The sequence below is a fragment of the Achromobacter sp. AONIH1 genome, from assembly GCF_002902905.1.
GTDB lineage: Bacteria > Pseudomonadota > Gammaproteobacteria > Burkholderiales > Burkholderiaceae_B > Achromobacter.
In genome coordinates this window covers 3,055,306-3,164,018 of the sequence record NZ_CP026124.1, presented here as the reverse complement: position 1 = coordinate 3,164,018, position 108,713 = coordinate 3,055,306, and the positions used below count along the sequence as shown (strand labels likewise).

The window sequence follows — 108,713 nt, the reverse complement described above, 5'->3', positions numbered from 1 at the left end:
GCCGAGGCCAGCGCACTTTCGAGTGCTCCGAATACCACGTCGCGCGTGACGTTCTTTTCGCGCGCCAAGGCATCGACCAACAGAAGAATTTCGCGACTCATCGCTTTTTGCCCTTGAAATCCAGAACGGGGTCCAGTTTTGCGCGCTCGACATCGTCGAGCGAGAAGTTCAACACCTGCACTTCGTTCTTCTTTGCCTCAAATTCGAGACCGAACACGGTCTTTTGCGCCTGGCCGGCTTGCGGCTCGGCGTCATCCTCGGGCACGACCAGCGTGCCGGAGAAGACCTTGCGTCCATCCATGGCCTCGCGCAGCTTGATCTCGATGCGCTCGCCCGCGAAACGGCGGAACTCGGCCTCGGTGCGCAGCGGACGGTCCACGCCCGGCGAACCGACTTCGAGCCGCTTGTAGTCGACGTTCTCGACTTCGTACACTCGCGACAGCTGGCGAGACACCTGCTCACAGTCTTCGATGCGCACGCCGCCGATCCGATCGATCGTCACGCGCAAAAGGCCCAGGGCGGCACGCTCGACGTCGACGAGTTCGACGTCCATGCCGGCCAGAGCCTCTTCGGTCAATGCGAATAAATCAGCCATATACTCAAAAAAAATGGGCTGCACGCCCAGCCCATCGTATTGCGCAATGCCCGGCCGCTGCCCTACTTCACGTAAGGAGCAATGCCAGGCAGCGCCCAAATTGCGACCTAAAAATGCGGCAATCGGCCCCGGCCGATTTGCCCTGCCTCGCCCGCGCACGCCCCAAAAAGGCACCGCTGGCAAAAGCGCCGCTTTGCGCCTCGCCCTTCAAGCCTGCCTGATGCTTGCATTTCTGCTGGCATCACTTGCGGGTATCCCCTGTATAGGGGCAACCCGCAGGGCTGGCGAAGGCACGCAAAGACGCGAAAGCCATGAAAACCATTGATTTTACCAGATAAACCGGAAAAATACCTGATACCTCACGGGCTTACGATTAAGCGGGACGAATCAGCCGGCAAGCCCCGCCAGCAGCCGCTCCGCCAAGAGGGTGGAACGACCTCAAGCAAGCGCCGGCCAGGACTCAGCGCCCCTGACGACCCCGGCCGCCACCCAGCACGCCCAGGCGCGACTCGTGCGCGCTGGCGCCGCGCGGCTGCCAATCATCGCCTCGCGGCGCGGAACCGCGCGACGAACGCGACTTGTTGCCGCCCTGCCCCGCGCTCTTGCCAGCCTGACCGCCCGCGCCCTTGCCCGCGGCGCGCGACCCTTCGGCCTTGTTGCCGCCGCGACCGGCCCCGGCCGCCTTGGCGCCGCCACGACTGCCGCGCGCACCCGCCGGCTTGCCGGTCGCCTTGGCGCCGCCGGCTCGCCGCCCGGCGCCCGGAGCGCCGGCGGCCGCACCGCCCTCCGCCGGCGAGTAGGCCGCTTGCGCGCCCTGCTCGGCGGATGCAGCCGCGCGATTGCCACGCGGCTTGCCGCCGGATTTGCCGCCCGCCCTGGCCCCGCCCTTGTTGCCCGACGCGGCGCCGCGACCGCCGGGCTTGCCGCCCTTGCGGTTGCCGTCAACGCTCCCACCGCCCGCCAACGGATGACCGTTGGCGTACCCGCCCGCGATCATCAGGCCGGTGCCGAACGGATCGGAGGGACAAGCGGCGGCCTGGCCGGCGCTGCCCTGGCGGCCGCCTTGCAGCTTGCCGCGACGGCCGATGCGCGCGCCGTTCATGCCGTTGCGGTCCATGGTTCCAAAACCCGGAGGCAAGGCACTGTCATGCGATTGCGGCTGCTTGGAGCGGCGGCGGTTGCCGCCGCTGGAATCGTCGTCTTCGCGCAACAAACCCAGCTGGACCATCAGCGCCGTGACCAGCGAGGCATCCAGTTCGTCCCAGCGGCCGCGGCGCAGCGTGCGCGGCAGCACGATGTCGCCGAAGCGGGTGCGAATCAGCCGGCTGACGGTGACGCCCACGGCCTCGAACATGCGGCGAACCTCGCGGTTGCGCCCTTCCTGCAGCGTGACACGATACCAGCGGTTGCTGCCGTCGCCGCCCAGGTAGTCCAGCGCGCCGAACGCGGCCAGGCCATCTTCCAGCTCGATGCCCTCGACCAGGGAGCGGCGCTGCGCTTCGTCCATCTCGCCCAGCACGCGCACGGCGTACTCGCGCTCGGTGCCGTAGCGCGGGTGCATGATGCGGTTGGCCATGTCGCCCGAGGTCGTGAAGATCAGCAGGCCCTCGGTGTTCAGGTCCAGGCGCCCCACCGACAGCCACTTGCCGGTGCGCAGCTTGGGCAGGCGCGCGAACACGCTGGCGCGACCGCCCGGATCATCGTGACTGACGATCTCGCCGGCCGGCTTGTGATACAGGATCACGCGCGGCGGCTTCTTGGTATTGGTGCGCATGATCGGCTTGCCGTTCACGCGCACCTGGTCATTCGGGGCAACACGCTGGCCGATGTGGGCGGGCTCGCCATTGACCGACACGCGGCCGGCCACGATCAGCTCTTCCATCTCGCGGCGCGAGCCGATGCCGGCGTCCGCCAGCACCTTGTGCAGCTTCGGCATGACCGCTTCGCTGTTCAGGTACTTGCCCAGTCGCTGCTCCATGCGGTCGGCGGTGTCCAGATAGGACAGCGCCTGTTCGGCTTCCTGCTCGCCGCCACGGGAATCCTGCGACTCGACCGGGGCGGACGGAGCAGCGGCCTGACCTTCCGCGGCCGACGCCTGTTCGGCGGCGGCATCGCCGCGACGGCGGCGGAACGGCGTGCGCAACTTGCGGCCGCGGCCACGGGCGGCATCGCCTTCGGCAGCCGGCTCGCGAGCGGCGGAGGCTTCCGGCTGCGCGCCGGAAATGGCGTCATCCGGACGGGGATTGTCGTCCTGCATTGCTGTATTCGTTGTCACTGGGACAGCTCCGAATTTCAAACTTGGGAGGGCCTGCCGGCGGCAGGCTCATCATCATCAGGAGGCACGGGCTCTCGGCCCGCATCGGTTTGTTCCGCGGCGTCGCCATCGGGCGAGCCGTCGGATGCGGCATCCAGCAAGGGCCGAGCGGCGGGCCCATGGCCAACCTCCGACTCAGGCCCGGCAGCGCCTTGCGGCGCAACACCGTCCGCGTCATTCAGGTCATTCGATTTCGCCGATTCCGCATGTCCGGCGCCATGATCCGCCGCGATCTCGTCGGCGGACTCCACGTCGGTATTGGAAATATCATTGCCGACCGCAGCGCCGAGGGTATCGGCATGCGCATCGGGCTCAGGACCGGCGCCGGATGTCTCGTCAGCGGAGGCGGCGGCATGGCCAGCGCCCGGAAGTTCGGGCTCGCCGGACAGACCGTCCGCCGGCGATCCTGCAGCCAGCTGGTCCGCAAGACCAGCGTCGCCATCATCGCGCGAAAGCGAGGATTCTACGCTATCGCCCGCCGCCACGGAAACCGGCAACGACGGAACAGACAATTCCGCTTGCGGAATACTGTCGCCGGCGTCACCGCCCGCGACGTCGAGTTCCGCCTGGACGCCCGCCCCATCCTGCGGCGCATCGCCCTCTGCTGCAGCGGCAGCCTCGCCTTCGGCCGGCGCCTCGCCCAGCGGCTGCGCATCGCCCAGGTCCAGCCCGGCCAGGGCCGCGGCAGCCTGCGCCGATTCCAGCGGAGGCAGCTCATCCAGCGCGCGCAGTCCCAGGTCATCCAGAAACTGGCGGGTCGTGCCGAACAGCGCGGGCCGCCCTGGCGCGTCGCGATGGCCGATCACTTCGATCCAGCCACGATCCTCGAGCGCCTTGACGATCTGGGACGACACGGTGACGCCGCGTATGTCCTCGATATCACCGCGCGTCACCGGCTGGCGCCAGGCGACGATCGCCAGCGTTTCCATAACGGCGCGCGAGTACTTCGGCGGCTTCTCGGGACTCAGCCGCTCCAGGTAGCGCTGCATTTCAGGACGGCTCTGAAAGCGCCAGCCCGTGGCCAGCTGCACCAGTTCCAGGCCACCGTCGGCCCAATTGGCCTGCAAGGTTTCCAACAGCCCGCGCAAGGCGGTGTTGTCGAATTCCTCATCGTTGCCGAACAGCTTGCGCATGTCGGCCAGTTGCATCGGCTGCACGGCGCACAGAAGTGCGGTTTCCAGGACGCGTATTGCCTCGCTATCGTTCATCGACATTCATATTCAAAGTGGACCAACTTGCGTTGGATGGAAAATAAGGCTAATATTCTTTTCTCAGACGCGGGGTGGAGCAGTCTGGCAGCTCGTCGGGCTCATAACCCGAAGGTCGTAGGTTCAAATCCTGCCCCCGCAACCAAATTGATCAAGGCCTGGCATCTGCCGGGCCTTTTTCATTTGCGCTCGCGATACCGAGATCAGACGGACGTAGGCGCGGATGCAGACACGGATGCAGACACACACCCCCGCGACAGCCACGGCGGAACGCTCCGCCAGATCGGCGATTCCGCGAATGACTGCGTAGGTTTGCGACATACTCAAGAGACGTTCCTGTTTGGCACCCGGCCACCTCGCTGACGACGGATATGCCGGATATCCGCACACTCGGGCTGGAGCAATGCGTGTGCGCAGCCCTGCTGCGGCAAACGCTTAATCAAATTCCGGAAAAGCGGGCATATAAAGCCCACGCAGCCTGCGGACACTCCGGCAATCCGGAGCCATACGCCGCGGCGATCGATAATCAAGGACCCGATACGTCAGGCATCGGACGGCTGGCGAAATCCTGCGCCGAAAACCGGACTCCCGATGCGCTCCCTCCGCACGGACGGCATTCCGTTCCGCGCCGCTACGGCCACCCATATGGCCGCACCCGTGATTTTTGGACGTTTTCTAAGACTATATCCTAGCGAACATTGGCCCTGCCGCAAATCGTGATCCGGAATCGTGTTCCACCACGCCGCACAAGGCGCTCAGGCGGGCAAATTATACCGCCATATACCTGGCCCTCAAGCGCCGGCCGGCTTGTCCCAAGGCGCCGGCCCCAGTCGTTCCACCAGGAAATCCAGCATGGACCGCAGCACCAGCGGCATCTGCCGGCGCGACACATAGACGCCGTAGATGCCCAATTCCTGCGGCCTGGCCTGGGGCAGAATGACCCGCAACTGGCCGGACGCAATGTATTCGGCTGCGTAGTAGGTCGGCAGCATCGCGATCCCCGCCCCCTCCAGCGCGGCGCGCAACAGAACCGATACCTCGTTGGCGCTGATATTCCCATCGACCGGCACATCGACGGGCTCGCCGTCGCGCTCGAAGCGCCAGAGGCTCTTGCCGAAGTAGGAATGCGTCAGGCAGTTGCGCAAGGACAGGTCTTCGATCCGGGCCGGCTCCCCTTCCCGCTCAAGATAATCCGGAGAGGCGCACACCACCGAGCGACAGACGGCCAGCTTGCGGGCGATGAGATTGGGATCCAGGTCATTGGTGATGCGCACTGCCAGATCCACCCGCTCCTCGACCAGATTGACGGCGCGCTCGACCAGCATCAGATCCACCGACGTGCCCGGATGCAGCTTGACGTAATCCGCCACGATGCCCGCCAGATGACGCGAGCCGAACGACATGCTGGTCGTGATCCGCAACAACCCCTTGGGCGTATCGTCGGGCGTGGACACGGCGCTGCGCAGATCCCCCACCATGTCCAGCATCTGCCGGCAACGCGGCAGCGTTTCGGCGCCGGCGGGCGTCAGGCTGAGCCGGCGGGTCGTGCGGTGCAACAGCCGCACGCCAACCCACTGCTCCATTTCGGCGAGATACCGCGACACCATGGCCCTGGACATGTCCAAATGCACGGCCGCCGCCGACAAGCTCCCTCTGTCGGCGACCTCGACAAACACCTGCATGGCTTTCAAGCGATCCATGATTGTCTCGAATCGTGCATAAGACGGTTCCGTTTATACCGTATTTCCATGCATTTTCCGTACATGCGATACGGCAAAGGGTGCGATTCGCGCACCGACCGTCTCATGCGGGCAACTGGCCGAGGGCGCGCCGCAGGTAGGCCTGCACCTCGGCCGCGTCCGGTCCGCGCAGGATGCACACCAGGCGGGACGCCCGTTCGTCCGACGGCCACTGCGGCAGCGTCCGCAAGGGATACAGCTCGCCATGCACGCCGTGCACCTCGCAAGGCAGCGTCTCGCCTTCGAAACAGACCAGGCCCTTCAGGCGCAACAGGCCTTGCCCATACCGCTCCTGGACCAGCGAGATGCCCGCCAGGAAGGCCGCGCGACCAATGGGTGCATCCAGTGTCAGGCTGAAGCTGGACACCATGCCATGCCTGCCCGCCACCGGCTGCGCAAACGCCCGCAACCAGTTCGACAGCTCCGCCCGCCGCGTCGCGGCATCCGGCCAGCCCGCCAGCGCCTCGACCAGTGGCGAGTCCTGGCGCTGCACGCAGCGCCTTGCACCCGGATTGATGGTCTCGACCTGCCGTTGCAGGGCCTGCAACGAGGCATCCTCTGCCAGGTCGGCCTTGCTGAACACGACGGTGTCCGCCAGGGCCAGCTGACGGGCTGCCTCGGGCTGGTCGGCCAACTGCCCCGCGCCATGCTGCGCATCCACGACCACGATGGCGCCGCGATAGGCATAGCGCTCGGCCAGGAAGCGATCGTGCTTCAGCGTGAACAACACGGGCGCCGGGTCGGCCAGGCCGCTGGTCTCGATGAGCACGCGGCGAAATGGCTTGATCTGCCGGCGCAATGCCAGCATGAACAAGTCCCGCAACGCATCGACCACCGCGCCGCTGACCGCGCAGCACAGGCAGCCGCCTTCGACCAGCATGATGTTGTCCTGGGCCAGGCGCACCAGGTGGTGGTCCACGCCCACGTCGCCATACTCGTTGATGATCACCACCGCGTCCGAATAGGCCGGTTCCTGCAGCAGGCGGTTGAGCAGCGTCGTCTTGCCGCTGCCCAGAAACCCGGACAGCACGGTCACGCCGATGCGTTTTTCTTCGTCCATGAACCTCGATTCCACCCGCGGCATCCACCGCTCTCACACCCGGACTCAATCACCGGAAGTCTCCGCCCGCCTCCAGATGGGAAACAGGCAAGACCGGGCCGGCCCGCGACCATGATGCGGCAAACGCGGGACGCGTCGCAAGCCAGAAACAGCCTTTTGGAACGCACAACGACGGGCCACTGCCGGCGCCCCCCCCCCGCCCCCACTGGCGTCGTGGATGCAAGGACCGCTCGCACACAGCACCACACTCGCTACAGCGGCAGGCAGCCCAGGACATGAAAACCGGGCATCGAAAACGGGCACCAGAAAACTGGTGCCGGAAAGCCAAAAGGGCCACTCACTTGCGTGAGTGGCCCCAAAATTCTTTGGCTCCCCGAGCTGGGCTCGAACCAGCGACCTGCGGATTAACAGTCCGTCGCTCTACCGACTGAGCTATCGGGGAACTGCTAAGAAACGAGATTATGAACGAAAATTTTGAAGTATGCAAACGCCGATTTTTTTGCCAGAAAACGCGTCTCTTGTTTCCCATTGCAAAAAAACTCTGATATGATTTCGGTCTTTCCAGATCAGGCCCTAAAAATCCCGATCCTGGGAAGAACAAAAGAGCAAGTAGATTTTTTTGCCCGCCACGGGAGTCATTCCAAGGCATCAGGGCAAATGGTCTTGCCGGCATAGCTCAGTTGGTAGAGCAGCGCATTCGTAATGCGAAGGTCGTAGGTTCGACTCCTATTGCCGGCACCAGAATTCCAGGAAAAAGCAGCCGCCAGGCTGCTTTTTTCGTTTGCGGGTCCGGCACCGCCGCCAGCGCGCGCTCACCCGCGCCGCCACCCGCCCAAGGGTTGCCACCACAGCGCCGCCCTCCCTTTCCCAAACGCCGCAACAATGCAGCCAGCGCGCTGCGGGGAACTCGGACACGATCCCCCACATCCAATCTGCTGGACTCCTTTCCGCCACACACCGCCCATGCGCATCCTGCTCGTCGAAGACGACACCATGATCGGCGAAAGCGTGCTCGACTGCCTGCGCGCCGAACACTACGCGGCCGACTGGGTCAAGGACGGCAACGCCGCCGACCTGGCCCTGCGCACCGGCCCCTATGACCTTATCCTGCTGGACCTCGGCCTGCCCCGACGCGACGGCCTGACGCTGCTGCGCGAACTGCGCGCCCGCAAGGACCGCACGCCGGTCCTGATCGCCACCGCCCGCGACGCCGTCAGCGACCGCATCGCGGGACTGGACGCGGGCGCGGACGACTACATCGTCAAACCCTATGACGTGGACGAGCTGCTGGCCCGCATGCGCGCGCTGATCCGGCGCAGCGCCGGACGCGCCGAGCCCGTCTATGAGCACGAAGGCGTGAGCATCGACCCGCAATCGCGCGAAGTCACGGTCAACGGCGCGCCCGTCACGCTGACCGCGCGCGAATGGGCCGTGCTGGAACCGCTGATCGCCCGCCCGGGCATGATCTATTCGCGCGCCCAGCTCGAGGAAAAGCTCTACAGCTGGAAGGACAGCGTCAGCAGCAACGCCGTCGAGGTATATATTCATGGCCTGCGCAAGAAACTGGGTCAGGACCTGATCCAGAACGTCAGGGGCGTCGGCTATGTCATACCCAAAACATGAGCATTCCGCTTAGCTATTCCTTGCGGGCCAGGCTGCTGTTCTTCCTGCTTGCCGCCATCGTGGTCGGCGCGCTGGTGCAGGGCACGATCGCCTACCGCAGCACCTTGCAACAGGCCGACGACATCTTCGATTCGCTGCTGCAGCGGACCGCGCTGTCGCTGGGCACCGGCGACGGCCTGCTCAGCACCGGACCGACGCATGCGCGCGGCGCCGGCACGCCCTTCGCCGACGATCTCATCATCCAGATCTGGACGCCGGACGGACTGCGCGTCTTCAACTCCCGTTCGCGGCAGCCGCTGCCGGACCAGATCGTGCTGGGCTTCTCCGACGCCAAGGTCGAAGGCAGCACCTACCGCGTCTATTCGCTGGCCACGCCATTCCAGGTGATCCAGGTGGCGCAGGACATGGGCGTGCGCACCCACATGGCGCGCTCCCTGGCGCTGCGCACCATCGCGCCGATCGCCGCGGCCGCGCCACTGCTGATGCTGGTCATCTGGTGCGTGGTCAGCTGGTCGCTGCGGCCCGTAAAACGGGCGCGGGCGCAGGTGGCCGCGCGCCAACCCGAAGACCTGTCGCCCGTCAGCACCGAGGGCGTGCCGGACGAGATCCGCCCGCTGCTGCAGGAACTGAACCTACTGCTGGAGCGCATGCGCGGCGCCTTCGCGCTGCAAAAGCAATTCGTCGGCGATGCCGCGCACGAGCTGCGCTCGCCGCTGGCGGCGCTGCGCCTGCAATCGCAAGCCTTGCAACGCGCGGGCGATCCCGAGTCCCGCCGCGTGGCCGAGCAACGCCTGACGGCCGGCATCGACCGCGCCACCCGCCTGATCGAGCAGTTGCTGTCACTGGCCCGCCATGAAGGCGCGGCCGAGCGCCCGGCGCCGGACCGCGTCGACCTGGACGACGTCGTCCGGCAGGCCGTGTCCGAAACGCTACCGGACGCCAACGCGAAATCCATCTCGCTCGCCATGCATGCACCCGCGCCGATTCAGGTGCGTGGCCATCGCGACGATCTCGTGCTGCTGGTCCGCAACCTGCTAGACAACGCGATCAAGTATTCGCCGCCCGGTTCGCGCATCGACCTCGGCCTGACCGCGCCGGACGGCCGCGCCTCGCTCACGGTCGACGACCAGGGCCCCGGCATCGCGCCCGCAGAGCGCGCGCGCGTCTTCGACCGCTTCTACCGCGCCGAGGGCAACAGCCAGCACGGCAGCGGCCTGGGCCTGGCGATCGCCCGCTCGATCGCCGAAGGCCACCATGCCTCGATCGTCCTGGAAGACACGCCCGGCGGCCAGGGCTTGCGCGCGCGGGTGGATTTTCCCGCCGCCTGACCCCTCTCGCGCCACGGCGTCCGGCCCTGCCCCGCCAGTCTTAAGATTCCCCTAAGCATCAAGCCCGAACATGGCTCCATGTCCTTCAACATGAACGCAGGAGCCGACATGAAGACCACGCTACTGAAACCCTCTCGCCTGGCGCTGGCGCTGCTGGCCGCGGGCACGATCGGCGGCGCGGGCGCCGCCGCTACGCTGGGCGCGGGCGCCGCCGCTACGCTGGGCGCGATGACGCCGGCTGTCGCCGCGCCGGCGCCCGCCGCGTCCGCCCCCATAGCGCCATCCAGCCCGCCGAATTTCGCGCAGATCACCCGCGACTATGGCCCCGCCGTGGTCAACATCAGCGTCAGCGGCACGCGCAAAGTCTCGGCCATGGACGACGACGACCCCTTCGCCCAGTTCTTCGGCCAGATCCCCGGCGCGCGCGGCCGCATGCCGGCGCGCGAGGTGCCGATGCGCGGCGAGGGCTCGGGCTTCATCATCAGCAGCGACGGCCTGATCCTGACCAATGCCCACGTCGTGCAGGACGCCAAGGAAGTCACGGTCAAGCTGACAGACCGCCGCGAATACCAGGCCAAGGTGCTGGGCGCCGACCCGCAGACCGATGTGGCCGTGCTCAAGATCGAGGCGAAGAACCTGCCGGTGGTGAAGACCGGCGATGTCAACCAGTTGCAGGTCGGCGAATGGGTGCTGGCCATCGGCTCGCCCTACGGGCTGGAAAACACGGCGACCGCCGGCATCGTCAGCGCCAAGGGCCGCTCGCTGCCGGACGACACCTCGGTGCCGTTCATCCAGACCGACGTGGCCGTCAACCCCGGCAACTCGGGCGGACCGCTGTTCAATGATCGCGGCGAAGTGGTGGGCATCAATTCGCAGATCTACAGCCGCACGGGCGGCTTCCAGGGCCTGTCCTTCTCCATCCCGATCGACGTGGCCTACAAGATCAAGGACCAGATCCTCGAACACGGCAAGGTCCAGCACGCGCGGCTGGGCGTGACGGTGCAGGAAGTGAATCAGGACCTGGCCAATTCATTCAAGCTGGAAACGCCGACGGGCGCGCTGGTCGCCAGCGTCGAAAAGGGCAGCGCCGCCGAACGCGCCGGCCTGCAGCCGGGCGATGTCGTGCGGCAGATCAACGGCAAGACCATCGTGTCGTCCGGCGACCTGGCGTCGATGATCACGCTGGCCTCGCCCGGCGACAAGCTCAAGCTGGATGTCTGGCGCAATGGCTCGCCCAAGGAACTGAGCGCCACGCTGGGCGGCGTGCCGAAGGACAAGGCGACCGCGTCGTCCGACACCCGGGAAGTCCAGCGCGGACAGCTGGGCCTGGCGTTGCGCCCGCTCAGTCCGCAGGAGCAGCGCCAGTCCGGCGCCGAGGGCCTGCTCATCGAGCAGTCCGCCGGCCCTGCCGCCAAGGCCGGCATACAGCCGGGCGACGTGCTGTTGTCGCTGAACGGCGTGCCTGTGCGCGACATCGAGCAGGTCAAGGCGGAACTCGCCAAGGCCGGCAAGACGGTCGCGCTGCTGGTGCAGCGCGGCGACGACAAGATCTTCGTGCCGGTGCGGATCGGCTGATCCGCGCGCGCTTACTCCGCGTCGGGCTGCTTGCCCGGCGCGGCGGCATCGAAGGCCGGCAGCTCGCGGCAGGCCTCGTCGATGCGCACGACCGTGGGCATGGCGGACAGATCGCACTCCAGGCGACGCGCGTTGGCCACCTGCGGCACCAGGCAGATATCGGCGATGGTGGGCGCGTCGCCGTGGCAATAGCGGCCGGTGGCGGACGAGGCCGTCAATTGCGCCTCGAAGGCCTGCAGCCCCTGGTGCACCCAATGGCGGTACCAGGCGTTCTTGGCGTCTTCGTCCACGCCCAGGGTGTGCTTCAGGTACTTCAGCACGCGCAGATTGTTCAGCGGATGCGTGTCGCAGGCGATGCCCAGCGCCAGGTCCCGCACCCGCGCGCGGCCGATGGCGTCGGCCGGCAGCAGCGGCGTCTGCGGATGGGTTTCTTCCAGGTATTCGATGATGGCCAGCGACTGGCCGATGACCGCATCGCCGTCGATCAGCGTGGGCACCAGCGCCGTGGGATTGAGCTTGCGGTAGTCGGCCGACAACTGCTGGCCGCCATCCTTGAGCAGGTGCACCGGCACGTACTCATAGGACAGCCCCTTCAGGTTGAGCGCGATGCGCACGCGATAGGCCGCCGAACTGCGGAAGTAGCTGTACAACTGCATGTCTTCTCCTTGATTTCGCGCCGCGCGGGGCCTACCCGGGCCCCGCCGCCGGCTTCTTATTCGAGCGGTTCCACCCGCGCCTTGCGCGACAGCCCCTTGGGCAGCGGGAAGGCCACGTTTTCCTCCAGGCCCGGCATGGTGCGGACCGATACCGCGCCCAACTCCTTGACGCGTTCGATCACCTGCTGCACCAGGATTTCCGGCGCGGACGCGCCGGCCGTGACGCCGATGCGCTGGCGGCCGGCCAACCATTCCGGCTGGATCGAGTGCGCGCCGTCGATCAGATACGAGGCCACGCCCTTGCGCTCGGCCACTTCGCGCAGACGGTTGGAGTTCGAGCTGTTCGGGCTGCCGACCACCAGCACCAGATCGCAATCCGGCGCCAGGATCTTGACCGCGTCCTGGCGGTTCTGCGTGGCGTAGCAGATGTCGCTCTTCTTTGGTTCGACGATATTGGGAAAGCGCGCCTTGAGCGCCTGCGACACGGCGGCCGCGTCATCCACCGACAGCGTGGTCTGCGTGACATAGGCCAGGTTGTCGGGATCGGCCACCTGCAGGCCGGCCACGTCCTCGACGGTCTCGACCAGGTACATGCCGCCCTGCGCCTGTCCCAGCGTGCCCTCGACTTCCGGATGGCCCTTGTGGCCGATCATGATGATCTCGCGGCCGGCGGCGCGCATGCGGGAGACCTCGATATGCACCTTGGTCACCAGCGGGCAGGTGGCGTCGAACACCTGCAGGCCACGGGCGTCGGCTTCGGCGCGCACGGCCTGTGACACGCCGTGGGCCGAGAACACCACGATGGCGCCCGCGGGGGCGTCCTCGAGCTCGTCGATGAACACCGCGCCCTTGGCGCGCAGGTCTTCCACCACATAGCGGTTGTGGACGATCTCATGGCGCACGTAGATCGGCGCGCCATGCAGTTCCAGCGCGCGCTCGACGATGTCGATGGCGCGATCCACCCCGGCACAGAAGCCGCGCGGCTGCGCCAGCACGACCTCGGCGCTGGCGGCGGTAACGGGCTCGCTCATCACAGCACTCCCAACAGCGCCACGTCCACGCGCAGGCGCACGCCCGCGAGAGGATGGTTGAAATCGAACAGGGCGGACTCGTCGTTGATTTCCTTGAGCACGCCCGAATAGCGCCCGCCGTTCGGCGCGGCGAACTCGACCAGATCACCCGGCTCGAACGTCGCGTCGGCGCCGGCGTGCTCGGCCAGCATCTTGCGGGTGACGCGCTGGATCAGCTCGGGATTGCGGTCGCCATAGGCGTCGACCGGCTCCAGCTCGAAGCCGAAGCGCTCGCCTTCGGCGCGACCGACCAGCGCCGCCTCCATGCCCGGGGCCCACTGGCCGCTCCCCATCTGCAGCGTCGCCGGACGACCGTCGAAGGTGTCGGTGAAGACCGAATCCTTGCCCGGCCCGGAAGCCAGCGTGATCCGATAGTGCAGCGTCAGGTAGGAATCCGGACGGACAAAAACGTTCACTTCATTAGAGGCGATGCTCAAGATCTGCCACCGTATAGAAACATTGACCAAACCCTGATTTTAGAGCCTCTTATGAATTTGTCTGTCCGCCTGCCCGAACACGGGCGTCCCCGGGAACGGCTGCTGCGTCACGGGGCTGCCGCCCTGAGCGATGCCGAACTGCTGGCCATCGCCCTGCGCACGGGCCTGCCGGGCCTGGATGTGCTGAACCTGGGCAACCAGCTGCTCGACCGTTTTTCCGGCCTGCGCGGGCTATTGGGGGCCACACCGGAGGAACTGCTGGCCGTGCCCGGCCTGGGCGCGGCTAAAGCCCGCATGCTGGCCGCCGTCCTGGAGCTGGCGCGGCGGGCCATCGAGGAAGATCTCACCCGCGACACCGCCCTGGACCACCCCCGGCGCGTCAAGCAGTACTGCAAGACCACGCTGGGCCACCGGCGGATCGAGCATTGCGTCGGCCTCTACCTGGACAGCCAGCTGCGCCTGATCGCCAGCGGTGAACTCGCGCGCGGCACCCTGTCGCAGGCCTCGGTCTATCCGCGCGAAGTCGTGCGCGAAGCGCTGCGCCACCATGCCGCCGCCGTGATCATCGCGCACAACCACCCCTCGGGCCTGGCCGAGCCCAGCGCCGCCGACCAGGCCTTCACCCGGCACCTGAAGCAGGCGCTGGCGCTGGTCGACGTGCGGCTGCTCGACCACCTGATCGTGGCGGGCAACAGCGTGGTGTCCATGGCCGAATGCGGCGCGCTCTGACGCCTGCTCGCGGCCAGGGCTGCGCGGCGCGCCGGAATCCGTTAGACTCGCGTCCGCAAATGCTTTAGGCTTGAGCTAAATCCCGGCACACCCTCGTTGCGCGCCCTCATGAAACGCCTGTGGGATATCTCCCCGCCCGTCTCCGCGACCTCGCCCGTCTTTCCGGGCGACACGGCCTATACCCAGAAATGGAAATGGTCGCTTGAGCCCGGCTGTCCGGTCAATGTCAGCGAGATCACCATGTCGCCGCATATCGGCGCGCATGCGGACGCTCCACTGCACTATGCCAACGGCGCGCAGGCCATCGGCGCCGTCGCGCTGGAGCCGTTCCTGGGCCCCTGCCGGGTGATCCACGCCATCGATTGCGGCCCGCTGATCCAGATCGAGCACATCGCCCACGCCGTCGGCGGCCTGCCGCCACGCGTGCTGGTTCGCACCGCCAAGCATGCGGCGCAGGACTGGTGGACCGACGACTTCTCCGCCTACGCTCCCCAAACCATTGAATGGCTGGCCGAACGCGGCGTCATGCTGATCGGGCTGGATACGCCCAGCATCGACCCCGCGTCCAGCAAGACCCTGGACAGCCATCACACCATCCTGCGGCACGACATCCGGGTACTGGAGAACCTGGTGCTCGACGACGTGCCGGAGGGCGATTACGAGTTGATCGCATTGCCGTTGGCTCTGGTCCAGGCCGATGCCAGCCCGGTGCGCGCCGTCTTGCGCGAACTGGGCTGATCCGCCAGCTTTTTCTATGAAGCAAGACCATGGGAAACCTACTCCATCCGCGCGCGGCGTCCGGCCGCGCCCGCCGGCGCGCCCCTGACTGGCGCAGCCTGCCCGCATCCGCCCGGCGCGCCGCGCCGCCCTGCCAGGGAGGCCACGCATGAGCGCCCCCCAACGCCCCGAAGACATCGTCCACCAGGAAAAGGCGCAGCTCGATTTCGCGCGCGACATGACCTACGGCGATTACCTGCACCTGGACGAACTGCTGGGTGCGCAGCACCCGCTGTCGCCCGAACACAATGAAATGCTGTTCATCGTGCAGCACCAGACCAGCGAGCTCTGGATGAAGCTGATGCTGCACGAGCTGCGCGCCGCCGTGGGCTGTGTCGCGTCCGACCAGCTGCAGCCGGCCTTCAAGATGCTGGCCCGCGTCAGCAAGATCATGGAGCAGCTGGTCCACGCCTGGGACGTGCTGGCCACCATGACGCCGCCCGAGTATTCCGCGCTGCGCCCGTACCTGGCGCGTTCCAGCGGCTTCCAGAGCTACCAGTACCGCCAGATCGAGTTCCTGCTGGGCAACAAGAACGCGGCCATGCTCAAGCCCCACGCGCACCGCGAGGACCTGCTGGCCCAGGTGCGCCAGGCTTACGAGACGCCCTCGCTGTACGACGAGTCGCTGCGCCTGCTGGCCCGTCGCGGGCTGGACGTGCCGGCCGAATTGTTGCAGCGCGACTGGACCCTGCCCTACCAGGCCTCGGCCGGCGTCGAACAGGCCTGGCTGACGGTCTATCGGGATACGGACCGCTACTGGGACCTGTACCAGCTGGGCGAAAAGCTGACAGACCTGGAAGACGCGTTCCGCCTGTGGCGTTTCCGCCACGTCACGACGGTCGAACGGGTCATCGGTTTCAAGCGCGGCACCGGCGGCACGTCGGGCGTGGACTACCTGCGCAAGATGCTGGAAGTGGTGCTGTTCCCCGAGATCTGGAAGCTGCGCACGGACCTCTGAGCGGAGATCTGCCCGCCTTGAATCCGTCCCCTTAATAGGGCGCCAGACCGCGCCCGCGCCGCTTTCGAGCTGGCGCGGGCCGGAAATCACATGCTAGAATGCGGGGTTACTTTTCGGATACGTGGCTGAAAGTGCGCCTGGCAGTCATTGCGGCGCTTCGGCTGGCGACCCTAACTCTTGAAAGCGGCTCACGCGAGCCCTAGGAAAGCACCATGAAAGAAGGCATTCACCCCGACTACCGCGAAGTCGTTTTCGCCGACCTGCAAACGGGCAGCAAGTTCATCACCCGTTCGACGGTGCAAACCCGCGAAACGATCGAGCTGGACGGCAAGACCTACCCGCTCTTCAAGTGCGACGTGACGTCCGAATCGCACCCGTTCTACACGGGCGCCCAGACCCGCATCGTCGAAACCGGCCGCGTGGAAAAGTTCCGCGCCCGCTTCGCGCGCACCGCAGGCACGGTCAAGTCCGCTTCCTGATTCTGTCGCTCCCGTCCCGGGAGCCACAGCGAAAAAGGCAGCCTTCGGGCTGCTTTTTTTTCTCCCGCCCGGCTCGGCCGCCATTGAAAGGCTGGCGCTTGCCCGCCACTCGGTTACAGTAACGCCCGTGTCCCCACTTTCGATTTCCACCCCGGCCCGGCTGACGTCCGTGGCCACCGCAAAACTGCCAAGGCTGGTATTGCTCGGCCTGGCGCTGGCCTATATCGTGGCCGGCCTGTTCATGCGCGACCCCTGGAAAACGGACGACGCGGTTGGCCTGGCCACCATGATCACCGCCATACGCGAAGGCGGCATCACCTGGCTGCTGCCGCAGGTCGGGCATCTGGCCCACGCCGAGGAAGGCCCGCTGATCACCTGGGTCGGCGCGATCTCGATTTGGATCTTCGGTCCGTTCATCGGTGACATCACCGCAGGCCGCCTGCCCAACCTGCTCTGGTTCGGCATCACCGCGTCCAGCGTCTGGTACGGCACCTATCTGCTGGGCCGCCGTTCGGAGGCGCAGCCGCTGGCCCTGCCCTTTGGCGGCGAACCGCCGCCGCGCGACTACGGCCGCATGCTCGCCGACGCCGCCCTGCTGCTGCTGCTGGCCACCGTCGGCATCCTGCAGCGCACGCACGAAACCACCGTCATCCCCGCCATCATGGCCTGCCAGGCGCTGGCGTTCTATTCACTGGCGCGCAGCATCGACCGCCCGCTGACCGGCGCGACCACTCTGGCCATCGCGCTGGCGGCCAGCTTCCTCACGCGCGGCTGGATCGGCGCCATTCCGATCATGGCTGGCGCGCTGCTGACCTTCTATCCGCGCAGCCAATTGTGGCGCCGCAAGCGCTGGCTGCCCTGGATCGTCCTGTTGACCGCGGCGCTGATCCTGGCGTGGTGGATCCCCGCCACGCAGGGCAGCGAATACTGGATCCGCAACTGGAAGATCTGGAACCTGTCCTCCTTCGCCGGCCCCGACCTGCCCGACATGGGCCGCACGCTGCGCGACCTGCCCTGGTATCTGTGGCCCGCCTGGCCGCTCGCCCTGCTGGCTGTCTGGCGCTGGCGCGCGTGGATCTACGCGCCGCATATCTGGGTGCCGCTGATGCTGTTGATCAGCTCGGCCCTGCTGCTGTTCGGACTGGCCGAGCCGTCCGATTCGGAATACGCGCTGCTGGCCGTGCCTTGCGCCGTGCTGGCCGCGTTCTCGCTGCCGACCCTGCGACGCGGCGTGGTGAACACGCTGGACTGGTTCGCCGTCATGTGCTTTTCACTGACGGTGGCCACGGCCTGGCTGGGCTGGGTCGCGGTGAACTTCCAATGGCCCGCCCAGATGTCGCGCAACATCGGCCGCCACACCACCGGCTATGAGCCGTCGATTTCGTGGGTCGCCTTCGGGTTGGCGCTGCTGGTCACGATCGGCTGGGTGGCGCTGGTGGTCTGGCGCCTGCGCGTCAAGCCACAGGCGCTGTGGCGCGGCACGGTGCTGTCCGCCGGCGGCCTGACCGCCACCTGGATCCTGCTGGTGCTCCTGTGGCAGCCCGCCGTCGACTACGCGCGCAGCTACCGCATCATGTCCGGCCAGCTGGCCCAGGCGCTGGAGCAGAACCTGCGTCCCGGCGAATGCGTGCGCGGACTGAGCCTGGGCAGCGGCCAGCGCGCCTCGTTCCTGATCTTCAACAATCTGACGTTCACGTTCGATTCCAAGTGCACGGTGGTGCTGCAGCAAACCACCAACCAGAGCCTGCGCGACAACACCGCGGCCTACAGCGACGGCGCCGAGGTGCTGTGGCAAGGCGGCCGCCGCGCCGACCGCCACGAAGTGTTCCGCCTGCTGCGCGTCACGCCCAACCGATGACGCCCGCTCATCAGGGGCCCCCGGGCTTTGGCGCCACGCTGCGTGGCATCGCCCGGCAGGCCTGGCCCGTGCTGGTCAGCCAATGGGCCGGCATCTCGTTCGGCGTGCTGGACACCGCCATGACCGGCCACGCCAGCCCCACCGACCTGGCGGCGATGGCGCTGTCGGCCTCGATCTACATCACCATCTTCGTCGGCCTGATGGGTGTGGTGCACGCGCTGATTCCCATCCTGGCCCAGCACTTCGGCGCCGGCAACAACGCCGAGGTCGGCCGCAGCTGGGGCCAGGGCGTCTGGCTGGCGCTGGGCCTGTCCGTCGTGGGCGCGATCCTGATGCTGTTCCCCGACGTCTGGCTGTCCATGTCGGGCGACGTCGCGCCCGACGTGCGCGAGCGCATCGCCTCCTATCTGCGCGCCCTGGTGCTGGCGATGCCCGCGGCGCTGGTGTTCCGCACCATCTACGCGCTGGGCACCGCGGTGTCGCGCCCCAAGCTGGTGATGGCGATCAACCTGGCCGCCATCGGCGTCAAGGCCCTGCTCAATTGGGTATTCATCTACGGCAAGCTGGGCCTGCCTGCCCTGGGCGCGACCGGCGCCGGCATGGCCACCGCCGTGGTTTCCTGGATCAGCCTCGGCCTGGGCCTGTGGGTCATCACGCACGACCGCTACTACCGCCGCTTCCAGCTGCGCGTGGGCAAGCCGGACTGGAAGTCGCTGAAGGAACTGCTGCGGCTGGGCATCCCGATGGGCGGCTCCTATCTGGTGGAGGTCTCGGCCTTCACCTTCATGGCGCTACTGGTGGCCCGCGAAGGCACGCTGGTGACCGGCGGACACCAGATCATGTCCAACCTGGCCGCGCTGTGCTACATGATGCCGATGGCGCTGGGCGTGGCCACGGCGGCGCTGACGGCACAGGCCATCGGCGCCGGCAAGCTGGACCAGGCGCATCGCATCGGCATGGCCGGTCTCACGCTCGGCCTGATGGGCGCGCTGCTCACCGCCGCGGTGCTGCTCATCGGCCGCCCGCTGATCCTGGCCGCCTACACCGACAAGGCCGAAGTGGCCGCGGTGGCCGCCACGCTGCTGGCCGTGCTGCCGCTGTTCCACCTGTTCGATTCCATGCAGTGCATCAACTCCTACCTGCTGCGCGCCTACAAGATCGCCGTGGTGCCGCTGCTGCTGCAGACCGTGGCGCTGGCCGGCGTCGGCCTGGTGGGCGGCTGGTGGTTCGGCTTCGGCCCCGGCAAGGGCGGACTGGACTGGCTGCGCCTGACCCTCGCGCCCGGATCGCCCCAGGGCGCCGGCACGATGTGGCTGATGGCGATGGCCGGACTGGCGCTGTCGGCCGCGCTGCTGCATTACTGGTATCGCCGCATCGTGCGCCAGGCCGCCCTTGAGGCCGGCCGCGCCTGATACGCGCATCCTCCCGTCCGAAAAAAAGAGCAGCCCAGGGGCTGCTCTTTTCCTTGCCCAACCAGAAGGCGCCGGCCGGACCGACCCGGATACACGCCAGGCCTGATGCGCCCTACTTCGGACGCTTGTCGATCACGCGGCGCGCCTTGCCGGTCAACGTGCGCTCGACATGGCCCGCGTCCGACACCTGGATGCGCGCGCTGACGCCGATGTGCGTCTTGACCGCGTGCTGCAGCTGCTTGCCCAGCGCCGCGCGGTCCGCGTCGGACAGCGTCGAGAACTCGGCGCGCACCTCGGTCAGGATTTCCAGCTCGTCCATATTGCCGGTACGCGACAGCACCAGCTGGTAGTGCGGCGCCAGCTGGGCGATCTTCAGCACCAGTTCCTCGACCTGCGTCGGGAACATGTTCACGCCGCGCACGATCAGCATGTCGTCGCTGCGGCCGGTGATCTTGCCGATGCGACGCATGCTGCGCGCGGTGGGCGGCAACAGGCGGGTCAGGTCGCGCGTGCGGTAGCGCACGATGGGCATGGCTTCCTTGGTCAGCGAGGTGAACACCAGTTCGCCCGGTTCGCCGTCGGCCACGGGCTCGCCGGTGTCGGGGTTGATGATCTCGGCGTAGAAGTGGTCTTCCCAGACGACCGGACCGTCCTTGGTCTCGACGCATTCGCTGGCCACGCCCGGCCCCATCACTTCCGACAGGCCGTAGATGTCCACCGCGTCGATGCCGGCCTCGGCCTCGATGTCGGCGCGCATCTGGCCGGTCCAGGGCTCGGCGCCGAAGATGCCGATGCGCAGCGAACTTTGACGCGGATCAATCCCCTGGCGACGCTGCTCCTCCAGAATATTGCAGAAGTAGGACGGCGTGACCATGATGATGTCCGGACGGAAATCATTGATCAGCTGGACCTGCTTTTCGGTCTGTCCGCCGGACATGGGAATGACGGTGCAGCCCAGGCGCTCGGCGCCGTAGTGCGCGCCCAGCCCGCCCGTGAACAGGCCGTAGCCATAGGCCACGTGCACGGTGTCGCCCGGCTTGCCGCCGGCGGCGCGGATCGAGCGCGCCACCAGATTGGCCCAGTTATCCAGGTCGCCCTTGGTGTAGCCCACCACGGTCGGCTTGCCAGTGGTGCCGCTGGATGCGTGGATGCGCGAGATACGCTCGCGCGGCACGGCGAACATGCCGAACGGATAGTTCTCGCGCAGTTCCTTCTTCGTGGTGAAGGGAAACTTGGAAATATCGGACAGCTGCTTCAGGTCGTCCGGATGCACGCCGGCCTCGTCGAAGGCCTTCTTGTAGTGCGGCACGTTGTCGTAGGCGTGCTTGAGCGTCCACTTCAGGCGCTCGAGCTGCAAGGCGCGCAGTTCGTCGATGCTGGCATGCTCGATGGGGTCCAGCCCCGGCTTGCTCATGGTGTTGGACATGGTATCTCTCTCCTGGAATGCTCTCTTGGCGGCTGCGGACGGCACCGCGGGCGCCATGCGCGCCCGCTTCCGGCCCCGCCGGCGTCTCGTGATCGATGATCTGATCGGTGATCGGTTAAAGGAAATCTCGCTCAGGCGTCGGCAGGCACTCCGACGATCTGGCCTTTGATCCGATAGGACCGGCCACGGAAAATGGCCACGTTGCGGCCGTCCTGGTTGGTGACGGTCACGTCGTAGACGCCGGTGCGACCGGCCAGCGAGCGTTCCTGGGCCACCGCCGTCAGCAGGTCGCCCTCGAAACCGGGCGCCAGGAAATCGATGGTGCAGCCCGACGCCACCGTGCTGACGTTGCGCGAATTGCAGGAAAACGCGAATGCGCTGTCGGCCAGGGCGAAGATGAAGCCGCCATGGCAGGTCTTGTGGCCGTTGAGCATGTCGGACCGCACGCGCATGGTCAGGCGCGCGTAGCCGGGCGCCATTTCCTCGACCTTCATCTCCAGGCCCTGCGAGGCCGCGTCGCCGGCGTACATCACGGCGCCGACGGCCTGCGCCAGTTCCTGGGGATCGGACGGCACATCAAGCTGGGGAACGTGCGTGCTCATCATTGCCCCTTGAACTGCGGTTCGCGCTTGTCCAGGAACGCGGCCACGCCCTCGGCGTAATCGGCGCTGCGGCCCAGCTCACGCATCATGTCGCGCTCCAGGTCCAGCTGCGTCGCCAGGTCGTTGGCCAGGCTGGCCTGTAGGGCGCGCTTGGTGAACGCCAGGCCCTTGGTCGGCGCCTTGGCAAAATGCTGCGCCAGCCGCTCCAGCGTGGCGTCGAACTCGGCATCGGCCACGCATTGCCAGATCAGGCCCCAGTCCTGCGCCTGCTTCGCGCTGAGCTTGTCGCCCAGCAACGCCAGGCCGGCCGCGCGCGCGCGGCCGACCAGGCGCGGCAACACGAAGGTGCCGCCGGTGTCGGGAATCAGGCCAAGCTTGCAGAAGGACTGGATGAAGCTGGCCGATTCCTTGGCGATGACGATATCGCCAGCAAACGCCAAATTGGCGCCCGCCCCCGCCGCCACGCCATTCACCCCCACCACCACGGGCATGGGCAGCGCGTTGATGCGGCGAACCAGCGGACCGTAGTACTTGTCGACGGTCTCGCCCAGATCCGGCGGCGTGCCATCGGCCGCGGGCCGGCGCTCGCTCAGGTCCTGCCCGGCACAGAAGCCGCGGCCGGCGCCGGTCAGCACCAGCACGCGCGCGCCTTCGTTCTCCACCCGCGTCATCGCATCGGCCACTTCGCCGTGCATGTTGGCGGTGAAGCTGTTCAGCTTGTCCGGGCGATTCAGCGTCAGGCGCGCAATGCCGCCAGACAGATCGAATTGAATATCTTGATAGCTCATGTCAGTCATCCATAGCGCCGGGCGCCATCGCAGCGAGGTCTCACACAATCGGGGCCGCACGGATCCGGCTCTGCCGGTCCGTAGCGGCGCCCCCTGGGGGGAAGCGCGCAGCGCTTCGGGGGGGTCACACGTGTTTTCTAGTCTGGACCACGCGGAAGCGATTGGCGACGAAGGCCGAGTCCGACAGCGCGGCGTTGGCGGCGGGGTTGGCGCCGGTGCCGTGGAAATCGCTGAAGGCCGCGGTCTGGTTGACGAACACCGCGCCCGTCAGATTCAGCGACAGCGACACGCCCGACACTTCGGCCGCGTCCTGGATGCGCTCGGCGACGGCGTCGTCGGTGGTGTAGGCCGACAGCGACAAGGCGCCGTGACGGATCACGCTGTCGCGCGCCAGCTGGATGCTGTGTTCGGTGGAATCGGTGGCCACCACGAAAGCGATGGGACCGAACCACTCCTGACCGATGGCCGGATTGCCGGCCTGGGCGGACAGCAGCAGCGGCGTGCGCACGCGGGCATTCTCGAATTGCGGGTGGACCAGCGGCTTGCTGTCGGCCAGCACCGGCAGGCCCAGCGCACGGGCCTTCTCGATGCGCTCGACCACGCCTTCGTTCTGGATCGCGCCGGTCAGCTCGACCGCGCGGGCGGCGTCGGCGGTGGTCTTTTCCAGCGCGGCGGCCAGGGCGCCCGCGACCTCGTCGAAGCTGACACGGCCTTCCGGCGTCTGGATGCCGTCGCGCGGCACGTAGATGTTCTGCGGCGCCGTGCACATCTGGCCCGAGTACAGGGCCAGCGAGAACGCCAGGTTGCGCGCCACGCCCTTCAGGTCGCTGGCCGAATCGATGATGACCTGGTTGACGCCGGCCTTCTCGGTGTAGACCAGGGCCTGGCGGGCGTTGTCTTCCAGCCAGTTGCCATTGGCGCTGCTGCCGGTGAAGTCGACGATCTTGACGGCGGGATCCAGCGCCAGCTGCTGCGCGGTGTCATCGCCGGAGGCATGCGCGGCCAGCAGCACCACGTTGGGGTCGAAGCCCGCTTCGGCCAGCACTTCGCGCGCCACCTTCACGGTGATGGCCAGCGGCAGGATCGCGCCCGGATGCGGCTTGACGATGACGGTGTTGCCCGTGGCCAGGCTGGCGAACAGGCCGGGATAGCCGTTCCAGGTCGGGAAGGTGGAGCAGCCGATCACCAGCGCCACGCCGCGCGGCACCACGGTGAAGTGCTTTTCCATGCGGATGGGATCGTTCTTGCCCTGCGGCTTTTCCCAGACCGAGATGCCGGGAATGCGCGACATTTCCTGCCACGCGTAGGTCACGGCCTCGAAGCCGCGGTCCTGTGCGTGCGGACCGCCGGCCTGGAAGGCCATCATGAAGCCCTGGCCGGTGGTGTGCTGCACCGCGTAGGCAATCTCGAAGCTCAGCTTGTTCAGGCGCGACAGGATTTCCATCGACACACCGACCCAGGCGCGCGGGCCGGCGCGGCGCCATTTCTCCAGCGCCTTGGACGACGCGGCCACCAGCTTGGCGGCGGGCACGCGCGGATAGGTGATGCCCAGTTCGAAGCCGTAGGGAGATGCCTCGCCGCCCACGCTGCCTTCGGCGCCCGGCAGGTCCAGCGGGAAGGGCTTGCCGCGCAGCGCCTCGAAGGCGGCGCGGCCGTCGTCATTGGCGGTCTCGCCGTAGTGGCGCGGGCTGGGCGACTCGGCAAACGGGCTCCAGTAGCCGCGCAGCGCGGCGGCGGCCATGGCCTGTTCCAGCAGGGCCTGGTGACGCTCGAAGAATTGCTCTGACACTGTGTCTCTCCAAAATGAATGATGTCGGCCTGGCGGACGCCGGCTCAGGTTTCCTGGTCGAAGTCGATGACCAGGCGGTCGCTGACCGGAAAGCTCTGGCAGCTGAGGATGAAGCCGCGCGCGACCTCGTAGTCTTCCAGCGCGAAGTTGGCGTCCATGTCCACTTCGCCCTCGACGACCTTGCAGCGGCAGGTGGAACACACCCCGCCCTTGCACGAGTACGGCAGTTCTATCCCTTGCGCCAGCGCCGAATCCAGCACGCTGTCCTTGTTCTTGTCGATGACGAACATCCTGCTGTGGCCGTCCTGCACCACGGTGACTTCGCACTGCCCCTTGCCGGGAGCCTGTCGGGCTTCCTGGCCGGTGCGCAGGGCGCGCGGGCCCTTGGGCGCGCCGAACAGCTCGAACTTGATGTTCGACTTCGGAATGCCACGGGCCTGCAGGCGCTCGACCACGCTTTCGGTCATGGTCTGCGGACCACAGACAAAAGCGTAATCGATATCGGCCGGGCTCATCCAGGCCGACATCAGCTGGTCAACCTTGTCGCCGTCCAGACGGCCGTTGAACAGTTCGATGTCCTGGGTTTCGCGGCTCATGACATAGACCAGCGAGAAGCGGTCCATGTACAGGTTCTTCAGGTCTTCGATTTCCTCGCGGAACAGCACGGCCGACGAGGCGCGGTTGCCGAAGAACAGCGTGAACTTGCTCTTGGGCTCGGTCGACAGCGCGGTCTTGACCAGCGAGAACACCGGGGTGATGCCGCTGCCGACGGCGAAAGCCACGTAGTGGCGTTCCTGCTCGGGCGAGAAATCGACGGTGAAATTGCCCGCCGGCGCCATCACTTCCAGGGTCTGGCCGGGTTGCAGCTCATGGTTGGCCCAGCTGGAGAACGCGCCCTCGTCCACCCGCTTGATCGCCACGCGCAGGCGCTTGTCGCTGGGGGCCGAACAGATCGAATACGAGCGGCGCAGCTCTTCGCCGTTGAGCTGGGTGCGCAGGGTCAGATACTGGCCCGGCAGGAAGGCGAACTCGTCGGCCAGCGTCTCGGGCAGGTCGAACGTCACCACCACGGCGTCGCGCGTGTTGCGCGCGACCGAGGCGACCTTCAGGGAATGGAATTGGTTCTGGCTCATTGTCTCAACCACTCAGTGGGTCTTGAAATAATCGAAAGGCTCGCGGCAGGCGACGCAGCGGTACAGCGCCTTGCACGACGTGGAGCCGAAATCGCTGACCAGGCGCGTGTCGCGCGAGCCGCAGCGCGGGCACTCGATGGCGGGCGCGGCGCGGCGGCGGCTGATGCCGGAGATGTCGACGGCGCGCTCGGCGGGCGCGGCGATGCCGTAGCCCTTGAGCGCGGCGCGGCCCTTCTCGCTCATCCAGTCGGTGGTCCAGGCCGGCGCCAGGCGGGTCTCGACGCGCGCGTCGTCGACGCCGTGCCGCGCCAGCGTGGCCGCGATGTCCTGCGTGATCTCGCGCATGGCCGGACAGCCCGAATAGGTGGGCGTGATCACGACCACGCAGGTCTCGCCGTCCCAGCGCACGTCGCGCACCACGCCCAGGTCCACCACGGAAAGCACGGGGATCTCCGGATCCGGCACTTCCTGCAGCCAGTCGAAGACCTGGCCGGCGGACACGGGCGCCATGGCGTTCACCACTTAGCTCCCGGATAGGCGCGCGGCAGGAATTGCATCTCGGCCAGCACGTAGCCCAGTTCCTCGCTATGCCGGCCCTGGCGGCCGCCGCGATGGGCGGGATGGCTCGCGGCTGCGGCGTCCGGCACGGACAGCGTGGCCTCGCCCAGCACCTCGGCCACGTGGCGGGCCCAGGGCTCGCGCAACTCGGACAACAGACAGCCGATGCCGCGCGCGGCCAGGTCCTGGTCCACGGCGTCGTCAAAGAACAGCTCGCCCGTGAAGCGCCAGGCATCGTCGATGGCGGCCTGCATCTTGGCGTGGCTTTCGGCCGTGCCGTCGCCCAGGCGCACCACCATGTCCGACGAACGGCGCACGTGATAGGTGACTTCCTTGAGCGCCTTGGCAGCGATCGCCGCGACGCGTTCGTCGGCGGACCGCTCAAGCTTCTGCAGCAGGAAGTAGTGCCAGACGTCAAACAGGAACTGGCGCGCCATGGTGTCGGCGTAGTTGCCGTTGGCGCGCTCGACCAGCAGCGCGTTGTGGAACTGGTGCGCGTCGCGCAGATAGGCCAGCGCGTCTTCGTCACGGCCCGCGCCCTCGACCTCGCCGGCCAGGGTCAGCCACATGCGGGCCTGACCCAGCAGGTCCAGCGCGGTGTTGGTCAGCGCCAGGTCCTCTTCGAGGATGGGGCCGTGGCCGGTCCATTCGCCCAGGCGCTGCGACAGGATGAGCGTGGTGTCGCCCATGCGCAGCAGGAATTCAAAGAAATGCTTGTCCATGTCTCCCCCTCCCGCCTTACATGTGCTTGATTTCTTCGGGCATCGGGAAGAACGTGGGATGCCGGTAGACCTTGCTGTTGGCCGGCTCGAACAGCGGATCCTTGTCGCCGGGGCTGCTGGCCGAGATGTCCGACGCGCGCACGACCCAGATGCTCAGGCCTTCGTTGCGGCGCGTGTAGACGTCGCGCGCATGGTTGATGGCCATTTCGGCGTCGGGCGCGTGCAGGCTGCCGACATGCTTGTGCGCCAGGCCGTGCTGGCTGCGGATGAACACTTCCCACAGGGGCCAGTCTTTGCTCATGATGGATGTCCTCGGTGCCGGGCGCGCGATGCGCGTCCTGGTCTGCAATGGATAAAAAATAGGCCTGAAAATCAGTTGTTCCTGCTGCTGGCTTCTCACCCGCAACCGGGGTATCGCCCCATCCGGGTCGCGCGGAGCCGGCTTTGCCGGTCCGCAGCGACGCCCCCTTGAGGGGGAAGCGCGCAGCGCTTCGGGGGTGGGCCCACTCCCTACGCGGCTTTGCGCGTTGCCTGTTTATCGGCGTGGGCGACCAGCGCGTCGCGCACCCAGGCGCCGTCTTCATGCGCCTTGACGCGGGCGGCCAGGCGTTCGCGGTTGCAGGGGCCATTGCCCTTGATGACCGCGTAGAACTCGTCCCAGTCGATCTCGCCGAAGTCGTAGTGGCCGCGCTCGGCATTCCACTTGAGATCGGGATCGGGCACGGTCAAGCCCAGGTATTCGGCCTGCGGCACGGTCTGGTCCACCATCTTCTGGCGCAGCTCGTCGTTGGAGAAGAGCTTGATCTTCCAGGCCATGGACTGGGCGCTGTTGGGCGAATCGGCGTCGCTGGGACCGAACATCATCAGCGCGGGCCACCACCAGCGGTTCAGCGAGTCCTGCACCATGGCCTTCTGCTCGGGCGTGCCATGCAGGCACATCTGCATCAGCAGGTCGTAGCCCTGGCGCTGGTGGAAGGACTCTTCCTTACAGACGCGCACCATGGCGCGCGCATAGGGGCCGTAGGAACAGCGGCACAGCGGGATCTGGTTGATGATGGCCGAGCCGTCGACCAGCCAGCCGATCATGCCAATGTCGGCCCAGCTGAGCGTGGGGTAATTGAAGATGCTGGAGTACTTGGCGCGGCCGCTGTGCAGATCGTCGATCAGGTCGTCGCGCGACACGCCCAGCGTCTCGGCGGCGCTGTACAGGTACAGGCCGTGGCCGGCCTCGTCCTGGACCTTGGCCAGCAGGATGGCCTTGCGCTTGAGCGAGGGCGCGCGGGTGATCCAGTTGCCTTCGGGCAGCATGCCCACGATTTCGGAATGCGCATGCTGCGAGATCTGGCGCACCAGGGTCTTGCGGTAGGCGTCGGGCATCCAGTCCTTGGCCTCGATGCGCACGCCATCGTCAATGCGACGCTGGAAGGCCTGTTCCGCGCCTTCGAGCTGGTCGGCGGACTTGACCTGCTTGACGCCGGTCTCGACGAGTTGAGCGTACATGTGTGTCTCCTTGAGACGGTTTGCGAAAACGCAAAGCAGGCGCCGCGCAGTGCCGTCATGTCATACCGGCGATTATTTAATACAAAAAAACCATTGTCAAACTCAAATCTGTATCACATTGGATTTATGTATCATATTGCCGAACTCGATACCGGCCGCCCGCGGCCCTACTTATGGCAAACCCTCAGTCGCCCCTGGACCGCTTTCTGTCGCGCTTGATCAAAAGCGATCCGCCCCGGGCAAAATCGCTCTGCGTCAGCCTGCTGGGCGATGCGCTGGCGCCGCACGGCGGCGCCATCTGGCTGGGCGACCTGATCGAGCTGCTGGCGCCGCTGGGCATCAATGAACGGCTGCTACGCACCAGCGTCTTCCGCCTGGTCGCGCAGAACTGGCTGCAATCGGAACGGCATGGCCGCCGCAGCCTGTACCTGATCTCGGAGCTGGGGCAGCGCCACACGGCGCACGCCTCGCAGCGCATCTACGAAGGCGCGCCGCAGGACTGGAACGGGGAATGGACGCTGGTGGCCCTGCCCCGGATCGGCAACGGACTGGCCGAGCGCGCCGAGCTGCGCCGGGAACTGATATGGGAAGGCTTCGGCATGATCGCGCCGGGGCTGTTCGCCCATCCTCATACCCAGGCCAGCGCGGCGCATGACATCCTGGAAAAGCTGGGCATTCCCGACCGCGCCCTGGTGCTGTCGGCGCGCGACCTGGCCGACGCCGGCGGCCTGCCGATAGCCAGCCTGGCCTCGCAGTGCTGGAACCTGGACGATGTGGCCGAGCAGTACCGGGCGTTCAGCAAGAATTTCGGACCGCTGGAAAAACTGCTGGACGCGCCGCCCTCGCCCGCCGAGGCCTTCGTCATCCGCGTCCTGCTACTGCACAATTGGCGCCGGATCGTCCTGCACGATCCCCACCTGCCAGGCCCGATGCTGCCCGACAACTGGCCAGGACGCGCGGCGCGCGAACTGTGCGGGCGTCTCTACTGGCGCGTGTTCGACGCCTCCGAGGCGCACCTGGACGCGCTGGCCGCCCGCGACAACGAACGCTACACGCCGCTCACGGCGGACGTGGCGGCGCGCTTCGGCGGCCGGCCCGCCTGATTCGACGAAAAGCGATTGGATCCAAGGTCGGATGCGCCGGCCGATGTCGCGTCACGCCCGGCGCGACGGACCGTCGGATTGCCTGCGCGTCATGATCCGGCGGATTGGGCTCAGACGTCGTCCGCCTCGGACGGCATGACCACATCCAGCGTATCCAGATGCCGCTCGCCGATGGCGCCGGCGCCGGACCCCGGCAGCTCCAGCCCCCGCGCCCGGGCAATGAAGGACAGGGTCCAGCGCGCCTGGATCGGGCGTCCCAGCGCTACGCCGGTGTCCGCGTCCACGCCGCTGGGCACATCCAGCGCCAGCACGGGCGCGCCCCAGCGATTGACCGTGTCCACCAGCGCCTGCCAATCGGCGCCCAGGGGACGGTTCAGGCCGATGCCGAACAGGCCGTCGATGACCAGCCCGGGCACGAAACCCGGTTCCAGCGCGGACAGCGTCCCGCCGCCCGCGGCCACCCACCCGTCGTAAGCGCGGGCGGCATCGGGAGGCAGCTTCTGCGGGCCGGCGGGCAGCAGCACGCGCACGTCGTGCCCCATCGCCCGCAGCACGGTCGCCGCGACCAGGGCGTCGCCGCCATTGTTGCCGGGGCCGGCCAAGGCCAGCACCGGCGTACCGGGCGCGATCCGGGCCGCCACAAAGCGGGCCGCAGCCGCGCCCGCCAGCGGCATCAGCTGCCGGCCGGCAGCCAGCGCCTGGCGCTCGGTCTCGCGGATCCGGGAAACGGGATAGCAAGACGGCATGGCGGGCTCCGGAATGCCGGCGGGACGGACGCCCCGGGGCCGTCAGACCTTGAGGAAATGCTCGCGGTAGTACTTCAGCTCGTCGATCGACTCGTAGATGTCCGCCAGCGCTTCGTGGCGGCTCTTCTTCTCGAAGCCCTTGTAGACGGCCGGCGCCCAGCGGCGAGCCAGTTCCTTCAGCGTGCTGACGTCGAGGTTGCGGTAATGGAAGAACTTCTCGAACCGCGGCATGTAGGCGAACATGAAGCGGCGGTCCTGGCTGATGGTGTTGCCGCACAGCGGCGACTTGCCCGCCGGCACGTGCTGCGACAGGAACTCCAGCAGGATATCCTCGGCCTGGGCCTCGTTGATGGTCGAGGCGCGGACCTTGTCGATCAGGCCGCTCTTGCCGTGGGTCGACTTGTTCCAGTCGTCCATGGCGTCGAGCAGGCTGTCGGGCTGGTGCAGCACCAGCACGGGGCCTTCCGCGACCACGGTCAGGTCGGGTTCGGTCACCACGACGGCGACTTCGATGATGCGTTCTTTCTCAGGTTCGAGGCCCGTCATTTCCATGTCGAGCCAGACCAGGCGGTTTTCGTTCACAGCCATATAATTTGCCTATAAAACACGCGATTTTCGCATATCCCTTACCGAGCACCCGACCCGCACATGTTCACCCTGCTGTTCGTCGCCTTCCTGCTGATCGACGTTGCCGTGCGCCTGTGGCTGGCCACGCGCCAGATCCGTCATGTCGCCCGCAACCGTGAACAGGTGCCAGCCGAATTCTCGCACCGCATCGGCCTGACCAGCCACCAGCGCGCGGCGGACTACACCGTGGCGCGCGTGCGGCTGGGCATGCTGGAACGGACCTACGACGCCATCGTGCTGGTGGGCCTGACCCTGCTGGGCGGCCTGCAGGCCATCGATCTGGCGGTAGGCCAGCTTACCAGCAACGACTTCCTGCGCCAGATGCTGCTGCTGGTGACCGTGGCGCTGCTGCTGGGCCTGCTGGGACTGCCATTCACGCTGTGGCGGCAGTTCAGATTGGAAGCCCGTTTCGGTTTCAACCGCATGACACCCGGGCTGTTCGTGGCGGACGCGCTCAAGGGCCTGCTGGTGGCGGCCGTGCTGGGGTTGCCGCTGGCCGCCGCCGTGCTGTGGCTGATGGGCAGCGCCGGCGCGTACTGGTGGGCCTGGGCCTGGGGCCTCTGGATGGTGTTCAACCTGGCGCTGCTCATCATCTATCCGATGTTCATCGCCCCGCTGTTCAACAAGTTCACGCCCTTGACCGATCCCGATCTGGCCGGACGCATCCAGCGCCTGGCGCAGCGCTGCGGCTTCGCGCTCAACGGTCTGTTCGTGATGGACGGCTCGCGCCGTTCCGCGCACGGCAACGCCTACTTCACCGGCTTCGGCCGCTCGCGCCGCATTGTCTTCTTCGACACGCTGCTGGCGCGCCTGAACGGCGACGAGATCGAGGCCGTGCTGGCCCACGAGCTCGGCCATTTCGCCAAGCGCCACATCATCAAGCGCATCTGCTTCAGCTTCGGCGCGGCCCTGGTATTCTTCGCGCTGCTGGGCTGGATATCCCAGCAGCCGTGGTTCTATGTGGGACTGGGCGTGCTGCCGCAGCTGGGCGGCCGCAACGACGCCATGGCGCTGCTGCTGTTCTTCCTGGTGATTCCGGTCTTCACCTTCGTGTTCACGCCGCTGGCCAGCTGGTACTCGCGCCGCGACGAATTCGAGGCCGACCGCTATGCCGCCGAGCAAAGCTCGCCGGATCGACTGGTATCCGCCCTGGTCAAACTCTACGACGACAACGCCGCCACCCTGACGCCCGATCCCGTGCACTCCGCCTTCTACGACAGCCATCCTCCCGCCGCCGTGCGCATCCGTCACCTGATGGCGCCGGCCGCATGAGCGCGCGCGATCGCTCCCCGCAACGCCCGCAGCAGGGCGCCGCGGCCGCCGTCACCGGCGCGCCGAACGAAGGCCGCATCATCGCGGCCCATGGCCGCCACTACACCGTGGAGCTGGACGATGGCACGCTGCGCAAGTGCTTCCCGCGCGGCAAGAAGGCCGGCGCGACGGTCGGCGACCGGGTCCGCATCACGCCGCAGGGCAGCGACGAAGGCGCGATCGATGCGATCCTGCCGCGCCGCAACCTGCTTTACCGCTCGGACGAGATGCGCTCCAAGCAATTCGCGTCCAACGTCGATCAGCTGCTGATCGTGGTCGCGGTCCAACCCACCTTTTCCGACGACCTGACCGGGCGCGCCCTGGCCGGCGCCTGGAGCGCCGGGATCTCGCCACTCATCATCCTGAACAAGACCGACCTGGCCGACGCCCTGCCCGCCGCCCGCGAACGACTGGCGCCGATCGCCGCGCTGGGCGTGGACATCGTCGAGTTGAGCGCGCTGGAACCGGCGCGGGTCCACACGCTGCTGGCGCCGCGCCTGGCGGGCAAGACCAATCTGCTGTTGGGACAAAGCGGCATGGGCAAGTCCACGCTGCTCAACGCGCTGGTGCCGGAGGCCGCCGCGCCCACGCGCGAACACTCGACCGCGCTGGACATGGGCAAACACACCACCACCAGCACGCGGCTGTACCACCTGCCCGATCCGGGCGGCGACCTGATCGATTCGCCGGGATTCCAGGCATTCGGCCTGCAGCACCTGACCCGCGAGGACATCATCCGCGGCTTCCCCGAGTTCGCCGGCCCCATCGAGTCCTGCCGCTTCTACAACTGCAGCCACCGGCACGAGCCGGGCTGCGGCGTGGTCGCGGCGCTGGAGGCGGGCGCCATCCATCCCGCGCGCTATGCGCTGTATCAACGGGTATTGGAAGAGAACGAAGCGGGCCAGCAGCGGTATTGAAACCTGGCGCGGGAGCGCGCCGGGCGCCAATGCGTCGGGCACCACGACACCTAGCGCCATGGCGCCTGGCGCCGACGCACCCGGCTCTCAGCGCGGCTGCAGCCCGTGATTCAGCAGATGGTACAGATTGCGCAGCATGCCTGCCGTCGCGCCCCAGATGAAGTACTTGCCGTAAGGCATGCCGTAGTAATGGCGCACGCGGCCATCGTCCAGCCGCGCCTCGTACAGGCGGTGATTGGCCGGGTCCATCAGGAAGGACAACGGCACCTCGAACACCTCGGCCACCTCGAACGCGTCCGGCGCCAGCTGGAAGCCGGGCCGCACCAAGGACACGACGGGGATGATGGAGAATCCGGTCGCCGTCAGATACGGCGGCATGCTGCCCAGCACTTCCACATGCTCGGCCGGCAATCCGGTTTCCTCGTGCGCCTCGCGCAGCGCGGCGTCCTCCGGCGTGGGGTCGCTGGTTTCGATGCGTCCGCCGGGAAAGCTGATCTGGCCGGCATGGTCATACAGGTGCGCGGCGCGCTGGGTCAGCAGGATGCTGACGCCCTGCTCCCGGGTCACCAGGGGAATCAGCACGGCGGCGGGCACCGGCGTGCCTTCGCGTCCTGGATAGCGCAGGTCATTGTCGCGCGAGAGTTCGAGCTTCCAGGTGGAAGGCTGGCTCAGCGTTCCGCGCAGCGCGTCGGGCGTGAGCAGGCCGGCAGGCACGGCCGGCAGCGAATCATTGGCCACGACCCAGGGCTGGGAAGCCGGATCGAAACCGGGACGGGCCAGCGGCCGCCTGGGCCGCGGGGATGACGAGGAATCAGACATACGGCTCTGTGTAAAGAAAAAGGCACCCTCGCAGGTGCCTTTTTAACCCGGAAATCCGTATCGGACGAAAACGCGGGAAAGCGTGAGCGTCCGACACAGATAGGGCCGTGTGCCGATAAGCGATCAAGCCGCCGAGGCTTGCTTGCTGACCAGCTTTTCCTTGATGCGAGCCGACTTGCCCGAGCGGTTGCGCAGGTAGTACAGCTTGGCGCGGCGCACGTCGCCGCGGCGCTTGACTTCGATGCCAGCGATCTGCGGCGAGTACAGCTGGAACGTACGTTCCACGGCTTCGCCCGACGAGATCTTGCGCACGGTGAACGCGGAGTTCAGGCCGCGGTTGCGCTTGGCGATCACGACGCCTTCGAAGGCCTGCACGCGCTTGCGGGTGCCTTCAACGACGTTCACGCTCACGACGACGGTGTCGCCAGGAGCAAAAGCAGGCATGGCCTTGCCGCCAGTCAGGCGGGCAATTTCTTCCTGTTCCAGGATAGCGATGAGGTTCATTGAAACTCCTAGTTCATCTTGCCTTTGCGGGCTAACAACTTTTTGCCGTCCGATTTTGTTCGTTGTCCTATGTCCCAGACTGGAAGGGAAAGGCTCCCGACTTCCCGGGCGCCAGACAACGGATATGCCGCAAGCAGAGGATGAGATTTGGCAAACCAATGATTCTACACCAGAATTTCCGAAAATAGCCAAGTCGGGGGACGCGACTGGACGGGACCATGCCCATGGGTGTATCTTGCGAGTCCTATTGAGTAGACATCTATACAAATTTTCCGTGCCAGGTCGTCGGAAGTGACGACAAGACCGCCGATCAGAAGCTCACGGCGTCCTTGCCAGCCCATTTGCGGTACCCTTGCGGTCTTGTAACAAACACGTCACCAAGCAGCTCCCTCACATGTCGTATTCGTCCCTGGTACTGGTCGTCCTGGCCGCGATGGCCCACGCAACGTGGAACCTTCTGGCCAAGCGAGCCGCCATGGTGGGCGCGCCCTTCGTCTTCGCCTACGGCCTGTGCGCCTCGGTGCTCTACGCACCCTGGGTGGTCTGGGTGCTGTTGCACGACGGCATGCAATGGTCCTGGATGGTGGTCGGCGCGATCCTGATGTCCAGCCTGTTGCACCTGGGCTACAGCTTGTGCCTGCAACGCGGCTATCAGGTGGCCGACCTGTCCGTGGTCTATCCGATTGCCCGGGGCACCGGCCCGCTGCTCTCGACCACCGGCGCGTTCATCCTGTTGAATGAACCCGCCAAGGCCAGCGGCATCGCCGGCATGCTGTGCGTGGTGATCGGCGTGTTGCTCATCGCCACGCAAGGCCGGCTGGCCATCTTCCGCCAGGCCCAGGCCTGGGTTGGCGTGCGCTGGGGCGTGGTGATCGGCCTGTTCATCGCCGCCTATACCGTGGTCGACGCCTACGGCGTGAAAGTGCTGCTGATCAGCCCGGTGCTGTTCGACTGGTTCACCTGTGTCACGCGCACCACCATGATGACGCCACACATGCTGCGTCGCCGGGCCCAGAACTGGGAATCGATGCGCGGCTATTGGCACCTGGCGCTGGCCGTGGGCTTCCTGTCGCCGCTAGGCTACATCCTGGTGTTGTTCGCGCTGCAGGACGGCGCGCCGCTGAGCCTGGTGGCGCCGGCCCGGGAAATGTCGATGATGCTGGGCACCCTGGCCGGCATGTTCCTGCTGCGCGAGAAGGTCGGCATCGGCCGGCTGCTGGGCTGCTTCTCCATTCTGGCGGGCGTTGTCCTGCTGGGTTCAGCCTGACGGACGCCGTTCAGCGCGGTTCCGTCTGACCGGCACCCGCTGTCGGGTCCGGTCCAACTGAAGAAGCCCGGGTGGCAAGCGCCGCTCCCCTGCCCCTGCGCGCCGGACCCGCCCGGCATCGCGCCGAGGTCAGAATCCGCCGGCAGCGCCCAGCCACATCAACGCAGGAATCATGGCGCCCCAGGCCAGCACCAGCAGCACATCCGCCACCTTGCTCTTCATGCTGAGCTGATCCGCCACCGGCTCGACGGTGGCATTGCCCAGCGTGCGCTCGCGCGGCAGGCGCGCGGCGCTTTCTCCGGCCTTGCCCTTGCTCGCCGCGTCGTCCTGGGCGGGCGCGGGAAACGGCCACTTGGCCGGCAGCGACGCCAGCCGGCTGCTCGCGCGGGCCGGCTGCGTCTTGCCTGGCATGGACACCGCAAGGCGGGCGCCCAGCGCGCGCAGACGCGCCAGCGGTCCACGGGCGGGATTCAGATCCAGGGCCAGCGCATCGGGCATGGCGGAGAGGTTTCCGGTGTTCATGGGAACTCCTTGTATTCATGGCCGCGCATGCGCTTGGCCCATCGGCTAGACGACACAGGCTCCGGCCCGACAGGCCCGGCGCGATCGGACTACGACTCGAACAGCGACAACTGCCCGGCGGCCGCGGCGCGCAGCGGACTGCGGCCACGGACATAGCCGCTGGCGACGCCAGCGGTCGAGGCATGGGGGACCCCTGAAGACGCTTTCGCGCCAGCCGGGGATGGGAAAACGGGGGATGAGGCATCGTGCGCGCCGTCCAGGCCGGCCACGGCGGGCGGCATGAATTGGTCGCAGCTGAGCTGCAGGCGGCTGCGGTTCAGGCCCAGCTTGCGCGCGGCCATGGAAAAACGCTGGCGCAGCAAGTCGGCCCAGATGCCGGTGCCACGCATGCGCGAACCAAAGTTGGGATCGTTGCGGCGACCGCTGCGCAGGTCTTCGATGCGATGCAGGACGCGCTGGGCGCGATCCGGGAAATGGGCGTGCAGCCAGTCCTCGAACAAGGTCTTGACCTCCCAGGGCAGGCGCAGGACCGTGTAGCTGGCGTAATGCGCGCCAGCCGCCTTGGCGGCCTCCAGGATGTGCTCCATGGACTCGTCGTTGATGAACGGAATGATGGGCGCCACCAGCACGCCCACCGGCACGCCGGCGTCGGTAAGGCTGCGCACCGCCTCCAGCCGGCGCCAGGGCGCGGCGGCGCGCGGCTCCAGGCTGCGGGCCATGGCCGCGTCCAGCGTGGTGACGCTCATGTAGACGACAACCAGGTTGCGGCGGGCCAGTTCAGCCAGCAGGTCCAGGTCGCGCGCGACCAGGGCGTTCTTCGTGACGATGGTGAGCGGATGCCGGGTTTCCAGCATCAGTTCCAGCAGGCCGCGCGTCAGGCGCCATTCGCGCTCGATGGGCTGGTAGGCGTCGGTGGCCGAGCCGATATTGATGGGCGACGGCTTGTAGCCCGGCCGGCTCAGTTCCGCGCGCAGGGCCTCGACGGCGTTGGCCTTGGCCACCAGCCGGGTTTCGAAATCCAGGCCGGGCGAATAGCCCAGGTAGGCATGGGTGGGACGGGCGTAGCAGTAAACGCAGCCGTGCTCGCAGCCACGGTAGGGATTGACCGCCACGTCGAAGGGGATGTCGGGCGAATCATTGCGCGACAGCATCTTGCGCGCGGCCTCGGCCGTGACCTGGGTCTTGGGCGCGGCGGGTTCGCGGCGCTGGTCGGGCACGATGGGGATGATGGGAGCGATTCGGGAGGACCGGCCGGAAGCGGCCGGCGTAGCGGCGTCGTCCTTGCCGGGAAAGCCGGCGGCGCGCTCGGTCAGGCTCGACGAAGCATCTGAAGAAAAATCGGGGACGGGATCTACGAAATCGGCCGGCAGTCCGGAGGCGGACCAGCCGTCGTCGACCTGCACGCGTTCGTCGGATTGGAAGCGATGTCGAACATTAGTAACCGCACCCCGACCGCGCAAGGCGGCGGGGGCGGCAGCCGGGGACCCAGAACCGGCGGGAAAAGAATGATCGATGCTTGCCATAGGAACCACTGTACAAAAACACAGTAGTTTTAGCAAGCCCCGAAAGACTTTTCTTAAGACAGCCCCACTTTACCGCAAGACGCCGGCTCCGTTGCGACAATTCGATTTCATCTTGCGAGATGGGCCGGAAACCCGCGCCAGCATTGGCTTTGGAAGAAAAACAACAACCATCCGGGGGAACGAAAAACGCTCCGCCCCCCCCGAATCCGCAGGCCCGTTAGCGCAGCATGCCGGCAGCCGCCGTCTGATGCGTCGCCTCGTCGATCAGGATGAACGCGCCGGTCGCCGGCACGTCCGCGTAGCGATCGACGGCGAGCGCATCGCGCGTCGTGAACGACACCCGGCCGATGTCGTTCATGCGCAGCACGCCTTCCGTGTTCTCGACTTCCTGCAGCTCATGGATATCACGATGCGACAGCACGGCGCGCACCTTCGCCGAGGTCAGCCGCGTGCCCGACTTGAGCAGATACTTGCGCGCCGGATTGAGCGGCTGCGAATCGAGCCAGCACAATTCGGCCTCGAACTCGCGCGACACCTGCGCGGGCGCGGCCGAGTGCGCGATCACGTCGCCACGCGAGACATCCACGTCGCGGTCCAGCACCACAGTGACGGAATCGCCAGCCACCGCTACGTCCAGTTCACGGTCGAATGCCAGCACGCGGCTCACCACGGCGTCCACGCCGGACGGCTGCACCGTGACGGCATCGCCGGGCCGCAGCACGCCGCTGGCGACGCGGCCAGCATAGCCACGGAAGTCGTCCTTGCGGTCGCCGTCATGGCGCGCCACGCGCTGCACCGGGAAACGCAGCGGCAAGGCGCCGCCGTCGTTCTGCACATCCAGCGCCTCCAACAGCGCCAGCAGCGGTTGGCCCTGGTACCAGGGCGTCTTCGGCGACGACGTGACCACGTTGTCGCCGTTCAGCGCCGACAGCGGCAGCGCGTCAAAATGCGCGATACCCAGCTTGGCCGCCAGCTCGGCGTAGGCGGCGCGGATGCGTTCGAATACGGCCGGGTCCCAATCCACCAGATCCATCTTGTTCACCGCCACCACGATGTGGCGGATGCCCAGCAGCCTGGCGATGGTGCTGTGGCGCTTGGTCTGCGGCAGCAGCTTGCCATCGGCGGCGCGGGTGGCGTCGATCAGGATGACGGCCACGTCGGCGGTGGACGCGCCCGTCACCATGTTGCGCGTGTACTGCTCATGCCCCGGCGCGTCGGCGATGATGAACTTGCGCACCGGGGTCGAGAAGTATCGGTAGGCCACGTCGATGGTGATGCCCTGCTCGCGCTCGGCCTCCAGGCCGTCCGTCAGCAGCGAGAAGTCGATGCCGTCGCCGGCCACGCGCTTGTACTTGGCGCGCGCGATGGCGTCGAGCTGGTCGGCGAACACGCCCTTGCTGTCGTACAGCAGGCGTCCGATCAGCGTGGACTTGCCGTCATCCACCGAACCGGCGGTGATCAGGCGCAGCACGCCGCGGTCGGCGCTGGAAAGAAAAGAATCGTTGATGGCGTTCATGTGCGTTCCTTGCGGCCGGCCTTCAAGCCGGCAAACCCCGGCGCACGGCCGGAGCGGTCGGGTGCTTGCGCGGGATCAGAAGTAGCCTTCCTTCTTGCGGCGCTCCATCGAGGCCTCGGAAGTCTGGTCGTCCATGCGGGTGGCGCCGCGCTCAGTGATGTCGGTCACCGCGGTCTCGGCGATGATGGCGGCCGTGTCGGCGGCGTCGGACGCCACCGGGCAGGTGCAGGAGATGTCGCCCACGGTGCGAAAGCGCACCTGCAGCCGCTCGACCCGTTCGCCTTCCTGCGGCGGCGTCAGCCGCGTCACCGGCACCAGCAGCCCCTTGCGCCGCACCACCTCGCGCTCGTGTGCGTAGTAGATCGAAGGCAGCGCCAGGCCTTCGCGCTGGATGTATTGCCACACGTCCAGCTCGGTCCAGTTCGAGATCGGGAACACGCGCATGTTCTCGCCGCGATGCACGCGGGTGTTGAACAGGTTCCAGACTTCCGGCCGCTGGGCCTTCGGATCCCATTGGCCGAACTCGTCGCGGAACGAGAAGATGCGTTCCTTGGCGCGCGCCTTTTCCTCGTCGCGCCGGGCGCCGCCGATGCAGGCGTCGAAGCCGAATTCCTCGATCGCTTCCAGCAGCGTCACCGCCTGCGCGGCATTGCGCGAATCGGTCTCGCGCCGCAGCACCACGCTGCCGCGCTTGATCGAATCCTCGACGCTGCGCACGATCAGGGTCTCGCCCAGCTCGGCGGCGCGCGCGTCGCGGAAATCGATCACCTCGGCGAAATTGTGGCCGGTGTCGATATGCATCAGCGGAAACGGAAAACCGCCCGGGCGAAAGGCCTTTTCGGCCAGGCGCAGCAGCACGACCGAATCCTTGCCGCCCGAGAACAGCAGCACCGGCCGTTCGCACTCGGCGGCGACCTCGCGCAGGATGAAGATGGCTTCCGATTCCAGCCAGTCCAGGTGGCTGCGTTGAATCACGGCAGACATTGGGTGTTCCCCTTGAATCATGGTTTTCGAATTCATGGCCGGCCAGCGTCGCCGACGGGCGCGATGGCGATGACCCGGTTGCCCGCATGCAGGCCGCATTCCTTGGAGTCCGAGGACTCCCACCACCAGCGCCCTGCCCGCAGGTCTTCGCCCGGCCGCAAGGCGCGCGTACAGGGTTCGCAGCCGATGGACGGATAGCCCTGGTCGTGCAGCGGGTTGTACGGAATGCCCAGCGCGCGGATCACGGTCCAGACCTCGGCCTCGCTCCAGTCCGCCAGCGGGTTGAACTTGTACAGGCCGAACGTGGCGTCCTGTTCTTCGCGCGCCAGCTCTCCGCGCGTGGCGGACTGGGCGCGCCGCTGCCCGGTGATCCAGGCGCCGCGTCCGGCCAGAGCGCGCTTGAGCGGCTCGACCTTGCGGATCTGGCAGCAAGCCTTGCGCAGCTCGACGCTTTCGTAGAAGGCATAGGCGCCATGCGCGGCCACGTGCGCGTCGACGGCAGCCGCGTCTGGCCGGTAGATCGTGACCTCGCGGCGGTAGCGCTGGCGGATCGCGTCCAGCACGCCCAGCGTTTCGGCGTGCAGCCTGCCGGTGTCCAGCGTGAACACCTCCAGGTCCAGCCCGGCGTCGAAAATGGCGTGCGTCAGCACCATGTCCTCGGCCGCCAGCGACGAGGCCAGCGCGGCGTCGGGATAGCGACGCCGCGCGTCGGCCAGCGTCTCGATCAACTCGCGCCAGCGCGCCGCCGCGCCGGCTTCCAGTTCGGGAGGCAGTTCGATCGTCGTCATGCTTGCACCGCGAAGATCCGGGCCCGGCGCGGACGCGCCAGCAGGGTTTCGCCGTCGCGCAGGTTCAGCTCCCGGTACAGCTGTTCCGGCACTTCGGCCTCGATGATGGCGTCCGAGTCCTGGCGCGCCAGTTCCAGATAGGCGCTGGGGCCCGCCAGGTAGGCGTGCGACAGCCGCACCGCGAGACCCTCGCCTTCCGGCCGGTAGCGCTCGATGTCGAATTCGTGCGGCCGCACATAGGCGGTGGCGCGCTCGCCGTCGGCCTGCGCCAGCTCCGGCGCCGGCAGCGACAGCCCCGCGCCCTGCCAGACGCCGCGCGTGGCCACGCCGGCCAGCGAGTTGACGTCGCCCAGGAAGCCGTAGACGAAGGGCGTGGCGGGCGACTCCCAGACTTCGCGAGGCGTGCCCACCTGCTCGATGCGGCCCGAGTTCATCAGCACCACCCGGTCGGCCACTTCCAGCGCCTCTTCCTGGTCGTGCGTCACGAACACGCTGGCCACGTGCAGCTCGTCGTGCAGCCGGCGCAGCCAGCGGCGCAGTTCCTTGCGCACCTTGGCGTCCAGCGCGCCAAAGGGTTCGTCCAGCAGCAGCACGCGCGGCTCCACCGCCAGCGCGCGCGCCAGGGCGATGCGCTGGCGCTGGCCGCCCGACAGCTGGGCCGGATAGCGATCGGCCAGCCAGTCCAGTTGCACCAGCCCGAGCAGGTCGTGCACCTTGCGCTGGATCTGGTCCTCGGAAGGACGCTGCGAACGATGCTTGACGCGCAGGCCGAAGGCCACGTTCTCGAACACGGTCATGTGCTTGAACAGCGCGTAGTGCTGGAACACGAACCCGACCTGGCGCTGGCGCACGTCCACGGCGGTGGCGTCCTCGCCGGCGAACAGCACGCTGCCCGAGTCGGCCGATTCCAGGCCCGCGATGATGCGCAGCAGCGTGGTCTTGCCGCAGCCGGACGGTCCCAGCAGCGCGACCAGCTCGCCGGTCTCGATATGCAGCGATACGTCGTTGAGCGCGCGGAACTGGCCGAAGCGCTTGGACAGATTGCGGACTTCTATGCTCATGTTTGTCTCCGTCGGGCGCCGTGTCAGGCGGCGGCCTGGGTGATGGCCACGGCGGGGCCGGGATACTCGGCGGGCTGGCTGGCGGCCTGCAACTGCTTCGCGTTGCGCCACTCGACCAGGTTCTTGGCCACCAGCGTCACCAGCGCCAGCAGGGCCAGCAAAGAGGCGACGGCGAAGGCCGCCGAATACTGATATTCGTTGTAGAGAATCTCGACGTGCAGGGTCATGGTGTTGGTCAGGCCACGCACCTGGCCGGACACCACCGACACGGCGCCGAACTCGCCCATGGCGCGCGCGTTGCACAGGATGGCGCCGTACAGCAGGCCCCACTTGATGTTTGGCAGCGTGACGCGCCAGAAGATCTGCCAGCCATTGGCGCCCAGCGTCAGCGCGGCCTGCTCTTCCTCGCTGCCCTGCGCCTGCATCAGCGGAATCAGCTCGCGCGCGACGAACGGAAAGGTCACGAACAGGCTGGCCAGGATGATGCCCGGCACCGCGTACACGATCTTGATGTCGTGCGCCTGCAACCAGCCGCCGAACCAGCCCTGCGTGCCGAACAGCAGCACGAAGACCAGCCCCGCCACCACCGGCGACACCGAGAACGGCAGGTCGATCAGCGTGATCAGGAACTGCTTGCCGCGAAACTGGAACTTGGTGATGGCCCAGGCGGCGGCCACGCCGAACACCAGGTTCACAGGCAGCGCGATGGCCGCGACCAGCAAGGTCAGACGGATCGCCGCCCAGGCGTCCGGCTCGACGATGGCCTCCAGGTACAAGGCCCAACCCTTGCGGAAGGCCTCGGCGAATACCGCGGCCAGCGGCACCAGCAGGAACAGCGTCAGGAACAGCAGCGCGATGCCCAACAGGATGCCGCGCACCCAGCGCGGCTCGGTCAGGTGGGCGGGACGATGGTCGACGCTCATCAGGCTCTCCCGAGGCCGCGGCGGGCCTGCCAGCCCTGCAGCAGATTGATGATGAACAGCAGCGCGAAGGACAGCACCAGCATCACCGTGGCGATGGCGGCCGCGCCGGCATAGTCGAACTGTTCGAGCTTGGCGATGATCAACAACGGCGTGATCTCGGACACCATGGGCATGTTGCCGGCGATGAACACCACCGAGCCGTACTCGCCCACCGCGCGCGCGAAGGCCAGCGCGAAGCCGGTCATCAGCGCCGGCAGCAGCGCGGGCAGCAGCACACGGCGTATGGTCTGCCAGCGATTGGCGCCCAGGCTGGCGGCGGCTTCCTCGATCTCGCGCTCGACGTCCTCGAGCACAGGCTGCACCGTGCGCACCACGAAGGGCACGCCGATGAAGATCAGCGCGATCACGATGCCCAACGGCGTGAACGCGACCTTCCAGCCGAACCACTCGGCCAGCGGCGCGCCCAGCCAGCCTTTTTCCGAATACAGCGCGGTCAGCGCGATGCCGGCGACGGCGGTGGGCAGCGCGAAAGGCAGGTCCACCAGCGCATCCAGGATCTTCTTGCCCGGGAAGCGATAACGCACCAGTACCCAGGCCACGATGGTGCCGAACACCAGGTTCACCAGCGCGGCGATCAGGGACGCGCCGAAGGTGAGCTTGTAGGACGCCACCACGCGCGGCGAAGCGACGGCGTCCCAGAAGCCCTGCCAGCCGAGCGAGGCGCTCTTGATGGGCAGCGCGGCCAGCGGAATGAGCACCAGCAGGCTCAGGTAGAGCACCGCATAGCCCATGGAAATGCCGAAGCCGGGCAATACGCCCGGGCTGCTGCGGCGAACGGCAAAAGGCGCTTGCGCGCCCGTTGCCGCCGGTGTCGAGGCTGAGGTCATGGCCGTCGTCCGATGGTCAGGAGATCATTTCTTCTGAGGCTGGTAGATCTGGTCGAAGGTGCCGCCATCGCTGAAGTGATCCTTCTGCGCCTTGCGCCAGCCGCCGAAGATCTTGTCGTCGATCTTCACGAGTTTGACCTTGGGGAACTTGCTTTCGTACTTGGCCGCCACGTCCTTGTCGATGGGGCGGTAGTAGTTCTTGGCGATGATTTCCTGCGCCGCCGGCGTGTACAGGAATTCCAGGTAGGCCTGGGCCGCGGCGCGGGTGCCCTTCTTGTCGACGATCTTGTCGACCACGGCCACCGGCGGCTCGGCCAGGATGGACAGCGAGGGCACCACGATGTCGAACTTGTCCGGACCCAGCTCCTCGAGCGCCAGGAAAGCCTCGTTCTCCCAGGCCAGCAGCACGTCGCCCACGCCGCGCTCGACGAAGGTGGTGGTGGCGCCGCGCGCGCCGGTATCCAGCACCGGCACGTGCTTGAGCAGCTCGCCGACATAGGCCTTGGCCTTGTCCTCGCTGCCGCCGTTCTTCTCGAGCGCGTAGGCCCAGGCCGCCAGGTAATTCCAGCGCGCGCCGCCGGAAGTCTTGGGGTTGGGGGTGATGACCTGCACGCCGTCCTTGACCAGGTCGTCCCAGTCCTTGATCTGCTTGGGATTGCCCTTGCGCACCAGGAACACGATGGTGGAGGTGTAGGGCGAGCTGTTCTGCGGCAGGCGGGCCTGCCAGTTTTCCGGGAGCAGGCCGCGATCGGCGATGGCGTCGATGTCGTAGGCCAGGGCCAGCGTCACCACGTCGGCTTCCAGTCCGTCGATGACCGAACGCGCCTGGCGGCCCGAGCCGCCGTGCGATTGGCGGATGGTCAGCTCGACGCCGGCCTTGTCCTTGTATTGCTTGGCGAAGGCGTCGTCGATCGCGCGGTACAGCTCGCGCGTCGGATCATAGGAGACGTTGAGCAGCGTCTGCTTCTGCTGCGCCTGGGCCGGCGCGATCGCCGCGAGCGAAACCGTCACTGCAGCCAAGGCGGCCAGCCAACCCGCTTTCCTGAAAGACATCCCTTGCTCCCTGCGTCAGTTTGACAATGTGGAAGCAAGTTTGCAGGCGAGTCGATCTGAACGGAACGAATCATTTTTTAATTGTTAATCGCCGCCAAGCATATAGACGCGGGGCATGGCGAAACCACGCCGCCTCGCCTGCTTGGGGCCAGGCGCAGCGCGCGCCCCTTGCGGAATGCCCGTCGCGCCAGCCGTGGAGACCCATAAAAAACGCCGCGTTCCCAGCGGGGAATCGCGGCGTACTGGCGGCAAAGCCTGCGGGATGCGTTCAGGGCGCGCGGCCCTTCATGCACTCCGGCTATTTACTTATTCGGCTGGGGCGTGATGCGCAGGTAAGGACGCACGGCCTTGTAGCCCTTGGGGAATTTCTGCTTGATCACGGCCTCGTCCTGCAACGAGGGCACGATGATCACGTCGTCGCCGTCCTGCCAGTTCACCGGCGTGGCCACGCTGTGGCTGTCGGTCAGCTGCAGCGAGTCGATGACGCGCAGGATCTCGTTGAAGTTGCGTCCGGTGCTGGCCGGATAGGTGATGGTCAGGCGCACCTTCTTGTTCGGATCGATGATGAACACCGAGCGCACCGTCAGCGTGGCGTTGGCGTTCGGGTGGATCATGTCGTACAGCTCCGAAACCTTGCGGTCCTTGTCGGCCAGGATCGGAAAATTGACCGTGGTGGACTGGGTGTCGTTGATGTCCTCGATCCACTTGTTGTGCGATTCCTTGCCGTCGACGGACAGCGCCAGCACCTTCACGTTGCGCTTGGCGAACTCGTCGGCCAGCTTGGCGGTGTAGCCCAGCTCGGTGGTGCAGACGGGGGTGAAATCGGCGGGATGCGAGAACAGCACGCCCCAGCTGTTGCCCAGGAATTCATGAAAACGGATCGGGCCAACCGAGGATTCCTGTTCGAAATCGGGGGCGATGTCGCCCAGGCGTAGATGACTCATGGTGTCTCCTGCATGCGGATGAAGGTTGATCGAGGGCGGCCCGCCCGCGAGCGCGGCGGACACGGCCGGCAACGGCTCGTCGGCGGCCTGCGACGCCCGGGCTTGCATCCCGCGGCGGCAGCCATGCGACGATTCTTCCATCAAACTCGGTACGGGGGAAATACGCAAGACATATAACCTTATGCAATATTCATGACCCGAATTGAGCGCCCGCAATCCGATGTCACGCGCAAAAGAAAAGCCCGCGAACCTGCGTTCGCGGGCTTTTCCGTAGCGGCCTTGCGTCTGGCTCTATAGCGCGCCGGTCAGTTCCGGCACGACCTGGAACAGATCGCCGACCAGGCCGTAGTCGGCCACGCCGAAGATCGGGGCTTCCGGATCCTTGTTGATGGCCACGATGACCTTGGAGTCCTTCATGCCGGCCAGGTGCTGGATGGCGCCGGAGATGCCGACGGCCACGTACAGCTGCGGGGCCACGATCTTGCCGGTCTGGCCGACCTGCCAGTCGTTCGGCGCGTAGCCGGCGTCGACCGCCGCGCGCGAAGCGCCCAGCGCCGCGCCCAGCTTGTCGGCCAGCGGGTCCAGGATCTTGAAGTTCTCGGCGCTGCCCAGGCCACGGCCGCCGGAGACGACCACGCGCGCGCCGGCCAGTTCGGGGCGGTCGCTCTTGGCGACTTCGCGACCCACGAAGCTGGACAGGCCCGAGTCGGCCACGGCAGTGGCGTCCTCGATCGCGGCCGAGCCGCCGGTGGCGGCCACCGCGTCAAAGCCGGTGGTGCGCACGGTGATGACCTTGACCGCGTCGGCCGACTGCACCGTGGCGATGGCGTTGCCGGCGTAGATCGGGCGCTGGAAGGTGTCGGCGGATTCCACGCCGATGATGTCCGAGACCTGCGCCACATCCAGCTTGGCGGCCACGCGCGGGGCCACGTTCTTGCCCGAGGCGGTGGCGGGGAACAGGATGTGGCTGTAGCCCGACGCCACGGCCAGCACCTGGGCGGCCAGGTTCTCGGCCAGGCCTTCGGCCAGCTGCGGCGCGTCGGCCAGCAGCACCTTGGACACGCCGGCGGCCTGCGCGGCCTGCTCGGCCACGGCGCGGGCATTGGCGCCGGCGACCAGCACGTGCACGTCGCCGCCGATCTTGGCGGCGGCGGCGATGGTGTTCAGGGTCGCGCCCTTGAGCTGGGCGTTGTCGTGTTCAGCAATAACCAGCGTCGTCATCTCAGACCACCTTCGCTTCGTTCTTGAGTTTGTCCACCAGCGCCGCCACATCGGGCACCTTGATGCCGGCCTTGCGCGCCGGCGGCTCGCTGACCTTCAGCGTCTTCAGGCGCGGCGCCGGGTCCACGCCCAGGTCCTGCGGCGTCACGGTGTCCAGCTGCTTCTTCTTGGCCTTCATGATGTTCGGCAGCGTCACGTAGCGCGGCTCGTTCAGGCGCAGGTCGGTGGTGATGATGGCCGGCAGCTTCAGCGACACGGTCTCCAGGCCGCCGTCGACTTCGCGCGTGACGTTGACCTTGCCGTCGCCCAGCTCGACCTTGCTGGCGAACGTGGCTTGCGGCCAGTCCAGCAGCGCGGCCAGCATCTGGCCGGTCTGGTTGGCGTCGTCGTCGATCGCCTGCTTGCCCAGGATCACCAGCTGCGGCTGTTCCTTGTCGACCAGCGCCTTGAGCAGCTTGGCCACGGCCAGCGGCTGCAGTTCGACATCGGTCTGCACCAGCACGCCGCGATCGGCGCCAATGGCCATCGCTGTGCGCAGGGTTTCCTGGCATTGGGCCACGCCGCAAGACACGGCGACGACCTCGGCCACCGAACCCTTCTCCTTCAGGCGGGTCGCTTCCTCGACGGCGATTTCGTCGAAGGGGTTCATGGACATCTTCACATTGGCGATATCGACGCCAGTCTGATCCGACTTGACGCGCACCTTGACGTTGTAGTCAACGACGCGCTTGACAGGTACCAAAACCTTCATCCCGCTGCCTCCAAATGGAAATAATTACCCGGCATGCGCCGGGATCGCATTGCACAATTTTTTCCTGATTCTACAGCTTCGCCAGCGCCCGTATATGCGCCACCACGCTGCGACCGAGGGCGGACAGGTTGTAACCGCCCTCCAGCGTACTGACGATCCGGCCCTGGGCATGGCGGTCGGCCACCCCGACGAGCTGTTCGGTGATCCAGGCGTAATCGGCCTCGACCAGCCCCATCTGACCCATGTCGTCCTCCCGGTGGGCGTCGAATCCCGCCGACACCAGGATCAGCTCCGGCCGATGCGCCTCCAGCCGCGGCAGCCAGGTGTCCGTGACGATGGACCGCACCGCCGCGCCCGCGGTATAGGCCGGCACCGGCACGTTGAGCATGTTGGCGGCCGGATGGTCCGCGCCGCTGTTGGGAAAGAACGGGTGCTGGAAGAAGCTGCACATCAGCACCCGCTCGTCGCCGGCGAAGACGTCTTCGGTGCCATTGCCGTGGTGCACGTCGAAATCCACGATGGCCACCCGCGACAGGCCGTGGAAGTCCAGCGCGTGGCGGGCCGCGATGGCCACGTTGTTCAGGAAGCAAAAGCCCATGGCCTGGGAGCGGCAGGCATGGTGCCCGGGCGGACGCACCGCACAAAAAGCGGTGCGCGCCTCGCCACCCATGACCGCGTCGACCGCGGCCACGCCCGCGCCGGCCGCGTACAGCGCGGCCTCGTAGGTGTGCGGGTTCATCAGGGTATCGGGATCGATCGGGTAGTAGCCGTGCTCGGGCACGTGCTGGCGCAGACTGTCCAGGTACTGAACGGTATGGACCCGCAGAATGTCGTGGCGCGAGGCTTGCGGCGCCTGGCGATCGTCTAGATAGGGCATCAGGCCGCTGGCCAACAACTGGTCCGAGATGGCGTCCAGCCTCTGCGGGCTTTCCGGATGCCAACTGCCCATTTCATGCAAGCGGCATGCCGGGTGGGTAAGATACATGGTCTCCATAAGGAAGATTATGTTCATCTGTCGGCGATTACTGCAACTCGGGGTCATGTCGGCCCTGCTCGCGGGGTGTTCCACCACCGCTCCCTCCGCCCCCCGCTCGTCCTCCGCGCCGGGCGTGTCCGCCGCCAGCGAGGCACCTGCCGCCCCCATCCGCATCGGCCCGACCGCCCCTGGCCCGGAGACAGCCGACGAAGGACCCGCCGCGCTCACGCCCAGCGGCGGCCTGAAGCCTGAAGTCCGCCAGTTCCTGGAAGGCCTGTCGGCCGAGCGCAAGCTGCCGCTGGCGCCCATGGTCGCCGCCCTGGAAGGCGCGCGCTACAACGCCACCGTGGCCCGCCTGATCGCGCCGGCGCCGCCCGGAAAGAAGATCTGGCGCAGCTGGCTGACCTACCGCGCGCGCTTCGTCGAGCCCAAGCGCATTGGCTGGGGCGTGGAGTTCTACAACGAGAACCGCGACCTGCTGAACCAGGCCGCGCAGCGCTTCGGCGTGCCGGCCCCCATCATCGCCTCCATCATCGGCGTCGAAACGCTGTATGGACGCAATATGGGCAATTTCCGCGTACTGGACGCGCTGACCACGCTGGCCTTCGACTATCCCGACCCGGACAAACCCGAACGCGCCGCCATGTTCCGAGGCCAGCTCGGGGATTTCCTGACGCTGGTGATGCAGGGCAAGCTCGACCTGGAAACGCGCGGCTCCTACGCCGGCGCCATCGGCATGCCGCAGTTCATGCCGGGCAGCATCATGCGCTATGCCGTCGACGGCGACGACAGCGGCCATATCGACCTGACCAACAGCACCAAGGACGCCATCCTGTCGGTGGGCAGCTTCCTGGCCCAGCACGGCTGGCAGCGCGGCGTGCCCGTGTTCGCGCCGGTGACCCTGCCGGCGGATCCGTCCGCCCTGGTCGACGGCGGCCTGGTGCCCAAGCAAAGCTGGAACACGATCAGCGCCGCCGGCGGCCGCCTGCAGCCCGGCGCCTCCGCCGTTGGCTGGAGCGCCCATCCCCTGGGCATCGTCGATCTGGTCGAAGAAGCGCGCGGCACGGCCCAATACCGCGTCGGTACGCCCAACTTCTTCGCGCTGACGCACTACAACCGCAGCTACTTCTACGCCACCGCCGTGGCCGACCTGGCCGCCGAAATCGAAGCCCGCGTCGGCCGCTGAACGCGGCCGGCAAACCGCCTCAACCAGAAGAGCCTGCCCCAGAGTCGAAGGCTGTTTCAATCCAGGCCGCACGGAGCCGGCTTTGCCGGTCCGTCGCGGCGCCCCTTGAGGGGAGAAGCGCACAGCGCTTCAGGGGCGGGCCTCACTCTCCGGTCCGTAGCGGCGCCCCCTTGAGGGGGAAGCGCGCAGCGCTTCGGGGGTGAACTAATTGAACACACCCGTGGACAGGTAGCGGTCGCCCCGGTCGCAGACGATGAAGACGATGGTCGCATCGTTCACCCTTTCGGCCACGCGCAGCGCGGCGACCAGGGCGCCGGCCGAGGAGATCCCGGCGAAGATGCCTTCTTCCGCCGCCAGCCGGCGCGCCATCGTCTCGGCATCGGCCTGCACGATGGATTCGTAGGCGTCCACGCGGCTGCGGTCGAAGATCTTGGGCAGGTAGGCTTCGGGCCATTTGCGGATGCCGGGGATCTGCGAGCCTTCGGCCGGCTGCGCGCCCACCACCTGGATCGCGGCATTGCGCGACTTCAGATAGGTGGAAACCCCCATGATGGTGCCGGTGGTGCCCATCGCGCTGACGAAGTGCGTGACACGACCTTCGGTCTGGTTCCAGATTTCCGGGCCGGTGCTTTCGATGTGCGCGCGCGGATTGTCGGGATTGGCGAACTGGTCCAGCACCACGCCGCGGCCATCGGCCTGCATCTCGGTGGCCAGATCCCGGGCGTACTCCATGCCGCCCTTGTCGGCCGGCGTGAGGATCAGCTCGGCGCCATAAGCGGCCATGGCCGCGCGGCGCTCGACGGACAGGTTGTCGGGCATGATCAGGATCATGCGGTAGCCGCGCATGGCAGCGGCCATCGCCAGGGCGATGCCGGTATTGCCGCTGGTGGCCTCGATCAGGGTATCGCCGGGCTTGATGTCGCCGCGCGCCTCGGCATGGGCGATCATGGACAGCGCCGGCCGGTCCTTGACCGACCCGGCGGGGTTATTGCCCTCAAGCTTGGCCAGGATGACATTGCCGCGCGCCGCGCCCGCAGCTCCGGGAATACGCTGCAGACGCACGAGCGGCGTATTGCCGACGGTCTGCTCGATGGTGGGGTAGTTCGTAGTCATGGAGCCGATCATAACCCCGGCGCGCGCGCGTCGGCCGCAAAAGCCGCGCCGGCGCCAGGGGCACGCCCGCCGCCCTTCACGCCCGGGAACGTGAAGGACGGCATGGCTTACTGCCTGGCCTTCGCGGCGGCCCCACCCTTGGCGGACTGGGCCGCGCCAGCCGGCGCGCCGCCCTTGCCCGCCGGCGTGGCGGCGCCTTGCGCGGCATTCTGCGCGGCGCCGTCGGCGCCGCCCACCGTCAGCCCGGCGGCCTGCAACGCCTTGGCCTTCTTCGGGCCGATGCCGCGCACGCGCTCGGCCAGATCGTCCAGCGATTCGAAGGCGCCGGCGCGTTCGCGCTCCTGCACGATGGTCCGCGCGGTGCTCGGGCCGATCCCGCTGACCGACTCCAGCTGCTGCGCGGTGGCGCTGTTGACGTCGACGGCCGAGGCCGTGGCCGCCGCTAGCGCCATACCCGCCGCCGCCAACAGACGCCATATCGATCCGCCCATGACCCGGCTCAGGCCGCGGGGACGGCGCCATGGCGTGCGCCAGGGCCAGCCCGGCAGGGACATCGCACCCGGGCGCGGCGCCTTGGCCAGTCGGGCATCAGGCAGATGCGGGGCGGCGTCGGCCTGATGCCCGGACGGCGGGCGCGGCGCCGGACGGCGGCCGGACGCCTGCCTCAGGATGGAGGGAATGGCGGCCAGCCGGGACGAGACGTTGGATAGAACAGCGTATGCACGCATGCGGATCTCCTGAAAGGAAGCGGACGCGACGGTTGTCGCGCCACCCGCAAATCATGGCGATCGCCGGCAGCTGGCGGCGCGGCGGTGAACGGAAACATCCACGTCGGCAAATACGCGTGCCGGGAATGCTCCGGCTTCCCACGAAAAAACCGCCGGCATGACCAGGCATGGCGGCGGCTTGTTCCGGCCCGGCAAGGCCGGCATCCGGCAACGGCTTACTTGCGGGCGCGCCAGTAGCGCACGTACTCGGCCACGCCCGTCTGCACGTCGCGCATGGGCGCGGTGAAACCGGCGGCACGCAGGCGCGACACATCTGCCTGGGTATAGCTCTGATAGCGTCCCTTGAGGTCGTCCGGGAACGGGATATAGCGGATCAGGTCCAGTTCCACCAGCTGCGCCAGCGACAGCTCGGCCTCGCCGCGCTCGGCGCGCAGCGTGTTGACCACCGCGGCGGCCACGTCGTTGAACGGCTGTGCGCGGCCCGTGCCGCAGTTGAAGATGCCCGACGTGCCCGGGTTGTCCAGGAAGTGCAGGTTCACGGCCACCACGTCCTCCACCGAAATGAAGTCGCGGCTCTGGCCGCCGTCCACATAGCCGTCCCAGCCCGCGAACAGCCGCACATGGCCATGTTCCAGGAACTGGTTCATGTTGTGGAAGGCGACCGAGGCCATGCGCCCCTTGTGCTGTTCATGCGGACCGTAGACATTGAAGTAGCGCAGGCCCACGACCTGGGACTTGAGCGTGTCCATGCGGGTGCGCAGCACCTGGTCGAACAGCAGCTTGGAATAGCCGTAGACGTTCAGCGGACCTTCGTTGGCGGGATCTTCGACATACACCGACGAACCGCCGTACACCGCCGCCGAGGACGCGTAGATGAACGGGATCGCGCGCGCCTGGCAGAACTCGAGCAGCTCCAGCGTGACGCGGTAGTTGTTGTCGAGCATGTAGCGACCGTTGCGCTCGGTGGTGTCCGAGCAGGCGCCCTGGTGCAGAACCGCGCGGACGTGCGACAGGCTGCCGTCCAGCACGCGGCGGCGGAAGTCGTCCTTGTCCATGTAGTCCGCGATCTTGCAGTCCACCAGGTTGACGAACTTGTCGCCTTCGGTCAGGTCGTCGACCGCCAGGATATCGGTGATGCCGCGACGGTTCAGGCCGCGCACCAGGTTGCTGCCGATGAAGCCGGCGGCTCCGGTAACGATGATCATGCTGTTTCTCCTGCCAATTCCGCGGCCGTGACGACGGAGGTGCCGAGCTTGCCCACGGCGATGCCGCCAGCCTTGTTGGCCCAGGCCATGGCCTCGGCCCAGGGCAAGCCCACGGCGCGCGTGACGGCCAGCGTCGCCAGCACGGTGTCGCCCGCGCCGGACACGTCGAACACCTCATGCGCCTGGGCGTCGATATGGTCGCGGCCGGCGTCGGTGAACAAAGTCATGCCCTGCTCCGAACGGGTCACGAGCAAGGCTTCCAGGTCCAGCTCGGCGCGCAGTTGCTGCGCCCGGCCGGTCAGTTCGGATTCGGAACTCCAGCGGCCCACGGCCTGCTGCATTTCCGAGCGGTTCGGCGTCACCAGCGTGGCGCCACGGTAACGCGAATAATCATCGCCCTTGGGGTCCACCAGCACGGGGATGCCCGCCGCGCGCGCCTGGGCCAGCAGCGGCTCGACACGCGTCAGCACGCCCTTGGCATAGTCGGAAAGCACCACCACGTCGTGGTTGGGCAGATGGCGGGCAAAAGCGGCATCGATGCTGTCAAGCGCGGCCGTTTCCGGATGCTGCTCGAAATCGACGCGGAGCAACTGCTGCTGGCGGCCGAGCACGCGCATCTTCAACGTGGTGTGCAGCGTGGGATCGACGATAAGTTCGCCTTCGATGCCGGCCTCTCGCGCCAGCTTGCGCACGCTGGCGCCAGCCTCGTCCTCGCCCAGCACGCCGATCAGGGTGACATACCCGCCCAGGGCCGCGACGTTGCGGGCCACGTTGGCCGCGCCGCCGAGACGGTCTTCACGGCGCGCCACGCGCACCACAGGCACCGGCGCCTCAGGCGAGATGCGTTCCACTTCGCCGAACCAGTAGCGGTCCAGCATCACATCGCCAACCACGAGCACACGGCTGCGCGCGATGGTTTCGGCGGGAAATGAGCTCATTCAAGTTCCTCGAGACGGCGCGGCGCGTAGGTTTCCCACGCGTTGCAGCCAGGACATTGCCAATAGAAACGACGCGCCTGGAAGCCGCAGCTGCGGCAGGCATAGCGGTCCAGCCGCTGGGTATGCTTGTGGATCAGGCTGCGCAACAGGGTCAGGTCCGCGCCCTGCACGGGGCCGTCTTCTGCCGCGCCATCGCTGTTGGCCAGCTCGGCCTCCAGCAGGCGGTCCAGGCCCAGCAGCGAGGGATGATGGCGCAACGCGCCACGGGCGAACGCCCAGGCGGGCGAGGCGCCCTGCTGCACCCGCAATTCACGGAAGATCACATTGAACAGATCCAGCGAGGCGTGCCGCGCGTACTGGCGCTGCAGCAGGTCCAGCCCCGCCGCTTCCTGGCCGGCCGCGCGGTAGTTGGCCAGCACCTGCTCGGCCACCAGCCCGGCATACTCGGGCGCGTCGGTCATCACCGATTCGAGGTACAGACGCTCGCGCTTGGGATCCTGTTCCAGCAAGGCCACGCGCGCGTGCAGCATGGCCGTGCGCACCTTCGTGCCTTTGCTCGTGACGGCCGTGTCGCCGATCGTCAACGCATGATCGGCGGCCTCGAGCGCGACATGCGCCGCGTCCAGGTCGGCCGGCTTGGCCTGCAGCGCGGTCTGCGCCTGTTCGCAGTAGTAATGGACGATCTGCGGCACGGGCTCGTCCACCAGCCCGTGCAGGGTCTTGACGGCCTCGATGGCGCGCGGCCAATCGTGCTCCGACTCGTAGATGCGGATCAGCGAGCGCAGCGCCGGCAAGGCGTAGCGAGTGTCCTTGAGCTGCTCGAAACCGCTCTCGGCGCGATCGAGCATGCCGGCCTTCAGGAAGTCCTGGGCCAGTTCGTGCTGCGCGTGCTCGCGCTCGGCGGACGGCAGATCGGATCGGTTCAGGAGGCTCTGGTGCACACGGATGGCGCGCTCCATCTCGCCGCGGCGCCGGAACAGGCTGCCCAGCGCGAAGTGCAATTCGGTCGTCTCGGGATCGAGCTTGGCGACCTCGACAAAGGCGTCGATGGCTCGGTCCGGCTGTTCATTGAGCAGGAAATTCAGCCCGCGAAAATAGGAATCCGGCAGGCTGCGGGTTTCACGCAGCATTTGCCGGATGTCGAAACGCGCGGCCAGCCAGCCGAGCGCGAACAGCACCGGCACGAAAATCAACCACCAAGGTTCAAAATCCACTATACGGGCTCTTGAAGAAATTCAGTTATCCGTGGACGCCATCCGTCCACCCATCACGTGCAACGCTTCGCGGGCGAGCCTGCTCCGCTACAGCGGCGACATGGGCGCCACGGCTTCCGGCGGCACGGACGGCGTCGTGCCGTTCACGGCGGCCTGCACGCGGTCGAGTTCGCGGCGCAGGCGCATGGCCTCGCGGCGGCGGCGCATGGCGGCCGGCACCGTCAGCAGCAGGCCGAACAGCGCGCCCAGCACGAACACCACCAGCATGACGACGATCAGCGGCACGTCCTGAACCACGTAATCGGCATAGAACCGGACTTCCACGGGATTGGTGTTCTTCAGCGCGAACATCAAAACCGCGACGAACACGAGCAATCGCAGGGCCCAGACAAGGTAGCGCATGGCGCATGCTCCAGAAAAATCGAGGCGTCAATTGTAAGCGACAAGCGCGCCTTGCCGCGGACTTGATGCGGCGCCCAAAAAAACAAAGCCCCTTGATCGCTCAAGGGGCTTTGCTCGGGGTCAGATCCGCCACGAAGGCAGCCTGGTCCTGCCGGCCATCAGTGCATGGCGTGCAGACCCGCCAGAGACGGCATCGGTTCGCTCGATCCGGAAGATTGAGCGTCCTCTTCGTTGCCGCCGACCAGGTCCACCCGCTCGCGCAATTCCTTGCCCGCCTTGAAATGCGGCACCTGCTTGCCAGGCACCAGCACCTGTTCGCCGGACTTCGGGTTGCGCCCGATGCGGGGAGACCGCTGGGACAACGAGAAGCTGCCAAAACCGCGGATCTCGATGCGCTGGCCCGAGGCCAGGGCCTGGGTCATCGCATCGAGCACGGTCTTGACCGCGTAGTCGGTGTCCCGGGCGGCCAGCTGAGGATAGCGGGCCGCCAGGGCGGCGATCAGCTCCGACTTGGTCACGTATTAACCGTCGTTGCGCTGTTGGTCCAGCTTGGCCTTGAGCAGCGCGCCGAGGTTGGTGGTGCCCGACGAGGCGCTGGCTTCCGACATGCGCTGGATCGTTTCGGCGGTCTCGGCGTTGTCACGGGCCTTGATCGACAGCTGGATCGAACGCGTCTTGCGGTCGATGTTGACGATCATGGCTTCGATGTTCTCGCCGGCCTTCAGGACGGTGGTGGCATCTTCGACGCGGCCCGAGGAGATCTCGGAAGCGCGCAGGTAGCCCTCGACGTCCACGGACAGCGTGATCACGGCGCCCTTGGCTTCGACCGACTTGATGGTGCCCGGAACCACGGCGCCCTTGTCGTAGGTGGCGACGAAGTTGTTGAAGGGGTCGCCTTCCAGCTGCTTGATGCCCAGCGAGATGCGTTCCTTGTCGGTATCGATGCCCAGAACCACGGCTTCGATCTCGTCGCCCTTCTTGAAGTTGCGCACGGCTTCTTCGCCGGTTTCCGTCCACGACAGGTCGGACAGGTGAACCAGACCGTCGATGCCGCCGGGCAGGCCGACGAACACGCCGAAGTCGGTGATCGACTTGATGGCGCCGCGGACCTTGTCACCACGCTTGAAGTTGGTGGCGAACTCTTCCCACGGGTTCTGGCGGCACTGCTTCATGCCCAGCGAGATGCGGCGACGGTCTTCGTCGATCTCCAGGACCATGACTTCGACTTCTTCGCCCAGGGTCACGACCTTGCGCGGATCGACGTTCTTGTTGGTCCAGTCCATTTCGGAGACGTGCACCAGGCCTTCGATGCCGGCTTCGACTTCAACGAACGCGCCGTAGTCGGTCAGGTTGGTGACCTTGCCGAACAGGCGGGTGCCTTGCGGGTAGCGGCGAGCCAGGCCCACCCACGGGTCTTCGCCCAGCTGCTTGACGCCCAGCGAGACGCGGCTCTTTTCCTGGTCGAACTTGAGGACCTTGGCTTCGACTTCCTGACCCACTTGCAGGACTTCGGACGGGTGACGGACACGGCGCCAGGCCATGTCGGTGATGTGCAGCAGGCCGTCGATGCCGCCCAGGTCCACGAACGCGCCGTAGTCGGTGATGTTCTTGACCACGCCCTTGACCACAGCACCTTCGTGCAGGGTTTCGAGCAGCTTCTGGCGCTCTTCGCCCATGCTGGCTTCCAGCACCTGGCGACGCGACAGCACGACGTTGTTGCGCTTGCGGTCGAGCTTGATGACCTTGAATTCGAGGGTCTTGCCTTCGTACGGGGTGGTGTCCTTGACCGGACGCAGATCCACCAGCGAACCCGGCAGGAACGCGCGGATGCCGTTGGTCATGACGGTCAGGCCGCCCTTCACCTTGCCGGTGATGGTGCCAGTGACCAGCTCGCCGTTTTCCAGCGCCTTTTCCAGTTGCAGCCAGGCCGACAGGCGCTTGGCGCGGTCACGCGACAGGATCGTGTCGCCGTAGCCGTTTTCCAGCGAATCGATCGCCACCGAGACGAAATCGCCGGGTTGCACTTCGAGCTCGCCCTGGTCGTTCAGGAACTCTTCCAGGGGGATCAGCGCTTCGGACTTCAGGCCGGCGTTGACGACGACGAAGTTGTGGTCGACGCGCACGACTTCGGCGCTGATGACCTCGCCGGACTTCATGTCCTGGCTCTTGAGGCTTTGTGCGAAAAGGTCGGCGAAGCTTTCGCCGCCGGTGGCGGTAGTGGAAACGGAAGACATGGGGTTGAAATCCATTAGGCCGAAATGGCCGTTAAGAACACACCACAGCGGATTGCCCGCCGCAGTGGAGTCAAAGTACCTGCTTGCCTGCCTGGTCTTCGGGTTCCCTGAGGGGATGTCCCGCGAAGAAGGCCGGCCCGTCAGCAGGGCCAAGAAAAACGGGCTCGAAAAGCCTGAATGAGCAAAAGCTCGCGTCAGGCGTTTCCGGATTCCCGCCAGAAATCCAGGATGGCTTGCACGGTTTCCGCGATCGTCAGATTCGACGAATCCAGCACCCGGGCATCCTTCGCGGGAGCGAGCGGCGCGGCCGCGCGCTGGGTATCGCGCGCATCCCGCTCGCGCATATCCCGCAAAAGGTCGTCAAGGTTAGCAGAAATTCCCTTTTCGATCAACTGCTTACGCCGCCTCTCCGCCCGCGCGACCACGTCGGCCACCAGGAAGACCTTGAGGGACGCATCGGGGAACACGACCGTGCCCATGTCGCGCCCGTCGGCCACCAGGCCCGGCGGCACACGGAAAGCCCGCTGGCGCTCCAGCAGCGCCTGGCGCACGCCGGGAAACGCCGCCACGCGGGAAGCGAAGTTGCCCACCTCTTCACGGCGTATCTCGTGGCCGACGTCGCCGCCTTCCAGGTAGACATGCGGCCCGTCGAAACGCACATCCAGCGTCTCGGCGACCCGGGCCACCGCCGGCTCGTCCTCGGCGGCCACGCCCTGGCGCATGGCGGCCAGGGCCGTCAGGCGGTAGAGCGCGCCGCTGTCCAGCACATCCCAGCCCAGCGCCTTGGCGACGCGGTGCGCCACGGTGCCCTTGCCGGAGGCGGTCGGCCCGTCGATGGTGATGACAGGCGCGGCAACAACAGGATTTGCGGAGGTAACGGTCATGAATCGCAGAATAAGGCTCAGGCCGAAACCAGGCCTGCGTATACGTCAAAGTAACCCGGGAACGTCTTGCTGACGCAGCCCGGATCTAGAATGCGCACGGCGGCCGGGCCGAACGCGGCCAGGGAGAAGCACATGGCCATGCGATGGTCGTCCCAGGTGCCGATGTGCGCATCGCGCCAGCCGTCCCGGACGGGCGGCGTCACGCGCAGCCAATCCGGCCCCGATTCCACGGTCGCGCCCAGCTTCTCCAGCTCGGTCTGCATGGCGTGGATACGGTCCGTTTCCTTCACGCGCCAGCTGCCGATGTTGCGCAGCCGGCACGGGCCGTCGGCATACAGGGCCAGCGCGGCCGCGGTCATGGCCGCGTCGGGGATCAGGTTGAAATCGGTATCGAAGGCCTTGAGTCGCTCGCCGTCGGCGACATTCACGCCACTGACCTCGATCCAGTCCGGACCGTAGCTGACCGAGGCGCCCATATCCGCCAGCGTCTGGGCAAAGCCCACGTCGCCCTGGATGCTGTCGGCGCCCACGCCGCTGACCCGCAGCGGACCGCCGCCGATCGCGCCCAGCGCCAGGAAATAGGACGCCGTGGACGCGTCACCCTCGACCGCGATGCGGCCCGGGCTGCGGTAGGCGGCGCCGCCTTCGATCACGAAGCGGCTCCAGCCGTCGCGGCGCACGGTGACGCCGAAGCGCGCCATCAGGTTCAGCGTGATCTCGATATAGGGCTTGGAAATCAGCTCGCCGACGACTTCGATCGTCATCGGCTTGCCGCTGCGCCCGGCTTCGATCGGGGCGGCCAGCAGCAAGGCGGTCAGGAACTGGCTCGACACCGAGCCCTGCACGCGCGTGACGGCGCCGGCGATGATCTCGCCGCGACCGATATGCAGCGGCGGATAGCCCGGCTGTCCCAGGTAGCCGACGCGGGCGCCCAGGGCATTGAGCGCATCGCCCAGGTCGCCGATCGGACGCTCGTGCATGCGCGGCACGCCGGACAGCTTGTAGTCGCCGCCCATCAGGGCCAGCGCGGCGGTGAGCGGACGAATGGCGGTGCCGGCGTTGCCCATGAACAGCTCTGCGCTTTCGACCGGAAAGCGCCGCACGCCCTCGACGGTGACCCGGCCCGCATCCAGCTCGGACACGTTCACGCCCAACTGCCGCAAGGCGGTCAGCATGACGCGGGTGTCGTCCGAGTCCAGCAGGCCGGTGATCTCGGTGCGGCCCTCGGCCAGCGCCGCCAGCAGCAGCACGCGGTTGGAAATGCTCTTCGAACCCGGCAGGGACATCTCGCCCCGGGCGCGCCGCACGCGCGGCAGATCAAGATAAGGCAAAGCGCCCATTCAGCTACTCCTTGCGCCAGTCGCGGCGCGCCTGCGCCGCCGTTTCCAGCAATGCCTGCAGGCCGGCGCCATCGCCGTCCGCGATCGCGCGCTCGGCGCGGTCCAGCACGGCGCGTACCTCGGCCAGTTCCGTCAGCATGGCATCGCGGTTGGACAGGAAGATGTCCCGCCACATTTCCGGCGAACCGGCCGCGATGCGCGTGAAATCCCGAAAACCGCTGCCCGCCAGGTCCAGCCGGCGACGGGCGTCGGCGGCCGTGGCCACCTGCTCCATGTAGACGGCGGACAGCAGGTGCGGCAGATGGCTGACCGAGGCGAACACGCGGTCATGCGCCTGCGCTTCCATGTCGACCACCGTCGCGCCGCAGGCCTGCCAGGCCGCGCGCACGCGGGCCACGTCCTCCGCCGCGTTCTCGGGCAGCGGCGTGAGCACCACGTTGCGCCCGCGATACAGGCCGGCGTCGGCCGCCTCGGGCCCGGTGCGTTCCGCGCCGGCGATGGGATGGCCGGGCACGAACTGCGCGCAACGCCCGCCCAGGGCGGCGCGCGCCACATCGACCACTTCGGCCTTGGTGCTGCCGGCGTCCGTCAGGATCGCGCGCGGCGCGAGCGTGGGCAGCATCCGGATCAGCAGGTCGCGCAGGCCGCCCACGGGCGTGGCCAGCAGGATCATGTCGGCCCGGGCCGCCGCGACCTCGGCGCTGACGGCCTCGTCAATCAAGCCCAGTTCCAGCGCGCGCGCCAGCGATTGAGCGTTGCGCCCTACCCCCAGCACCTTGCCGACCTTGCCGGCGCGGCGCAGCGCGGCGGCGAACGAACCGCCGATCAACCCCACGCCCGCCACGGCCAGGACAGGAATCAGGGGGCCAGCGGCCCCCTGATCGGCGGAAGCGGAAACACCGTTCATGCGGCCAGGATCGCGCTCAGCGCCTCGATGAAGCGGGCGTTTTCCTGCGGCAGTCCGATGGACACGCGCAGCCATTCCGGCAGGCCGTCGCCGGCCACCGGACGCACGATCACGCCACGCTTGAGCAATTCCAGATTGATGCGGGGCGCGTCGCCCACATGCACCAGCACGAAGTTGCCGTAGCTGGGCACGTAGCGCAGCTTGAGCGCGTCGAAGGCCTGGCACAGCTGGGCCTTGCCCGCCTTGTTGGTGGCGTAGGCCTCTTCCAGGTAGGCGCTGTCGGCCAGCGCGGCGATGGCGGCGGCCTGGGCCAGCGTGTTGACATTGAACGGCTGGCGCACGCGGTTGAGCAGATCGGTCAGCGCCGGCTGCGACACGGCGAAGCCCACGCGCAGGCCGGCCAGGCCGTAGGCCTTGGAGAAAGTGCGCGAGACGATCAGGTTCGGATAGCGGCGCGCCAGCGCGGTGCTGTCGAAGCGGAATTCCGGATCCAGGTATTCGTTGTAGGCCTCGTCCAGCACCACGGTCACGCGGTCGCCATGGGCGGCCTGCACGCGCTCCAGGAAAGCAGCGACCTGCTCGCCCGGCACGAAGGTGCCGGTGGGATTGTTCGGGTTGGCGATGAAGACCACGCGGGTGTCGTCGGCAATGGCGTCGAACATCGCGTCCAGGTCATGGCCGTAGTCCTTGGCCGGCACCACGATGTGGCGCGCGCCGCGCGCCTGCGTGGCCAGCCGGTAGACGGCGAAGGAATGCTGCGCGTACACGGCCGAAGTGCCCGGCTCCAGCAGCGCCAACGCCACGATTTCCAGGATGTCGTTGGAACCGTTGCCCAGCGTGATCCAGTTCATCGGCACGCCGTAGCGCGTGGCCAGCGCCGACTTCAGGTCAAAGCCGTTGGGGTCTGGATAGCGCGCCAGCGACTCGGCCGCCGCCAGCATGGCCGCGCGCGCCGACTTGGGCATGCCCAGCGGGTTTTCATTCGACGCCAGCTTGACGATGCCGGCCGGATCCAGCCCGAACTCGCGGGCCAGTTCCTCGATGGGCTTGCCCGCCTGGTAGGGCGCGATGGCGCTGACGTGGGCGGGGGCGACGAGAGGCTTGGATGCGTTGGTCATGGTGAAGGCTCACGGCGCCGGGTAGGAACCCAGCACCTTCAGATAGGCGACCTGCGCCTGCAGGGTGGCGAGGGCACTGGCGACGTTTTCGTCGTTGCGGTGCCCCAGGACATCGACGTAGAAATAGTATTCCCACTGGCCGGTGCGGGCCGGGCGCGACTCGAAGCGCGTCATGGACACGCCATTGGCCGCCAGCGGCGCCAGCATTTCATAGACGGCGCCGGCGCGGTTCGGCACGGCCAGGATCAGGCTGGTCTTGTCCTGACCGCTGACCAGCGGCTCGATATAGCCGATGGCCAGGAAGCGCGTGCGGTTGTGCGGATCGTCCTGGATGCCGGAGGCCACCACCTGCAATTCCCAGGCCGGCGCGGCCACTTCGCCGGCGATCGCCGCGACGGACGGATCGGCGGCGGCCATGCGCGCCGCTTCCGAATTGCTGGAAGCGGCCACGCGCTCGACGTCGGGATAGTTGCGGGTCAGCCAGCCCTGGCACTGGGCCAGCGCCTGCGGGTGGGCGGCGATGGCCTTGATGCCGTCCATGCCGCCGGATTTCGACATCAGGCAATGACGGATCACCAGCGAACGCTCGCCCAGGATCTTGAGCGGCGTGTTCAGCAACAGGTCCAGGCTGCGGTTGACGGCGCCTTCGGTGGAATTTTCCACCGGCACCATGCCCACGTCGGCCTGGCCGGCCTCGACGGCGCGGAACACTTCATCGAAGGACGGGCACGGCAGCTTCTGCACCGCGTGTCCGAAATGCTCCAGCGCCGCCTGCTCGGAGAACGAGCCTTGCGGGCCCAGGTAGGCAACCGTCATGCCGCGCTCCAGGCCGCGACAGGCCGAGATGATTTCCGTCCAGACCGAAGCCACGGCGGCGTTCGGAAAGGGGCCGGGATTGAGCTGCTGCAGGCGGCGGATGACTTCGGCCTCACGCTCGGGCCGCAGCACCGGGCCGTCGGCCTGGGCGGCGTGCTTGGCCTCGCCCACTTCCTGCGCGGCGCGAGCGCGCTGCGACAGCAGGTCGAGGATCTGCGCGTCGAGCGCATCGATGCGGTCGCGCAACGGGCGCAGCGCGCGCTGCAGGTCTTCATCCATGGCGGCGCTCGAATTCTTTCAGGTAGGCGACCAGGTCCTGCACCGCGGCCAGCGGCACGGCGTTGTAGATGGAGGCGCGCATGCCACCCACGCTCTTGTGCCCCTTCAGCTGCGTCAGGCCGGCGGCCTCGGCGCCCTGCAGGAAGGCATCGTTGAGCGAGTCGTCGCGCAGCACGAACGGCACGTTCATGCGCGAGCGCACGGGCGCGTGGATCGGATTGCGGTAGAAGCTGGTGCTGTCCAGGTAGCCGTACAGCAGGTCGGCCTTGGCCTTGTTGGCGGCTTCCATGCCGGCCACGCCGCCGTTGGCCTTGACCCACTTGAACACCAGCCCGGCGATGTAGATCGCGAAGGTGGGCGGCGTGTTGTAGCGCGAGTGCTCGGCGGCGACGTTGGCATAGTCGAAGGCCGACGGGCAGATCGGCAAGGCGTGGCCGATCAGGTCGCGGCGGGCGATGACCATGGTCACGCCGGCCGGGCCGGCGTTCTTCTGCGCGCCGGCGTACACCATGCCGCAGCGCGCGACGTCCAGCGGACGCGACAGGAAATGCGAGGACGCGTCCACAACCAGCGGCACATCGGGCGCGCCCAGCGCGGCCGTGTCGGGCCAGTCGAGGAATTCCACGCCGCCGATGGTCTCGTTGCTGCACAGGTGCAGATAGGCGGATTCCTTGCGCACCTGCCAGGTATCGGTGGCGGGCACCCAGGTGAACGGGGCCTGCTCGCGGCCGTCCAGCTGCGTCGCCTGGGCGCTGCTGGCGGCGATGTGGGCGCTGCCGTAGCGCCCGGCTTCGGCGTGCGAACGCTTGGACCAATGGCCCGTGACGACGAAGTCCGCGGCCGGCGTGCCGCGGCGTCCCATGAGATTCATGGGAACAATGGCGTTTTCCCCGGAACCGCCGCCCTGCATGAACATGACGGCGTAGTCGGCCGGCAGGCTCAGCAGCTCGCGCAGATCGCTTTCGGCTTCGTCGCAGATCTGCACGAAATGCTTGCCGCGATGGCTCATTTCCATCACCGACATGCCGCTGCCGTTCCAGTCCAGCATTTCCGCGGCGGCTTGCCGCAATACCACCTCGGGCAGGGCCGAGGGGCCAGCCGAGAAGTTCCAGGGGCGGGCCATTATTGCTCCGTAGGTTCCGTCGAATCCGTTGCGTCGCCGCCTTCGTCGCCGGCGTCCTGGCCATTCTCATCCAGGTCGCTGTCGTCGTCGGCATCGCTTTCCACCACGCGCCGCACGCCGGACAGCGAGCTGCCGTCATCGACGTTGATCAGCGTCACGCCTTGCGTGGCGCGGCCCATTTCGCGGATTTCCGCGACACGGGTGCGCACCAGCACGCCGCCGGTGGTGATCAGCATGATTTCATCTGACGGCATGACCAGCACGGCGCCGACCACCTTGCCGTTGCGCGAGCTGGTCTGGATGGCGATCATGCCCTTGGTGCCGCGGCCGTGGCGCGTGTACTCGGTGATCGGCGTGCGCTTGCCGTAGCCGTTCTCGGTGGCGGTCAGCACGCTTTGCGTCTCGTCGCCGGCAACCAGCAGCGCGATCACCGTCTGGGTGTCCTCGAGCTGCATGCCGCGCACGCCGCGCGCGTTGCGGCCCATCGGACGCACGTCGTTCTCGTCGAAGCGCACGGCCTTGCCGGCGTCGGAGAACAGCATGACGTCATGCTTGCCGTCGGTCAGGTCGGCGCCGATCAGGTAGTCGCCATCGTCCAGATCCACGGCGATGATGCCGGCCTTGCGCGGGTTGGAAAAATCGGACAGCGGGGTCTTCTTGACCGTGCCGCGCGTGGTCGCCATGAACACGTAGTGGTCGTCGCTGAATTCCTTGACCGGCAGCACCACGGTGATCTTCTCGCCATCAGCCAGCGGGAACATGTTCACGATGGGCTTGCCGCGCGAGTTGCGCGTGCCTTGCGGCACTTCCCAGACCTTCAGCCAGTACACGCGGCCGCGGTTCGAGAAGCACAGCAGGAAGTCGTGCGTGTTGGCGATGAACAGCTGGTCGATCCAGTCGTTTTCCTTCATCGCCGTGGCCTGCTTGCCGCGGCCGCCGCGCTTCTGCGAACGGTACTCGGACAGCGGCTGGCTCTTGATGTAGCCGCCGTGCGACAGCGTCACGACCATGTCGGTGGGCGTGATCAGGTCTTCGGTGTCGAGTTCGGTCGCGTTGAGCTCGATGTCGGAACGACGCGTGTCCTTGGCGCCGGTCGAGAACTCGGCCTTGATGGCCTGCAGTTCCTCGCCAATGATGGTGGTGATGCGCTCCGGACGGGCCAGGATGTCGAGCAGGTCGGCGATGGTGGACATGATGTCCTTGTATTCGCCAACGATCTTGTCCTGCTCCAGGCCGGTCAGGCGCTGCAGGCGCATGTTCAGGATTTCCTGCGCCTGCGTATCGCTCAGGCGATACATTCCATCGCCCTGCAGGCCAAACTCCGCGCCCAGGTCGTCGGGACGGAAAGCCTCGCGGCCGCCCGGCGTGTCGCCGTCGGCGCGCGACAGCATCTCACGCACCAGCGACGAATCCCACGAACGCGCCATCAGTTCCTGGCGCGCGACGGGAGGCGTCGGCGCCGCCTTGATGATGGCGATGAAGTCGTCGATGTTGGCCAGCGCCACGGCCAGGCCTTCCAGCACGTGACCGCGCTCGCGCGCCTTGCGCAGCTGGAACACGGTGCGGCGCGTGACCACTTCCCGGCGATGCTGCAGGAAGTAGTCCAGCATCTGCTTCAGGTTGAGCAGGCGCGGCTGGCCGTCGACCAGCGCCACCAGGTTCATCCCGAAGGTGTCCTGCAGCTGCGTGTTCTTGTAGAGGTTGTTCAGCACCACCTCGGGCACTTCGCCGCGCTTGAGCTCGATGACCAGGCGCATGCCGTCCTTGTCCGACTCGTCACGGATGTCGGAGATGCCCTCGATCTTCTTGTCGTTGACCAGCTCGGCGATGCGTTCCTGCAGCGTCTTCTTGTTGACCTGGTAGGGGATCGCGTCGACCACGATGGCCTGGCGGTTGCCCTTTTCAAGGTCTTCGAAGTGCGTCTTGGCACGCATGATCACGCGGCCGCGGCCGGTGCGGTAGCCTTCGCGCACGCCCGACATGCCGTAGATGATGCCGCCCGTGGGGAAGTCCGGCGCCGGGATGAGCTCGATCAGCTCGTCGACCGTGCAATTCGGATTGCGCAGGCAGTACAGGCAACCGTCGACGACTTCCTGCAGGTTGTGGGGCGGAATATTGGTGGCCATGCCCACCGCGATGCCCGAGCTGCCGTTGACCAGCAGGTTGGGCAGCCGCGACGGCAACAGCAGCGGCTCTTGCTCGCTGCCGTCGTAGTTGGGGCCGAAGTCCACGGTTTCCTGGTCGATGTCGGCCAGCAGTTCGTGGGCGATCTTGGCCAGGCGGATTTCGGTGTAACGCATCGCCGCCGCGTTGTCGCCGTCGATCGAGCCGAAGTTGCCCTGGCCGTCGACCAGCATGTAACGCATGGAGAAATCCTGCGCCATGCGGACGATGGTGTCATAGACGGACTGGTCGCCGTGGGGGTGGTATTTACCGATGACGTCCCCGACGATACGCGCCGACTTCTTGTAGGCGCGGTTCCAGTCGTTGTTCAGTTCGTGCATCGCGTAGAGCACGCGCCGGTGGACGGGCTTGAGGCCGTCCCGCACATCCGGAAGCGCCCGGCCTACGATCACGCTCATCGCGTAATCAAGGTAACTGCGGCGCATCTCTTCTTCCAGCGATACCGGAAGCGTCTCCTTGGCAAAGGAATCCATATATATAACGACAGAATCGTGTAAGGAGGAACCCGGGCCGGGTAAACGGGAAATTCTATCATTCGATTCAGGTAGCGGTTCCCCGGTAGCCTGGACACCATCCAGCCCGGCCCGCATCCGGCAAGGCTCGCGGCATGTCGGGAAGACCGCCGCCGGGCCTGTTGCCAAAAACCAACATGGAAAACGGGTGGAGCGCCGAAATCGCCATATCCAGCGCCAATGCGCCTCTCCAGGGAAGCCAAAGCCCCCCAAATGCCTTAAGATTGTTTCCAGCACGCAGGAAACCCAGTAGCTATTCCTTTGAACCAGCTCTTGGCGTTGCTATACTGGCCCCGTTTTCCTGATATGCGGCGGGGGTTCGCTGCGAGTCACTTATCCAGCTTCAAGCTCAACGAGGAGAAACATGAACAAACCCTCCAAATTCGCTCTGGCGCTCGCCTTCGCCGCCGTCACGGCCTCGGGTGTAGCCTCGGCCCAGTCCTACCCCAACACGGTGGACAACTGGCGCAACCCGTTCGGTAACGTTTGGAAGAACGGTACGAACGAACTGTGCTGGCGCGACGCCTTCTGGACCCCGGCCACCGGCATCCCCGGCTGCGACGGCGTTCCGGTTGCGCAACAAAAGGCCAAGCCGACCCCGCAAGCCGCCAAGGTCGTCTTCAACGCTGACACGTTCTTCGACTTCGACAAGTCGACGCTGAAGCCGGAAGGCCGCCAGCTGCTGGATCAAGTTGCCCAGCAAGCCCAGGGCATCGATCTGGAAACGATCATCGCCGTCGGCCACACCGACTCGATCGGCTCTGACGCCTACAACCAGAAGCTGTCCGAGCGCCGTGCCGCTTCGGTCAAGGCCTACCTGGTCAGCAAGGGCATTGATCCGAACCGTATCTACACCGAAGGCAAGGGCAAGAAGGCCCCGATCGCTTCGAACAAGACCGCTCAGGGCCGCGCCCAGAACCGTCGCGTTGAGATCGAAATCGTGGGTAGCCGCAAGTAATTGCCGGACTAGCTACAATAAGGGGCCTCGCATAGCGAGGCCCTTTTTTTCGTCCGGACTCAGCCAGCAACGCACCAACCCGGTGCATTCCGGACGCGCCTCGCCCCTGGCGATGGAATTCGCGCTGGCCCTCTATATATAGCGCCGCCTCTACGCCGGACCGCCCATGACCACGCATATCGAAGATTCCGCTCCCGCCACCGTCAACGCCGACCAGGCCGAACTGGACAAGTTCAGCGCGCTGGCCAGCCGCTGGTGGGACCCCGAAAGCGAGTTCAAGCCCCTGCACGCCATCAATCCGCTGCGCCTGGAATGGATCCAGGAATGCGCCGGCAGCCTGGCCGGCAAGACGGTGCTGGACGTGGGTTGCGGCGGCGGCATCCTGTCCGAGTCCATGGCCCGCGCCGGCGCGACGGTCACCGGCATCGACCTGGCCGAAAAATCGCTGAAGATCGCCAAGCTGCACGGCCTGGAATCCGGCGTGAAGGTCGAATACCGCAAGGTGCCCGTAGAGGAACTGGCGGCCGAGCAGCCCGCGCGCTACGACGTGGTCACCTGCATGGAAATGCTGGAGCACGTGCCCGATCCGGCCTCGGTGGTGCGGGCCTGCTCCACCCTGGTCAAGCCTGGCGGCTGGGTCTTCTTTTCGACCCTGAACCGCAACCCCAAGTCCTTCCTGTTCGCCATCGTCGGCGCTGAATACGTGCTGCGCCTGCTGCCGCGCGGCACCCATAGCTACGAGCAGTTCATCAAGCCCAGCGAACTGTCGGCCGCCGCGCGCGGCGCGAACCTGGAGCCCGTGTCGATGCGCGGCATGGAATACAACCCGATCACGCAGATCTATTCCTTGTCGGCCGACACCTCGGTCAACTACCTGATGGCAACCCGCAAATGAGCGCACTGATCCTGTTCGACTTCGACGGCACGCTGGCCGATACCGCCCCCGACCTGGCCGCGGCGGCCAACCGGCAGCGCACCCGCAAGGGCCTGGAACCCATGCCCTACGAAGCCCTGCGTCCGGTCGCCTCGCAAGGCGCGCGTGGCCTGCTGCGCGTGGCGCTGGGCCTGAAACCGGGCGACGCCGACTATGAGCCGACGCGCCTGCAGTTCCTGGAAGACTACGCCGCCGAATCCACCGTGCACAGCAAGCTGTTCCCCGGCATCGTCGAACTGCTGGCCGGCATCCGCGAGCGCGGCCTGTCGTGGGGCATCGTGACCAACAAGGTCACCTACCTGACCCTGCCCATCGTCGAATTCCTGGACCTGACCCGCGAGAGCGCCGTGCTGGTCTGCGGCGACACCACCGCCCACGCCAAGCCGCACCCCCTGCCCCTGCAACATGCCGCGCGCGAGGCCGGTTTCGCCGTCGAACGCTGCGTCTATGTCGGCGACGACCTGCGCGACATCCAGGCCGCCCATGCCGCCGGCATGCCGGCCGTGGCCGCGGCCTATGGCTATGTGGGCGAAGAAGACAACGTAGGCAGCTGGGAAGCCGAGCGCTGCGCGCACTCCCCCGCCGAACTCTGGGCCGCCATCGAGCCCCTGCTGCCCGCCGATCTGCGCTGAATCCGCGCCAGGTCGTGCCGCGGACGTCGTGCCGTCCGCGGCCATTCACAGCCTGCGCCACCACGCAGGAGCGCTGACGAAAGCCCTGGCCCCCTCCACCGGATTAGCTCGTTCTGTCGAACAATTTGTACGACGCCACGCGCTTTATCCTGCAATGCAAGTGGTTTAAAGTACCGACATGGAAAACATCCGGACTGATCCGGATTGTTTTTTTCGGCGACTGCCGGCGTCGGCACCACTTTTCATCTTCCCGACGCCCCGTCCGCCCGCCGACAGCCTTTCGGCTCTCGCGCGCGATGCGCCCGGCTTGCGCCCCGGCCGCTCACCCAGACCTGTATTCAACCCTTCAACAACGCCCGTCCACCCGCGCGCGGCTTCACGCGCGCGCCTGAGGAATGCCTATGCTATTGCCCATCCTGCTGCTTTCGGCCGCCGGTTTCACCATCCTGACCACCGAGTTCCTGATCGTCGGCCTGCTTCCCGGCCTGGCTCGCGATCTGGACGTCACCGTGTCCCAGGCCGGCCTGCTGGTCACGCTGTTCGCCTTCACGGTCGCCGCCACCGGACCGCTGCTGACGGCGCTGATGGCCAACATCGAGCGCAAGCGCCTGTTCATCGGCGTGCTGATCCTGTTCGGCCTGTCCAATGCGCTGGCCATGGCCGCGCCCAACATCTGGGTCATGGCCGTGGCGCGCTTCGTGCCCGCGCTGGCGCTGCCCGTGTTCTGGTCGCTGGCCAGCGCCACCGCTGTCGAGCTGGTCGGCCCGGCGCGCGCCGGCCGCGCCATCTCGCTGGTGGCCTTCGGCATCGTGGCGGCGACGGTGTTCGGCATTCCCATCGGCGTGCTGATCTCGGATGCATTCGGCTGGCGCGCCGCCTTCGGCGTGCTGTCGGCCGTCGCCTTCGCCAAGGCCCTGCTGCTGTGGATCGCATTCCCCAGCACCCGCATCCAGAGCGAGGATGTCAAGCTCGTCACGCAGCTGCGCATCCTGCGCAAGCCCATCGTGGTCGGCCATGTGCTGCTGTCGCTGCTGGTCTTCACCGGCATGTTCACCGCCTACACCTACCTGGCGGACATGCTGGAACGGCTGGCCGGCTTCAACGGCCAGATCGTGGGCTGGACCATGATGGCGTTCGGCGCGGTCGGGCTGATCGGCAATACCGTGGGCGGCCACCTGGTGGACCGCAGCCCGCTCGGCGCCACCGCGCTGTTCTCGGCGCTGATGGCCGCCGGCCTGGCCACGCTGGTGCCAGTCATCCACTCGCATGGCCTGCTGGCCGCCGCGCTGGCGGTCTGGGGCATCGCCCAAGCCGCGCTGTTCATCGTCTGCCACGTGCGCCTGATGAAGTCCGCGCCCGAGGCGCCGGCCTTCGCGGCATCGCTCAACATCTCCGGCGCCAATATCGGCATCGGGTTGGGCGCGGTGGTCGGCGGACGCGTGATCGACACCTACGGCCTGGCTGCGCTGGGCGGAGCCGCGGCGATCATCGTCGCGGTCTCGGTCGGGCTGGCCATCGCGCTGATGGCAGCCTCGCGCGGCGGCCGGCGCGACCATGCCGCCGAGGATGTCATGGTGACCACGGCCAAGCCCGCCTGCCCGGACGCGGCCAGCTGAGCCGCAGCCGTCTCCCGCGCGCCACGCCCCGGCGGTGCGACGCGCGGGAATGCAGCGGGCTATCGCGTTTACCGCTACAATGGAGTTCTTGGGGCCGATCCGGATTCGACGTGGGTCGCGAAACAACTCAGGGCATGCCGAGCACCAGTAAGCTCGTTAAACCACTGGAACACTACAAACGCCAACGACGAGCGTTTCGCTCTCGCCGCTTAAGCGGTGAGCCGCTGCACTGATCTGTCCTTGGGTCAGGCGGAGGAAGGCAACTTCCTAGGGGGGCAACCCTCGAACCGCAGCAGCGACATTCACAAGGAATCGGTCTGCACTGGGGTCACACGGTTCAGGCTTAAATTACGTGAATCGCTCTGGTCCGGCCTGTCGGTTGGCTAAGTCCAGGGTTAAAACCAAATAGATCGACTACGCATGTAGAACTGGTTGCGGAGGGCTTGCGGACGGGGGTTCAATTCCCCCCGGCTCCACCAAATTAGCAAGCATTAGACAGTAGCAGACAGGGGCGGACGGGATAACCGATCCGCCCTTTTCTGTCTCCGGCTGTCTGCCGTTTCACACAGAAATCACACAGAATTCACGCCGGCATATACTGGACGAAAATCCAGTGTTTTCATCATGCCGTTCAAGCCACCCCTGACCCTCGAAGACCTGCACGAGATCCAGCAGCGGCCGCCCAGCGCGGAGAACACGCGGCGCCTGCTCTGGGAGATCAAGCGCATGCGCTCGCTGCTCCTGAGGCTCGACCAAGTGTCCTGTGACCTCCGGCGGCCGTCAGGCTTGATGGGCGACATCTACGACGAGCTGATGCAGCACATCTCGGCAGAGCCGTGTGTCGTGGAGCGGAAGGAGTGGACCGCCGAAATACTTGAGGCGCCGTACAAGCTCAGGAAGGGGATGGGGCCGCGGTAGTGCTTGACGGCCGTCGGAATGACTATATAATTTAGTCGTTGACATGGAGAACGACATGGAACTGTTCCACACCAGCCCCAGCGAAATCAGCAGCATCGGCACCGCCGGCCGGTTCGGTTCGTTCCTGTTTTTCTCAGGCCATGTCTACAACATGACGGCTGGCGAATCGGTGGTGTACGGCCTCGAAATCGATGAGGCCGCCATCATTGAGGCCGGCCAGCTCTTCTTTCACGCTGACGCCGAAAAGTTGGCCCCGCTGGTCGCCGAACTGGCCCACCGCCTGGGCGTGGACGAAGATGACGCGGAAGCGCTGATCGAAGAATCGCAGAGCGTGTATGACGTGGACGGCATCGAAGCCGAGGACGCCGCCGACGCGTCGTGGGACGTGCAGCACTACACCGCCCGCGCCGCCGCTCTGCTGGGCTTCCGTGGAGTCGCCATCAACGACGAACAAGGCACCGCGTACATGATCGATATGCAAGGCCGCGAAGGCGATCTGGAGCGCGTATGAGTCCCACAGATATGCAGGCCTGGCGCCAGCACATGGGCTACTCTCAACGCGCTGCGGCTGATGCCCTGGGAGTCAGTCTTCCGACACTGCAAGCGATGGAGCGCGGGTCGGCGTTTGCGACCGGGAGGCCAGTGGCAATCGATCGAAGAACGGCCCTTGCATGCGCCGCAATAGCGGCCAAGCTCTCAGAGTGGGAACCGATCAATAGCGCAACGGATGCCAAGAAATGAACAAACGCCGAGGCAAGAAGGATTCAAAAAAGCAATTCCTGGCCATCATGCCGAATGACGATGTCGTGGTCATTTCGGGAAAGGGCCGTCAGTCCGCTTGCATGAAAATTACAGGCCGGCGTGTCGCTCAATCTCTTGAGCTGGGATTGCTGAAGAGTATCGAAGAGAAAAAGGCCGCACAAAATGGGACGAAAGCCCGCTGAGCGTCGCCCTTGCAGTATTTGCGGCGGGGTCATCCCTTTGACCCTGAGCGCGAGTGCTCGCGTATGTAGCCCCGAATGCGCGCGCGAGCGTACACGCAGGCGTGACGCAACACGAGGCGAATACCGCGCGGAGTATGAGGCTCAACGCAAGGCCAAGCGCCACGCCGAATACGTGGCTGGCCGTTGCGAGGTGTGCGGTAAAGAGATAGAGGGCATTCATTCGGGCCAGCGAGCGAAGACATGTAGCGAAGAATGCCGCAAGATTCGAGCTGCTCGACGGGAGTCCGAGCGCTACCACCAAAAACTCAAGTGCGATTCCCAATTTTGGAACCGCGTGCAAGAACAGCGCGAGAGCATAAGGACCAGAATCGCCAATGATCCAGAATTTGCCGCCCGCTGGCAGACGATGGCCCGCGAGCGACTTGTCCGCTGGAAACAACGAACGGCCCTAGCTGTGCTGATGCAAACCGGCGCCGAACTACAGGAACGAAAAGAAAATGAATGAAATCGTCGCGGCGCGTGCCGAACAGTCGTTAACCCCGCTGGAATTGGGATCAATGAGTACCCAGCAGCTGCGCGAGCGACTTGCTCAATCTCTCACGATGACGGCGAAGCATTTGGTGTACCTCGCCGCCATCTGGAACGAACTGGAAAAACGCGGCGAGGACTTAAACGACTTACGTGTCGGTCTTGCCTCTTATCTGCCTCACATCGCCGCTGGCCGACTTGATGCTGATGCCGTGATCCGCTTTGCCGGACAACCCGCTATTCTAAAGAGCATTGCCGCGCTGCCGGTAAATGAGCAGCGAGAAATGGCATACGGCAAACCTGTGCGTGTACTGTCCATCGACGGCACGGGCGCATACACGGAAGCCGAAATTCCCGCCTACGCTCTCACGGCCTCGCAGGCACGCATTGTTTTTTCTGGCGACAAGCTGCGTACACCAGTCGAGCAACAGGCACTCATCGAATCCGCTAAATTAGCTAAGGCGCGCCGCGTCATTCCCGGCTCAAAAAACAAGGTGCGGTACGACCCGGCAGCAGATGTTCTTCGCATCGGTCGCAGTAGCGCAACCGTCGGGGAGGTAATGAGTGCTTTAGCGAGTCATGCAAGTGACGCTGGCGACACCCCCTCCGAAGACATGAAGTTTTCCGCGCTAGTACGGCTCACCGAAGAAGAGCACCGGATGCTACATGTGCGAGCCGCCGAATCGGGGCATGCCTCCGCACAAAAGCTGATGCGGGCGATTTTGAAAAAATACCTGCTAATCTAGCCTGCGCTGACAGAGCCGTTCCCACATTTCGTTAATCTCAAGCGCCTGGCGCCGTATCAACGCAGGCGTTTGATCGACCTGCGCGGCCGAGTCGAAATAGATCGGCCGCGCATGGTCGCAATACTCAACGCCCACCCTTGCCGCTGGGGCCGCGCACCCAGCGAGATTTGAGGCGATCAGCAACAGCATCATCGTCTTTGCGTGCCACATCGTCCTGTACATTGCGCACCTCCTGCCGCGCCTGAGCGGCTTGCTTGTCGATCTGTTCCGCGCGGCCCTGCCGCTCGTCTGTGCGTCCCGCGCTGCGCCCCCGTAGGTACACCAGCAGCACAGCCACAATTGCGCCCAAGAAGGCCGCTATGTAGCCCCAGGCGCGTTGTATGAGTGCTTGCATGTCATACCCCTACAGCGGCCACGGCCTGCGCGTATAGTGCCGGCCAGCTCGCCGGATGCGGCTTGCCCGGCCTCCAAGTCCGCAAGTACAGCGTCAGCGCCGCGTCGGCGTCCCCGATGCGCGGCAAGCGCGCTGCATCCGTCCAGAGCAGCAGCCGCGCGACGCCGGCGGCAAGCACGTCGTCGTATTCGAGCGCGGCATAGATCGCGTCCGGGTCGCACGCCACACTGCGGGCCTTGCACAGCGCGGCCAGGCGGTCCTTGCTCGCGGGGTGAAGGTAGACGCCCCATACGCCGCCGCGACTCGCACGCGTGCCTTTTTCGAACTGCCAGAATCCCCGCGCCGGCCCACCGATCTGCCGACGATGGACGAAGCGGCTTTCCTGCAGGCCGATGGCCAGCAGCATGCAGCGCGCGGCCGGCGAGTCCATGGCGGCCGGCAGCAGCGCCAGTGCAGGATCGACGGCGGTCTCGACAATTTGCGACAAGTTCATTGCTTGGGTTCCCTGATGTGTTTGATGGTCACGGCCGCGACGTAGAACGCGGCAGACACTGCGAGCGCGGCATCACCGGCGCTACTCCAGCCCGCGACAACGATGCGGCACGCCGCGCCCGTGGCAGTGAGGCAAACGGCCGACAGCCCGATACGCTCCAGCGCGCTGTCCTCGATCGACTTCGAGAAAACGGCCAGCGCAGCGCCGCCGGCTACAACGAGCCAGCTCACGAACGCAAGCACGGCCCACAACGTGATGTAGATGGTGCTATCCATGTCACATCCCCTTGCTGCCGCGAACACGGTCGAGCAGCGCTTGCCACAGCGCCCCGATGGGCGCCTCCTGCACTGCCTGCCACAGCCGCGACATAACGGCCATGCCCAAAAAGCCACACAGAAAACCAGACAGACCTTCCGGTATCCCGAGGCCTACGGCAAGCCACGGCGATCCGTAGTAGGCCAACACGGCGCCAGTGGCCGCCATGCTGATCTTCGCGGTGGGTGAACCCTGTAGGAACCGCATGGAGACCATGGCCCCGACCACGCCAGCAAGCTTTGCAGCCAGGGCGTCGAATTCTTGAATGTTCAATCGTTTCCCCTATGGGCGTAAAAAAACCCGCGCTCGGCGGCCTATTCAGGTTGTGTCGGCCATTCTATTTTTTTCGGGAAACCCTTCTGCTCATCAACGCGCAACAGCAGCACTCGATAGCGTTTCCACTCAACAAGCTTGGCGCTTTCCGCTTCCGTGGCTATCCCCAATTCCACCGCGTCTTGCAACGGCGCGATAGCGGTAGCGGCCTGCGCTATCAACATGCTCCGCTGCCCCAGGGCCGCTTGTCGCAGCTGATCATCCGTTGGCGGCGGCGCGTCTTTGAGACACGGGCAGCCCTTGTGATCAAGCTCTATGACTTGCCCCGCAGCCCTACCCTCATGCAGCGCAACACGTTCAGCCGGGCCGCCGGTCAGTTCGATGGCGGACGCAGGAATCGATTCCGGCGGGTTGATGTCTGTCTGATATAGCCAGCCGGTTGCTGGGTCGTAGTACGCTTTCACTTGTTCCATCTTCTTGACCTCCTCAAGCTTTCCCAAGCGCGAACCAGCGCAGGCTGACACCATTCACAGTAGACACAAGGCTCGGAGCAGTCCCCGACGGTGCGTAGAAGCAGTTGAACGTTGCGCCGCCATTCGTATAGCTGTTGAGCGTCACATATGCTTGGATGCCCCCAGCCGTATTCAGCCCAGTGCCAAACACAGCGAGAGTGCCGCCAGGAAAAGCAATTGGAAAGAACGCGCTCGTGTTTCCCGACGCCGCCGACGCCTGGACGCCCCACTGGAGAATCAAACCGCCGGGTAGCTTCTGATACCCATTGTCAGCGAGCAATTGCTTGCTACTGCCGGTGAACTCGTCAGAGGTGACCGTCCGTTTCCAGTTCCCCCATGTCCCCAAGGCGCACGCGCGGGTATACGTCTGAGCATCAGCAAACGTTGTGTACTGCTGCGTGACAGTGTCACCATTGCCCGATGCCACAACGACTAGACTGCCAGTGCCGCTGATGCCAGCGACGGGATAGTGGCTGGCGATCGTCGCCCAAGAGCTGTTCCACTGGCTGTAGAGCCCCGAAGTTCGAACTGTGTCGAGATCGACCTGGTTGAGATGGTTTACCGCTCCGATACCGAAGGCGTTCCCGACAGTGAGCGCGCGGCCGGCGGTCGCGTCGTTTGGAGACTGCTGCTTGTTGATGAGCGCATTGATAGCCGCATGCAATTGCGTGTTGTCGCCCCGGCTTAACGAGATGCCCGCTTGTTTGATCACGGTCGACAATTCCTCCTGCATTGCGTTAAACGCATACGCAGGCCAGAGGGTAGCCGGCGTTCCAGTGGCAGGGTTGCCATCGGTAGCCCAGCCCGGTGTGCCGGTTGCTGGCGCCTTGTCCGCATGGGCGGCGTCAACCGTGCCAGGCGCAATGAGAAGATCCATATATCATCCTTGATAGGAAAAAGTGAGAGTGGTGTGTGCAGGTGCTGCGGCTTGAAGCTCGCATAGCAGTACCGTGTTTCCCCACGTTGAAAATGGCTCTCCGAAGGTGCATCGCCCAAACGACAAGGCCCTGCGGGTAAATTGCGGCGCGTTGATGCGCCACGCATGCGCCCACGCCTGATCGCCAAATTGCGAGCCAAACCGCCGACCGAAGCGAGACGGCGCGTGCTGCGTAACCGTGATGTCATAGCCCAGGCGTCGCGCCAACTCGACGAAGTAGGCCACGGACTGTCCACCACTATCGGTCAATCTGGCCACAACCTGTGCGATGCGTTGCCCAAGCGTAGGCGATGGGCCGGCGCACGGGTCAGGCAGACCAAGGGTGTTCTCCCATTCGGGAAGCAATTCCACCGTCGTCGCCGGAAAGGCGTCAATGACCAGATTGCGCGACCGTGCCGTCTGCCGCACATAAACCTGCGCCAGGGCCTGCATGAACAGCCCCTGTGCGGATTCCAAGTCCTTGGGCCATACCCGGCCAGTCGGCAGCAACGCCAAGAGCGCCCGCGCAAAATCCTGGGCGCTATAAAAGACAGCCATTGCTGCCCCCCCTATGGTCGGTAAATGATGTTCTCTAAAATGGGCAGGAATCCCTGATCGCTGGTGATATTTCCGGGATATTCAGTCTCCACGCCACCCTGGCGGCCAACGATTCCACTCAGCACAAATCCCGCCGTCTGCGGAACGGCTCGTATCGCAGTCACGATGTCTGTCCGACTTACGACTGCCCGATTTGGTGAACCTGACAGCATTAGGACTCCCGCAACGGCCTGAGCAATTGCCGCGCGTGTGGATAAGCTGGCGCCACTTAGTCCCTCTAGAGTCAGGGTCAGTGAATTGCGGCGTGGTGCACACACGTATACCAACGCCGTCACCGGCTGCAATGGATAGAACGCATTCGCCACGGTCAGCTGGTCCCCAATCGCCGGCACTCCCCTCGGCTCATCAGTGGCGACGCCATCCTGCCCTACCGGAAAGCCATCATGCCCGGCTTGCGCCGCATCCAGCATGATGTACACAACGACAGTTCCCGCGCCGTAGCCATTACGAAGGCACCATGCGCGTGTCACGCCCGGAACGCTCTTTGCCCAGGTGACATAATCCAATTCCGCACCACCCCGAGGTGGCGCTCGGTAGGCATCCATGACACGGACACGAAACGCTTCCTGATCCTCTGTGTTTGCTCCGCCAGTCAAATCGGATGAGGCGCGGCCCTGCGACGTAACCCCCGGCACCGCTACGCCCAGCGACATGACCGTACCCGCAGGACAATTTCCGGAAACACCCGGCAGCAACGCCGCCACGGATGCAGTCAAGCGGCCCGTGGCAGAAGCGGTCGCCGCCTGCACGGTTCGATAGGCGACGCCAGAAGCGGCATTGATCTCCGCCCCCTCGTCCAAAATTGCCCCAGGGGTAGCATCGAACTGGACTGCACCAGTGGCACCAGTGGCAGGCTTGAGATAGACATTCTTGAGCGCCCCCCAGGCCGCCAGGTACTCACCGCGCGCCGTCCACGGCACGGCATCCCTTGCGATTCCATCCAGGAAGCCATAGTGCAGATGAGCAAGGCCGGCCTGCACGTCGCCCAGCACCCTGACATTTGAATAGCGCAAAAGCGCTTGCCCGTTGGGCAGCCCCGACACGATATCGGCGCTCACCATGGACCGAAGATCCGTCAAGCTTGGTCTTGAATAGGGCATCAGTAGATTCCATTCCAGGCAGTTTCAAAAGCAACGCTCACCGTCGCACCTTGAGGTTTGTGGGCCGTCACGCGCGCCCCAAGGAAGCTTCGCCGGACCCAGCGCACGTCAATATCAAAGCGCGTTACAACCCCGTCGTCGATTAACCACTGCAACGCATCCCGGATATAGTCATAGGCGCGCTGCAAGATCTGTCCCATCTGCTTTTCTCTATCCAGTAGCCACAGGTGCGAGCCAATTTTTCTCGCTGCAGTTTCTGGGCTGTCTTCAGGATTTGCATCATCCCCCCACCACCCTCTCGGGTTGTCCGTTCCATCCGGAATCAGATCATCCACGGCGGCCAGACGGTCCGTGAAGATGCTGATGAGCATGGATGTCTCCAACTCCGAAATACCGTCTACCTGCGACCCGCCCAGCACCCAGTCTCCGCGAGCGTTGTCCGGATCCCATGCTGTTTTGATATCCATCGCTACCCCATATGCTCGCTGGGCGTGTCAGTGCGACTTGATCCGCGCTGTACACCTCCATGATCGTGTCGGTCGAAGATCTGGCGCATTTGCGCCATCGTTTTGTTGTTGGTCGTCGCGTTGTCGATGATGTCGCCAGATACCCGCAACCGCGTTGTCTCCATGTCCACCCCGCCAGGTGCGATCAGCTTGACGGAAGTCTCGCACTGGACGGTGATCTGCGAGGCGTTCTTGACCCTCACCGGCAGCCCTGCCGCCTCAATCTCAATGCCGGACCGCGAAAGGTAAACACGCTGACCGAGCAGGCTATAGATCTGAGTTTCCCCTTCGGTTAGGTTCCGAGGTCGGCTGGTAGGGTGATTGGTCCCCAGCACCACGCCGTTGGAGCGATCACCGTTGAGAAATACCACCACCAAATCGGTGCCCGCGGGCAAGCGAGACGCAAAACCAAATTCGGCTGCGCGCGGCATCCCATCGATCACTTCCAGATCGTTGAACTTGCCTTGCAGCGTCTGTATGGGTCCGGCGTCATTGGAGGCGGTGACCTTGGCTCGTCCTACCAAGGACAGCAGCCGGCGAGCCATCTTGGACATCAGTTCCACACTCATCGTCCCGTCCCTCCATAGCCCTGCACCGTCGCCCCGTCCAAAAATCCATAATTCAATGGCATCGGTGCAACCTCGAACGCCTCGGGCGCCATCAACAGGATTTCCGCCTGCGTTCCGCGCTGCCCGCGCAGGTACGAAACTTCTGCAATGATCCAAAACAAGGGTCCGTCACCGTCCGAGATCTTCAGAGACGGCAGATAGACGGGCGCCAGGCGATTCGGCGCCCACAACTCGCCCGCGCTGTCGAACCAGCTATCGACGACGACCCGCGCGACGCGCGACCGTCCATTGCGCCGATTCATTTCCCAAATGGCGCGCTGGCGTGCCAGATTGACAAAGTCCGGCACAGCCTCTGCGATGATGTAGCGCTTGCGGTTGCGTTTCACACCAGCGTCCTTCACAGTCTCGATCAGGTTTCCTGATGTGTCGTTGTCACCGCCCAGGACGTTGATGGAAGTCAGATAGCACTTGTAGGTCTGGAAGCACTGATCTGCCGAAAACTCGGCCGTGGCCGCCTCCACGTTCAGCCCCTCAAAGAAGCCGCTGGCGTGCATTTTCGTACCGACTCGGGATAGCACCAGCTCTCCCTTTTCATTGTCGTAGGCAAGCAGCGCACTGTATTTGCTGATGCGGTCGATGATCTCGAATGCCGTCTCGCCCAGCAAGATGTTGAACTGCGGAATAGTGCGCAGCCCCTGTACGTCGCAGCGAACGCCAATCCCATAAGCGGCTGCGAGCTTGCCAGCGATCTCGGCTGCCGACGCACCGCTGATCTGCCCATTCGGCCATTCAGCTGAACAATCGACGAGGTCCTGGCACTTGCTGCGTCCGGTTGCCACAATGCCATGCCCGGACCTGTTGAAGCTCGGGATGTACCGATCCACGTACCCTGTGATAACCGGCACGCCACCAATCTTGACGACACACGGCATGCCGGGCTCCGCCACTACGACGGGATCCTCACCGGGGTACAACTCGGTCATGGCGATCTGAAAATCGCTCGGCAACCGCTCAATGCCACGACTGATTCGAATGTCGGTCCAGCCCGAGGCGATTCGGTCCCCCAGCGTCAATGTCACTTCGTCACGCATATACGCATCCTGGATTGTGTGTGCGGTGATCAGGCATCCAGCGCCCGGAAGCGAGTCGGCATGAAGGCCGGGTGATCTGGATCGGTTTGCACAACCAACTCGTCGCTGCGCTGCCCGGTACGGTACAAACGGATGCTCAGCACTGGTGCTGGCAAATCAGTGGCAACCGAGACATCACGCATGCGAGAGAGACGCCCGCCGCGGGTATCCATATCCTGGACCACCGCTTGGCGGACCTCGCGCAAAGCCTGGTAGACCGCATCCTCGCCCGTGTCTCCCGCAAGCTGGATTTCCGTATCCAGCAGCCGGGTCACCTGATCGCGCGTCGCCACCGCGTCATCGAAGGAGGCGGGCTCGTATTCCGCTGACGCGCGCGCCAACTCAGCCAGCGCGCTGCGGCGAAGCATCGCCGCGCAAGCACCTTGTGTTCGGCTCATTGCCTGGCCCAGTACGCCGGACGGCATCGGATCGGCCGGGTGAAAACTGACCATCAATGCGAGCAGCCGCACCCGATCGGCCGGATCGGTTGCCGTAGCCGCAACAGACTTGGCCTGCGCTCGCGCGGCATCTGCGAACGCCTGTGGTTTGAAAATTGATCCTGCGGCAGCCACCAGCGTGTTGCCATCCTTAATCGCTACCGCCCGCGCTTCAGCATTGGCCGCAAGCCGCTGCGCCGCGACTATCGGCGGACTCGGCAGGCGACTGGGTTTGGCAGATCCGCCAAAAAGTCGTCCCAGGCGGCCTGGCAAGATGGATAGCGCTGCGCCAATGGACCGCACATCGTTGATGGCATTGCGTACCACGCCCACCCATCGCATCGCCGTCGAAACGGCCTGGGTGATAGCAGAGCCCACCTCCTGCACAACGCTCATGGCCCGCTGCAGCGTCTCGACAGCCGCCCCAAAGAGGCTGTCTGCGGATCTTGCCACCACGTCGCCCGTCGAAGAAACTGAGGCAGGGAAAAACCGAGGCCCGCCTTGAAGCAACGTCACTCGGAACTGCAGCACGCGGCCGGCATCAGCCCGTTCCAGAAACTCGATCGGCCCGAGACAGCTGACGTTGCGAATCGTCCCAAGCGTTGGGTGGACCAACGTCAGACCGTTTAGCGCCGCAATGCTGTCACCCGGCTTGCTTTCGACGGCCCGCAACAGGCGATCGCGCTGCGCGACTACACCACCGCCACCATAGATGACGCTGTTTTCCACAAGAAACCCGTAGATCTGAAACCGGCGGGCGAGCTTGCCCATGTCCTCTACCCAAACCGTGTCTCGAAATGGATAGGCATGCACTACACTCTGGCGTCCGCCCGCAGTCGTGGCGGACTCAACCGCGAACGGCACCCCACCAAGGCTCGCAATGCGCAGCGACTGTTCCCACGTACCACCGCCTAGTGCCGTGGCAACGCCCGCAATACCCCGCAGGCCAGCCGAAACGGAACCCGCTACCGATTCGATCTTGGAGAAAACTCCCATATGTACCTCCTACAGCGGAGCATCGGTAAGCCCCGATTGCGCGATCCGCGCCGACGTGTTGCCGCTGGTTGAAACGCTGGCTGTCATGCCTGGCGGCGCGCCGTGAATCGTCAAATTCAGATCGACCTTGTTCCCCTGGCTGGCGCCTCCCGGGGCGCTGCCATTGGACGGATCGGCCATCGCCACCTGTCTCGGCGGAGCGGCGGTCGGGCTCATCGCGTGAGCCTGCGGCAGCCGAGCCATGACCTGTGCGTGATAGCGCTGCGATTCGGCGGGCATTCGCTCCAGCCCCTTCGACTTGAGATTGCCGATTCCGCCGTTGTAGGCGGCCAGCGCCTCGCTCAGGTTGCCCCCAGTCTGCTTGAGCAACCATTGCATGTAGCGCGCAGCGGTATCCGACGAGTCCTTGAAATTGTAGGGATCTCTCAACCCCCACTCTTTCGCAGTGTCGGGCATGAACTGAAAGTGCCCTTCGGCGCCGGCCGAAGAAATCATGTTCTTGCCGCGACCGGACTCTTGCAGCCACATGCTGTCGAGCAGACCCGACGGTAGCCCGTACTTGGACTCCAGTTCGTCGAAACGAGCCTTGCTGGCGGAGTCTGGCTCACCGTCTTCGGTGTACTGGTAAACCATCTTTCCGTCCGGGCCTGGCACCATTCTCCCCGTGCCCGTGGGCTGAAAGGCATACTTGGTCTTGCCAGATTCCAGGTCCCGCAAGATCTGCTGATCATCGCCAAGCTCTGTCGGTCTGAGGGCAAGATATGCGCCAGCTGCGAATGGTAGTGCTCGACCGAACCAACCAGCATTCGCGCCGACCCTCGGCAAGATCTTCTCGCCGGCTTTCGCCAGCGCCGGCACAGCGACCGTGCTGAGCTTCATCACCCCAAGTGTTACGCTGGCAAGCGCGGCCGCTAGCGTCACCGCGGCAGAAATCGGGCCAGCGAAGGTAATGGCTGCCAGCGCGACAGCGATCCCCTCGACGCCGCCGATCCTATCCACAAATTCACCAACATCACGGGCAACCTTGGCCCAATCCGTCTTGTCTATCCAGTTGGCAATGCGCTCCACATACTCGGCGATCTTCGATGCGACCTGTTCGCCGTACTTCTGCGTGAGCCGGTCGACCAGCTCCACAACTCGCTCCAGACTCGGCGCAAGCCCGGCGGCCATCACCCCCTTGAACTTCTCCGCCGATAGAGCAAGTTGGACCAGCTGCGTGTTGTAGCGCTCGCCAGCCTGGATTTGCTCATCGCTCAGTCCACCTCGTTTCTGCGCCTCCTGCAGCTTCGCTCGCAACTGCGGCAACCCCTTGCCCAGGAGCGCGTCCATTCCCTGCAGTCCAAAGACCCCGAGGAACTTTTCACGATATTGCGCATTGTGCATACCTCCCGCCACGCGCGAAATATCCTCCAAGGCACGCCCTGCGTCGATGGAGCCATTCTTCAGGCGATGCACCTGGATGCCGTACTGCTGCATGACCTGGGCCGCCTCGTTGTTACGGCCGAGGACGGAATCCTCAAAGACCTGCCCAACGGACTTGAGCGCCTGCCCCGCCGATCCCGCGGCCAACCCTGCTAGGCGGCTGGCCCCTTCCCACTTCTGCAATTCCTTGGTCGATACGCCCAACGAGAATGACGTGCTAGATATCTCATTCGCCGCATTGCCAAAGCTTCGAGTCAAGGCGGCAACGCCGGCCACAATCCCGACACCTGTGATGGCGCCCAGGATGGGCACCATCGACATCATTCGGCGAGCGGCCTCCGTCGCTGCCGTCCCGAGTCGCCATAGCCCGCGGCCGATCTTGTCCAGGCCCGTGCTCTTAGCCAACTGACCCAGCGAGGCATTCAGGCGTACCACTGACTGTTGCACCTTGCGGATCGGCGCCGTCATCTTGTCGATGGAGGCACTTATGCCGTTGACGACCGCCGACACCTTATCGACCGCCGTAATGGTGTAGCTAAACGTGCTAGCCATTGAATAACCCCGCTTCCATCATTCGCCGCATTTCCCCACGCCACCAAACCAGTCGAGACAAGGGCAGATCCCACGCGTCGCACGGCCCCCAGCCGTAGTACTTCGTCAGCTCGGCGACTGATCCTCGCCAGTCGTCGGGCCATCCTCGGTAAAACCCGAGACGTACTCGGATGCCTCCCTGAACTTGCGCTGCGGCAACTTTTCGATCACCTGGCGAGGTACGCCCGCTACCATCGCCAGTAGGTCAATTACCGTCTTCATGGCCGGTGGATTTCCCTTTGTCGCCCTCTCCAGCTCCCCAGCGGTGGGTTCTCGTAGCGCAATCGAGAAATATTCCATGTCGCCAATCATGATCGGCGGATCCAGTGGGATGAGTTTTTGGTCTTCCATTTCCTTTCCTATTGAGTGTTCGATCCGGCCTAGGCCCTCGATTCCGTTACGGTCGGGCCTTCGAACCGCACATCGAACTTCGCATCGGCCGAGTCAACCTCCTGGTCGTCGACAGACCACATGCCGCTGCCGGTTATCAGCTTGCCATTGGCCAACTGCGCCACCACCGTCACATTGCGCATGCCGTTGACCGTTGCGACCAAAAAATCGCCCGCATCACGTAACGACATCGATATCGCCCCGGCCACCGGCGTTTCTTTGTAGCCATGCACGCCATCCATACCCGTCAGCGTTTCGCGCTTGACCGTCGAGGGTCGATACTTAAACGCCCCTTCGACCATATAGGTCGTGCCATCCACCGTGACCGAGGCGGTACCGGCCAGCAATCCTCTGCTCATTTCCCACTCCTAAAAGGAAAGGGCCTCAGGTGCTTGCCCGAGGCCCATTCTTGATTCAACGGCTACTGCAGCGAGAACTGCATCAACAGCGCGAAGATGCGCAGCTGGTTGATCAATACCGCCGGATAGAGCACGTCCACCCGATTCGGGTTGAGCGTGTTCTTTTGCACGATCAACCCTTCAGCGAACTTAGCGCTCTCCTGGACAAAGCCGTCCAACTCCATACGCGCATACTCGGCGATCAGGGCGCCTTTGATGATTGCGGGCGTCACAACGTTCGTGCCGGGCGCGACGCGCGTCCCATCGCTGGCTAGCTTCATGCGCGAGAACTGGCTCGTGACCACAGCCCGCAGCCTGCGAAGCACATAGGTCAGCGTCATCAGCGTCTCGACCTGCAGATAGCTATCGTCGGGCACGCCAAAGCCATTGACACGATACGTCGTGATCACGTTTTCGAGCGCGACCGTGCCATCCGACCCTACCGTGAAGGTCGAGATTCCGTCCCACAACAGCGTATTTCGACCGGACAGGTCAAACCGTGATTGCAGGGGTGGCGCCAGTACCGTAGACAGGGACAACGTCTGGAGCGGTCGGGCAGGATCTACGCGCAGCGACGACGCCGCCGTGCCAGCCAAATCCGCCGCCCATACATAAGCTGGGGTCGGCGAATCATTGAAACCGATCACCGATACGTGTTCGTCGTTTCGGCCATTCCCGAACGTCGTCAACGCGCCCAGCGTGCCACGATGCGCCGCAAACGCGTGACCGTACAGCTGGCTCGACCACGCCCAGCGCCCCGTCTTCGTGCTGAGAAACGTCTTTATCGCGTCAAGCGATGCCGAATCCGTGTACGGCATGGCGATATAGTCGAACTCCATGTCCTGGAGATTCGCCAGCGCCTCCGGTAAGAGGGGATTGAGCTGGCCACCGCTCATCGGCGTCAACGTGATGCCCAGCCCGGCCGGTAGCATCTCGCCTGCGGCGCTGCCTCGGTAGTTCAGGCGAAGATCAACGTCGCCAGCCGCCAGCCCCTTGTTCTTGGCTGTCAAATTGACCTTACCGGGCGTTGCCCCGTCCACTTCCGCGGTTACCGGCAGATCGATGGCCCCGTTGACCTTGCCCGCCAAGGCCGTGGCCAGCGCAGCGGGCGCCTGGGAGGGCAGGACGCTCAGCGACACCAGCGCACCAGCGATATACAGCGACAGGACGCCTGCATCCGACGAATTGGAGGTAAATGTCACCGAGCCCTTGCCGGGCTGGCCGGCCGATGCGTCCGCGAGCGGCAAGTACCACACTTCACCAAAGTTGTCGGCCCGGCGATAGGCCATCGTCATGGCAGCCAGCATGGATCCAATGCCGCCGACTCTCTTGGCGTCCGCGATTCCTTGCGAAATCACGGGCACACCGGCAGTACCTTCGCCGCTACTCGTCATCTGTCCGATGATCAGAGCGCGCTGCGTAGTCGCGCCAGAATTGGCGCGGCTGTTGTCGACTTCCGCAAAAAACAACGGCACTCGCACGTTCTGCGGAATATTGTTGAAAGAGAGATTTGCCATTACGCCTCACCTCCACGGGTCGGGCTGGATGCCTTGTTGCTCCGAACCTCGGTAGCCGACTGGACAGGCTGTTCGACCTTCACGACATCACGGTCGGCGAGGCGCTGAAGAAAGTAGCGGTCGTTGTCATCGACATCCATACCCGATTCGGGTAATAGGTCTCGTGTCACCGGGTGCCGAATCAGCATCCCCGGCGCAGGTTTGATAAACATGATTTCCTCCTACTGGGGAAGATTGATTGTTGCGCCAGGGAACTCAGTTCCGTCAGGCATGGAGACCTGGGCCTGGACCACCGCCAGTCCCGGGTAGGGCTCCTGATAGAAGTCATCAGGTCCTTGGAAAAACTCCATGCCAATATCGACAACCACTTGGCCCTGATGAAGACCAGAATCCTCACGGGCGGCTTCATCGATCGCTGACCTGAAGAATGGATACTGCTGTAGCAGCCCCATGATGGCCGGATGGTTAATAATGGCGCGCTTGACCTGATCCCTCATCGCCTCCAGATCTTCATACAGCCTCGCCGCCGCCTGATCGTCGTCTTCAGCGGCCCGCTGTACCCGCCCCAGAACACGCAACGTCGTTGTGACATTGAACTGCGGCGCACCGATGCGCCCCAGCCCTTGACCATCCTCCTGCGGCGCCGTGACCACCAGCATGGGATAGTCGCCGTCCCAAGTCGCCAGATCGCGTGGGCTGTACACATTGGCTCCTGCTGTCGTTGCGTCCTTCAACGCATCGACGGCCAGGAGCCGAAGATCCACTGATGTCGTCATGCACTCACCTTCAGTTTGAAATTGATCCAGCCCATACCATCCGGCTGCGGCTCTGCAATCCGATACCGCACGCCGGTTTTCTTTCTGACAAGAATGTCGTTCTGGCCGTATCGCTCCCGCAATTCCACCATCCGCACCCCCACAAAGGGATCGGATGTCGCCATGGCCGGCGTCCCGTCGCTATCGAAAACCTGTCGGCGAAATCCATCATGAAAGACCCCAGTGACGGGATAGCTCAAGCCCGACTTGTGCTCGTACAGAAACTCTTCGCCGAACGCCTTGGATACTGAGCAGTTCACCCGCGCATCGAAATCGATCATGACGCCACCCTCTATTGATCCCCGAGATCGGCTGATCGGCGCGATCGAGCGCCCCGGGAGGTTGCCGCCGGCTGCTGCGTCACAGATTCCTGCCGCGACACCATCTTGATGGTCTGTCGCCCCTGGATGGGCTGAATCACGGCAGCTACTGCGCCCGTCTCTTCCGAATCAAGGGCAAACCCATCTCCTATGAGGGCGTCGGCGTCCGCCCTATCCACCTCCAGGCTTTCACCTGGCCGATATACCTTCCCGTCCTCACCGACGACAGAACGACCTCGCGCGACCTCGATCAGGACGCGCACCTGCTTGTCCTGATCGCTCATCACACCACCTTTGCATAGAGCGCCGCATTGACGCGGCTGGGTATCATCAGCGGAGCCGATTGCATCAGCAGAACGCGCTGCGCCGGGTCCTTCTCCACCCAGGTCTTGGGTGCGAACGGCAGACTCTGGTAGTTGAACTCCGGATCCAGGATCATGCCGAAGGCACGCGTACCCATCAGATCAGGGCCAGACATGATCAGGCCACCGTCCGGCAATAGGGGATGCTCGACGTTGTTGTCATCCACGAACCAATCGCTGTAGATCCACAGATCGTAGGTGCCCCAACGGCCCATGTACTTCGCCCCCTTGACCGGGGACGTTGCGGGGTTCACTTGGTTGCCAAACGGCGCTTGGGCCGGGAACACAATCGCGCCATTGAGCGCGGGATCCTGCTTGAATGCCTGCCAAGCCGAAATCGAGAACACAATGTCCTGCACTTGGGCGCCGGACTTCTTCAGGATCAGGGTCGCCCAGGCCGTCACATCGTCTGACGGGCTGACGCTACCCGGATTGCTCTCCGTTCCGATGTTCGCACGCGTCCAGCGCTTGGCGGACGTTAGACCCACCGTCAGTTCCGGATCTCGACCGAAATCCACAACCACCGTATCGAAGCCCTCACCCTCGACGATGACCTGACCCTTGGTCAGGGCCTGCGCTCCCATCCATTCGAGGCGCCGATTCAGGACATCAACCTGATCGGTCAGTTCGAACTCCAGATTGGCCGCCTCGCGCTCTGCACCAGACATTTCGCCACCGATACGCTCTCCGATCATGCGGCGAACAGGCTTTCGCAGGTCCGGCGCACGCTTATCCTTGATGTATGCGGGCTTGAAGATGTTGGTTTGATAGCGACGCTGCTCAACAAGTTTCCCTTGAACGAGCGGCGATACGAACGGCGCCATGCGACGCAGACCAACGTCCACATCGATCGAGATTTCCTCCGTATCAGCCGTGACGAAGTTCGGAAAAAATCGGTCCAACAGGAAGGTTTGCGCGGTCTTCAAGTTGGGGACGGTCTGGATCAACGCATTGGTGTCATAGACAAAACTGCCCATGGTTCACTCTCCATAAAAATTGATTGCTGCCCAACAAAAACCCCGCTCGGGGCGGGGTGGGCAAGAGGTGAGGTTGATCCGGCGCCTAAGTTGGATCAGCCGCCGATACCGAAGACTTCAGATAGACGCCATTGGGCAACGAGGCTCGCAGGTTATCCAGCGCCCAAGACGGATCGAAGATGATGGCGCGCGCGTTGAATTCGCCCATGAAGTACGCACTACCCGGGCGCGGCCCGGCCGTTGCGTCCACGTCATCGACAAGCACCGCGACGGGGTTCTGACTACCGTCTGTCGCCGTCTTGACGCTCTTGACGAAACTGCCAACACCGTCTGCCACCGTCACAGTGAACGAGTCACCCGAAGCAAAGGCTGTAGTGCCAGCGGAAATCTTGAAGGCGATGCCGCCGGCGTTGTAGTCAGCGCCAACAGTGGCGTCTGCCAACGCAGCGCCTGAAGGGTCCGTCACGTTGAACTTGGTATCGCTGGCGGCAACGAGTGCGTATGCACCGATTTTTTCGCCCGACGCCTGCGTCACGGCCACAGTGCCGTTTCCCTTATTGGAGCTGCCGGCGGCAACGGTGGCGCCGAAGGCGCTGATGCGCCCCAGGATAGTGCCTCGCAGGAGCCTCCCAGCAGCCACCAAGATGTCCTGCGTGATCAGGTTGAGATGGCCGGCAATCAACTGATCCGGCACGAACGTTTCGGCGCGTGCAAACGGGGCCACCGAATTCGGCCCCGAGGGGATGATGCTCAGAGACATTTCCTGTCCCTCCTATGATGATTGAATCGTAGACCTTCTATTAAGCCGCTTCGCCCCGGCGGCGTTTTCCGGCAGCAATGATGAGCTGCGCAGCAGACATCTGCCTGCCATGATTTGCACCGGCCCCGGGATTGGGCAGTTGCGCTGCATTCATGCGGCCATATAGCCCATTGGCGCCACGCGCTGCCCGCATATTTGCCGCAGCTTGTTGATCCAGCACACGTATGGCGGAAGCAGACGACATGCCAGTGGTGAACGCAAGGACAGAAGCTGCCTCGACGCAGCCCTTGTCGATGCCATGCGCGATGATTTTGCCGGCGCGAGTTCGCTCAGCCTTTGCGGCCTTGCGTGCCTTCGGATCCTTGTCATCGTCGCCATCATCCTCAGCTCCTGCTTCATCGTCTTCGTCCTCGGCGTCGGCATCGTCCTGATCGTCCTCCGCGTCGTCGTCCGGTTCCTGAGCGCGCCGCCCTTTGCTGCCTGGCTTGTCGTTCTCGTCGTCCTCGCCGACAACGCTGGCGTTCTTGCGTTCGTCTTCGTCCTCGTCGTCGGCGTCGGGATTGGGCTTCTTGTCGTCGTCCGCCCTTTTCGACGCCCCGCCTGCCGCCTTGGCACCGTTGCGCCGAAGGCTCAGACCAAGAAACTTGGCAAACGGCGTGGTCGCTTTCACGTCACTCATGTTTCATACCTCTATATAGAGAAAGGTCAAAATAATGGCCTGCTACGAGATGGACTCGATAAGAGACCGAAAGGCGGCGTCTGGCGACATCACCGCATCGGCAAGGCCCGCCGAAACACCAGCCTCGCCCATAAACGTGCCCGCTTCCGTCTGACGGACTTGTTCTGCCGACATGCCGCGGTTGCGCGCCACCGTGGCAACGAACAGCGCCCCCATGGTGTCGATGTCAGCTTGAAACCGCGTAAGCGCTTCCTTGGACAGTGGAATCTCGGGGTGCCCATCGGCCTTGCGCTCGCCGTAAGTGATAAACGTCACTTTCACGCCCGCCTCGGTCAGCGCCTGGCTCCAATCGACGTGCATTGAAATCACGCCAATGGATCCGGTGCCGCCAGTTCGCGGCACAACGATCCGATCCGCGGCGCTTGCAATTGCATATCCCGCCGAGTAGGCCGACTCCGACAGTACGGACCAGATGGGCTTTTCACCACGTGCCGCGTAGATCGTGTCTACGAGATCGAAGCACCCAGCGACTTCGCCTCCCGGCGAATCGATGTCCAGCACGATTGCCTCAACGGCTGGGTCGGACAGCGCCTCCAAGAAGTTCTGCCGAATGCCGTCGTAGCCGGTCATGCCCGAATACGGTCTCAGCGTACCGAGCTTCTGCACCAGCGTGCCCTCTACCTGGATCACGGCCACGGGGCCTACCAGGTCATACCCTGTCTGGCGTGCGCGCCCTGGTCCCGAGAAGTCGTCGTCTCCCGAGAATGCGAGCGGCTGCGCCAGAACCTCCGTGCCGTCCAGCCTCATGATCTTGGATACGCCCAGCCGTTCCGCCAGGGCCGCCATGATCACCTCGGCTTTCTCGGGCCGGATGGCAAGCGGTGTATTGAATAGTCTTTGGCAAAGATGCCCGAATCGCATTACGCCCTCTCCTTATCTTCATCGCCAGCATTGGGCGAGCTAGCCGGCGGCTCCTTCGGCTGTTCCACGGACCATACCGGCATTGGCAAATCACGCTCTCGGTAGTACGCCTGTTCAACGGCTCGCTGGTCAGCAACTTCCCGCCAGTCCTCGCCCTGCTCCGACCCCTCGATGTCCAGCGTGGACAAGCCCGACTGCAAGCCAAGAATGGCACCCTGCTTTTCCTTGACGGGATCCACATACCCCTTGCCTGGCCCCATCCACCGCGCCCGGCAGTACTCCGACCTTGCCTCCAAGAAATGCGGCACAGGTCCCGACGGCATTGGGTAGTCGTCCACTTCCATAGACTCTTCCAAGAACGCAGCGGCCACGGGCGCCGAGAAGTTGACGGCGAAGTCATAGCGGCGCCGATGAAACGTTTTCCACGCCTCCAACATTGCAGCTCGAAAGGCGCTGTAGTTGATCTCAGACCAGTTTTGGCTGATTTGCTGCGCTACCAGTCCAGTGCCGGCCGCGACATGCCGCAGCATGGCGCTGGAGAAGCCGTCGTAATTGGCGCTTGGGCGATTTGCAGAAACGGAGCCAATCTTCTCGCCGGGAAAGAGCAGGCTCATTCCGACATCACCCAACGCGGTGCGCCTGTCCTTGTGATAGTTCGCGCGCTCAGCCTGGTACGCGCTCAACTTCGAATCGTCCGCGCTGAGCGCGCCTTCGACCAGCTCATGATCAAATGGGCTTTCGATATAGGCGGCGAAGAAGGCATTGATGATCGCCGCATCAAGCTCTGTGCCGTCGTACTTGATCAGCATCTTGAGACGATTGACAACCGGAGTCAGAAACCCAACACCGCGATGTTGTCCCGCACGCTCTCGATCAAAGCAATGAACAATCACAGGCCGGCCCCATTCCGTTTCCCTGGGGATCCGCTCCCACGTCATCGACCTGGCGGCGCTGAAATAGTCTCCCTGATGCGCTTTGCGAACGTGATAGGCCACAGCTGCGCCGTTTTCGTCGACCTCAACTCCGCCACGCATTGTCTGTTGGTCAAAGCGCAGCTGCGGGTTCGAAAGCCGGTCTGGATCGATGATCTGCACCGCCGTGGCATAACGCGCGCCTCCGGCTCGGATCCGTTCCGGCATCCACCGAATCATCGCCAGCGCATCCCCATCTGACAGAAGATGACGAAACGCCAGCCGGTACTGCTGCGGCAGGGTCTGAAACCGTTCGGAGTCGCAATATTTCGATGTGTCATCCGCCCAGGCGCGGTAGTAGCCCGCGAATGCTTGGCTCCATTCTTCCGCCCACTGATGGTCGAATCCCTTGTTGCCGCTGATCGCGGCCAATGCTCGATAGTCTGGCTTGGCAATCGGGCGGAAGTTTGCACCAACGACGTTGTCGATCGCGCGCGTGACAGCAGCGGACGCCCAGCCATCATTGCGGATCAAGTCGCGCTCGCGCGCAACCATCCGATCCCGATACGGATTGACCTCCCCATCAGGCGAACTCAGGACCGGATTCCAGTCCACCATATGGCCGCCGTGGATATCTGCAGCATCGTATGGCGTATGACTGCCCCCGGACAGAGCCCGCGCTCGGTTCGGGAAACTCGATCCCGTTGAGGGCGGTAACGGCTTCCCGTTGGCCCCTAGAATTTGCACACGTTCACTCATCGCCGGTACCTAAACCCAATCTGGCGCCGGCCGCCCCCCATACCAAGCGCGGCCTGCAAGCTCAGAATCTCTGCCCTGAGTGCAGACAGATCAGTTGCCCGATAGGTGACAGACCTTGCGCCCTCACCCTGCGAATAGCTCACCGAGGCAATCTGCTCTCCTGCCGTCAACTGCAGCAGCGCCATCTGCATCGCCTGCAGCTGCGCGAGCAGCGTTTCCCGGGGAAGCCCGTCATACACGCCCATAGTGATTTCCTTCAAGTTTTCCCGGCTATGCCAACCGGCTCGACAACGATCGGCCCTTGGCAGGGGCGCCCATCGTCTTGACCGAAGGGCCGCGGACTTCGCGCACACTGCCTGCATCGGCTGCCAGCAGTAGTTGCGGCGCCTCGTCTGGCGGCGCGCGACCGTCCAGTACTGTCGCCACGGCGTCCACCTCACGGTTTAGCTTGACCCCGATATGGAGCAGGGAGCAGAGCGCCGCATACGCGTAGACCCGGCAATCAAGTGCCTCGTTGCGCTTTCCATCGGGCAATTCCCACACCCAATACTTGCGCCCCCCGGACTGCTTGACCACAAGACGCTCAGACGTGAGCTGCGAGAAATAGCCAATGTCCCGATCATGCGGAAAGTGCATGTACCCGGGACCCGACTCCGTTCGCGCCAAGCGCCGATAGATCGAATCCTTGGCCGAGTTCACGCCTACGATCACGGGCCGGAATTGCTGCTTGGTCCGCGCGCTCGGCTTCTTTGTCGGCCAAATCGGCGAGCGCTGTCCGTTGCGAGCGGATTCGCCTTTTACGGCATAGACACGCCGCCCGAGTCGGGCCTTTGCGAACTCGTACACCTTCTGTGCATTGTGTCCGCCAGAGTCGATACATGCCGCCTCAACAATGAACGCGCGGCCGTCGTAGCGATACCACTTTCGCAACAAGTAGGCGTCCACGCGCTGCCACACCTCTGGCTCATCCGGGTTTCCCTCGAAGATTTCATAGTCGATGGACCACGATTCCTCGTCGCGGCCCCAGCCAACGATTTCGACCTCAATCCGATCTGGTTGCGTGTCAAGCCCGGCAGTGAGCAGGCCAACGCCAAACGGCACCCTTGCTGGCCAGTGCTCACCACGCGCCGCCAGTTCGTCTACCCGCAACGCCTTGCCCACATTCGCACGATACGGAAGTCCGGCCTGGGTGTTCCACCATGCCTGCAACCTATCCTCATCGCCCTGGGCCTTGAGCCACTTGTCAGCAATGTCCGATGGCTTGTCCTTCGGCCAGGGGCTATAGAGCTTGGATGCCTGAAAGCCCGCATGGGTGTTCTCCACAGGCCAGCCGCCGCACTGCCCGCATCGCGCCCGGTAGAGAGCGTGACGACCACCCGTCCACCAGTCCCAGGTCTGCGTAAGCGCCTGCTCGGCCTCTATGCCGCCGCGCCAGGCCTTGTCGTAGGCGTCCAGCGGCGACTGGCGAGTATCGCAGCACGTGAAAGTCTTGGTCTGGTGCCAGCGGACGGTTTGCAAGGCCCGCAGCCTCTCACCCTCAGACCACTGCGCTCCGCAAGATTCGCAGAAAATTCGCGCTGTCTTTGGAAAGTGTTCCGTCGTGACGCCCTTGTCATCCTGCTTTTTTTGCCATGCGACATGCCGAATGAAGTCCAGAAACTGCCGGTGTCCGCAATGAGGGCAGGACACCGAGGCGCGCCTCTGATCGCTTTCCAAATAGCTCTTCTCAATCCGGCTCTCTTCCTGAACCGTTGGCGAACATGCCCGCACGGACAGCCAATTTGCGCCAAACGTTGCCGTGCGCTCTTCAGCCAGCAGTATGGGATCACCCTCGCGCGTGACGGGATACTTATCCACCTCGTCGGCGAGAATCACCCGCACGGGCCGGCGCGCCAAGTTATCAGGACTGCCTGCGCCGGCCAGCGCCAGGAATCCGCCGGGAAACGCCTTATATAGCAACGTCTCATCCGCGTTGCGCGTCTTGCTGGTGCCTATCAACGCCCGTAGCACCGGCGTTACCCTGATCAAGGGACTGACACGCTCCTTGCTGAACTGTTCGGCCGCGTCTTCCTTGGGCTGCAACAGCAGCATCGGACACGGATCCAGATGCGCGTAGTACCCAAAGATGTTCTCCAGCAACGCCGTTTTCAGCAGCTGTGTACTGACCATCGCCGTGATGATGTGCACGCCAGGCTCGGTCACTGCCAGCATCGGGCCGCGCGCCACTTCGACCGTCGCCGTCTCCCAGCGACCCGACATGCTGCCCGACTCCTTGGCGAGGAACCGGTAGCGGTCCGCCCACTCCGGTACGCTAATGCGCGGCGGCGGGCTGACCGCCTTTTCGGCTGTGCGCACCAGGCGCTCAACCTTCGGAGAAATCAGCTTGCTCGCCTCCCAGGGCTGATAATTGTTTATGGACATGCGCGTTTAGTACCTCGGTCACGCGGCCAGCGTCTGCGCCCAGATCGGCCGCAATCAGCGGCCCCACACGGATCGGCCAATTCAGCCACGCATCCCGCATCCCTCGGAAATGCCCGAACACCACCTGCTCGGCAAGCTCCAGGTCAATGAGCTTGCCCTCCTTCTGTTCGTATTCCAACCGATTGAGCAGCGCGAGATAGACCTCCTTGATCCGCTTGGCCTCCTCAACCGGCATGCTGAGATCGACCGCCGCGTTGGCCGTCAACCGTTCAGCGGCCTCTTCCACCGACTCCCCGGGCAGAAACGTCACACCGCCGCCCAGGGCTCCAGGTGAAGCCGGAGTTTCATTGTCGGTTTCAGGTTTCAATTGAGAAGAAACCTCATTTGAAACCTTGGCGGCCCTTCCATCCTTCCCGTCACGGTACCGTGCAAGCTTGGCGTTCGAACCCTCCACATCGACCTGAGAGCCTTGCGTGACAAGCCATCCCGCCTTTTTCCACTTCGAAACAGCGGTGTGCGAAACACCATGCAGCCGCGCGAACTCGGCTCTCGATACCAGCGTCATGGAACACCTTCGTTGGTTTCAGGTTTCAAATGAGGTTTCATCTCATCTGAAACCAGTTTCATCGCATGCAAAATCGCGCAAAGCCAATACTGGCGCGGGTTTCGGCGGTTTTCGGGATGCTGGGTTGAGGGCTAGCTTTCAAATGAGAAGAAACCGCATTTGAAACCAGTTTCATCGATCACGAAATCGCGCAACGCCAAGCGTGGCAACGGTTTCCGGGGAGTTGATGGGCGGCGGATGAAACCTGGGAATGAAACCTGAAACCAAATTTCGGACCGTCTAGCTGGCCGCACATCAAGGTGCGAATTCCCCTTGCGATATCAAACCCCAGGGAGGACCCGCTCGACCGGAATCCAGTCCCACCGTCCTCTCCTGTTCCATCTATCGCGCTGTCCTCTGTGCCTCTGCCAGTCGAGCCCGCATCCGTGCAGGGAAGTTCTGCTCCACCGACTTGCGCACCACGCCCTCGAAGTCCAACCGCGGCTGATATGTCGCCTGTGGGACGAACATGATGATTGGCGTGACATCCGCCCCGTGCGTGCCTGTTTTCGCGTAGATTCCCGGCCGCAGATGACGGTTCTTGCCCTGCCCCTTCGAAATGAAGTAGGCCACGCCCGTGTAGGTCTTGTATCCCTTCGTCGATACCTTGACCTTGTGGATGCCACGCATTCGCTTGGCCGTCATGTTGGCCTTGTAGCCCTGCTCTCCGAACGCCTGGAAGTAGGACAGGAGCTTGCCCAAGAAGGCACCGGGGATATTGCCGCTGCCGTCGAGGGGCGCACCAGCGGCAGGAACGGCAACGTACCCGCCGGGCATCATCCCCTTCGCCTGCAGCGCCCGTTCAAATCGCTTCTGCCGACGTGCGCCACCCTCGATTTCTGCGGCCAGGATCTTTGACGGCGCAACACCCTTCCCGCTGGCGCTTTCAATCGACACCTGAGCACTCAGATTGTTCTTGTCCGCGGATCTGGTCCGCACGCCGCGAAGCACCCAAGGTGTTGGGTTATCAAAGACCTTCCGCATTTCCGCCTGCACATCCTGCTGTGCCTGACGCGCCACATCGGTCAACGCCCGAGCCGTTGCGAAACGGACTTGCTTTTGCGCAATGCCACGAATCTCCGATTGCATCGCAGCAACGTTGCTGGCGACCGATATCGCTATGCCCAATTTCCTCTCCCTAGCTGATATCCGCTTGACCTGGAATCAGCGCGAACGAGCCGACCAGTAGGCTATTCTTGTCGCGCCAGGTCAGGGCGAAACTCTGCCGAGAAGAACGCATCCGGTGGTCCGTTTTGCGGGTCGTGGCAAGCGAGTAAGCACCCATCCGGGGAAAAGTAGAGGTGAATGATGCGCTCTGGATTGCCAGGGCTGCCATCACCTCTCGATGCTGCCAGATAGATCACTGGAATCAACTCGGCCCTACTGGGCGGTATGTGACAAGGAACGCTCATGAAGACCTCAGAGAATATTTCCAACCTCGCCGACGACTTCCGCGAGCTGGGAATACTCCGATTTCAAATCGGGAAACCCCCCCTGCGAGTTTGCTGGGCGCCCTCTTGTCATGAGCTTGCATCGGAAGGCGAAGAAATCGCCAGCGTGTTACAAAAAGAATCTGACATTAACCAACAGGGCTCAGGCCCACCAAAACTAGGAGATGCCCAGATGGATTTCTTGCACAAGCGCGAGTATTTGCATGAAGGCGATGTCGTAGTGGTTGATTGCTCTCATCGGTGCAATATTTGGGTCACCAACGACACAAACTTCAGCAACTACAAGAACGGGCGTCAGTATCGAGGCTACGGCGGCGGCTACACGCAGCTACCAGCTCGAATACCTATTCCCTCAACGGGATACTGGAATATCACATTGGATCTTGGTGGCGGAAGCGCGAATATCCGACATAGCATCCAAATTCTGAAGGCATGACGATTCAAGACGTGCTTGTTGAAGAGCATTCGCCAGCGCGTCGATAATGCGAGCTTGTGTACCATCAGAAATATAGGATCGGCACGCAAGCCCACCGCTCTGCCCGTCCCGGCTCCAGCGCGACCAGATGTCGTTGCCCTGATCATCACGAAGTATCACTTCCATTGCTCTCTTCCTTTTCTGACACGGAATTACCGTGCGGTTTTCAGCGCCTGGGGCAGCGCGGCTTGGCGAGCCTCTTCCTTCTACAGCGCACGCAAGCACAACAGCTATCGCAACGGCTCGTCAGGCGTCCTCGCTGACATGAAAGACAACCTTGAGCGCATTCGCTCCTGGGCTGAAGTCTGGAAGGAAAAGGGAGACTGACTTCGCATCTGCGGCGCCAAGAAGCAAAACGCGCCCCCGCCGCCGATCCACCGCAAGGAGAGCGGGAGCGTCACGTGGCGCGCTGCTGATGTTATTGCGGACACTGGTCAGCTTGTCCGGGCAATGGCGCATCGTATTGGCCGGTGACCTGACGGTCGGAATGGCCGATGTGCGCCCGCTTGCGCAACCGTATATTGGCTCTGCTTGGCGTCGCCGACCGCGCTAACCAGCGCGGTAATCCTGGATGATCACCCGAGGCGCCCTCTCACCCGACAATTCCATGCACGCGGCCAAGAAAGGGTTGTCCCAAACAGCGCCCTCATCACCACAGCGTTCGTTCGCCAACGCGCGGGCCTGCGCCTCGCACTCGGCCCATATGACAAATCCATGATTCATGTCATATCGTTCAAGCCAGGGATCGTGCTGATCTTTATCGCCAATCGGGCGTAGCTCGTAATACGGCACTATGCCCTCTCCGCATGTTCTCTCTCAGCCTCGGTGTCCACCCAGGCTTTGAGCGCATGGATGCCGGCAAACTCCGTCTTCGACCTGTGGGAGAACGCCGCAATGCGCACCACCAACACGCACAGAAACAACAAGGCCGTGAAGAACGTCCACCAGGTGCTGCCCTGACTGGCCCAGATGCACAAGCCCAACAGGCCGAACGTCAGAATGTTCGATGCCAGCTTCTCCGGCCACGTCTGGCGCAGATCCATCAAGGTGATTTTCTGATCCGTCTTCACGAAGGTATCTCCAACGAGTTGCTGTGAATTTGTGCCGGGTGCCACCAACTGCACGCCGCCCGGCGCGATGCCCCTACCCGCGCGCGCCATGCCCAGCGCGCGATCCCTTGATGGCGAAGGGATGGAGAAACAAAAAGCCCCGCTGGAGTCCCAGGCGGGGCGGATCGCTATTGGAGCGGGCTGCGGGGATCGAACCCGCGTAGACGGCTTGGAAGGCCGCAGCCTGACCACTCGGCCAAGCCCGCAAAAGAAAAATGCCTGTAGCGTTTGCTACAGGCACACTTGTGGACGGGCAAATTGTCGTGTTTTTCGTCGCGTTTCGCACCTACTGCATGTCGCACTTACCCCAAAAATACGTGACGGCGTTGCGCACCCCAGGACGCGAAGGCCGGCAGCAAACCTGCCCCATTTCCTCAAGTGTCTTCACCACTCGCAGAACTCCTTGGCGGGCCGCACTACGCTCCCTCACCGTCAGCTCACGCGCTCCGGTGGCATTGCGCACCAGCTCAATCATTTTGAACTCTCGGCCGGGAAATGCGGCCATCAGGTTGATAGTTTCAGATGCGTATTTCACGTTCCACCTTTTCCATAAATAGACCCAAATACAGCTTGTAGTGGGCGTCTGATAAATCGACTCCGGTTGCCGCTTTGATCCAGCGCTGGGCCTTCTTCATACGCGACAGGGCATCTAGCCCCGCGAATCGTTCATGTCGTTGCGGGTACTCGGCGATGATCACCATCGCCTCATGCTGGGGTAGAGCTTGGTGCAGAAGCTCGACGCCCTGGGCCACATCAATCAGGATCGGGCGATACTCGTCCTCGTCCGAATCCGAGAAATGCACGGGCAGGTTGCCGACCGGAGAACCAGACCAACACCATCGCGCCCAGTTCCAAAGCAGCTCATCGCCAGACAGCACGCCCGCCATCAGATGTACCCCGGCGCGACGTTTGTAGCTGGCAGCATTTCGCGCAGCCATTGCATGGCCGCAGGCCAGTCCATCGTTACCGTGTAGCGGCCCGGCGCCGGCCAGTGCCGCGCGTTGACGTGGTAAGCGTCAACCATGACCGACTCGCCCAGCGCCCCCGTCTTCCTGTAGATCAACACCGGGATTCCCAGCTCGCCGGCCTGGTCCAGAGTCTGCCGCCACCACTTCGCCAACCGCAGCTCGTCCGCGTGCTTGCACTCCACGCTGATCCGCGCGAATGCCGGATCGTCGGCCACCACATCGCTATCGCCGGCCTGGTTGCGCACGCGGCGGCGCCAGGTCGTGCCCGTATCCGCTGTCAGAAGATTTGCGATCTTGCGTTCATAGGCCGCGCCCTTGTTGCGCTGCATTGCGCTCATGCTGCTTTCCTCCGTTTTGCGAACTGGCGTCGCACTTCAGTTTCCAGATACTGCTGGGCCTCGCTGCCGCGCTTGCGGCCCACAAGATTCAGGTAGGGGACTCGCTTGTCGAACGGCAGCGTCAGAACGTGCCTCGCTTCGCATTCCCTGCGCCATTCCTCGCTGTTGGTGTTCTTGGCTTGCGGCATCAGAATGCTTCCTCTTCATCTTCGAAGGTCCGCCGCCCCCGCTTACCCTTCGCACTGGACTTCGTGACGGCCGGGCCGGTGTAGTCTTCAAAGCGCAGGTATTCGCCCCTGTACGCCGCCGGAACCATCCCCAGCGTCCCGTTGCGCTGCTTCATGATGTATAGCTCGGCGTAGCCCTTGAGCGTCGTATCCGGGTCATCCTGCTCTTCCCGATACAGGCCAATCGCAATATCCGCGTCCTGCTCGATCGAGCCGCCGTCGCGCAGGTCCGACAGCATCGGCCGCTTGTTGACGCGCTTCTCGATTTCTCTGGAAAACTGCGACAAGGCATACACGACGATATTGAGCTGCTTCGCCAGACGCTTCAGCCCTTTCGTGATCGCTTCAATCTGGAGCGTCCGGTTCTGCTCGCTGCCTTCCATCAGCTGGAGGTAATCCACGATCAGCACGTCCAGGCCATGCTTGCGGTGTACGGTGCGTGCCTTCGCGGACAGCGCCTGAATCGTCAACGCAGGGGCGTCCTCAACAAAAAAGCGCGCTTCACCAGCGATCTGAGCGGCGCGAGTCAGCCGGGTCCATTCGTCGGGAGTGAGAACCGGCTTGGCTGCGTTCAGCTTCGCAGACGACACGCGCCCCCAATTCGCGACGGATCGGCCGGTTACCTGCTTGGTGGGCATTTCGCCGGACCAGAACGTGACCGAGTAGCCCGCCTCGGCGTTGTTGCAGCCGATGGACTGCGCAAGGGCCGATTTGCCCATACCTGGACGCCCGGCAATCACAACCAGGTCGCCTCGACACGGGCCGCCGTTGAGCTTTTCGTCGAGCGCCTCGATACCCGTGGCGATGCCGGGGTGCGCAACCGTGCCATGGACCCGGCCGTCCAGGTCATCCAAGAAATCGACCATGGCGGACGAAATCGAGACCGGCTCGTCCTGGACGGCACCCAGAGCCAGCTTGCTAAATTCGGCTTGCGCCGCGTCCAGCAGCTCAACGGCGGGCTGGTGGCGCTCGGCCACCAGCTGCTGCACACGGTCAGCGGCTACGGTCAGCTGGCGCAGCAATGCCGTCTCGCGGACGATTTCCGCATACCGGCCGATGTTCGCCAGGCTCGGGGTCGATTCAACCAGGCTGTTCAGGTAGGCCATGCCGCCGATAGCTTCGGCCTTGCCCATCGTCAGCAGGTAGTCGTGGACAGTGATCACGTCGGCCGGGCGTGAACGCAGGATCAGGCTACGCGCCCCCTCGAAGATCAGCCGATGGCCGTGGTGGTAGAACTGCGCCGGCTCCAGGTCGCCCAGGCGGTCCAGCGCCTCGTTATCCAGCAGCAGGCCGCCGAGAATCGCATGCTCTGCGGTCAGGTTGTGCGGCGGCACATTCGCGGCATTGCCGGTCATCGTCCTTGCTCCTTCGTGAACTGCCCGCCGCGAAGGCTGGACACGGTTTCCGGCTTCATCAGCCATTCGAAGCCGGCGTGAGCCGGCAGATTGCAGTTGTCGAGGATCCACGGGAAGAACCGCGTCCAGAAACTCGGTTTCGCAGATAGCGTCAGGAACTTGCGGATCGCACCGGCCCGCCGCTCGCTGTAGATCGCCGGGTCAACCAGCCCCATCGCATCGCCCAGCGTCTCGTTGAACGAGTCGATCACCTCCCGCTCCCGCTCGCTGTAGGCGGTCACGATTTCGTCAGCCCAGGCGCCATCGTTCAGCCACGACGACGGATGCGGGATCATCTGCGGATTGCTCCACTGCTCCGTGGTCTTGGCCTTCTCGATGGCCTCCAGGAACGTTTCCACCAGGGCGTCGTCAGGGTTGATCTTGCCGAATGCCTTCTCGGCCGCCTGGCGGCTGCGCTTGCGGGGATACGCCTGGTAGAAGCGCTCGAAGCGCTCCAGCTGTTCGGCAGTCAGTACGGTCATGGCCCGGCCCTTGCGGCCTGCTCGCGTACCCTGCGGCGCAGTCTCGGCCCGACCTTCCTGGTCTGCTCGTGCGCCGTCGTTGCCCAGCTCCCCGCGATCCGCTTGCGGAGCGCAATGGGGTTTATCTTTTTGTCTTTTGATATTTTCTTTTGGAGTTGTCTTTTGTGGTTGTAAGTCTGACAACACCCCTGTTGTAGCTTCTACAACACCGCTGTTGTAGGAGTTACAACCCTCTTCCTCATCTTCTGTTGTAAGTTCTACAACAGCAGCAGCCGCGCCGCCCTTCCAATGCGCGACGACCAACTCCACGCGACCCGGCTTCATTCCCCACAGCGTGTAGTCCTTGTTGATCGACAGCATCTGACCATGGCGCCCCCGCGAGCGATTAAGCATGCGGCGAGACACCAGCCCCGCAACGGCGCGGCTCAGATTGCCCCTGTCGCCGTCCGTCATAGCTGCCAGTTGCGACAGCGCGATATCGTCCTCGGTCTTGTTGAAGCCGTAGGTCTTTCGGATCACCGCCATCATGACCTCCCATTGCTGCTTGCTCAGGTCGGCGAGCACCAGCGCCCCCAACAGCTCATTGGAAATGCGCGTGTAGCCGTCCTCGACCTGGGGCGATGCAGCGGGAACGGCGATGGGCATGGTCAAGATAACGGCGCTCATTCAGCCGTCCCGTAGTTCAGTTGAAAGCCGCGCTCGGCTTCGTCCGGCCACTTGCTTAGGGTAATGAGCCGCGCCCGCGTCAAGCGCAGGCCAGGCACGAAATAGGACAACTTCAGGGCGTGCGACTCGCTCGATTGGTCGATGAACCAGTGGCACGCAACGCAACCGAAAGCGATGGCCCAATCGTGGGCCTTGATGCCCTTGCCCTTGCCGTCCTGCAAGCGGTTGGAATGGCATGCAACGGTGCTGTCAGTGCCACCCTGGCACCACCCAGGCACGCGCAGCAAGCATTCCTCGCCCTCGGCCAGCTCAAGTAGTGCCTGATTGCGGTAAACGGTCTTGGGCGGCTTCTTTCCCCCCTTCTTGCGGGCCTTCATCGACGCGCGGGGCGGCGGCTTGGGCTTCGTGGCTCGGATCGTCGGCGCCGTGGACCTCGGCGGCCTGCCTCGCGCCATGGGCTTGCGCCGCTTGAGCGGTGTCTTGCGCGTCAGCATGCTTTCACCCACTTCCCATCCACCCTCACCCACTTAGGCAGCAACCGCTTCCATCCGGTATGCCGCCCGTAGTGATCGATCACCTTGCCAACATGGCCGGCCTTGAATGCTTTGATCAGACGCGATTCGATAATTGCCCTTGCAGCGACCCACCGATCGCCGTCACACCAAGGCTCCACGTCCTTGAGCTGCGGCTTAAGCGCGAGCGCAAGCTCGGTCCTGTCGATGGCGCCGGTTGCCCGCATGATCGCGTCGTCAATTTGCGCCAAGGCGACCGCGGGCGCCTCGTAGCCCATCCAGATGTTCAAGGGGTTAGTCATGGAACCCCCGCGATTCCCGGTAGGGCCGGCGGATTGCCGCATGAAACAGCGTGGCCGCGTCGGCTTTGTGGTCCAGCTCGGCCCGGCTTTCTACGCCGCACACGTTGCGCACGAATTGCGCCGCGTGCTGTTGATCGCTCACGCCCAGGGGAGCGGCGCCGATGCGAGAGACAACCCATTCTTGGAACCCTGTCTGCCCGCACAGCTGCGCGGCCAACCGCGCCAGCGCCGCCCCCTTACCTGCCCCCGGCGCAAGTCGCACGCGGTCAGGGCTTTGTGAATTCGCTCGTTTATGCATCGCTCAGTGCCTGGTAGAAAACTCGGTGACGTGGCCGATCACGCTCATCGCGCGCTCCAGTTGAGGGTCCTGGCGCTCACGCAGCCGCATTTCTTCGTAGACCTTCGCCACGTCCTGGCCATGCAGGCGCATCGCTTCATCGCAGGCGAGCTGGGCAATCTTGAGGGCTTCGTCATAAGTCATGCGGCCCTCTGAGCAGCAATCACTTCTTGCATGATCGTGAGACGCCCAAGATGGTTGAGATACTGGCTCACCGCATAGTTGCCCACCGCAGCCTCAAACGCATTGATCTTCTCGGCCGGCAGGTTCAACCGCGGCGCGCCGCTCGGCAACAGCGGATCCTCGTGGAGGTAGCTGCTGACGTGCTGCGGGTACATGCCGCACAGCTCCGCCAAGGTCCGCATGGTCATGCCACGCGGCTGGCGCATATCCCAGGCAAGTCTCACCGCCTGGCGGTAGGTCACGCACCGCGCAATCTCCGCCTTGTCTACGAACTGCATAGGTTCAGACGGCCGGATGCGCAGGACATCGGAGCTAGCCCCTTGTTCTCGCTGCATTTTTGAGTACGCCTAATAGGGAAATTTCATGGAATAACAGCGTCGGTAACAGAGTCAGCATGTGGAAAATTCGCTCTGTTCCAACACAACGAAATGCGACATGACCGACACCGAAAAGCTGCTGCAGAACGCCAGAGACATCGCCAAGCGCACGTTCCCGGACCCGTCCGAGTCCGCGGTCATGGACTTGTTCCATGAGCTGTGTGCCGAACGCGACAGGTCCAGCCATGCCGAAGGCGCCCAAGACAACGTCACGCTGCACTGAACGATCAAACATCGGCGGGACCTAATTCGCCCAAGGGCTGGCTTTGTTCAACCTCACGCAGAAGAGCGTCAAGGCGCTGCACGATTTCGAACGACGTCCTCTTCCCTCGCTTTCCAGTATGTAGATGAGAAACGGTCGATTGAGATACTCCCGCACGGCGCTGGATTTCTGCCTGCGTAAGTCCATGGGTCAAGAGGCGGTTGATGAGGTTCTTCGAGTCCATGTCCCATTTTATTGCATATGTACTCATCTAACAAGTACCAATCTACTTGCTCAAGCAAATACGATTGCAATATGGAAAACCTATCTAGCCGCGTGCTCGCACGCCGTGCCGAACTTGGACTATCGCAAGCCGACCTGGCCAAGGCTGCGGGCATATCTCAATCGACAATCGCTCAGATCGAGCGCGGTCGAAACCGAGGGTCCAAGTACATCTTGGCGCTAGCCGACGCGCTCAACACAACGGCTCGATGGTTGTTGGAGGGGGCTGATTCAGCAGCGCAGCCAAAATCGCCGCCGACCGAACGTGCGCGGCGACGCCCAGATGTGGAAATTCCCCAGTTCGAAACGGGCGGCGCGATGGGGAAAGGGCTAGAACTTCACGACCAACCGGGCATCATTCAAGCTTGGCATGTCAGTTCAGAATGGCTCCACAAGAACATTCCGACTTATTCTCAAAAGGAAAATTTGTGCATAGTCACAGGTTTTGGTGACTCAATGCGCCCCCTGTTCAATCCTGGCGATCCACTGGTTGTCGACCGCGGAGTGCGTTCCGTGGACTATGACGGGGTCTACTTCTTTCGAGTGGGCAATCAGGGCTTTATCAAGCGCCTGCAAACAATTCCGATAGAAGATGGGTTTGTACTCAGAGCCAAATCTGAAAACGCCAAATACGACTCTTGGGACATCACTGAAAAAATGGACTTCGAAGTGTTTGGCCGCGTGCTAAAGGTCTGGTGTAGCCATGATTTCTAGCCTCATCAATTGTGTCCCCAAGCTGCCAACGCTTCTCCTTCTTGGCGCTATCTTGCCCTTAAGCTCGCTTCATGCTGCCAGCTTCGATTGCGCCAAGGTGGACTCCGTCCCCGAGTATTTGATTTGCAATACACCCGAGCTATCTCGCAAGGATGACGAATTAAAAATCCTGTTCGACAAGGCCAAAGCTGCAAGTCAGGACCAATCTGCATTTCGACAGCAAGCCCGTGAGCAATGGAATTACCGGCAAAAAAACTGCCGAGACATCACCTGCTTGAATCAGTGGTTCGAAGAACAGAAGTCTCGCTACGAAGGCATCTTGACGAGCCAGACTCGTGGGGCATCGACCTCGGGAACGCGCGGAAACTCGACCATGCCCCTAGGCCGCAGCCCAGCGCCCGGATCGATCGGACACACTATGCTGCGCAACGTCCAGGATATGCAAGCCCAATGCAGCGATAACAAGTTGTCTCATGCGGAGAAGAGTTGGTGCTATTCCGCTTTATCCGCCTACGCAGAGGCTGCGGCCTATTGGAACTTTGTCCACAATCCGCCCGACGGAACCAAGCCGTCGCCAGATGCCTATCAGCAGCGAGTTACAGCTACAAAGACTCTATGCCGGCAACAAAACAGCGGGGGAAACTGGGCCGACGTGAACATTCCTGCCTGCGAAGTTTCCGCTGCTCTTGATCTCATGGGGGCAAATGCAGAGCGGGTAGCATCGACACAGAACAGCGCTTTCAGGCCCCCCACCCCCGAACAAACCCAACCCGCGCCAAAGCAGAACGCACCCGCTTCGACGCCTTTAGGCACGCCAGTCGAGCCGGACAGCAGGGCTAGGGACTTGGTTGCGTTGAGCCTCGACGTAGTTGACAGTGCCATCCAACTGATAAAGGCTAACGGCTACAGGTGTGACACGATAAGCGCAGCACGAGCGATGTCGCTAACGCGCGGGTTGATTGTCGTGTGCAACAGGTACGCCTATAAATACGAACTCAAGGATCGCGGTGGCAATTGGGTCGTGACCGTTGACTGACCGCTCCTCCCGATCCAAAGCTCAGTAGCCCGCCTCGCGCGGGCTTTTTTTGGTGTGCCCGGCAGGGCGCACTCACTAGGAGGTGCAAGTCCGCTACTCGCCCGGCAAGGGGAAGGGTTAGCCGATGCCGGCTTCCGCGTAAAAGCGCCTCAGTTCTCAAGAAGGAACTCACTTGTCTAAAATAGGTACATATGTACTTGACCAAAGCAAGTACATATGCAATTATTCATCTCAGCCGAGCATTTACCCGCCGGCCACGCTCTTTAACAACCAATCGCCGATGTAGCTCGCCCCGCCTGTGGGGCGTTCCCCGGCTCAATCGCAACTGCGGGCATGGCCGCAGCTCTGCGCGGTGTCCCTGCCGTATCCAGCCCGCCATAGCGCGGTCCACGGTCAACAGGGTGAGGCGTAGACGGCCAAGAGCAGAAACGGTCACGCCGACTGGAATGCCGGCAAGAAATCCGATTCCGCCAAAAGCGGGTTTCGGCCAGCGCTGCGAGTCAGCGCTTACCGAAGCAAACCGCTGCCTGGGTCTTTGCTCAAACCGGCAAATCAGTACGCCGCCTCTCGCGGCGCCCCCCCCTCAAAGGAAAACCATGAACAACATGATCCCGCTGGATCCGGGCGGTTTGCGCCTGGAAATTCCCGCCTCAACCCTGCTCGGGGCTCTGAGCAGCTATCTTTCATCGCGGCCCGCTTCGCCCGTCCACCAGGTAAAGATCGGCCAGTACCTTCCGGGTCAGGGCGGGATTTATGCCGGTGACATCCTCGGCGACGATGGTGTGGTGTACGGCCTCGTCGTTGCCAACGAAGACCTGGACGGCACCTACGTCTGGGGTCCAGAGGATGGCGAGCGCACCGCCAGCGCTTGGGATGGCCTGGTCAACACCAACGATCTGCTGCGTCATGACAAGGCCCACGCAGCGGCGCGGGCCGCCAGGGAGTTCAGCGCTGACGGGCATGCCGACTTCTACCTGCCCGCCAAGCGAGAGCTGCAGATCATTGCCGCCAACCTGCCGCACCTGTTCCAGCCGAGGCCGTACTGGACCTCGACGCCCTACGGCTCCTACTACGCCTGGGCGGTGTTTTTCGAGTTCGGCCGCGTCAGCTACTGGAGCCGCGGCTACGAGTTCCGAGTTCGTCCCGTCCGCAGATTCACCTATTGATCCATTTACCCCTTAAGCGGGCGAAGCCCGCAGGAGACTTGCATGACTGCTATCGCAACGACCGCGCCCGTCATCGGGCACGAATGGCCCGAACAGGGCGGCGTCTACATCGGCTCCCGCCTCATCGACGGCGCCACGCATCACGTGA

Annotated in this window: 123 protein-coding genes, 4 tRNA genes and 1 other RNA gene (2 of these 128 only partly in view); 34 read left to right on the top strand and 94 right to left on the bottom strand. The window is 64.6% G+C overall.

The annotated features are described in order from the left end of the window. The 4 genes from nusA to scpB all read right to left on the bottom strand — a co-directional run. Positions 1 to 101, bottom strand: partial view of a transcription termination factor NusA gene (gene nusA, locus C2U31_RS14490; protein ID WP_103273397.1) — the start only. The gene continues 1,378 nt to the left of window position 1, outside the view; only the first 101 of its 1,479 coding nucleotides appear in the window; the start codon lies at positions 99 to 101; the stop codon falls past the left edge of the window. Beyond that, positions 98 to 595, bottom strand: a complete 498-nt coding sequence (rimP, locus tag C2U31_RS14485; RefSeq protein WP_103273396.1) for a ribosome maturation factor RimP — start codon at positions 593 to 595, stop codon at positions 98 to 100. Before rimP ends, nusA begins: the two co-directional genes overlap by 4 nt. Before the next feature lie 460 nt (positions 596 to 1,055). Continuing rightward, the gene (rluB, locus tag C2U31_RS14480) at positions 1,056 to 2,852 is read right to left on the bottom strand and encodes a 23S rRNA pseudouridine(2605) synthase RluB (RefSeq protein WP_199771006.1); all 1,797 of its coding nucleotides are present in this window, start codon (positions 2,850 to 2,852) and stop codon (positions 1,056 to 1,058) included. A 35-nt stretch (positions 2,853 to 2,887) separates the two neighbouring features. After that, positions 2,888 to 4,123 carry an SMC-Scp complex subunit ScpB gene (gene scpB, locus C2U31_RS14475; RefSeq protein ID WP_103273394.1) on the bottom strand — a complete coding sequence of 412 codons (1,236 nt, stop codon included), beginning with the start codon at positions 4,121 to 4,123 and terminating at the stop codon, positions 2,888 to 2,890. A gap of 62 nt (positions 4,124 to 4,185) precedes the next feature. Between scpB and C2U31_RS14470 the strand changes: the two genes are divergently transcribed. After that, positions 4,186 to 4,262 (top strand) — tRNA-Met (locus tag C2U31_RS14470). Between the two features lie 646 nt (positions 4,263 to 4,908). Here the strand turns inward: C2U31_RS14470 and C2U31_RS14465 are convergent. The 3 genes from C2U31_RS14465 to C2U31_RS14455 form a co-directional block, all read right to left on the bottom strand. Next, positions 4,909 to 5,817 (bottom strand): LysR family transcriptional regulator, encoded by a 909-nt coding sequence (locus tag C2U31_RS14465; RefSeq protein WP_103273393.1) that lies wholly within the window; start codon positions 5,815 to 5,817, stop codon positions 4,909 to 4,911. A gap of 103 nt (positions 5,818 to 5,920) precedes the next feature. Next, positions 5,921 to 6,916 (bottom strand): GTP-binding protein, encoded by a 996-nt coding sequence (locus C2U31_RS14460; RefSeq protein ID WP_103273392.1) that lies wholly within the window; start codon positions 6,914 to 6,916, stop codon positions 5,921 to 5,923. Positions 6,917 to 7,282: 366 nt separating this feature from the next. Further along, a tRNA-Asn gene (locus C2U31_RS14455) sits at positions 7,283 to 7,358 on the bottom strand. A 223-nt stretch (positions 7,359 to 7,581) separates the two neighbouring features. Between C2U31_RS14455 and C2U31_RS14450 the strand changes: the two genes are divergently transcribed. The 4 genes from C2U31_RS14450 (at position 7,582) to C2U31_RS14435 (ending at position 11,442) form a co-directional block, all read left to right on the top strand. Beyond that, a tRNA-Thr gene (locus tag C2U31_RS14450) sits at positions 7,582 to 7,657 on the top strand. 222 nt (positions 7,658 to 7,879) lie between these two features. After that, entirely contained in the window at positions 7,880 to 8,539 is a 660-nt protein-coding gene (locus C2U31_RS14445) for a response regulator (protein WP_103273391.1), read from the top strand. After that, positions 8,536 to 9,867: an ATP-binding protein gene (locus C2U31_RS14440; protein WP_103273390.1), complete on the top strand. Its 1,332-nt coding sequence runs from the start codon at positions 8,536 to 8,538 to the stop codon at positions 9,865 to 9,867. Before C2U31_RS14445 ends, C2U31_RS14440 begins: the two co-directional genes overlap by 4 nt. A 108-nt stretch (positions 9,868 to 9,975) precedes the next feature. Further along, positions 9,976 to 11,442: a DegQ family serine endoprotease gene (locus C2U31_RS14435; protein ID WP_103273389.1), complete on the top strand. Its 1,467-nt coding sequence runs from the start codon at positions 9,976 to 9,978 to the stop codon at positions 11,440 to 11,442. A gap of 11 nt (positions 11,443 to 11,453) precedes the next feature. Here C2U31_RS14435 and maiA read toward each other — a convergent pair whose 3' ends face one another. From maiA to C2U31_RS14420, 3 genes are read right to left on the bottom strand one after another with little or no spacing between them, the layout of a single operon-like run. Next, a complete protein-coding gene (gene maiA, locus C2U31_RS14430) occupies positions 11,454 to 12,098 on the bottom strand; it encodes a maleylacetoacetate isomerase (RefSeq protein ID WP_103273388.1) in 645 nt (214 codons plus the stop codon). 56 nt (positions 12,099 to 12,154) lie between these two features. Beyond that, positions 12,155 to 13,129: a 4-hydroxy-3-methylbut-2-enyl diphosphate reductase gene (gene ispH / locus C2U31_RS14425; protein ID WP_103273387.1), complete on the bottom strand. Its 975-nt coding sequence runs from the start codon at positions 13,127 to 13,129 to the stop codon at positions 12,155 to 12,157. Further along, the gene (locus tag C2U31_RS14420) at positions 13,129 to 13,605 is read right to left on the bottom strand and encodes a peptidylprolyl isomerase (RefSeq protein ID WP_103273386.1); all 477 of its coding nucleotides are present in this window, start codon (positions 13,603 to 13,605) and stop codon (positions 13,129 to 13,131) included. The genes ispH and C2U31_RS14420 overlap by 1 nt, the downstream gene beginning before the upstream one ends. Positions 13,606 to 13,656: 51 nt before the next feature. On the opposite strand from C2U31_RS14420, the gene radC reads away from it, so the two are divergent. The 6 genes from radC (at position 13,657) to C2U31_RS14390 (ending at position 19,818) form a co-directional block, all read left to right on the top strand. Continuing rightward, positions 13,657 to 14,334, top strand: a complete 678-nt coding sequence (radC, locus tag C2U31_RS14415) for a DNA repair protein RadC (protein ID WP_103273385.1) — start codon at positions 13,657 to 13,659, stop codon at positions 14,332 to 14,334. Positions 14,335 to 14,442: 108 nt separating this feature from the next. Further along, on the top strand, positions 14,443 to 15,072 hold the full coding sequence (kynB, locus tag C2U31_RS14410; protein ID WP_103273384.1) for an arylformamidase: 630 nt from the start codon (positions 14,443 to 14,445) through the stop codon (positions 15,070 to 15,072). 148 nt (positions 15,073 to 15,220) lie between these two features. Continuing rightward, positions 15,221 to 16,069 (top strand): tryptophan 2,3-dioxygenase, encoded by an 849-nt coding sequence (gene kynA, locus C2U31_RS14405; RefSeq protein ID WP_103273383.1) that lies wholly within the window; start codon positions 15,221 to 15,223, stop codon positions 16,067 to 16,069. A gap of 212 nt (positions 16,070 to 16,281) precedes the next feature. Next, on the top strand, positions 16,282 to 16,548 hold the full coding sequence (locus C2U31_RS14400; RefSeq protein ID WP_103273382.1) for a type B 50S ribosomal protein L31: 267 nt from the start codon (positions 16,282 to 16,284) through the stop codon (positions 16,546 to 16,548). 127 nt (positions 16,549 to 16,675) lie between these two features. Continuing rightward, positions 16,676 to 18,406: a glycosyltransferase family 39 protein gene (locus C2U31_RS14395; RefSeq protein WP_103273381.1), complete on the top strand. Its 1,731-nt coding sequence runs from the start codon at positions 16,676 to 16,678 to the stop codon at positions 18,404 to 18,406. Continuing rightward, a complete protein-coding gene (locus C2U31_RS14390; protein WP_103273380.1) occupies positions 18,403 to 19,818 on the top strand; it encodes an MATE family efflux transporter in 1,416 nt (471 codons plus the stop codon). Before C2U31_RS14395 ends, C2U31_RS14390 begins: the two co-directional genes overlap by 4 nt. A 112-nt stretch (positions 19,819 to 19,930) precedes the next feature. On the opposite strand, the gene paaK is transcribed toward C2U31_RS14390, so the two are convergent. The 9 genes from paaK to paaA form a co-directional block, all read right to left on the bottom strand. Then, on the bottom strand, positions 19,931 to 21,244 hold the full coding sequence (gene paaK, locus C2U31_RS14385; protein WP_103273379.1) for a phenylacetate--CoA ligase PaaK: 1,314 nt from the start codon (positions 21,242 to 21,244) through the stop codon (positions 19,931 to 19,933). A gap of 131 nt (positions 21,245 to 21,375) precedes the next feature. Then, positions 21,376 to 21,846, bottom strand: a complete 471-nt coding sequence (gene paaI / locus C2U31_RS14380; RefSeq protein WP_103276375.1) for a hydroxyphenylacetyl-CoA thioesterase PaaI — start codon at positions 21,844 to 21,846, stop codon at positions 21,376 to 21,378. Beyond that, positions 21,846 to 22,634, bottom strand: a complete 789-nt coding sequence (gene paaG, locus C2U31_RS14375) for a 2-(1,2-epoxy-1,2-dihydrophenyl)acetyl-CoA isomerase PaaG (RefSeq protein WP_103273378.1) — start codon at positions 22,632 to 22,634, stop codon at positions 21,846 to 21,848. The genes paaI and paaG overlap by 1 nt, the downstream gene beginning before the upstream one ends. A gap of 124 nt (positions 22,635 to 22,758) precedes the next feature. Further along, entirely contained in the window at positions 22,759 to 24,423 is a 1,665-nt protein-coding gene (gene paaN / locus C2U31_RS14370) for a phenylacetic acid degradation protein PaaN (protein ID WP_103273377.1), read from the bottom strand. Between the two features lie 44 nt (positions 24,424 to 24,467). After that, positions 24,468 to 25,556, bottom strand: coding sequence for a 1,2-phenylacetyl-CoA epoxidase subunit PaaE (gene paaE, locus C2U31_RS14365; RefSeq protein WP_103273376.1), 1,089 nt, complete (start codon positions 25,554 to 25,556; stop codon positions 24,468 to 24,470). Between the two features lie 12 nt (positions 25,557 to 25,568). Beyond that, positions 25,569 to 26,075 (bottom strand): 1,2-phenylacetyl-CoA epoxidase subunit PaaD, encoded by a 507-nt coding sequence (gene paaD, locus C2U31_RS14360; RefSeq protein WP_103276374.1) that lies wholly within the window; start codon positions 26,073 to 26,075, stop codon positions 25,569 to 25,571. Then, a complete protein-coding gene (gene paaC / locus C2U31_RS14355; RefSeq protein WP_103273375.1) occupies positions 26,072 to 26,836 on the bottom strand; it encodes a 1,2-phenylacetyl-CoA epoxidase subunit PaaC in 765 nt (254 codons plus the stop codon). The genes paaD and paaC overlap by 4 nt, the downstream gene beginning before the upstream one ends. A gap of 16 nt (positions 26,837 to 26,852) precedes the next feature. Beyond that, the gene (gene paaB, locus C2U31_RS14350; RefSeq protein WP_006388300.1) at positions 26,853 to 27,137 is read right to left on the bottom strand and encodes a 1,2-phenylacetyl-CoA epoxidase subunit PaaB; all 285 of its coding nucleotides are present in this window, start codon (positions 27,135 to 27,137) and stop codon (positions 26,853 to 26,855) included. 209 nt (positions 27,138 to 27,346) lie between these two features. Continuing rightward, the gene (gene paaA / locus C2U31_RS14345; RefSeq protein WP_103273374.1) at positions 27,347 to 28,336 is read right to left on the bottom strand and encodes a 1,2-phenylacetyl-CoA epoxidase subunit PaaA; all 990 of its coding nucleotides are present in this window, start codon (positions 28,334 to 28,336) and stop codon (positions 27,347 to 27,349) included. Positions 28,337 to 28,509: 173 nt separating this feature from the next. On the opposite strand from paaA, the gene paaX reads away from it, so the two are divergent. Further along, positions 28,510 to 29,439 carry a phenylacetic acid degradation operon negative regulatory protein PaaX gene (paaX, locus tag C2U31_RS14340; RefSeq protein WP_103273373.1) on the top strand — a complete coding sequence of 310 codons (930 nt, stop codon included), beginning with the start codon at positions 28,510 to 28,512 and terminating at the stop codon, positions 29,437 to 29,439. A gap of 110 nt (positions 29,440 to 29,549) precedes the next feature. Here the strand turns inward: paaX and C2U31_RS14335 are convergent, their stop codons facing one another. Both C2U31_RS14335 and orn read right to left on the bottom strand, forming a co-directional pair. Further along, the gene (locus tag C2U31_RS14335) at positions 29,550 to 30,185 is read right to left on the bottom strand and encodes an NAD(P)H-hydrate epimerase (protein WP_103273372.1); all 636 of its coding nucleotides are present in this window, start codon (positions 30,183 to 30,185) and stop codon (positions 29,550 to 29,552) included. A 42-nt stretch (positions 30,186 to 30,227) separates the two neighbouring features. Next, positions 30,228 to 30,773, bottom strand: a complete 546-nt coding sequence (orn, locus tag C2U31_RS14330; protein ID WP_103273371.1) for an oligoribonuclease — start codon at positions 30,771 to 30,773, stop codon at positions 30,228 to 30,230. A 60-nt stretch (positions 30,774 to 30,833) separates the two neighbouring features. Here orn and C2U31_RS14325 point away from each other — a divergent pair, with 60 nt between their 5' ends. Next, positions 30,834 to 32,084 (top strand): M48 family metallopeptidase, encoded by a 1,251-nt coding sequence (locus C2U31_RS14325; RefSeq protein ID WP_103273370.1) that lies wholly within the window; start codon positions 30,834 to 30,836, stop codon positions 32,082 to 32,084. Next, positions 32,081 to 33,040: a ribosome small subunit-dependent GTPase A gene (gene rsgA / locus C2U31_RS14320; RefSeq protein ID WP_233772779.1), complete on the top strand. Its 960-nt coding sequence runs from the start codon at positions 32,081 to 32,083 to the stop codon at positions 33,038 to 33,040. The genes C2U31_RS14325 and rsgA overlap by 4 nt, the downstream gene beginning before the upstream one ends. Before the next feature lie 87 nt (positions 33,041 to 33,127). Here rsgA and C2U31_RS14315 read toward each other — a convergent pair whose 3' ends face one another. Both C2U31_RS14315 and rplS read right to left on the bottom strand, forming a co-directional pair. Beyond that, positions 33,128 to 33,859, bottom strand: a complete 732-nt coding sequence (locus C2U31_RS14315; RefSeq protein ID WP_103273369.1) for a CoA pyrophosphatase — start codon at positions 33,857 to 33,859, stop codon at positions 33,128 to 33,130. 123 nt (positions 33,860 to 33,982) lie between these two features. Then, positions 33,983 to 34,363, bottom strand: coding sequence for a 50S ribosomal protein L19 (rplS, locus tag C2U31_RS14310; RefSeq protein ID WP_103273368.1), 381 nt, complete (start codon positions 34,361 to 34,363; stop codon positions 33,983 to 33,985). Positions 34,364 to 34,757: 394 nt separating this feature from the next. Here rplS and C2U31_RS14305 point away from each other — a divergent pair, with 394 nt between their 5' ends. Continuing rightward, a complete protein-coding gene (locus C2U31_RS14305; protein WP_103273367.1) occupies positions 34,758 to 35,630 on the top strand; it encodes a DMT family transporter in 873 nt (290 codons plus the stop codon). 129 nt (positions 35,631 to 35,759) lie between these two features. Here C2U31_RS14305 and C2U31_RS14300 read toward each other — a convergent pair whose 3' ends face one another. From C2U31_RS14300 to C2U31_RS14240, 13 genes are all read right to left on the bottom strand, one after another. Further along, positions 35,760 to 36,152, bottom strand: a complete 393-nt coding sequence (locus C2U31_RS14300) for a hypothetical protein (protein ID WP_103273366.1) — start codon at positions 36,150 to 36,152, stop codon at positions 35,760 to 35,762. Positions 36,153 to 36,241: 89 nt separating this feature from the next. Then, on the bottom strand, positions 36,242 to 37,675 hold the full coding sequence (locus C2U31_RS14295; RefSeq protein ID WP_103273365.1) for a PA0069 family radical SAM protein: 1,434 nt from the start codon (positions 37,673 to 37,675) through the stop codon (positions 36,242 to 36,244). Between the two features lie 217 nt (positions 37,676 to 37,892). Next, positions 37,893 to 39,191: a sulfate adenylyltransferase subunit 1 gene (locus C2U31_RS14290; RefSeq protein WP_103273364.1), complete on the bottom strand. Its 1,299-nt coding sequence runs from the start codon at positions 39,189 to 39,191 to the stop codon at positions 37,893 to 37,895. Between the two features lie 75 nt (positions 39,192 to 39,266). Then, positions 39,267 to 40,175, bottom strand: a complete 909-nt coding sequence (gene cysD / locus C2U31_RS14285; protein WP_103273363.1) for a sulfate adenylyltransferase subunit CysD — start codon at positions 40,173 to 40,175, stop codon at positions 39,267 to 39,269. Between the two features lie 32 nt (positions 40,176 to 40,207). Next, positions 40,208 to 40,963, bottom strand: coding sequence for a phosphoadenylyl-sulfate reductase (locus C2U31_RS14280; protein WP_103273362.1), 756 nt, complete (start codon positions 40,961 to 40,963; stop codon positions 40,208 to 40,210). Next, entirely contained in the window at positions 40,960 to 42,024 is a 1,065-nt protein-coding gene (locus C2U31_RS14275) for a sulfate/molybdate ABC transporter ATP-binding protein (protein WP_103273361.1), read from the bottom strand. Before C2U31_RS14275 ends, C2U31_RS14280 begins: the two co-directional genes overlap by 4 nt. 23 nt (positions 42,025 to 42,047) lie before the next feature. Then, entirely contained in the window at positions 42,048 to 42,947 is a 900-nt protein-coding gene (gene cysW, locus C2U31_RS14270; RefSeq protein ID WP_103273360.1) for a sulfate ABC transporter permease subunit CysW, read from the bottom strand. Further along, positions 42,947 to 43,834, bottom strand: a complete 888-nt coding sequence (gene cysT / locus C2U31_RS14265; RefSeq protein ID WP_103273359.1) for a sulfate ABC transporter permease subunit CysT — start codon at positions 43,832 to 43,834, stop codon at positions 42,947 to 42,949. Before cysT ends, cysW begins: the two co-directional genes overlap by 1 nt. A 24-nt stretch (positions 43,835 to 43,858) precedes the next feature. Then, complete coding sequence (locus C2U31_RS14260; protein ID WP_103273358.1) at positions 43,859 to 44,887, bottom strand: sulfate ABC transporter substrate-binding protein; 1,029 nt, start codon at positions 44,885 to 44,887, stop codon at positions 43,859 to 43,861. 302 nt (positions 44,888 to 45,189) lie between these two features. Then, positions 45,190 to 45,831: a peroxiredoxin gene (locus C2U31_RS14255; protein ID WP_103276372.1), complete on the bottom strand. Its 642-nt coding sequence runs from the start codon at positions 45,829 to 45,831 to the stop codon at positions 45,190 to 45,192. 291 nt (positions 45,832 to 46,122) lie between these two features. Then, positions 46,123 to 47,052 carry an electron transfer flavoprotein subunit alpha/FixB family protein gene (locus tag C2U31_RS14250; protein WP_103273357.1) on the bottom strand — a complete coding sequence of 310 codons (930 nt, stop codon included), beginning with the start codon at positions 47,050 to 47,052 and terminating at the stop codon, positions 46,123 to 46,125. A gap of 1 nt (position 47,053) precedes the next feature. Beyond that, positions 47,054 to 47,803 carry an electron transfer flavoprotein subunit beta/FixA family protein gene (locus C2U31_RS14245; RefSeq protein ID WP_103273356.1) on the bottom strand — a complete coding sequence of 250 codons (750 nt, stop codon included), beginning with the start codon at positions 47,801 to 47,803 and terminating at the stop codon, positions 47,054 to 47,056. Positions 47,804 to 47,873: 70 nt separating this feature from the next. Next, entirely contained in the window at positions 47,874 to 48,797 is a 924-nt protein-coding gene (locus C2U31_RS14240) for a histone deacetylase family protein (RefSeq protein ID WP_199771033.1), read from the bottom strand. Between the two features lie 10 nt (positions 48,798 to 48,807). On the opposite strand from C2U31_RS14240, the gene mltB reads away from it, so the two are divergent. Continuing rightward, positions 48,808 to 49,965, top strand: a complete 1,158-nt coding sequence (mltB, locus tag C2U31_RS14235) for a lytic murein transglycosylase B (protein ID WP_103273355.1) — start codon at positions 48,808 to 48,810, stop codon at positions 49,963 to 49,965. A 204-nt stretch (positions 49,966 to 50,169) separates the two neighbouring features. Here mltB and cysM read toward each other — a convergent pair whose 3' ends face one another. The 15 genes from cysM to gyrA form a co-directional block, all read right to left on the bottom strand. After that, positions 50,170 to 51,078: a cysteine synthase CysM gene (gene cysM, locus C2U31_RS14230; protein ID WP_103276370.1), complete on the bottom strand. Its 909-nt coding sequence runs from the start codon at positions 51,076 to 51,078 to the stop codon at positions 50,170 to 50,172. Positions 51,079 to 51,185: 107 nt separating this feature from the next. Then, on the bottom strand, positions 51,186 to 51,806 hold the full coding sequence (locus C2U31_RS14225; RefSeq protein ID WP_199771005.1) for a helix-hairpin-helix domain-containing protein: 621 nt from the start codon (positions 51,804 to 51,806) through the stop codon (positions 51,186 to 51,188). Positions 51,807 to 52,021: 215 nt separating this feature from the next. After that, a complete protein-coding gene (gene rfaD / locus C2U31_RS14220) occupies positions 52,022 to 53,011 on the bottom strand; it encodes an ADP-glyceromanno-heptose 6-epimerase (RefSeq protein ID WP_103273354.1) in 990 nt (329 codons plus the stop codon). Continuing rightward, a complete protein-coding gene (gene rfaE1 / locus C2U31_RS14215) occupies positions 53,008 to 53,949 on the bottom strand; it encodes a D-glycero-beta-D-manno-heptose-7-phosphate kinase (protein WP_103273353.1) in 942 nt (313 codons plus the stop codon). The genes rfaD and rfaE1 overlap by 4 nt, the downstream gene beginning before the upstream one ends. Then, complete coding sequence (lapB, locus tag C2U31_RS14210) at positions 53,946 to 55,163, bottom strand: lipopolysaccharide assembly protein LapB (protein WP_103273352.1); 1,218 nt, start codon at positions 55,161 to 55,163, stop codon at positions 53,946 to 53,948. Before lapB ends, rfaE1 begins: the two co-directional genes overlap by 4 nt. An 87-nt stretch (positions 55,164 to 55,250) precedes the next feature. Next, positions 55,251 to 55,565: a lipopolysaccharide assembly LapA domain-containing protein gene (locus tag C2U31_RS14205; protein WP_103273351.1), complete on the bottom strand. Its 315-nt coding sequence runs from the start codon at positions 55,563 to 55,565 to the stop codon at positions 55,251 to 55,253. A gap of 158 nt (positions 55,566 to 55,723) precedes the next feature. Beyond that, the gene (locus C2U31_RS14200) at positions 55,724 to 56,083 is read right to left on the bottom strand and encodes an integration host factor subunit beta (RefSeq protein WP_103273350.1); all 360 of its coding nucleotides are present in this window, start codon (positions 56,081 to 56,083) and stop codon (positions 55,724 to 55,726) included. Between the two features lie 3 nt (positions 56,084 to 56,086). Then, positions 56,087 to 57,799 (bottom strand): 30S ribosomal protein S1, encoded by a 1,713-nt coding sequence (gene rpsA / locus C2U31_RS14195; protein WP_199771004.1) that lies wholly within the window; start codon positions 57,797 to 57,799, stop codon positions 56,087 to 56,089. Between the two features lie 194 nt (positions 57,800 to 57,993). Further along, entirely contained in the window at positions 57,994 to 58,683 is a 690-nt protein-coding gene (gene cmk / locus C2U31_RS14190) for a (d)CMP kinase (protein WP_103273348.1), read from the bottom strand. A 17-nt stretch (positions 58,684 to 58,700) separates the two neighbouring features. Then, positions 58,701 to 60,023 (bottom strand): 3-phosphoshikimate 1-carboxyvinyltransferase, encoded by a 1,323-nt coding sequence (gene aroA / locus C2U31_RS14185; RefSeq protein WP_103273347.1) that lies wholly within the window; start codon positions 60,021 to 60,023, stop codon positions 58,701 to 58,703. 4 nt (positions 60,024 to 60,027) lie between these two features. Next, a complete protein-coding gene (locus tag C2U31_RS14180) occupies positions 60,028 to 60,930 on the bottom strand; it encodes a prephenate dehydrogenase/arogenate dehydrogenase family protein (protein WP_103273346.1) in 903 nt (300 codons plus the stop codon). Next, positions 60,927 to 62,048, bottom strand: a complete 1,122-nt coding sequence (gene hisC, locus C2U31_RS14175) for a histidinol-phosphate transaminase (protein WP_103273345.1) — start codon at positions 62,046 to 62,048, stop codon at positions 60,927 to 60,929. Before hisC ends, C2U31_RS14180 begins: the two co-directional genes overlap by 4 nt. 9 nt (positions 62,049 to 62,057) lie before the next feature. After that, on the bottom strand, positions 62,058 to 63,143 hold the full coding sequence (gene pheA, locus C2U31_RS14170) for a prephenate dehydratase (RefSeq protein WP_103273344.1): 1,086 nt from the start codon (positions 63,141 to 63,143) through the stop codon (positions 62,058 to 62,060). Then, positions 63,136 to 64,266: a 3-phosphoserine/phosphohydroxythreonine transaminase gene (gene serC, locus C2U31_RS14165; RefSeq protein WP_199771003.1), complete on the bottom strand. Its 1,131-nt coding sequence runs from the start codon at positions 64,264 to 64,266 to the stop codon at positions 63,136 to 63,138. Before serC ends, pheA begins: the two co-directional genes overlap by 8 nt. Continuing rightward, a complete protein-coding gene (gene gyrA, locus C2U31_RS14160; RefSeq protein ID WP_103273342.1) occupies positions 64,266 to 66,923 on the bottom strand; it encodes a DNA gyrase subunit A in 2,658 nt (885 codons plus the stop codon). The genes serC and gyrA overlap by 1 nt, the downstream gene beginning before the upstream one ends. Before the next feature lie 403 nt (positions 66,924 to 67,326). On the opposite strand from gyrA, the gene ompA reads away from it, so the two are divergent. The 11 genes from ompA (at position 67,327) to C2U31_RS14115 (ending at position 74,238) form a co-directional block, all read left to right on the top strand. Next, positions 67,327 to 67,920: an outer membrane protein OmpA gene (ompA, locus tag C2U31_RS14155; protein WP_103273341.1), complete on the top strand. Its 594-nt coding sequence runs from the start codon at positions 67,327 to 67,329 to the stop codon at positions 67,918 to 67,920. A gap of 166 nt (positions 67,921 to 68,086) precedes the next feature. Continuing rightward, positions 68,087 to 68,815 (top strand): bifunctional 2-polyprenyl-6-hydroxyphenol methylase/3-demethylubiquinol 3-O-methyltransferase UbiG, encoded by a 729-nt coding sequence (gene ubiG / locus C2U31_RS14150; RefSeq protein WP_103273340.1) that lies wholly within the window; start codon positions 68,087 to 68,089, stop codon positions 68,813 to 68,815. Next, positions 68,812 to 69,486, top strand: a complete 675-nt coding sequence (locus tag C2U31_RS14145; protein WP_103273339.1) for an HAD family hydrolase — start codon at positions 68,812 to 68,814, stop codon at positions 69,484 to 69,486. Before ubiG ends, C2U31_RS14145 begins: the two co-directional genes overlap by 4 nt. A 401-nt stretch (positions 69,487 to 69,887) precedes the next feature. Further along, a complete protein-coding gene (locus C2U31_RS14140) occupies positions 69,888 to 71,102 on the top strand; it encodes an MFS transporter (protein ID WP_233772777.1) in 1,215 nt (404 codons plus the stop codon). A 90-nt stretch (positions 71,103 to 71,192) separates the two neighbouring features. Next, positions 71,193 to 71,581, top strand: a transfer-messenger RNA (tmRNA) gene (ssrA, locus tag C2U31_RS14135). 145 nt (positions 71,582 to 71,726) lie between these two features. Beyond that, positions 71,727 to 72,020: a hypothetical protein gene (locus C2U31_RS14130; RefSeq protein WP_103273338.1), complete on the top strand. Its 294-nt coding sequence runs from the start codon at positions 71,727 to 71,729 to the stop codon at positions 72,018 to 72,020. A 55-nt stretch (positions 72,021 to 72,075) separates the two neighbouring features. After that, positions 72,076 to 72,531: a hypothetical protein gene (locus C2U31_RS14125; protein WP_158658379.1), complete on the top strand. Its 456-nt coding sequence runs from the start codon at positions 72,076 to 72,078 to the stop codon at positions 72,529 to 72,531. Next, on the top strand, positions 72,528 to 72,761 hold the full coding sequence (locus tag C2U31_RS31235) for a DNA-binding transcriptional regulator (RefSeq protein ID WP_103273336.1): 234 nt from the start codon (positions 72,528 to 72,530) through the stop codon (positions 72,759 to 72,761). Before C2U31_RS14125 ends, C2U31_RS31235 begins: the two co-directional genes overlap by 4 nt. After that, on the top strand, positions 72,758 to 72,964 hold the full coding sequence (locus C2U31_RS30560; protein WP_158658378.1) for a hypothetical protein: 207 nt from the start codon (positions 72,758 to 72,760) through the stop codon (positions 72,962 to 72,964). Before C2U31_RS31235 ends, C2U31_RS30560 begins: the two co-directional genes overlap by 4 nt. Before the next feature lie 334 nt (positions 72,965 to 73,298). Further along, positions 73,299 to 73,469: a hypothetical protein gene (locus tag C2U31_RS30555; RefSeq protein WP_158658377.1), complete on the top strand. Its 171-nt coding sequence runs from the start codon at positions 73,299 to 73,301 to the stop codon at positions 73,467 to 73,469. Further along, positions 73,462 to 74,238: a hypothetical protein gene (locus C2U31_RS14115; protein WP_103273335.1), complete on the top strand. Its 777-nt coding sequence runs from the start codon at positions 73,462 to 73,464 to the stop codon at positions 74,236 to 74,238. The genes C2U31_RS30555 and C2U31_RS14115 overlap by 8 nt, the downstream gene beginning before the upstream one ends. A 124-nt stretch (positions 74,239 to 74,362) precedes the next feature. Here C2U31_RS14115 and C2U31_RS14110 read toward each other — a convergent pair whose 3' ends face one another. The 30 genes from C2U31_RS14110 to C2U31_RS30550 all read right to left on the bottom strand — a co-directional run bounded on the left by C2U31_RS14110 (position 74,363) and on the right by C2U31_RS30550 (position 97,680). Then, the gene (locus C2U31_RS14110) at positions 74,363 to 74,632 is read right to left on the bottom strand and encodes a hypothetical protein (RefSeq protein ID WP_103273334.1); all 270 of its coding nucleotides are present in this window, start codon (positions 74,630 to 74,632) and stop codon (positions 74,363 to 74,365) included. 1 nt (position 74,633) lies between these two features. Then, complete coding sequence (locus C2U31_RS14105; protein ID WP_103273333.1) at positions 74,634 to 75,125, bottom strand: hypothetical protein; 492 nt, start codon at positions 75,123 to 75,125, stop codon at positions 74,634 to 74,636. Next, the gene (locus C2U31_RS14100; RefSeq protein WP_103273332.1) at positions 75,122 to 75,400 is read right to left on the bottom strand and encodes a hypothetical protein; all 279 of its coding nucleotides are present in this window, start codon (positions 75,398 to 75,400) and stop codon (positions 75,122 to 75,124) included. The genes C2U31_RS14105 and C2U31_RS14100 overlap by 4 nt, the downstream gene beginning before the upstream one ends. Position 75,401: 1 nt before the next feature. Next, positions 75,402 to 75,713, bottom strand: a complete 312-nt coding sequence (locus C2U31_RS14095) for a hypothetical protein (protein WP_103273331.1) — start codon at positions 75,711 to 75,713, stop codon at positions 75,402 to 75,404. Positions 75,714 to 75,754: 41 nt separating this feature from the next. Next, positions 75,755 to 76,186: a tail fiber assembly protein gene (locus tag C2U31_RS14090; RefSeq protein ID WP_233772776.1), complete on the bottom strand. Its 432-nt coding sequence runs from the start codon at positions 76,184 to 76,186 to the stop codon at positions 75,755 to 75,757. A 13-nt stretch (positions 76,187 to 76,199) separates the two neighbouring features. Then, positions 76,200 to 77,102 carry a pyocin knob domain-containing protein gene (locus C2U31_RS30790; protein ID WP_199771002.1) on the bottom strand — a complete coding sequence of 301 codons (903 nt, stop codon included), beginning with the start codon at positions 77,100 to 77,102 and terminating at the stop codon, positions 76,200 to 76,202. Positions 77,103 to 77,105: 3 nt separating this feature from the next. Then, positions 77,106 to 77,699, bottom strand: a complete 594-nt coding sequence (locus C2U31_RS14080; protein ID WP_103273329.1) for a YmfQ family protein — start codon at positions 77,697 to 77,699, stop codon at positions 77,106 to 77,108. An 11-nt stretch (positions 77,700 to 77,710) separates the two neighbouring features. Next, complete coding sequence (locus tag C2U31_RS14075; protein ID WP_158658376.1) at positions 77,711 to 78,820, bottom strand: baseplate J/gp47 family protein; 1,110 nt, start codon at positions 78,818 to 78,820, stop codon at positions 77,711 to 77,713. A 38-nt stretch (positions 78,821 to 78,858) separates the two neighbouring features. Then, positions 78,859 to 79,230, bottom strand: coding sequence for a phage GP46 family protein (locus C2U31_RS14070; protein ID WP_233772774.1), 372 nt, complete (start codon positions 79,228 to 79,230; stop codon positions 78,859 to 78,861). Positions 79,231 to 79,328: 98 nt separating this feature from the next. Then, a complete protein-coding gene (locus C2U31_RS14065) occupies positions 79,329 to 79,934 on the bottom strand; it encodes a phage baseplate assembly protein V (RefSeq protein WP_103273326.1) in 606 nt (201 codons plus the stop codon). After that, positions 79,931 to 81,025 (bottom strand): phage baseplate assembly protein, encoded by a 1,095-nt coding sequence (locus C2U31_RS14060; RefSeq protein WP_103273325.1) that lies wholly within the window; start codon positions 81,023 to 81,025, stop codon positions 79,931 to 79,933. Before C2U31_RS14060 ends, C2U31_RS14065 begins: the two co-directional genes overlap by 4 nt. Positions 81,026 to 81,054: 29 nt before the next feature. Then, positions 81,055 to 82,497 carry a DNA circularization protein gene (locus tag C2U31_RS14055; protein WP_103273324.1) on the bottom strand — a complete coding sequence of 481 codons (1,443 nt, stop codon included), beginning with the start codon at positions 82,495 to 82,497 and terminating at the stop codon, positions 81,055 to 81,057. A gap of 9 nt (positions 82,498 to 82,506) precedes the next feature. After that, positions 82,507 to 84,471 (bottom strand): transglycosylase SLT domain-containing protein, encoded by a 1,965-nt coding sequence (locus C2U31_RS14050; protein WP_103273323.1) that lies wholly within the window; start codon positions 84,469 to 84,471, stop codon positions 82,507 to 82,509. A gap of 105 nt (positions 84,472 to 84,576) precedes the next feature. After that, on the bottom strand, positions 84,577 to 84,861 hold the full coding sequence (locus C2U31_RS14045; protein WP_103273322.1) for a phage tail assembly protein: 285 nt from the start codon (positions 84,859 to 84,861) through the stop codon (positions 84,577 to 84,579). Between the two features lie 29 nt (positions 84,862 to 84,890). Then, positions 84,891 to 85,259: a phage tail tube protein gene (locus C2U31_RS14040; protein WP_103273321.1), complete on the bottom strand. Its 369-nt coding sequence runs from the start codon at positions 85,257 to 85,259 to the stop codon at positions 84,891 to 84,893. 62 nt (positions 85,260 to 85,321) lie between these two features. Then, positions 85,322 to 86,815, bottom strand: a complete 1,494-nt coding sequence (locus tag C2U31_RS14035; RefSeq protein WP_103273320.1) for a phage tail sheath subtilisin-like domain-containing protein — start codon at positions 86,813 to 86,815, stop codon at positions 85,322 to 85,324. Continuing rightward, positions 86,815 to 87,027 (bottom strand): DUF2635 domain-containing protein, encoded by a 213-nt coding sequence (locus C2U31_RS14030; protein ID WP_103273319.1) that lies wholly within the window; start codon positions 87,025 to 87,027, stop codon positions 86,815 to 86,817. The genes C2U31_RS14035 and C2U31_RS14030 overlap by 1 nt, the downstream gene beginning before the upstream one ends. Before the next feature lie 9 nt (positions 87,028 to 87,036). Next, on the bottom strand, positions 87,037 to 87,591 hold the full coding sequence (locus C2U31_RS14025) for a hypothetical protein (RefSeq protein ID WP_103273318.1): 555 nt from the start codon (positions 87,589 to 87,591) through the stop codon (positions 87,037 to 87,039). Further along, a complete protein-coding gene (locus tag C2U31_RS14020) occupies positions 87,588 to 87,911 on the bottom strand; it encodes a hypothetical protein (protein WP_103273317.1) in 324 nt (107 codons plus the stop codon). Before C2U31_RS14020 ends, C2U31_RS14025 begins: the two co-directional genes overlap by 4 nt. A gap of 11 nt (positions 87,912 to 87,922) precedes the next feature. Further along, a complete protein-coding gene (locus C2U31_RS14015) occupies positions 87,923 to 88,234 on the bottom strand; it encodes a hypothetical protein (protein WP_103273316.1) in 312 nt (103 codons plus the stop codon). Continuing rightward, positions 88,234 to 89,289 (bottom strand): major capsid protein, encoded by a 1,056-nt coding sequence (locus C2U31_RS14010; protein ID WP_103273315.1) that lies wholly within the window; start codon positions 89,287 to 89,289, stop codon positions 88,234 to 88,236. The genes C2U31_RS14015 and C2U31_RS14010 overlap by 1 nt, the downstream gene beginning before the upstream one ends. Positions 89,290 to 89,374: 85 nt before the next feature. Continuing rightward, entirely contained in the window at positions 89,375 to 90,049 is a 675-nt protein-coding gene (locus C2U31_RS14005) for a head decoration protein (RefSeq protein WP_103273314.1), read from the bottom strand. 40 nt (positions 90,050 to 90,089) lie between these two features. Then, a complete protein-coding gene (locus tag C2U31_RS14000) occupies positions 90,090 to 90,728 on the bottom strand; it encodes a hypothetical protein (RefSeq protein ID WP_103273313.1) in 639 nt (212 codons plus the stop codon). A gap of 42 nt (positions 90,729 to 90,770) precedes the next feature. Next, complete coding sequence (locus tag C2U31_RS13995; protein WP_103273312.1) at positions 90,771 to 91,649, bottom strand: S49 family peptidase; 879 nt, start codon at positions 91,647 to 91,649, stop codon at positions 90,771 to 90,773. Next, a complete protein-coding gene (locus tag C2U31_RS13990) occupies positions 91,649 to 93,178 on the bottom strand; it encodes a phage portal protein (protein ID WP_233772772.1) in 1,530 nt (509 codons plus the stop codon). The genes C2U31_RS13995 and C2U31_RS13990 overlap by 1 nt, the downstream gene beginning before the upstream one ends. Before the next feature lie 137 nt (positions 93,179 to 93,315). Then, positions 93,316 to 93,579 (bottom strand): gpW family protein, encoded by a 264-nt coding sequence (locus C2U31_RS13985; RefSeq protein ID WP_233772770.1) that lies wholly within the window; start codon positions 93,577 to 93,579, stop codon positions 93,316 to 93,318. Between the two features lie 10 nt (positions 93,580 to 93,589). Beyond that, on the bottom strand, positions 93,590 to 95,740 hold the full coding sequence (locus C2U31_RS13980; RefSeq protein WP_103273309.1) for a phage terminase large subunit family protein: 2,151 nt from the start codon (positions 95,738 to 95,740) through the stop codon (positions 93,590 to 93,592). Beyond that, positions 95,682 to 96,305 carry a hypothetical protein gene (locus tag C2U31_RS13975; protein ID WP_103276368.1) on the bottom strand — a complete coding sequence of 208 codons (624 nt, stop codon included), beginning with the start codon at positions 96,303 to 96,305 and terminating at the stop codon, positions 95,682 to 95,684. The genes C2U31_RS13980 and C2U31_RS13975 overlap by 59 nt, the downstream gene beginning before the upstream one ends. 381 nt (positions 96,306 to 96,686) lie before the next feature. Continuing rightward, complete coding sequence (locus C2U31_RS13970) at positions 96,687 to 97,472, bottom strand: hypothetical protein (protein WP_158658375.1); 786 nt, start codon at positions 97,470 to 97,472, stop codon at positions 96,687 to 96,689. A 10-nt stretch (positions 97,473 to 97,482) separates the two neighbouring features. Continuing rightward, positions 97,483 to 97,680, bottom strand: coding sequence for a hypothetical protein (locus C2U31_RS30550; RefSeq protein ID WP_158658374.1), 198 nt, complete (start codon positions 97,678 to 97,680; stop codon positions 97,483 to 97,485). Positions 97,681 to 97,754: 74 nt separating this feature from the next. Here C2U31_RS30550 and C2U31_RS30985 point away from each other — a divergent pair, with 74 nt between their 5' ends. Beyond that, complete coding sequence (locus C2U31_RS30985) at positions 97,755 to 98,231, top strand: DUF1883 domain-containing protein (RefSeq protein WP_233772768.1); 477 nt, start codon at positions 97,755 to 97,757, stop codon at positions 98,229 to 98,231. Positions 98,232 to 98,246: 15 nt separating this feature from the next. Continuing rightward, positions 98,247 to 98,597, top strand: a complete 351-nt coding sequence (locus tag C2U31_RS30545; protein WP_158658373.1) for a hypothetical protein — start codon at positions 98,247 to 98,249, stop codon at positions 98,595 to 98,597. A 464-nt stretch (positions 98,598 to 99,061) separates the two neighbouring features. On the opposite strand, the gene C2U31_RS13945 is transcribed toward C2U31_RS30545, so the two are convergent. From C2U31_RS13945 to C2U31_RS13885, 12 genes are all read right to left on the bottom strand, one after another. Then, complete coding sequence (locus C2U31_RS13945) at positions 99,062 to 99,340, bottom strand: hypothetical protein (RefSeq protein WP_158658372.1); 279 nt, start codon at positions 99,338 to 99,340, stop codon at positions 99,062 to 99,064. 171 nt (positions 99,341 to 99,511) lie between these two features. Beyond that, positions 99,512 to 99,585: transfer RNA gene (locus C2U31_RS13940), tRNA-Gly, on the bottom strand. A gap of 80 nt (positions 99,586 to 99,665) precedes the next feature. Continuing rightward, the gene (locus tag C2U31_RS13935; protein WP_103273302.1) at positions 99,666 to 99,914 is read right to left on the bottom strand and encodes a hypothetical protein; all 249 of its coding nucleotides are present in this window, start codon (positions 99,912 to 99,914) and stop codon (positions 99,666 to 99,668) included. Continuing rightward, a complete protein-coding gene (locus C2U31_RS13930) occupies positions 99,898 to 100,266 on the bottom strand; it encodes a hypothetical protein (RefSeq protein WP_103273301.1) in 369 nt (122 codons plus the stop codon). The genes C2U31_RS13935 and C2U31_RS13930 overlap by 17 nt, the downstream gene beginning before the upstream one ends. After that, positions 100,266 to 100,685 carry a hypothetical protein gene (locus C2U31_RS13925; RefSeq protein ID WP_233772766.1) on the bottom strand — a complete coding sequence of 140 codons (420 nt, stop codon included), beginning with the start codon at positions 100,683 to 100,685 and terminating at the stop codon, positions 100,266 to 100,268. Before C2U31_RS13925 ends, C2U31_RS13930 begins: the two co-directional genes overlap by 1 nt. Beyond that, a complete protein-coding gene (locus C2U31_RS13920; protein WP_103273299.1) occupies positions 100,682 to 100,873 on the bottom strand; it encodes a hypothetical protein in 192 nt (63 codons plus the stop codon). Before C2U31_RS13920 ends, C2U31_RS13925 begins: the two co-directional genes overlap by 4 nt. Then, on the bottom strand, positions 100,873 to 102,267 hold the full coding sequence (gene dnaB, locus C2U31_RS13915; RefSeq protein ID WP_158658371.1) for a replicative DNA helicase: 1,395 nt from the start codon (positions 102,265 to 102,267) through the stop codon (positions 100,873 to 100,875). The genes C2U31_RS13920 and dnaB overlap by 1 nt, the downstream gene beginning before the upstream one ends. Continuing rightward, positions 102,264 to 103,454, bottom strand: coding sequence for a replication protein (locus tag C2U31_RS13910; RefSeq protein ID WP_103273297.1), 1,191 nt, complete (start codon positions 103,452 to 103,454; stop codon positions 102,264 to 102,266). Before C2U31_RS13910 ends, dnaB begins: the two co-directional genes overlap by 4 nt. Beyond that, on the bottom strand, positions 103,451 to 103,948 hold the full coding sequence (locus C2U31_RS13905) for a nuclease domain-containing protein (RefSeq protein ID WP_103273296.1): 498 nt from the start codon (positions 103,946 to 103,948) through the stop codon (positions 103,451 to 103,453). The genes C2U31_RS13910 and C2U31_RS13905 overlap by 4 nt, the downstream gene beginning before the upstream one ends. Continuing rightward, on the bottom strand, positions 103,942 to 104,256 hold the full coding sequence (locus C2U31_RS13900) for a hypothetical protein (RefSeq protein ID WP_158658370.1): 315 nt from the start codon (positions 104,254 to 104,256) through the stop codon (positions 103,942 to 103,944). The genes C2U31_RS13905 and C2U31_RS13900 overlap by 7 nt, the downstream gene beginning before the upstream one ends. Before the next feature lie 313 nt (positions 104,257 to 104,569). Then, positions 104,570 to 104,749: a hypothetical protein gene (locus tag C2U31_RS13890; RefSeq protein WP_103273293.1), complete on the bottom strand. Its 180-nt coding sequence runs from the start codon at positions 104,747 to 104,749 to the stop codon at positions 104,570 to 104,572. After that, the gene (locus C2U31_RS13885; RefSeq protein WP_233772765.1) at positions 104,746 to 105,030 is read right to left on the bottom strand and encodes an XRE family transcriptional regulator; all 285 of its coding nucleotides are present in this window, start codon (positions 105,028 to 105,030) and stop codon (positions 104,746 to 104,748) included. Before C2U31_RS13885 ends, C2U31_RS13890 begins: the two co-directional genes overlap by 4 nt. A gap of 193 nt (positions 105,031 to 105,223) precedes the next feature. On the opposite strand from C2U31_RS13885, the gene C2U31_RS30785 reads away from it, so the two are divergent. After that, complete coding sequence (locus tag C2U31_RS30785) at positions 105,224 to 105,388, top strand: hypothetical protein (RefSeq protein ID WP_199771001.1); 165 nt, start codon at positions 105,224 to 105,226, stop codon at positions 105,386 to 105,388. Between the two features lie 4 nt (positions 105,389 to 105,392). Here the strand turns inward: C2U31_RS30785 and C2U31_RS31230 are convergent, their stop codons facing one another. After that, positions 105,393 to 105,611: a helix-turn-helix transcriptional regulator gene (locus tag C2U31_RS31230; RefSeq protein WP_158658369.1), complete on the bottom strand. Its 219-nt coding sequence runs from the start codon at positions 105,609 to 105,611 to the stop codon at positions 105,393 to 105,395. A gap of 71 nt (positions 105,612 to 105,682) precedes the next feature. On the opposite strand from C2U31_RS31230, the gene C2U31_RS13875 reads away from it, so the two are divergent. The 4 genes from C2U31_RS13875 to C2U31_RS13865 form a co-directional block, all read left to right on the top strand. After that, entirely contained in the window at positions 105,683 to 106,363 is a 681-nt protein-coding gene (locus tag C2U31_RS13875) for a S24 family peptidase (protein ID WP_199771000.1), read from the top strand. After that, the gene (locus tag C2U31_RS30540; RefSeq protein ID WP_158658368.1) at positions 106,353 to 107,399 is read left to right on the top strand and encodes a lysozyme inhibitor LprI family protein; all 1,047 of its coding nucleotides are present in this window, start codon (positions 106,353 to 106,355) and stop codon (positions 107,397 to 107,399) included. Before C2U31_RS13875 ends, C2U31_RS30540 begins: the two co-directional genes overlap by 11 nt. Positions 107,400 to 107,995: 596 nt before the next feature. Next, entirely contained in the window at positions 107,996 to 108,565 is a 570-nt protein-coding gene (locus C2U31_RS30535) for a DUF1566 domain-containing protein (RefSeq protein WP_158658367.1), read from the top strand. Positions 108,566 to 108,607: 42 nt separating this feature from the next. Beyond that, positions 108,608 to 108,713: the beginning of a DUF1566 domain-containing protein gene (locus C2U31_RS13865; protein WP_103273288.1), read on the top strand. 308 nt of this gene lie beyond the right edge of the window; 106 of the gene's 414 nt are visible here — the first part of the coding sequence; the start codon lies at positions 108,608 to 108,610; its stop codon lies beyond the right edge, outside the window.

Excerpts from the sequence above, each read along its gene's own strand:
- C2U31_RS14390 (WP_103273380.1), top strand. The coding sequence starts at position 18,403 with ATGACGCCCGCTCATCAGGGGCCCCCGGGCTTTGGCGCCACGCTGCGT.
- C2U31_RS13930 (WP_103273301.1), bottom strand. The coding sequence starts at position 100,266 with ATGGCGGGCGTGCTGTCTGGCGATGAGCTGCTTTGGAACTGGGCGCGA.
- C2U31_RS14050 (WP_103273323.1), bottom strand. The coding sequence starts at position 84,471 with ATGGCTAGCACGTTTAGCTACACCATTACGGCGGTCGATAAGGTGTCG.
- C2U31_RS14300 (WP_103273366.1), bottom strand. The coding sequence starts at position 36,152 with ATGAACACCGGAAACCTCTCCGCCATGCCCGATGCGCTGGCCCTGGAT.
- C2U31_RS13910 (WP_103273297.1), bottom strand. The coding sequence starts at position 103,454 with ATGAGCGCCGTTATCTTGACCATGCCCATCGCCGTTCCCGCTGCATCG.
- C2U31_RS14260 (WP_103273358.1), bottom strand. The coding sequence starts at position 44,887 with ATGTCTTTCAGGAAAGCGGGTTGGCTGGCCGCCTTGGCTGCAGTGACG.
- rfaD (WP_103273354.1), bottom strand. The coding sequence starts at position 53,011 with ATGATCATCGTTACCGGAGCCGCCGGCTTCATCGGCAGCAACCTGGTG.
- cmk (WP_103273348.1), bottom strand. The coding sequence starts at position 58,683 with ATGACCGTTACCTCCGCAAATCCTGTTGTTGCCGCGCCTGTCATCACC.
- C2U31_RS14435 (WP_103273389.1), top strand. The coding sequence starts at position 9,976 with ATGAAGACCACGCTACTGAAACCCTCTCGCCTGGCGCTGGCGCTGCTG.
- C2U31_RS14040 (WP_103273321.1), bottom strand. The coding sequence starts at position 85,259 with ATGAGCAGAGGATTGCTGGCCGGTACCGCCTCGGTCACGGTGGATGGC.
- aroA (WP_103273347.1), bottom strand. The coding sequence starts at position 60,023 with ATGGGCGCTTTGCCTTATCTTGATCTGCCGCGCGTGCGGCGCGCCCGG.
- C2U31_RS14245 (WP_103273356.1), bottom strand. The coding sequence starts at position 47,803 with ATGAAGGTTTTGGTACCTGTCAAGCGCGTCGTTGACTACAACGTCAAG.
- C2U31_RS14325 (WP_103273370.1), top strand. The coding sequence starts at position 30,834 with ATGTTCACCCTGCTGTTCGTCGCCTTCCTGCTGATCGACGTTGCCGTG.
- serC (WP_199771003.1), bottom strand. The coding sequence starts at position 64,266 with ATGGCCCGCCCCTGGAACTTCTCGGCTGGCCCCTCGGCCCTGCCCGAG.
- C2U31_RS30985 (WP_233772768.1), top strand. The coding sequence starts at position 97,755 with ATGAAGACCTCAGAGAATATTTCCAACCTCGCCGACGACTTCCGCGAG.
- C2U31_RS14075 (WP_158658376.1), bottom strand. The coding sequence starts at position 78,820 with ATGGTGAGCGCCGATATCGTGTCGGGGCTGCCCAACGGGCAAGCGCTT.
- paaC (WP_103273375.1), bottom strand. The coding sequence starts at position 26,836 with ATGGACAAGCATTTCTTTGAATTCCTGCTGCGCATGGGCGACACCACG.
- ompA (WP_103273341.1), top strand. The coding sequence starts at position 67,327 with ATGAACAAACCCTCCAAATTCGCTCTGGCGCTCGCCTTCGCCGCCGTC.
- C2U31_RS14015 (WP_103273316.1), bottom strand. The coding sequence starts at position 88,234 with ATGAGCGATCAGGACAAGCAGGTGCGCGTCCTGATCGAGGTCGCGCGA.
- C2U31_RS14105 (WP_103273333.1), bottom strand. The coding sequence starts at position 75,125 with ATGAACTTGTCGCAAATTGTCGAGACCGCCGTCGATCCTGCACTGGCG.
- C2U31_RS14090 (WP_233772776.1), bottom strand. The coding sequence starts at position 76,186 with ATGGAACAAGTGAAAGCGTACTACGACCCAGCAACCGGCTGGCTATAT.
- radC (WP_103273385.1), top strand. The coding sequence starts at position 13,657 with ATGAATTTGTCTGTCCGCCTGCCCGAACACGGGCGTCCCCGGGAACGG.
- C2U31_RS14030 (WP_103273319.1), bottom strand. The coding sequence starts at position 87,027 with ATGTTTATCAAACCTGCGCCGGGGATGCTGATTCGGCACCCGGTGACA.
- C2U31_RS14115 (WP_103273335.1), top strand. The coding sequence starts at position 73,462 with ATGAATGAAATCGTCGCGGCGCGTGCCGAACAGTCGTTAACCCCGCTG.
- cysW (WP_103273360.1), bottom strand. The coding sequence starts at position 42,947 with ATGAGCGTCGACCATCGTCCCGCCCACCTGACCGAGCCGCGCTGGGTG.
- orn (WP_103273371.1), bottom strand. The coding sequence starts at position 30,773 with ATGGCTGTGAACGAAAACCGCCTGGTCTGGCTCGACATGGAAATGACG.
- gyrA (WP_103273342.1), bottom strand. The coding sequence starts at position 66,923 with ATGGATTCCTTTGCCAAGGAGACGCTTCCGGTATCGCTGGAAGAAGAG.
- C2U31_RS14055 (WP_103273324.1), bottom strand. The coding sequence starts at position 82,497 with ATGGGAGTTTTCTCCAAGATCGAATCGGTAGCGGGTTCCGTTTCGGCT.
- C2U31_RS14290 (WP_103273364.1), bottom strand. The coding sequence starts at position 39,191 with ATGAACGCCATCAACGATTCTTTTCTTTCCAGCGCCGACCGCGGCGTG.
- C2U31_RS14440 (WP_103273390.1), top strand. The coding sequence starts at position 8,536 with ATGAGCATTCCGCTTAGCTATTCCTTGCGGGCCAGGCTGCTGTTCTTC.
- ubiG (WP_103273340.1), top strand. The coding sequence starts at position 68,087 with ATGACCACGCATATCGAAGATTCCGCTCCCGCCACCGTCAACGCCGAC.
- C2U31_RS14255 (WP_103276372.1), bottom strand. The coding sequence starts at position 45,831 with ATGAGTCATCTACGCCTGGGCGACATCGCCCCCGATTTCGAACAGGAA.
- C2U31_RS13980 (WP_103273309.1), bottom strand. The coding sequence starts at position 95,740 with ATGTCCATAAACAATTATCAGCCCTGGGAGGCGAGCAAGCTGATTTCT.
- C2U31_RS30790 (WP_199771002.1), bottom strand. The coding sequence starts at position 77,102 with ATGGATCTTCTCATTGCGCCTGGCACGGTTGACGCCGCCCATGCGGAC.
- kynA (WP_103273383.1), top strand. The coding sequence starts at position 15,221 with ATGAGCGCCCCCCAACGCCCCGAAGACATCGTCCACCAGGAAAAGGCG.
- rpsA (WP_199771004.1), bottom strand. The coding sequence starts at position 57,799 with ATGTCTTCCGTTTCCACTACCGCCACCGGCGGCGAAAGCTTCGCCGAC.
- C2U31_RS14125 (WP_158658379.1), top strand. The coding sequence starts at position 72,076 with ATGGAACTGTTCCACACCAGCCCCAGCGAAATCAGCAGCATCGGCACC.
- C2U31_RS14005 (WP_103273314.1), bottom strand. The coding sequence starts at position 90,049 with ATGTCTCTGAGCATCATCCCCTCGGGGCCGAATTCGGTGGCCCCGTTT.
- C2U31_RS31235 (WP_103273336.1), top strand. The coding sequence starts at position 72,528 with ATGAGTCCCACAGATATGCAGGCCTGGCGCCAGCACATGGGCTACTCT.
- C2U31_RS13925 (WP_233772766.1), bottom strand. The coding sequence starts at position 100,685 with ATGAGCGCAATGCAGCGCAACAAGGGCGCGGCCTATGAACGCAAGATC.
- C2U31_RS14025 (WP_103273318.1), bottom strand. The coding sequence starts at position 87,591 with ATGACGACATCAGTGGATCTTCGGCTCCTGGCCGTCGATGCGTTGAAG.
- C2U31_RS30535 (WP_158658367.1), top strand. The coding sequence starts at position 107,996 with ATGAACAACATGATCCCGCTGGATCCGGGCGGTTTGCGCCTGGAAATT.
- C2U31_RS14275 (WP_103273361.1), bottom strand. The coding sequence starts at position 42,024 with ATGAGCATAGAAGTCCGCAATCTGTCCAAGCGCTTCGGCCAGTTCCGC.
- C2U31_RS14315 (WP_103273369.1), bottom strand. The coding sequence starts at position 33,859 with ATGTCTGATTCCTCGTCATCCCCGCGGCCCAGGCGGCCGCTGGCCCGT.
- hisC (WP_103273345.1), bottom strand. The coding sequence starts at position 62,048 with ATGACCAACGCATCCAAGCCTCTCGTCGCCCCCGCCCACGTCAGCGCC.
- C2U31_RS14000 (WP_103273313.1), bottom strand. The coding sequence starts at position 90,728 with ATGAGTGACGTGAAAGCGACCACGCCGTTTGCCAAGTTTCTTGGTCTG.
- C2U31_RS14010 (WP_103273315.1), bottom strand. The coding sequence starts at position 89,289 with ATGGGCAGTTTTGTCTATGACACCAATGCGTTGATCCAGACCGTCCCC.
- cysD (WP_103273363.1), bottom strand. The coding sequence starts at position 40,175 with ATGTCTGCCGTGATTCAACGCAGCCACCTGGACTGGCTGGAATCGGAA.
- dnaB (WP_158658371.1), bottom strand. The coding sequence starts at position 102,267 with ATGACCGGCAATGCCGCGAATGTGCCGCCGCACAACCTGACCGCAGAG.
- C2U31_RS14145 (WP_103273339.1), top strand. The coding sequence starts at position 68,812 with ATGAGCGCACTGATCCTGTTCGACTTCGACGGCACGCTGGCCGATACC.
- paaB (WP_006388300.1), bottom strand. The coding sequence starts at position 27,137 with ATGAGCAAAGACTGGCCCCTGTGGGAAGTGTTCATCCGCAGCCAGCAC.
- C2U31_RS14460 (WP_103273392.1), bottom strand. The coding sequence starts at position 6,916 with ATGGACGAAGAAAAACGCATCGGCGTGACCGTGCTGTCCGGGTTTCTG.
- C2U31_RS14110 (WP_103273334.1), bottom strand. The coding sequence starts at position 74,632 with ATGCAAGCACTCATACAACGCGCCTGGGGCTACATAGCGGCCTTCTTG.
- pheA (WP_103273344.1), bottom strand. The coding sequence starts at position 63,143 with ATGGATGAAGACCTGCAGCGCGCGCTGCGCCCGTTGCGCGACCGCATC.
- rluB (WP_199771006.1), bottom strand. The coding sequence starts at position 2,852 with ATGCAGGACGACAATCCCCGTCCGGATGACGCCATTTCCGGCGCGCAG.
- kynB (WP_103273384.1), top strand. The coding sequence starts at position 14,443 with ATGAAACGCCTGTGGGATATCTCCCCGCCCGTCTCCGCGACCTCGCCC.
- C2U31_RS14445 (WP_103273391.1), top strand. The coding sequence starts at position 7,880 with ATGCGCATCCTGCTCGTCGAAGACGACACCATGATCGGCGAAAGCGTG.
- scpB (WP_103273394.1), bottom strand. The coding sequence starts at position 4,123 with ATGTCGATGAACGATAGCGAGGCAATACGCGTCCTGGAAACCGCACTT.
- maiA (WP_103273388.1), bottom strand. The coding sequence starts at position 12,098 with ATGCAGTTGTACAGCTACTTCCGCAGTTCGGCGGCCTATCGCGTGCGC.
- C2U31_RS13995 (WP_103273312.1), bottom strand. The coding sequence starts at position 91,649 with ATGCGATTCGGGCATCTTTGCCAAAGACTATTCAATACACCGCTTGCC.
- C2U31_RS14180 (WP_103273346.1), bottom strand. The coding sequence starts at position 60,930 with ATGAACGGTGTTTCCGCTTCCGCCGATCAGGGGGCCGCTGGCCCCCTG.
- C2U31_RS14100 (WP_103273332.1), bottom strand. The coding sequence starts at position 75,400 with ATGGATAGCACCATCTACATCACGTTGTGGGCCGTGCTTGCGTTCGTG.
- C2U31_RS13875 (WP_199771000.1), top strand. The coding sequence starts at position 105,683 with ATGGAAAACCTATCTAGCCGCGTGCTCGCACGCCGTGCCGAACTTGGA.
- C2U31_RS30540 (WP_158658368.1), top strand. The coding sequence starts at position 106,353 with ATGATTTCTAGCCTCATCAATTGTGTCCCCAAGCTGCCAACGCTTCTC.
- C2U31_RS13890 (WP_103273293.1), bottom strand. The coding sequence starts at position 104,749 with ATGACTTATGACGAAGCCCTCAAGATTGCCCAGCTCGCCTGCGATGAA.
- C2U31_RS31230 (WP_158658369.1), bottom strand. The coding sequence starts at position 105,611 with ATGGACTCGAAGAACCTCATCAACCGCCTCTTGACCCATGGACTTACG.
- cysT (WP_103273359.1), bottom strand. The coding sequence starts at position 43,834 with ATGACCTCAGCCTCGACACCGGCGGCAACGGGCGCGCAAGCGCCTTTT.
- C2U31_RS14295 (WP_103273365.1), bottom strand. The coding sequence starts at position 37,675 with ATGGCAAGCATCGATCATTCTTTTCCCGCCGGTTCTGGGTCCCCGGCT.
- C2U31_RS14280 (WP_103273362.1), bottom strand. The coding sequence starts at position 40,963 with ATGACGACGATCGAACTGCCTCCCGAACTGGAAGCCGGCGCGGCGGCG.
- C2U31_RS14080 (WP_103273329.1), bottom strand. The coding sequence starts at position 77,699 with ATGGCTGTCTTTTATAGCGCCCAGGATTTTGCGCGGGCGCTCTTGGCG.
- mltB (WP_103273355.1), top strand. The coding sequence starts at position 48,808 with ATGTTCATCTGTCGGCGATTACTGCAACTCGGGGTCATGTCGGCCCTG.
- cysM (WP_103276370.1), bottom strand. The coding sequence starts at position 51,078 with ATGACTACGAACTACCCCACCATCGAGCAGACCGTCGGCAATACGCCG.
- C2U31_RS14065 (WP_103273326.1), bottom strand. The coding sequence starts at position 79,934 with ATGAGTGTGGAACTGATGTCCAAGATGGCTCGCCGGCTGCTGTCCTTG.
- C2U31_RS13975 (WP_103276368.1), bottom strand. The coding sequence starts at position 96,305 with ATGACGCTGGTATCGAGAGCCGAGTTCGCGCGGCTGCATGGTGTTTCG.
- C2U31_RS14240 (WP_199771033.1), bottom strand. The coding sequence starts at position 48,797 with ATGGAGACCATGTATCTTACCCACCCGGCATGCCGCTTGCATGAAATG.
- C2U31_RS14020 (WP_103273317.1), bottom strand. The coding sequence starts at position 87,911 with ATGATCGATTTCGATGCGCGGGTGAACTGCTCAGTATCCAAGGCGTTC.
- C2U31_RS13920 (WP_103273299.1), bottom strand. The coding sequence starts at position 100,873 with ATGCCGCAAGCCAAGAACACCAACAGCGAGGAATGGCGCAGGGAATGC.
- paaE (WP_103273376.1), bottom strand. The coding sequence starts at position 25,556 with ATGAGCCAGAACCAATTCCATTCCCTGAAGGTCGCCTCGGTCGCGCGC.
- C2U31_RS14045 (WP_103273322.1), bottom strand. The coding sequence starts at position 84,861 with ATGGAAGACCAAAAACTCATCCCACTGGATCCGCCGATCATGATTGGC.
- paaX (WP_103273373.1), top strand. The coding sequence starts at position 28,510 with ATGGCAAACCCTCAGTCGCCCCTGGACCGCTTTCTGTCGCGCTTGATC.
- paaI (WP_103276375.1), bottom strand. The coding sequence starts at position 21,846 with ATGAGCACGCACGTTCCCCAGCTTGATGTGCCGTCCGATCCCCAGGAA.
- C2U31_RS30560 (WP_158658378.1), top strand. The coding sequence starts at position 72,758 with ATGAACAAACGCCGAGGCAAGAAGGATTCAAAAAAGCAATTCCTGGCC.
- C2U31_RS14205 (WP_103273351.1), bottom strand. The coding sequence starts at position 55,565 with ATGCGCTACCTTGTCTGGGCCCTGCGATTGCTCGTGTTCGTCGCGGTT.
- C2U31_RS14035 (WP_103273320.1), bottom strand. The coding sequence starts at position 86,815 with ATGGCAAATCTCTCTTTCAACAATATTCCGCAGAACGTGCGAGTGCCG.
- C2U31_RS30550 (WP_158658374.1), bottom strand. The coding sequence starts at position 97,680 with ATGGCAGCCCTGGCAATCCAGAGCGCATCATTCACCTCTACTTTTCCC.
- C2U31_RS13990 (WP_233772772.1), bottom strand. The coding sequence starts at position 93,178 with ATGGTGGACTGGAATCCGGTCCTGAGTTCGCCTGATGGGGAGGTCAAT.
- C2U31_RS14305 (WP_103273367.1), top strand. The coding sequence starts at position 34,758 with ATGTCGTATTCGTCCCTGGTACTGGTCGTCCTGGCCGCGATGGCCCAC.
- rsgA (WP_233772779.1), top strand. The coding sequence starts at position 32,081 with ATGAGCGCGCGCGATCGCTCCCCGCAACGCCCGCAGCAGGGCGCCGCG.
- rplS (WP_103273368.1), bottom strand. The coding sequence starts at position 34,363 with ATGAACCTCATCGCTATCCTGGAACAGGAAGAAATTGCCCGCCTGACT.
- C2U31_RS14060 (WP_103273325.1), bottom strand. The coding sequence starts at position 81,025 with ATGCGTGACGAAGTGACATTGACGCTGGGGGACCGAATCGCCTCGGGC.
- C2U31_RS14335 (WP_103273372.1), bottom strand. The coding sequence starts at position 30,185 with ATGCCGTCTTGCTATCCCGTTTCCCGGATCCGCGAGACCGAGCGCCAG.
- rfaE1 (WP_103273353.1), bottom strand. The coding sequence starts at position 53,949 with ATGAGCTCATTTCCCGCCGAAACCATCGCGCGCAGCCGTGTGCTCGTG.
- C2U31_RS13905 (WP_103273296.1), bottom strand. The coding sequence starts at position 103,948 with ATGCTGACGCGCAAGACACCGCTCAAGCGGCGCAAGCCCATGGCGCGA.
- C2U31_RS14130 (WP_103273338.1), top strand. The coding sequence starts at position 71,727 with ATGCCGTTCAAGCCACCCCTGACCCTCGAAGACCTGCACGAGATCCAG.
- C2U31_RS14400 (WP_103273382.1), top strand. The coding sequence starts at position 16,282 with ATGAAAGAAGGCATTCACCCCGACTACCGCGAAGTCGTTTTCGCCGAC.
- C2U31_RS14250 (WP_103273357.1), bottom strand. The coding sequence starts at position 47,052 with ATGACGACGCTGGTTATTGCTGAACACGACAACGCCCAGCTCAAGGGC.
- paaG (WP_103273378.1), bottom strand. The coding sequence starts at position 22,634 with ATGAGCTATCAAGATATTCAATTCGATCTGTCTGGCGGCATTGCGCGC.
- C2U31_RS14070 (WP_233772774.1), bottom strand. The coding sequence starts at position 79,230 with ATGCTCATCAGCATCTTCACGGACCGTCTGGCCGCCGTGGATGATCTG.
- paaK (WP_103273379.1), bottom strand. The coding sequence starts at position 21,244 with ATGTCCAACACCATGAGCAAGCCGGGGCTGGACCCCATCGAGCATGCC.
- rimP (WP_103273396.1), bottom strand. The coding sequence starts at position 595 with ATGGCTGATTTATTCGCATTGACCGAAGAGGCTCTGGCCGGCATGGAC.
- C2U31_RS14465 (WP_103273393.1), bottom strand. The coding sequence starts at position 5,817 with ATGGATCGCTTGAAAGCCATGCAGGTGTTTGTCGAGGTCGCCGACAGA.
- C2U31_RS14140 (WP_233772777.1), top strand. The coding sequence starts at position 69,888 with ATGCTATTGCCCATCCTGCTGCTTTCGGCCGCCGGTTTCACCATCCTG.
- ispH (WP_103273387.1), bottom strand. The coding sequence starts at position 13,129 with ATGAGCGAGCCCGTTACCGCCGCCAGCGCCGAGGTCGTGCTGGCGCAG.
- C2U31_RS30785 (WP_199771001.1), top strand. The coding sequence starts at position 105,224 with ATGACCGACACCGAAAAGCTGCTGCAGAACGCCAGAGACATCGCCAAG.
- C2U31_RS14225 (WP_199771005.1), bottom strand. The coding sequence starts at position 51,806 with ATGCGTGCATACGCTGTTCTATCCAACGTCTCGTCCCGGCTGGCCGCC.
- paaA (WP_103273374.1), bottom strand. The coding sequence starts at position 28,336 with ATGTACGCTCAACTCGTCGAGACCGGCGTCAAGCAGGTCAAGTCCGCC.